Source organism: Pseudomonas sp. NFACC25, assembly GCF_900100935.1.
Classification (GTDB): Bacteria; Pseudomonadota; Gammaproteobacteria; order Pseudomonadales; family Pseudomonadaceae; genus Aquipseudomonas; species Aquipseudomonas marginalis.
This window is the reverse complement of record NZ_FMUC01000009.1, coordinates 173,015-286,072: the sequence shown is the minus strand read 5'-3', so window position 1 is coordinate 286,072 and position 113,058 is coordinate 173,015. Positions and strand designations below refer to the sequence as shown.

Below are 113,058 nucleotides of genomic sequence, written 5' to 3'. Positions count from 1 at the left end.
TAACGAAGTGCTGCAGGCGTTTGTGCAGGCGGCCACCCAAGGCTCGTTCTCGGCGGCGGCGCGCAAGCTCGGCAAGAGCCAGTCCACCGTCAGCGCGGCCGTGGCGAGCCTGGAGATTGACCTGGATGTGGTGCTGTTCGATCGCAGCAGCCGCAAGCCGACGCTGACGCCGGCGGGCCATGTGTTGCTGCAACGCGCCGAGCAGGTGCTGGAGGCCAGCAGCCGGCTGGAATTGGCGGCGAGTCAGTTGGCCCAGGGGTTGGAGCCGAAGCTGAGTATCGCCATGTCCGATACCTACCAGTCCGACCGTTTCGAGGTCGCCCTCAGCGCCTTTGAACAGCGCTACCCGGACCTGGAGCTGGAATGCCTGATCGCCGAATGCGAAGACCTGATCGCCCTGGTCCAAAGCGGTCGCGCGCAGATTGCGTTTATTGAACACCAGGAAGAGTATCCGCCGGACCTGACCCGCGCGCCCGTGGACGAGCGCACGGAAATTGCCCTGTTCGTGTCACCCAGACATCCGCTGGCGGGCGTCGGTACCCTCACCGCGCACACCCTGCAACAGCACCGCGAATTGCGTCTGGCCAGCATCATCAACCCGAACGAAACCCGCGCCAATGGCCGTGTGTGGTCGGCCCCCAGTTACCTGATGCTGTTGGAGATGGCCCAGTTGGGGTTTGGCTGGGCACCGATTCCGCGCTGGCTGGTGGAGCGCTTTGGTGGCGGGCAGTTGATCGAACTCAAGGCACGGGGTTGGCCGCGTTCGGTGGCCGTGGATGCACTGTGGTCTCGGCACCATCCGCCGGGGCCGGCGGGGAGTTGGTTGTTGGGGAAGATGCTGGAGTGATTTTTTTCAGACAATTGAGATTAATGTGGGAGGGGACTTGCCCCCTCCCACATTTTTGATCTTCATTGCTTGGGGAGATTGAGTTCGGCCAGGCGGTGTTTGAGGAAGCGTTTTTCCGGGATTTGCCGGGTCAGCGACAGGGCTTTTTCGTAGGCTGCCCGGGCCTCTTCCACCCGCCCCAACTGCCGGCAAAACTCGCCCCGCGCCGAATGTGCCAAGTGGTAATCCAGCAACGCCCCGCGCGCCAGAATGCCTTCCACCAACTGCAGCCCCGCCAACGGCCCTTCGCCCATGGCCACCGCCACGGCGCGGTTCAACTCGATCACCGGCGACGGCACGGCCCTGAGCAACACATCGTAGAGCCCGATAATCTGCGGCCAATCCGTTTCCCCGGCCCTGGGCGCTTCGGCATGCACCGCTGCAATCGCCGCTTGCAGGCAGTACGGGCCAAAGCCGCGACGGCTCAATGCCTGCTCCACCAGCCCACAACCTTCGGCCATCAGCGACGCGTCCCACCGCGAACGATCCTGTTCATCCAACAACACCAGCTCGCCGCTGGCCGAGGTGCGCGCCGCCCGGCGGGATTCGTGCAACAGCATCAGCGCCAGCAGGCCCATCACTTCCGGCTCCGGCAGCAATTCCAGGAGCAGGCGGCCGAGGCGAATGGCTTCGCGGGTCAGGTCCTCGCGCGTAAGGTCCTCGCCCATGGACGCCGAATAGCCTTCGTTGAACACCAGGTAAATTACCCGCAGCACGCTGTCCAGGCGCTCGGGCAGCTCGGCCAGCGACGGCACTTGATAAGGGATTTTGGCCTCGCGAATCTTGCCCTTGGCGCGCACGATGCGTTGGGCGATGGTGGTCGGGGTGGCCAGAAAGGCGCGGGCGATTTCTTCGGTGGTGAGATCGCAGATCTCACGCAAGGTCAGCGCCGCCTGGGCGTCGGCCGCCAGCGCCGGGTGACAGCAGGTGAAGATCAGGCGCAGGCGGTCGTCTTCCACGTCCTCAACGCTCCAGTCAGCGGCTTCCAGTGCATCGGCCTGCGCCTGCAATAACGGGGTAAAGCGGGCCTGGCGGCGTAAACGGTCGATGGCCTTGAAGCGTCCGGTCGACACCAGCCAGGCCCGTGGGTTGTCCGGCACCCCCTCTTGCGGCCAGCGCTCGACCGCGACGAAGAACGCCTCGTGCAAGGCTTCTTCGGCGAGGTCGAAATCCCCCAGCAGGCGGATCAGGGTGGCGAGGACGCGCCGGGACTCACTGCGGTAGATCGCCTCAATGGGAGGCGTCAATCGCGCATACCCTGGGTCACCAGCGTCACCAGGCGGTCCAGGCTCTGGCCCCAGCCGTCGTGAAAGCCCATGGCTTCGTGGGCCTGCTTGTCTTCGGCGCTCCAGTGCATCGCGCGGGCGGTGTAGAGGGTCTTGCTACCCTCGACTTCCTGCAGCGTCACTTCGGCGGTCATGAACGGTTTGCCCGAAGGGATCCAGCCCGGCGTATAGGCGTCGGTAAACACCAGGCGCCGAGGGGCGACAATCTCCAGGAACACGCCCTGGGTCGGGTACTCGCTGCCATCCGGCGCGCGCATCAGGGTGCGAAACAGCCCGCCGACCCACAGGTTCATTTCGCACTCGGGGGTGGTCATGCCGTGGGGGCCCCACCATTGTTGCAACAACGCGGGTTCGGTCCAGGCGCGGAACACCCGGCTGCGCGGCGCATCGATCACGCGGCTGATGGACAGTTCAAATTCGGCAGGTTGCGTAGGCATGGCTAAACCTCCTCAAGCGTTATGGTTGTTGTGTTCAGAGATTCAATTGGCGCACCGGGCGCACTTCCACACTGCCGACCCGGGCGGCCGGGATACCGCCGGCCACCTGGATCGCGTCGTTCAAATCCTTGGCTTCGATCAGGTAGAAGCCGGCGAGCTGTTCCTTGGTTTCGGCAAACGGCCCGTCGGTGATCGACAGCTTGCCATTGCGCATGCGCACCGTGGTGGCCGTGGTTACCGACTCCAGCGGCTCGGCGGCGAGCATCCGCCCGCTTTTTTGGATGGACTGCGCGTAGGCAAGACATTCCGGGTCTGCGGGGCTGTCCGGCGAGGTGTGCAGCACCTGCTCGTTGCTGTAGATCAGGCAGAGGTATTTCATGTGCGTCTCCGTCTTCGGACTATTGACTATAGTTCGCGGCGCTCAAGGTTTCAGGTCGAACAGTGCTGTGCCGCTGGCCATGTCGAACGGCGCCGACCAGTGCTCATGCACCACCTTCCAGTCGCCGTTGAAGCGTTGATAACCAGCGGTCACGCGCATCCAGCAAGCCTTTACTTCACCGTCCGGCCCGGCGCCGCCGCAGTGGGCGAGCCAGTGGGCGAATGCGCTGTCCTGGGACTCGACGATACGCAGTTCGTGGAACTCGAAAATGCCCGGGCCGGGGCAGTGCTCCATGCAGGCCTCCCAGTGCGCACGGTAGGCAGCCTTGCCTTTGAATTGCAGGGCGGTCACGGCGTCGAACGAGACGATATCGTCGGCGTAATAGCTGACAATCTTATGGATATTCCGGGAAAGCACGGCTTGCTTCCATTGCTCGATCAGAGTGTTGATTGCGGTACTCATGGCGATACTCCTTCGGGTTGGAAAATCACGGAAGACACCCTTAGTCGAACGGCCCTCGGGCAAATCGACAGCCCGTTGAAAAATAATGTCGTCCAGCACAAACCCGATAGACTGCGCCCTTCCTTGCCGCTGTTCGGACACGCCGATGCAAACCTGCCTTGTCGCCTACGAGACGCTGAATGCCGTGCAACAACAGCACGTCAGCGCCATCGAAGTTCACCCTGAACAGTTGCCGTTTTGCGGCGACATGTACTGCGCCCTCAATTCGCTCCTGGCCAAGCCCAGCCCCGGCGTCAAAGGCTTTGCCCTGCTGGCCGACGACACTCCGGTGGCCTTCCTCCTGCTTAAACGCCCACCCTGCCTGCCCCACTGGGCCGATGAACACAGCGCAACGCTGCATGCATTGCAGGTGGATCGGCTGCAGCAAGGGCGTGGATTCGGCAAGGCCTGTTTGCAAGCCTTGCCGGCGGCGGCATTGCAGGTGTGGCCGCAGATCAAGGCGCTGGAGTTGTCGGTGGACACGGACAATGTGGCGGCGATGGGGTTGTATCTGGGCGCAGGATGGGTAGACAGCGGGGAGGCGTATAAGGGCCGGATTGGGTATGAGCGGAGGTTGAGGTGGGTGTTTGCCGAGTGAAACTTGAAGCCTGACTGATACCCGGCCCTCGGTGTCTACTGTCAGATTTCACAGCTATACAAACATTGTTCATTGCCCTGTACTGGAATGCCAACGTTGTCGCTCATGGTTAGCAACGAGCAGGAGTGGAAACTCGCGACTTCCGGTATGGAGAACGACCATGAGTACCCCATCAACGAAAAAAAGGCGAAACACCGCAGGGCACCCAGACCTATCCTTTGGCAACTCAATGCCTAAAGACGGCACGGTTATCGCAGAGCCTTCGGGCGGACTGTCCCGTGTACTTAGCGACGGTTCGACGATTACGGTGGGCCTGACGGCTGTTGAAAAAACCAAAGTTATCGTTGTCAGCAAACACACGCTTGCCGGGGAACTGGATAAGAATTACGGGGTTTGGATGACCCCCGTTCCAAACACCTTTGTCCTCGTGGACCTGCTCATTCAGCGTGATAACAAGCCCCTCTTATTGAGCGCACAGGGAGACCTGTACACTGCATGTGTTACTCGATTCAATGCCGATCAGGGCACTGTGGACTTTTCGTTTGGCGATAAAGGTACAACTGAACTGGGCGATTCATTCAACCCGCATTTGTTGATAGCCGGCGCTATTGCAGTGCAGGCCACCGGGCATATCGTCGTTGTATTCAATGATGCTGAAACCAGCTTCATCTACCAACTCAACAGCAACGGTCAGGAAAGCAACTTCGGAAATCAGGGTCCGATTGAAGCACCCAACACCCGACTCGATAGGGTGTTGATTACCGACCGCGGTTTTGTCCTTGCCGGTTCCAGTGCAAGGAAGGCCCATATTCTAGGGCTTCTGCACGACGGCGAACTGGACCACAGTTTTGGCAGCCAAGGCGTTGTCGTATTGCCATTTACGACCAATGAAGACAGAAAAGTCGATGCGCTTGCCAAGGACCAGAATGGCCAAATCGTTGTCATAGGTGGCAGTTTCGGGATCCCGCGAGGGATGAACTTCGTAGCCGTTCTGCTTGCCAGCGGCCAACTTGATCCACAATTTAATGAAGGGAAACCTCTGGAAAGCGAAGCCAGCTACGGTAACTACACCAGTGGACTGGTCCAGCCCGATGGGAAAATTGTGGTATTGGCTCGCTACGGTAATGGCAGCATCGTCCGACTGCTGCGGTTCAATCCGAACAGTCAGCCGGACGCTACCTTCGGTATAGGAGGCATCGCGGATGCGTGGCGAGACCCACAAGGAAGACCTGAGCACACCGAAATCAACCGGGTGGAGTGGGTGACGGTCAATAGCACATTGCAAAGCAGCGGTATCCTGCACACCTCGCGCGCATCCTTCATCGGGCGCCTGCTCAGCCAGTGACGCTAGCGGCTGAACTGCCAAGGCAGCTCAGCCGTGTTGCATCAAGCCTTGGGCTCCACCGGCAACCAGATCTCCACCGTGCCCGTGCCCTTGCGCCCATCAAAATCCGCGCTATAGCGCTCGAAATCCGCCCCCGCCACCTTGTAGCCCGAGTGCGGCAACCACTCGAACATGATGCGCTCATAGGTCTGCTCCAGTGCCTGCACCGGGCCATAGTGCGGGAACACCGCGTAGTGGTGCGCAGGCAGTTCGACGGACTCGAAGTTGCTCGGCACATCGCCCTTGGACGGTACTTCCACCCCGGCCATGTAATCGAATTCACCGTGGCTGGGGTTATGGCAAACGCCGTAGGTCACCCCGCCGACGCGTTTCTTGATGTGTTTTACGCTTTCGTCGAACACACTCCACAACTTGGGGATATCGCCCACGGTGGCCTTCGAATAACGCCCTTGCACCCCGGCGATCACCAGGGCCTTGCCGTCTTCCATGCGCGGCTCTAACGGTTGTTTTGTCTGCTGATCCATCTGAACAGTCTCCTTCTTATGAGGGAACAAACCCGTATCGAGTATAGGGGCATATCCTTGCAGTACTCCACGCAGAAAATTTCCCGACACATCTGGACAACTGGCCATCATCGACCGTATTGTCTGCCCCGCAGGCCACCGCAGTGGCCGACGTCGCTCGGACGGTTCCGGGCGCTTACGTACTCTCGAGGCAACAATGGCAGACCTTGGTTCGCCGCGCCGCTTTGCGCGCATAGATCGACTCCCCCCTTACGTTTTCAATATCACTGCCGAGCTGAAGATGGCTGCGCGTCGGCGCGGCGAAGACATCATCGACTTGAGCATGGGTAACCCCGACGGCGCCACGCCTCCCCATATCGTGGAGAAGATGGTCACCGTCGCCCAACGGGAAGACACCCACGGCTACTCCACCTCCAAAGGCATTCCGCGTCTGCGCCGGGCGATTTCGCGCTGGTACAAGGATCGCTACGCAGTGGACATCGACCCCGAGTCCGAAGCCATCGTGACCATCGGTTCCAAGGAAGGCCTGGCACATCTGATGCTGGCCACCCTGGACCAGGGCGACACGGTGCTGGTGCCCAACCCGAGCTACCCGATTCATATCTACGGTGCCGTGATTGCCGGCGCCCAGGTGCGTTCGGTGCCGCTGGTGCCTGGCGTGGACTTCTTCGCCGAGCTGGAACGGGCGATTCGTGGGTCGATTCCGAAGCCGAAGATGATGATCCTCGGCTTCCCGTCCAACCCGACTGCGCAGTGCGTGGAGCTGGACTTCTTCGAACGGGTGATCGCCCTGGCCAAGCAGTACGACGTGCTGGTGGTGCATGACCTGGCCTACGCCGACATCGTCTACGACGGCTGGAAAGCCCCGTCGATCATGCAGGTGCCGGGGGCCAAGGACATTGCGGTGGAGTTTTTCACCCTGTCCAAGAGCTACAACATGGCCGGCTGGCGCATCGGTTTCATGGTGGGCAACCCGGAACTGGTCAATGCCCTGGCGCGGATCAAGAGCTACCACGACTATGGCACCTTCACCCCGCTGCAAGTCGCCGCGATTGCCGCACTGGAAGGCGACCAACAGTGCGTGAAGGACATCGCCGAGCAGTACCGCCAGCGCCGCAACGTGCTGGTCAAGGGCCTGCATGAGCTGGGCTGGATGGTGGAGAATCCCAAGGCGTCAATGTACGTCTGGGCGAAGATTCCCGAGGCGTATGCCGCCATGGGTTCGCTGGAGTTTGCCAAGAAGCTGCTGCTGGAAGCGAAGGTCTGTGTGTCGCCGGGGATTGGGTTTGGCGAGTATGGGGATGATCATGTGCGCTTCGCGCTGATCGAGAACCAGGACCGGATTCGCCAGGCGGTGCGCGGGATTCGCGGGATGTTCCGGGCGGATGGGCTGGTCGCTAAAGCCTGACCCGTTCCACCTGAACAAATGTTGTCAAACTGTGGGAGGGGCTTGCCCCCTCCCACAGTTGATTGGGTTTTCACCCTTGCCTTGTAGTGTGTCGGTTAGACCACCAACGACAGCAACATGATAAAGATCAGTGCCACAACGGACAGGATGGTCTCCATTGCCGTCCAGGTCTTGAAGGTCTCGGCCACGGTCATGTTGAAGTACTGCTTCACCAGCCAGAACCCCGCATCGTTGACGTGAGACAGGATCAACGAACCCGCCCCCGTCGCCAACACCAGCAGCTCACGGTTAACCCCGGGAATCATCCCCACCACCGGCACTACGATGCCCGCGCCGGTAATGGTCGCCACGGTGGCCGAACCGGTCGCCACACGAATCACCGCCGCCACCAGCCACGCCAGCAGGATCGGGTTGATCTGTGCGTTCACCGCCATGTGGCCGATCACGTCACCCACGCCGCTGGTCACCAGCATCTGCTTGAAGCCACCACCGGCACCGATGATCAGGATGATCGCGGCGGTCGGCGCAAGGCTGGCGTCGAGCAGCTTGAGGATCTGCTTGGAATGGATGCCCTGGCGACTGCCAAAGGTGTACAGCGACAGCAGCAACGCCAGCAGCAAGGCGGTGATCGGGTGACCGATCATGTCCATCCAGTTGCGCACCACGTTGCCTTCGGCAAAGGCGATGTCGGCGAAGGTTTTGAGCAGCATCAGGAACACCGGCAGCAGCACGGTGACCAGGGTGATACTGAAGCTCGGCAGGTTTTTGTTCTCAGGCTCGCGGGCCAGTTGGTCGACCAGTTCCTGGGACGGGTTGCCCGGGATGTACTTGGCGATAAACGTACCGAAGATCGGGCCCGCGATGATGGCGGTCGGCAGCGCGACGATCAGGCCGTACAGGATGGTCTTGCCGATGTCGGCGCCAAACACCCCGATGGCCAGCAGCGGGCCCGGGTGCGGCGGTACCAGGCCGTGGACTGCCGAGAGGCCGGCGAGCAGCGGGATGCCGATCTTGATCAGCGACACGCCGGTGCGGCGCGCAACGATAAACACCAGCGGGATCAGCAGTACAAAGCCGATCTCGAAGAACAGCGGAATGCCCACCAGGAACGCGGCGAACATCATGGCCCACTGGACCTTGTCCTTGCCAAAGGCGCGGATCAGGGTCTGGGCGATCTGATCGGCACCGCCGGATTCGGCCATCATCTTGCCGAGCATGGTGCCCAGCGCGAGGATGATGCCGACGAAGCCGAGCACCCCGCCGAAACCGTCCTGGAACGCCTTGATGATCTTGTCCACCGGCATGCCCGAGGTCAGGCCAAGGAAGCCGGCCGCGATGATCAGCGCGATAAATGGGTGAACCTTGAAGCGGGTGATCAAGACGATCAGCCCGATGATGGTAACGACTGCATCTAACAGCAGGTACGACTCGTGGGACATGCCAAACATGGGGGGTCTCTCCTGTTTGTTGTTGTTATTAAAGCGGGTGTTGAATTTCCTGCCGGGGATAGCGCTATCTTTTCCGGCAAAAAATCAGTTGGATGGTTCAAAACCGTGTGTCAGCCACCAGGCGTTGGTCTGCCTGGCCAACTCCTCGACGCTGTCTTCGCTGGCGTTGAGGGCCAGGGTCAGCGGCTCGCCCTTGGGCGATTCAAGGGTGGCGAACTGGCTGTCGATGAGGCTGGCCGGCATGAAATGGCCGGGGCGATGGGACACGCGGTCGGCGGCGACTTCGCGGGTCAGCTCCAGGAATACAAAGCCCAGGCCCGGCGCGGCTTCGCGCAGGTGGTCGCGGTATTTCTTTTTCAGCGCGGAGCAGGTGAGTACCGGATGTTCACCGGCCTTGAGCGAACGGCGCAGTTCATCGCACAGGATGTCGAGCCAACCGGCGCGGTCGTCGTCGTTGAGGGGGTGGCCGGCGCTCATCTTTTCGATGTTCGCGGCGGGGTGAAAGCTGTCGCCTTCAATGGCGGTGGCACCGTTCAGGCGGCACAGGGCCTCACTGACGCTGGTTTTGCCACAGCCGGCAACACCCATGATGACCAGGGCGGTAACAGGTTGACTCATGAAACACCTCAAGACGCAGATAGCGCTACCTTTGCACGCGGTGAGGCAAGTGCAAAAACAGGCTTTTCCCGCGCCGTCTTGTCATTTTTATGGAGTGACGCGTGCATCCGCTCCAATCATTTGAACCGGATCAGGCAACCCATAGTTCAATAATTTGCAGCCTTTTGGAGACAGCGCTACCTTAGTGCCTCGATTTTTGTTTGGCAAGCCGCCTGATGACCTCCAAGAACGATAAAAATACCCGCACCACCGGTCGCCCTACCCTTAACGAAGTTGCCCGCCTGGCCGGCGTCAGCCCGATTACCGCCTCCCGCGCGCTGCGCGGCATCAGCACCGTGGCCACCGAGTTGGTGGAAAAAGTCCAGCACGCCGCTGCCGAACTCAACTACGTGGTCAACCCCGCCGCCCGCGCCCTGGCTTCGGCCCAGAGCCATTCGGTGGTAGTCCTGGTGCCGTCGCTGTCCAACCTGCTGTTTATCGAAACCCTCGAAGCCATCCACCAGGTGCTGCGGCCCAAGGGCTTTGAAGTGCTGATCGGCAACTCCCACTATTCGCGCGACGAAGAGGAAAACCTGCTGCGCAACTACATGGCCTATCAGCCACGGGGGTTGCTGCTGACCGGCTTCGATCGCACCGAAAGCGCCCGACGGATGGTCGAGGCCAGCAATGTGCCATGTGTGTACATGATGGACCTGGACCCCAACGCCGGCGTGAACTGCGTGGGCTTCTCGCAGTTGGCGGCGGGTGAAACCGCGGCCGCACATTTGATCTCCCGTGGGCGCAAGCGCCTGGCGTATATCGGCGCGCAACTGGACCAACGCACCCTGCTGCGTGGTGAAGGCTTCCGCCGCGCGCTGCAACAGGCGGGCCTGTACGACCCGGCGCTGGAACTGCTGACACCACGCCCTTCCTCGGTGGGCCTGGGCGGCGAGCTGTTCCTGCAACTGCTGGCCACCCATCCGGATGTGGATGCGATCTTCTTCGGCAACGACGACCTGGCCCAGGGCGCGCTGCTGGAAGCCATGCGCCACGGCATCAAAGTGCCAGAACGTGTCGCGGTGCTGGGCTTCAACGACTTGCCGGCGTCGTCCTTCATGGTGCCGCGCCTGAGCAGCATCAGTACCCCCAGGGAAGCGATCGGGCGGCGGGCGGCGGAGCATTTGTTGACGATCATGGCGGGCAACAGGATCGCCAAGCCAGTGGTGGACATGGGATTTGAGTTGCAGGTTCGCGAGAGCACGTAGTCCCTCCCACATTTTGACCCCGCCCGCTCGGAGGCATCGCCGTAGCTTCTCCCGCCTGCTAGATTGGCTGTTCTCCATCGCAAGGAAAGCACCATGGCACATTCACTGAAAATCCTGGGTCGCACGTCCTCCATCAACGTGCGCAAAGTGCTCTGGACCTGCCAGGAACTGGGCATCGACTACGTGCGCGAAGACTGGGGCATCGGCTTCCAGCCCACCCAGTCCGCCGAATTCCTCGCCCTGAACCCCAACGCGCAGATACCCGTGCTGATCGACGACCACGGCGTGCTGTGGGAGTCCAATACCATCTGCCGCTACCTCGTGGGGCTTTACCAGCGCCACGACCTGCTGCCCATCGAGCCCGCACCACGGGCCCGGGTCGAGCAGTGGATCGACTGGCAGGCCGTCGAGCTCAACCGTGCCTGGGGCGATGCTTTCACCGCCCTGGTACGCAATAACCCGCACGGCCTGGACGCGGCACAGATTGAAGCCGCCGTGCAACGATGGAACGACAAGATGGGCATCCTCGAGCAACAACTGAGCAAAACCGGGGCCTTTGTTGCCGGCGATGAATTCACCCTCGCCGACATCCTCATCGGCCTCTCGGTGCACCGCTGGCAGATGACGCCCATGGCGCGCCCGGCCTACCCCGCCATTGCGGCCTACTACCAGCGCCTCGGCCAGCACCACGGCTTCCAGCTCTTCGCCCTCGACGGGCATAACTAAGGACACGCCCGTGAAAGGACTCAACGTACTGCTCACCGGCGCCTGCGGCAGAATCGGCAAGACGTTTTTCGAAGCCTCGAAAGACCGCTACCGTTTCACCCTCACCGACCGCATCGCGCCTGATTTCGACCTGGGCGAACACCGCTTCGTGCACGCCGACCTCAGCGACAAAGCCAACCTCGCCAGCCTGCTCGAAGGCATCGATGTGATCGTGCACCTGTCGGGCATCCCCCACGCCAGCGCCACGTTCGACGAATTGCTGCCGAACAATATCCTCGCCACCACCTACCTGTTCGAAGCCGCCGTGGCGGCGGGTGTACAGCGCCTGGTGTTCGCCAGCAGCGCACAAACCATCGAAGGCTACCCGGTAGACCGGCAGATCACCCCAGGCATGCAGGTGATGCCGGCCAACCTGTATGGCGTGAGCAAATGCTACGGCGAAGCGCTGTGTGGCTACTACGCGGCGAAAACCCCGCTGTCGACGATTGCCCTGCGCATCGGCGCGTTCGAATTCGTTGAAACCCACGACCTGAACAACGCCCGCGACCTCAGCGCCTGGCTCAGCCCGCGGGATGCCGTGCAGCTGCTGCAGCGTGCAGTGGAGGCCGAGGGCGTGAAACACCTGATCGCCCATGGCATTTCCAATAACCGTTTCAAGCGCCTGGACCTGAGCGAAACCACGCGGGTGTTGGGTTACCATCCGCTGGACGATGCATTTCAGACCTTCGATATCCCCATCACTGACTGAGTTTTCCCCGCCATGCCTGCACTCCCTGCTACAGACGGCATCGACCCGATCCGCGCCGCCCATATCAGCGCGCGTATCGACCGCCTGCCCGCCGTCGCCACGGTCTGGCGCCTTGTAGCGCTGCTGTCGATCGGCGGCTTTTTCGAGCTGTATGACTTGTTCCAGACCGCCTACATCAGCCCCGGCCTGATCAGTGACGGGATTTTCCACACCGGCAGCGAGGGCGTGTTTGGTTTCTCCGACCAGGCGGCGTTCGCCTCGGCGACCTTCCTCGGCCTGTTCCTCGGCGCCAGCCTGCTCAGCCCCATCGCCGACCGCTTCGGGCGCCGGGCGATCTTCACCTTCGCGCTGATCTGGTACACCGTCGCCACGGTATTGATGGGCATTCAGACATCCGCGCTGGGCATTATCGGCATGCGTTTCCTGGTGGGTATCGGCCTGGGCATCGAGCTGGTGACCATCGACGCGTATCTGTCTGAACTGGTGCCCAAGCGCATGCGCAGTTCGGCGTTCGCCTTTGCGTTTTTCATCCAGTTCCTGTCGGTGCCGGCCGTGGCATTGATGTCATGGTGGCTGGTGCCCCAGGCGCCGTTCGGGGTGTCTGGCTGGCGCTGGGTGGTGCTGAGCAGTGCGGTGTTCGCGCTGTTTATCTGGCAACTGCGCAAGCGCCTGCCGGAATCACCGCGCTGGCTGGCGCAGAAAGGTCGCTTCGAAGAAGCCGGCAGGATCATGGACACCCTGGAGGCGCGCTGCCGGAAAGACCATGGCAAACCGCTGGATGAACCCGAACCCGAAGCCGTCAGCGTGCAAGGCAGTGGCCGTTTTGCCGACATCTGGCAACCGCCGTACCGCCGCCGCGCGTTGATGCTGATTGTGTTCCATGTGTTCCAGGCCATCGGCTTCTTTGGTTTCGGCAACTGGTTGCCGGCACTGCTTTCGGGCCAGGGTGTCAGCGTGACCCACAGCTTGCTGTACGCCTTTATCATCACCCTCGCCTACCCGCTGGGGCCGTTGCTGTTTGTGAAGGTGGCCAACCGCTTTGAAAACAAATGGCAGATCGTCGGCTCCGCCATGGGTGCGGTGATCTTCGGCAGCCTGTTCGCGTTGCAGACCACGGCGGTGGGGCTGGTGATCTGCGGGGTGATGATCACCTTCTGCAACGCCTGGCTGAGCTTCAGTTACCACTCCTACCAGAGCGAGCTGTTCCCGACCAATATCCGCGCGCGCGCGGTGGGGTTCTGCTATTCGTTCAGCCGCTTGTCGACGGTGTTCAGCAGCCTGTTGATCGGTTTTATCCTCGAACACCTGGGCACACCCGGTGTGTTGGCGTTTATTGCCAGCAGCATGCTGATCGTGATGATCACCATCAGTTGGTTCGGCCCGCGTACGCGCAACCTGGCCTTGGAACATATCGCCCATTGACGGCAACGGTTGGCCGCCTGCGGGACAATGTTTGCCGCGGCGGCCAGGCCAAATCCAGTCAAACCGGGGTTATCGGACCCGGCATGTTATTTGCTCCCGCTATGGCACCGAACATTTTCCCAGGTGACCGATCATGCTGGTTAACAACAATCCCCAAGCCGTGTCGACCCTTCAAAAGATCACGCGTCCCGACATGGACCCGGCCAACGCCGCCGCCAGCACGCTGTACAGCGGTGCCCTGCAAGCGGCGCAGCAAAGCGTGACCCTGCCGGCCGCGCAGAAGGATCTGGACAAGGCCGGCGATCGCATCGACGAAGCTTTCGCCAAGACCCGCGTGCAGTTGCAGGCCAGCACAGCGGCCACCACGGTGACGACGGATGTCCCCGCCACCAGCTCCGCCCGCGCAGACTTCACCGATTACATGAGCAAAACCCCGGCCGAGCGTATCCGTGAGCAATTGCTCAAGGAACAGGGGTTGACCGAGGCGGATGTGCAGAACATGTCGCAGGAAAAGCAGGACGCCATTTCCAAGCAAGTGGCCGAGCGTTTGAAGCAGCAGCAAGAGCAGCAGGTAGCGGCGAAGACCACTGAACCGCAGGCGCAGGCAGTGAAAGAAACCCTGGCGGCGATCTAAGCCACAGGTGGGGCGCCGAGCGTCCCTGGCGGCATTCCCACGCGGGTGCGTGGGAATGATCATTAACTCAGTGACCGAACAGGCCTGTCTCGGTTTTCTTGGCTTTCTTGTCGGCGCGTTTTTCGTCGGCGGTCTTTGCCGGTTTCTTCTTCGCGGCTTTCTTTGAATCCATACCTTTGGCCATGATGCATGCTCCACTTACAGGGGATGTAACACTGGGTATACCACCTATTGCCGCACAGAAGGCGCTTATAATCCCCGGCCCTTGATTATGTTGCCCAAACACCATGCCCGAACTGCACATCGCCCCCCTGGCTGAGCCGCTGTGGCCGCTGCTGAACAAGTTTTATCGCCGTCATGACTCCCCGATGAAGGCGCTCAAGGGCGGGCGTTTGTGGGTAGCGCGCGACAGCGAGATTGTCGCCGGCCTGTGCCTGACACCCGTGGTCGGCGGACAGTGGTTGACCGGCGTGTTTGTCGACCCGGCGTATCGCGGCCAGGGGTTGGCGGGGCGATTGATAGCCGCGGCGGCGGCCGAGGTGCAAGGCACGCTGTGGTTGTTGTGCCATCCGGACCTGGAAGGTTTGTATCAGCGCATGGGTTTCACCCAGGACACGCTATTGCCGCAATCCCTCAGCGAGCGGCTGGTGCGCTACAAGCGCAACAAACCGATGATCGCCATGGGCTTAGATCGTTTAGTGAGGTCGTCCTCGGATAATGTGTGATCGCCCCGTATGGGCCCCATGCTAGCCTCGGCGACACAGTGGCCCACTTTTCGGATGATCATGAAAGCGACCTTTGCAGCTCTGTCCCTTACCGCCCTCCTCGTTCCCACGTTCAGCCAGGCCGCCGACGCACCGATCAGCGCCCAGCAATACGCCAGCGTGTTGGCCGGCAATTGGCGCGACCCGGCCAACAGCGCCCGCGACGGCTATCGCCACCCGCAGCAGACCTTGGAATTCTTTGGCCTGGGCGCCAGGCAGACGGTGATCGAAATTACCCCAGGGGGCGGTTGGTACAGCGAACTGCTGGCGCCGTTGCTCAAGGATCACGGGCATTACATCGCCGCCGTGCAAGCGCCAAGCAGCAGCGCCTATGCGCGCACGTCCGAAGAGAACCTGAAAAACAAATTCGCCGCCGACCCGACGCGCTATGCCAAGGCAGTCGTGGTCGAGTTCGACCCCAAGGCACCGGTGTTCGGCAAACCTGCCTCTGCGGACGCCGTGCTGACGTTCCGCAATGTGCATAACTGGGTGCTGGCCGATACCGCCGAGGCCACGTTCCGCGCGTTCTACACGGTGTTGAAACCGGGCGGCGTGCTGGGCGTGGAAGATCACCGGGCCAAGGACGGGGCCGAGCTGGAGGCGATCAAGGACAGCGGTTACCTGACCACCGCCCAGGTGGTGAAACTGGCCACCGATGCGGGGTTCAAGCTGGCAGGCCAGAGTGAGGTCAACGCCAACCCGAAGGACACCAAGGATTATCCCGCCGGCGTGTGGACGTTGCCGCCGACCTTGAAGCTGGGGGAGCAGGATAAGGCGAAGTATGTGGCGATTGGCGAGTCGGACCGGATGACGTTGCGGTTCGTCAAACCGGCCAAATAACCTGGTCCCTCCCAGATTTTGTTCTCAACGGGCCGGCGATTACTCGTCAGCGGTTGGGTCCATGTCGGGAAACATCACTTCAATAAAGCCGAACTTGCTGAAGTCGGTAATGCGCGAGGGGTACAGCCGGCCGATCAGGTGATCGCATTCATGCTGCACCACCCGCGCGTGGAAGCCATCGGCAAAACGTACGATCGGCTCGCCCTTCGGATCAAAACCCTCGTAGCGAATCTGCTGGTAACGGTCCACCGCACCACGCAGTCCGGGCACCGACAGGCAGCCTTCATAGCCTTCTTCCAGCACCGGGCTGAGCGGCGTGATCAACGGGTTGATCAGGATGGTCTGCGGCACCGGCGGCGCATCCGGGTAGCGCTCGCTGGCTTCGAACCCAAAGATCACCAGTTGCAGGTCGACGCCAATCTGCGGCGCGGCCAGGCCGACGCCGCCCACGTGCTCCATGGTCTGGAACATGTCGTCGATCAATTGCCACAGCTCGGGGCTGTCGAACATTTCCGGCGGTACCGGTGGGGCGATACGCAGCAGGCGTTCATCGCCCATTTTCAGGATTTCACGGATCATCGATCAGACTTCATCGGTAGTGGGTTTGGAGTGGTCGCGGCCGAGGCCGGAGACATGTTGTTTTTCATGCGCGGGCGCGGGCTCATCGAAATCCTTTGCGCCTGGCTCCTTGCCTTCGGCCGACATGTGCTCGATCACGGCATTCATCTCCGCCCCCAGCAACAGCACGGCGGCGGAGATGTAGAAGTACAGGAGCAACACGATGATCGCACCGATGCTGCCATACATGGCGTTGTAGTCGGCGAAGGTTTTGACGTAGTAGCCAAAACCGAGGGAGGCGACGATCCACACCACCACCGCGAGTACCGAACCCGGGGTAATAAAGCGAAACTTCTGCTCGACGTCCGGCATCACGTAATACATGAGGGCCACGGCAAACATCAGCAGGATCACGATCAGCGGCCATCGCACGATGGTCCACAAGGTCACCACGAATTCCTGCATGCCGATCTGGCCGGCCAGCCATTCCATCACCTGCGGGCCGAGCACCATCAGCGCGGCGGCGGCCAGCAGCATGCCGGCGATGCCAATGGTGTAGAAAACCGACAGCGGAAAACGCTTCCAGATCGGCCGGCCTTCCACGACGTCGTACGCGGCGTTCATGGCGCTCATCATCAGGCGCACGCCAGCGGAGGCGGTCCACAGGGCAATCACGATACCCACCGAGAGCAGGCCGCCCTTGGATTGCTGCAACTGGTCGATCACCGGATTGACCTGCTCCAGGGCCTGGGGCGGCAGCACCAGTTCCGATTGCAGGCGCAGCCAGGTGAAAAAGTCCGGCAGGTGCAGGAAACCGATCAGGGCGATAAGGAACAGCAGGAAGGGAAACAACGAGAACAGCATCTGGTAGGCCAGTGCCGAGGCGTAGGTGGACATCTCGTCATCGACGAATTCCTTGACGGTGCGCACCAGCACTGTGTGGAGCTTGAGACCATCGAGAACCGGAAAAATCATAGCGTCTCCTTTCGCCGCAAAAAGGGGGGTCATGGGCGACTCAGGGGCCGTTTTCTACATCAAGGTAGCCTATTTGGCGACCTTGAAACAATTTCGAAACTTTAATCACTGCATGTGACATAAAAACGGCCATCCGTGGATGGCCGTCCGGCTGCACGATGGCAGTCTTACTTGGTCGCTTTTTTCACCGCGTCCTTGGTGTCGCCCACGGCTTTTTCAACCTGGCCTTTCTTTTCCTGCACGACGCCTTCAGCGCGCAGTTTGTCGTTGCCGGTGACTTTGCCGACGCCTTGCTTGATGTTACCGACGGCTTCGTCTTTCAAACCTTTTGCCTTATCCGCTGTGCTGCCCATGGTATTTCTCCGAAAGAACAATCAAAGGGTTTTGGTCATTACGTAGAGATTGACCCGAGGCCGTTCGGCAGAGTTTCAATTATTTTTCGGTGAACATTTCATCGCCAACGACAGGTTTGGCTTTATGTTTTGCAGCCAACCCACGAGAATGCCCGGCACATTCAGGCTCCAACGCTGAATAACAGATCCCGTAGGAAGGTTATGAAACTCAATAAAGCACAGGCCATCGCCCGCAGAAACCAGGAACTGGGCGGTGCCGTACTCGGCGTCAACAACTGCCACTTCACCGACCTGGACCGCAAACGCAACATCTGGTGGTTCGATCTGCCGGTGGGGCGTATTGCCGTCGGCCAGTACGAGTGGATTCACCTGTTGATGCACAACGCCGAGACCGACCAGCTGCTGCACCTGAAGGTGCCGACCGTGTTCCTGCGTGAAAAGCTCGAGGGGCTGGTGGTGCGCAATGCGGGCAAGCGCAAGCCGGAGATTACCCTGGAGCTGAGCGCGGATAAGGATTCGTTCTTGAAGGATGTGCGGCCGGCAGGTGCGGGTGTGAGCTTCGCGCAGTTCGCCGTGTAAGAACGCGGTCAAAAAAATGTGGGAGGGGGCAAGCCCCTCCCATATTTGGATTGGATTACTTTTTAAGACCGAGTTTCTTCAGTTCTTCATCGCGCAACTCGCGGCGCAGGATCTTGCCCACGTTGGTGGTCGGCAACGCATCGCGGAACTCCACGGCCTTGGGCACCTTGTAGCCGGTGACGTTGGCGCGCATGTGCTCCATGACCTGCTCCTTGGTCAGGGTGGCGCCCGGCTTGACCACGATGAAGAGCTTGATGTGTTCCCCGGATTTTTCATCCGGCACACCGATGGCCGCGCACTGCAGTACGCCCGGCAGGCCCGCCAGCACGTCCTCCAGCTCGTTGGGGTACACGTTGAAACCGGAGACCAGGATCATGTCCTTCTTGCGATCGACGATGCGCATGTAGCCATCCGGCTGGATGATCGCGATGTCGCCGGTCTTCAGCCAGCCTTCGCTGTCGAGCATCTCGGCGGTGGCGTCTTCACGCTGCCAGTAGCCCTTCATCACCTGCGGGCCCTTGACGCACAGTTCGCCGACTTCACCCAGGGCCAGCTCGACACCGTCGTCGGTGATGACCTTGCACAGGGTCGACGGCACCGGAATGCCGATGGTACCGATCTGGATATGCTGGATCGGGTTCACCGTGGCCACCGGGCTGGTTTCGGTCATGCCGTAGCCTTCGCAGATGCCGCAACCGGTCACCGCTTTCCAACGCTCGGCCGCCGCCAGTTGCAGGGCCATGCCGCCCGACAGGGTGACCTTCAGCGCGGAGAAGTCCAGCTTGCGGAAGGCTTCGTTGTTGCACAGCGCCACGAACAGAGTGTTCAGGCCGACAAAGCCGCTGAACTTCCACTTCGACAGTTCCTTGACCATCGCCGGCAGGTCGCGCGGGTTGCTGATCAGGATGTTGTGGTTGCCGATCAGCATCATCGCCATGCAATGAAAGGTGAACGCATAGATGTGGTACAGCGGCAGCGGCGTGATCAGGATCTCGCAACCTTCATTGAGGTTGGAGCCCATCAGCGCCTTGCATTGCAACATGTTGGCGACCAGGTTGCGGTGGGTGAGCATCGCGCCCTTGGCCACGCCGGTGGTGCCACCGGTGTATTGCAATACGGCCACATCGCCGCTGGCCGGGCAGACTTCGTTGACCGCTTGCCCCTGGCCCTTGGCGAGTACGTCGTTGAACTTGATCGCCTTGGGCAAGTGATAGGCCGGGACCATTTTCTTCACGTACTTGATGACGCTGTTGATCAGCAGGCGCTTGAGCGGCGGCAGCAGGTCGGCGACTTCGGTGACGATCACATGCTTGACGGCGGTCTTGGGCACGACCTTTTCCGCCAGGTGGGCCATGTTGGCCAGGCAGACCAGCGCCTTGGCGCCGGAATCATTGAATTGGTGTTCCATTTCCCGCGCGGTGTACAGCGGGTTGGTGTTGACCACGATCAGGCCGGCACGGATGGCGCCGAACACGGCGACCGGGTATTGCAGGACGTTGGGCAACTGCACGGCAATGCGATCGCCGGGCTTCAAGTCGGTATGCTGTTGCAGGTACGCAGCGAAGGCGCCGGACAGTTCGTACAATTCACCGTAGGTGATCGTCTTGCCCAGGTTGCTGAAGGCCGGTTTGTTGGCGAAGCGCTGGCAGGACTGCTTCAATACCGCCTGAATATTCGGATACTCGTCTGGATTGATTTCTGCAGCAATCCCGGCGGGGTACTTATCCTTCCAAAAGTCTTCGTGCATGGAAGCCCACTCCTCAGCGACGCGAATTCATCATCGCATTTGATGCGATTATTATTGGTGTATGTTTTTTTTTGGTGAATCTGGCGCTTTCAAGCAGGCCTAGACGTCACAAAGCGCGCCGAGAGTAGCAGCTTTGCCAAGGGCCGACTAGAGCCTAAAGAGGGCCCCGCAGTCATAATCACGACTGTCCTACAATATTTGGTCACACTTTAAACAGAAGTGAAATACGTTGATGAAAGGCTCTGGAATAAGGCCTTCAGGACGACACACGATAAATGTGGGAGGGGGCTTACACCCCGATAGCGGAGAAATCAGTCACCAGACATATAGACTGAACCACCGTTATCGGGGGCAAGCCCCCTCCCACATTTTTACCGCACCTCACATCAGGCGATGTCGCGTAGTTCCCTGCGCAGGATCTTCCCTACCGGCGTCATCGGTAACGAGTCGCGCAAGACAATGTGCTTGGGCACCTTGTAACCCGTGAAGTTGGTCTTGCAGTACGCCTTCAACTCCTCAAGGCTCACCCCTTCTGCGCGCGCCACCACGAACAGCTTCACCGCCTCCCCCGTGCGCTCGTCCGGCACGCCGATCACCGCGCAGTTGGCCACGGCCGGATGGGCCATCACCACGTCCTCGATTTCGTTGGGGTACACATTGAAACCCGAGACGATGATCAAATCCTTCTTGCGGTCGACAATGCGCACAAACCCATCTTCGTCGATCACCGCGATGTCACCGGTCTTCAGCCAGCCTTCGGCGTCCAGGGCCTCTGCGGTGGCGGCCGGTTGCTGCCAGTAGCCCTTCATCACCTGCGGGCCCTTGATACACAACTCACCGCGCTCGCCCAGGGGCAGCTCGGTGCCTTCGTCATCAATGACCTTCATCGCCGTGGCGGGCACCGGGATGCCCACGGTACCCAGGCGTGATTTGTTGCCGTAGGGGTTGGTGCTGGCCACCGGCGAGGTTTCCGTCAGGCCATAGCCCTCGCCGATCGAGCAACCGGTGATCTGCTCCCAGCGTTCGGCCGTGGCCTTGATCAGGGCCGTACCACCGGAGTTGGTGAGCTTGAGGTGGGAGAAATCCAGGTTCTTGAACTCCGGGTGGTCCATCAACGCCACAAACAGCGTGTTGAGCCCCAGAAGCCCGGTAAAGCGCCACTTTTTCAGCTCCTTGATAAACCCGCCGATGTCCCTGGGGTTGGTGATCAGTACGTTGTGGTTACCCGAGACCATCATGCACATGCAGTTCGCGGTGAAGGCATAGATATGGTACAGCGGCAGCGGCGCGATCATCACCTCCTGCCCTTCCTTGATCAGAGGGTGGCCGTCATCGCCGGTCTGGGACATGCAGGCGCGCACCTGTTGCATGTTCGCCACCAGGTTGCCATGGGTGAGCATCGCCCCCTTGGCCAGGCCGGTGGTGCCGCCGGTGTATTGCAGCACGGCAATATCGTCCAGGTTCACCGGATGGCGCGTCACGCCGAGGCCCGCGCCCATGCGCAGGGCGCGCTTGAACGACACCGCACGCGGCAGGTGGTAGGCCGGGACCATCTTCTTGACCTTGTCGACCACGGTGTTGACCAGCCAGCCTCTGGCGGCGGGCATGAAGTCGCCCATCCTGGCTTCGATCAGGTAGTCGATCTCGGTGTCGGTGCACACGTCCTGCACCCGCGAACCGAACAGGTTGAGGTAGACCAGGGCACGCACGCCGGCGTCCTTGAACTGGTGGCGCATCTCGCGCGGGGTGTAGAGCGGGTTGGTGTTGACCACGATCAGCCCGGCGCGCAGTGCGCCGAACACGGCAATCGGGTAGTGCAGCACGTTGGGCATCTGTACGGCGATGCGCTCGCCGGGCTTGAGGTCGGTGTGCTGCTGCAGGTAGCCGGCGAACGCCGCACTCTGGCGCTCAAGCTCGGCGTAGGTCAGGGTGACGCCCATGTTGCTGAATGCCGGACGGTCGGCAAAGGCCTTGCACGAGCGCTCGAAGACTTCGATTACCGACTTGTAGGCCGACAGGTCGATGTCATTGGGAACGCCCGCCGCGCGTTTGTCATTCCAGAAATCAGGTTGCATTATTCTTGTCCCCTTACCTGAAGGTGTCCGGCCGCTTTTATAGAAAGCGGAGCTTGGGGGACGTTAGCAGCTATGGCCAAACAGGCAAATACAGCAAATTGCGTCATTGATTGTATGAATCTTGTCCCTGATGCGCAGGCAGATACCCCGTCGCCTGACAGATGAGCTATACACTGCAACAACGTCGATCAGACCTTGAGCAGACCTTGAGAAAGGGAACCCCATGAACCACAGCACCTTCTGGCTGACCGCGAATGACCGCAGCCGCCTGTACGTCAATCATTGGATGCCCGACGGGCCGGCCAAGGCGGTGGTCATGCTGTCCCACGGCATGGCGGAGCACAGCGGGCGCTATGCGCGGCTGGCCGAAGCCCTGGGCAGTGCCGGCTATGGTGTGTATGCGCCGGACCAGCGTGGCCACGGCCGCACCGCCGACGAAGGTACGCTGGGCCTGTATGCCGAAAAGGATGGCTGGAACAAAGTGGTGGGCGACCTGGCCAGCCTCAACCAGCACATCGGCCAGCAGCAGCCGGGGCTGCCGATCATTTTGCTCGGCCACAGCATGGGCAGCTATATCGCCCAGGCCTACCTGCTGCACCACAGCGCCAGCCTGCATGGAGCGATTCTCAGCGGTTCGAATCTCCAGCCCGTGGCGCTGTACCGCGCCGCACGGCTGATCGCTCGCGCCGAACGCCTGCGCCAGGGTGTCCGTGGGCGCAGTGCGTTGATCGAGTTCCTGTCCTTCGGCTCGTTCAACAAGGCATTCAAGCCCAACCGCACCGCGTTCGACTGGCTCAGCCGTGACCCGAACGAAGTCGACAAATACATCAACGATCCACTCTGCGGTTTCCGCTGTACCAACCAACTATGGATCGATCTGCTCGGCGGCTTGCAGCAAATCAGCAAAGCGTCCAATCTCGCCCAGATCGATCCGGGCCTGCCGATCCTGGTGATGGGCGGCGAATGTGATCCGGTCAGTGAGGGCAAGCGTCTCAAAAGCCTGGCCGATGCCCTGCGAGAGGCCGGCAGCCAGCACCTGCAACTGAATATCTACCCGCAGGCGCGTCACGAAGTGTTCAACGAAACCAATCGCGACGAAGTCACCGCCGATGTGCTGAGGTGGCTCGACCAGGCCCTGACCTTGCGCAGGCCGGCCCACTGCGAATAAATTTACGTTTAAAATCAGATAGTTAAATTACCGATTAGCCACAGGATGCACCTTTAGATGACCCAGGTAACCAACACCCCGTACGAAGCCCTTGAAGTCGGCCAGACCGCCAGCTACAGCAAGACCGTCGAAGAGCGTGATATCCAGCTGTTTGCCGCCATGTCCGGCGACCACAACCCGGTGCACCTGGATGCTGAATACGCCAAGGCGACCATGTTCAAGGAGCGTATCGCCCACGGAATGTTCAGCGGCGCCCTGATCAGCGCAGCCGTTGCGTGTGAGCTGCCCGGGCCGGGCACTATCTATATCGGCCAGCAGATGACCTTCCAGAAGCCGGTGAAAATCGGCGATACCCTGACCGTGCGCCTGGAAATCCTCGAGAAGCTGCCGAAGTTTCGCGTACGTATTGCCACCCGTGTGTTCAACCAGCGCGATGAGTTGGTCGTGGATGGCGAGGCGGAAATTCTTGCACCACGCAAGCAGCAGGTCGTGACCTTGACCGAGCTGCCGCCGATCAGCATCGGCTGAGTAGGGTTTCAAGGCCAACACAATACAAATGTGGGAGGGGGCTTGCCCCCGATGGCGGTGTGTCAGTCATTGAAATATCGACTGATCCACCGCTATCGGGAGCAAGCCCCCTCCCACATGTCTTACCCAGCAGCGCTTAGGAGCGCTTAGGACTGAGCGCGAGCCTGGTTACGCAGGGCTTTTACTTGGTCGTGATTGCGTTGCACGCCGTGGTACTGACGCTCAACCAGGTCACGAATGCCCAGCAGGTTGTGCTTGTTGATCTTCTCGATGGCTTCTTTGTAAGCCTTCAGTGCGTGGTCTTCGCCGCGCTCGGCTTCGTTCAGCACAGCCTCTTCGTCCTTACCGGTCAGCATCGACTTCACGTCGACCCAGCCACGGTGCAGGGCGCCGGCTACGCTACCGGAGTCTTCCGGATCACCGCCCAGGGCACGCACGGCGGTCTTCAATTCGGCGGCAGCGGTAGCGCAGTCAGCGGAACGCTTGGCAAACAGCGCCTTGAGTTCCGGATGCTTGATGTCTTCTGCGCATTCCTTGAAGCCTTTCTGGCCGTCGATGCTGGTCTCGATCAGGTCGTTCAGTACGGAGATCGATTCTTTATTGATGTCAGTCATTTTTCAATTCCTTAGGCAGGTGAAGAAGGGTTGTCTTAATGATTGCAGCGCTCGTGCCAGGTTTTGAAAAATTACTTTTATGTTTATTTTCAATAACTTAAAAATATTTGAACCATCTGTATGTACGTTATTTGCATGATCTGTCATTTGGCCTTCATGCAGAATGCCTGTATTTTCGAAGACCTCGCCTCACTTCACATGAAGCCCATGAATCCCGAAAAACTCGAACTGCTGATCACCCGCGAAATGCCCTTCGGCAAGTACAAGGGTCGGATCATCGCCGACCTGCCGGGTCCCTACCTGAACTGGTTCGCCCGCGAGGGCTTTCCCCACGGCGAACTGGGCGGGTTGCTGGCATTGATGCAGGAAATCGACCACAACGGCTTGTCCGAATTGTTGGAACCGCTGCGCGTTAAACACGGCAAACCCGCCCCCCGCCATTAAGAGACTCGCCATGCCAAGGAATGCTGACAACGAACCTCACTGGCAGGCCATCGCCCAGCGCTATGCGCTGGAGCCCGGCCCGATCAACCTGGAGAACGGCTACTTCGGGCGTATGAGCCGCGAGGTGCAGGCGCAGTACCTGGAGCATGTGGCGTTTATCAACCGCAGCAACTCGCTGTATGTGCGCCAGCGCTTCGAGCAAGGTGAAAACGTCGAGATCCGTCGCCAACTGGCGGGCCTGATCGACGTCGACCCCGAGGCAGTCGCCTTTACCCGCAACGCCACCGAAGCCTTGCAGTCGCTGATCCGCAACTACAACCGCCTGCAACCCGGCGATCAGGTGCTGATCAGCGACCTGGAATACGACACCGTCAAAGGTGCGATGCGCTGGTTGGCGGGTGTTCGCGGTGTAGAAGTGATCGAGTTGTCCCACACTCATCCGGCCAGTTTCGACAGCCTGGTGCAGACCTATCGCGATGCGTTCGCCCGGTACCCGCGCCTGAAGCTGATGGCACTCACCCATGTGACCCACCGCACCGGCCTGGTGATGCCCGTAGAGGCCGTCGCCAAGGCCGCGCGTGAGCATGCCATCGACGTGATCCTCGACGGCGCCCATGCACTGGGCCAGATCGAGTTCAACCTCGCCGAACTGGGCATTGCGTTCGCCGGCTTCAACCTGCACAAATGGATCGGCGCGCCGCTGACCCTGGGGTTCCTCTATATCGCCCCCGAATGCCTGGCTGATATTGATCCGGACATGGGCGAGTTCCACTACCCCGCCACCGACGTGCGTGCGCGTACGTCGTACAGCACGCCGAATTTCCCCGCGTTAATGACGTTGCCGTTGGTGCTTGAAGAACATCGCGCCATGGGCGGCGCGGCGGCCAAGGGTGCGCGGGTCAGTTATCTGCGGGATGTATGGGTGAGCCAGGTGCGACCGTTGCCGGGGATCGAGGTGCTGACGCCGGATGATCCCCGGCTGTATTGCGGGATCACGGCATTCAAGTTCAGCGGGCGGGATCAGCAGGTGATGGTGGATCGCATGCTCAACGACTATGGGCTGTTCACTACTACGCGCACCGGTGCGGCGTTTGGTACCTGTATCCGCGTGACACCGGGGTTGGTGACGTCGGCGGAGGACATCAATGTTCTGGTCAATGCCATTACCGAGCTAAGCAGAGATTAAAGGTGGGCCTCAGGTTTTTACCGGCAAAAAAAAGCGGTACACCGACCAAGTGCACCGCAAAAATGCCGTTAAGCACAGCAACAACGATTCGATGAATCAGATCAATCCAGCAGCGCCAGCGCCTGCGCGGTGACTTCCTGGATGCGGGCCCAATCGCCGTTCTTGACCCACTCCGGGTCAAGCATCCAGCTACCGCCCACGCACATCACGTTTTTCAACGCCATGTAGCTCTTGATATTGGCCGGGCCGACGCCGCCGGTCGGGCAGAACTTCACTTCGCCGAACGGGCCGCCCAGGGCCTTGATCGCGGCAACACCGCCGCTGACTTCGGCCGGGAACAGTTTGAAGCGGCGGTAGCCCAGGCCGTAGCCTTCCATGATGCCGGAGGCGTTGCTGATGCCTGGCAGCAGCGGGATCGGGCTGTGCACCGAGGCTTCCAGCAGGTCGCGGGTGATGCCGGGGGTGACGATAAATTGCGAACCGGCGACTTCAGCCGCTTCAAGCATATGGCGGTCGAGTACGGTGCCGGCGCCGGTGCACAGTTCAGGCCGCTGCTGACGCAGCACCTGAATGGCCTTGAGGCCGAACTCGGAACGCAAGGTCACTTCCAATGCGGTCAAACCACCGGCTGCCAGGGCATCGGCCAGCGGCAGGATGTCCTGCTCGCGAGCGATGGTGATCACCGGCAGGATCCGCGCCTTGGCGCAGAGGCTGTCGATCAGGGCAACTTTATCCGCCATGGACACGGTCGGTTGAGGGCTTTTCATAGCGGCTGATCCTTGGCTCATGGGCACCAGTAAATCTCTAAAGTAGGTTGCAAAAACGCGCGAATCGGCATGGCAGCAACGTCGTCACTGGCCAGCGCGGCGCTCAAGGTGGTCAATTTCGAACTGCCGGAAATCGACAGCGCGGTGTAGTGGGCCGTGGCCAGCAATGCGCGACTCATGGTCAGGCGCTGGTGCGGCACGGTCGGCGCCAGCATCGGCCAGCAACGGCGGGTACCGTCGGCCTGCAGTGCAGCGGCGAGGTTCGGGCTGTTGGGAAACAGCGATGCGGTGTGGCCGTCATCGCCCATGCCCAGCACCAGCACATCAATGGCCGGCAGCTCGGCCAGCAGGCGATCGGCCTGCTCGGCAGCGTCTTCAAGGTTGGCGGCGGCGCTGTACAGGCTGAGGAACCTGGCCTTGGCCGCCGGGCCTTGCAACAGGTGCTGCTTCAACAGGCCGGCATTGCTGTCGGCGTGTTCCACCGGCACCCAGCGCTCATCGGCCAGGGTGATGGTGACCTTGGACCAGTCCAGGCCTTGCTTGGCCAGGTTCTGGAAAAACGCCACGGGGCTGCGGCCACCGGACACCACCAGGGTCGCCTCGCCACGGGCACTGATGGCCGCGCGCAGTTGTTCGGCCACGTCGTTGGCCAGGCCGTCCGCCAGCAGCACAGGCGTGCGGTACTCGTGGGCAGTCACGCCCCGAGGCAGTTTCAATTCAGATATCGCCATACCAAGACCTCCCATCCCGCGTGATCAGTGCAATCGAGCTCATCGGCCCCCAGGACCCCGCCGCATACGGCTTGGGCGCATCACCGGATTTTTTCCACCCGGCGATCAACTGGTCACACCACTTCCACGCGGCTTCGATTTCATCTTTGCGAACAAACAGGTTCTGATTGCCGCGCATCACTTCCAGCAACAACCGCTCGTAGGCATCGGGGATGCGTGCGCTGCGGTAGGTGTCGGAAAAATTCAGTTGCAGAGGCCCGCTGCGCAGTTGCATGCCCTTGTCCAGGCCCTGCTCCTTGGTCATCACGCGCAAGGAAATGCCTTCGTCCGGCTGCAGGCGGATGATCAACTTGTTGCTGATCTGCAAGCGCTGCTCGGGGGCGAAGATGTAATGAGACGGTTCCTTGAAGTGAATGACGATCTGCGACAGCTTCTGCGGCATACGCTTGCCGGTACGCAGGTAGAACGGCACCCCGGCCCAACGCCAGTTACGGATATCGGCCCGCAGCGCGACGAAGGTTTCGGTGTCGCTCTGGGTGTTGGAATTCTCTTCTTCCAGGTAACCCGGCACCGGCTTGCCGGCGCTGTAGCCGGCGATGTACTGGCCACGCACCACTTGAGTGGTAAGGCCATCCGGGCTGATCGGCGCCAGGGCCTTGAGCACCTTGACCTTCTCGTCACGGATGCTGTCGGCGGACAGGTCGGCCGGCGGGTCCATGGCGATCAGGCAAAGCAGCTGCAGCAAGTGGTTCTGGATCATGTCGCGCAGCTGGCCAGCCTTGTCGAAATAGCCCCAACGGCCTTCGATACCGACCTGTTCGGCCACGGTGATTTCCACGTGGGAGATGTAGTTCTGGTTCCACTGAGTTTCGAACAGGCTATTGGCGAAACGCAGGGCGATCAGGTTCTGGACGGTCTCTTTGCCCAGGTAGTGGTCGATACGGTAGGTGCGGTTTTCCGGGAAGAACTGCGCCACGGCATCGTTGACCTTGCGCGAGGATTCCAGGTCCGAACCGATGGGTTTCTCCAGCACGACGCGGGTGTTTTCCGCCAGGCCGACCTTGGACAGGTTCTCGCAGATCGCACCGTACACCGCCGCAGGCGTGGCGAAGTAGGCAATCAGGCGTTGCTCGGTGCCGGCCTTTTCCGCCAGGGCCACGTAGTCATCGGCTTTCATGAAGTCGACGTGGACATAGGTCAGGCGCGCAAGGAAGCGCTGGGCGATGCTCTCGTCCAGTTCCTTGCCGACGTATTTACGCAATTCTTTTTCGATATGGGCCAGGTGTTGCTGCTCGGAACCGGCTTCCCGGGCCAGGGCCAGGATACGGGTATCGTCGTGCAGCAGCCCGGCGCCATCCAGCTGATAGAGGGCAGGAAATAACTTGCGCAGCGCCAGATCACCCAAGGCGCCAAACAGGGCAAAGGTGCAGGGTTCTACGGTTATCGAAGGCATGATGTTTGTTCTTTTATCAAGTTAAGCTACAAATACCTTTTTTCAAGGCATCACTCAAGGAAAAATGTAGTAATAACCACAACATTTTCCGGAAATACGCATTCCGAGTGGTGGTGTTCAGCTACCCTCAGTAGGATAGGCCACCGCAAAAGGCCACTCGTCGATTGGTTGCCACCCTTTTATTTGCATCGTCGCCCGAAGGAAAGACTGAATGGACCGCGTGCGAAATCTTCTGGAACAGATCCGGAACCGCCTCGAAGAATTGAACAAGGCTGAGAAAAAAGTGGCCGAGGTCATCCTGCTCAACCCGCAGCAGGCGACCCGCTTCTCCATCGCAGCCCTCGCCCAGGCCGCCTCGGTCAGTGAACCGACGGTCAACCGTTTCTGCCGTTCGTTCGGCGTCAGCGGTTACCCTGAACTTAAATTGCAGTTGGCGCAAAGCCTGGCCAGTGGCGCAGCGTATGTCAGCCGCGCCGTGGAGGCCGATGATAACCCCGAGGCCTACACCCAGAAGATCTTTGGCAGCGCCATCGCCTCGCTGGACGCCGCCTGCCAGGCCCTGGACCCGGCCCTGATCAGCAAGGCCGTGGACCTGTTGATCCAGGCGCGGCAGATCCACTTCTTCGGCCTCGGTGCTTCGGCGCCGGTGGCCATGGACGCGCTGCACAAGTTTTTCCGCTTCAACCTGGCGGTCACCGCCCACGCCGACGTGCTGATGCAACGCATGATCGCCTCGGTGGCCCACACGGGCGAGTTGTTCGTGATCATTTCCTACACCGGGCGCACCCGTGAGCTGGTGGAAGTGGCGCGTATCGCCCGGGAAAACGGTGCGTCGGTGCTGGGCGTAACCGCCGAGAACTCGCCGCTGGCCAAGGCCAGTACCGTAAGCCTGAACATTCCGCTGCCCGAAGACACCGACATCTATATGCCGATGACCTCGCGGATCATTCAGTTGACGGTGCTGGATGTACTGGCCACCGGCATGACCTTGCGCCGCGGGGTGGATTTCCAGCCGCATTTGCGCAAGATCAAAGAGAGCTTGAATGACAGCCGGTATCCGGTGGGGGATGAGTTCAACTAAGCCAGCCTGTGTGCTGGCTTCACTGGCCTCATCGGGGACGATTCAACTTGCCCCCGATGAGGCCATAAGCCACGACGCTAGACTCCCGCCCGTGCCTGCAGACTGAGATGCGCCCGCTCCCCCGGCGCCAGGCTCGCCCCGGCCATCGCCGACTCCACGCACACAAACCCCGACGCCTCGTTAAAACTAACGCCCAATAGTGGCCGGCTGCCCGGATGCCATACGACGGTGTCGGCGCTGTCGCCGGTATCGATGCACAGTTCACGCTGCCAGGCGTGATCCTTGAGGTGCAGTTCGCCATCATGCTGGAACACCCGCTGGCACCCGCCATCCACTCGTAACTCGCCTTCCTGCTGGCACGCCTGGCGATTGAGCTGGTCGTAACCGTGCGCGCCGTCGAGCCCAGACAGCGCTATCTCATCAACGTGTCCAATACGCCAGTAAGCGTGCAAAGCATGGCTCAACTGGCACGGCAACTCGTCCTGATGCTCGGTGCTCAGGCGCAGTTCCAGGGTGTCGCCCAGGTGCGCGTGCAGGTCGACCTGCCAGTCGCACAGCTGCAATTGCCAGTGCAGGCGCACGCCGTCGTCGTCGCTGCTGCTGTCGAGCAGTTTCCAGTCGATCAACCGCGCCCAACCATGGGACGGCCAAGCGTTTTCGCTCGGATGGCGGCCATACCATGGCCAGCACACCGGTATGCCGCCACGGATGGCGCCGACTTGCGGCCACTTGGCTGCGCACCACAGCCAGGGTTTCTGGCCACGGGGCTGAAAGTGCAACAGTTGCGCGCCCTGGCGACTGAACACCGCCTGGCACAGCGGATGGTCGATTACCAACACGTCGCGCATCTGAAAGCGCTCCCAGGCGAACACCGGACGCTCGCGCAGGGATTTGAAAAAGCGTTGCAGCGGTTGCTCATGCATGTGCCACGGTCCCAAATATCACAGTGCCACCCAAAAAAAAGCGGATAGCCATGGCTACCCGCAAAATGCGCACAGAGAGAAGGAGCTTATCGCAACAGCGTTAGAACGTAGACTGAATTTTCAGGCCCGCCACCAGCGCGTTGTCGACTTTATCCACGCCGCCCGGTTGGACAACGTATTGCAGGTTGGGACGCACGGTCAGCCAGTTGGTGACGTGGAAACCGTAGTTGATTTCGAAGTTGTACTCGGTTTCGCGGATCGGCGAGAACAGCGGGTTGTCGTAATCGGCCACGCCGTTGGCGGCATTCAGCAGTTCGGCGTTTTTCTTCACGTCATCGTTGACGTGCAGACGCGCGGCACCAATACCGACGTCATCTTTCGGACGCGCGTCGAATGGGCCTTTGTACACCAGCATCAACGACTGGTAGTTGTCGACCAGGTTGGTTTCCTTGTCGTGGAAGGTCGCGTTGGCGGCGATGTTCAAGCCACGGGAAGCGTCGCCGTTATGGGTGGTGAGTTGCTGCTGGGCAACGAACCAGTAGCCTTTTTTGCTGCTGCGGGTACGGTAGGCCGCACCGGTGGTAGCAGCATCGTTGCCATTGACGTCTTCACGAACGTCAGCAGCATCGGCGGCGCTCTTGTAGTAACCCACACGGTATTCGCCCGGCAGGTTATTCACCTTCGGCGACCAGACCAATTCCACCGGAATCACGGTGCCCTTGGTGCCGCTGCCGCTGAGCTTGAAGCCGTTGCCGTGCTCCAGCTGCGACGGGTTCTGGTTGTACGCACCGATTTGCGCATACAGCTCAGGCGTGATGTTGTACTTCACGCGGATCGCGGCCTGGCTGACCGGCCAGTTGTACCAGGTGTTTACATAGTTGCCGACCTGGGAGCCACAGAACGACAGGTTCTGGAAGTCGCACGGGAAGGTGTTGAAGTCTTCGCCTTCACCGAAGTAGCCGAGCTTCACGTCCAGCTTGTTGTCGAACATCTGGTGCTGAATCCAGAACTGGGTCAGACGCACCATGTGGCCACGACCGTAGACTTCCATGGACGAGCTCAGCGTGCCGGCACGCGGGTCGCCAATGCGGTCGTTGGAGATGTTCTGGCCATTACGGTTAGTCAGCTGGATCTTGGCCTGGGTGTTATCCCAGCCCCACAGCTTTTGCAGGTCCAGCGCCACGCCCAACCCAAACTGGTCGGAGTAACGGCCGGTCTTGTCGTCGTTGTAGCCGCCGCGCAGGTTGGCGCCCATTTCCCCTACGTAGTCAGCCTTGATGTCGATACCTTGCTCGATCAGCTTGGTACGCTCGCCGCCCCAATCACCGGTCATCCACTTGGAGTCGGCACTGAATGCATCGGCCGCCATCGCATTGGCGGACAGTACAAGGGCTGCTGCTGCTGACAGTTGGCAGATCAGCCGAGTGTTGTTGTGTTGCTTTTTCATCCCTACATCCTCGTCTTTATTGTTATTAAACTGTTTTTATCTAACGCGGGTTACTTTTTTCATCTAAAACAACAACTTATCTACTTCAGCGACCTTTGAATTGGGCCACGTTGTCCGCATGCCCCTGTGCGGGCAATGAAGAAGCAGTGCCGAGGCGCTCGCCCGTGTTGGCGTCGAACAGCAATACCTTGGATGGATCGAATTGCAGTGTCAGGGTCTCGCCCACCTGCGGCGCCACATCAGGCGCCAAACGGCAGCAGACCTTGGTGTCATTGAGCTGCACAAACACCAGTGTGTCCGGGCCGGTCGGCTCGGTGACCTGGACCTCGGCACGAATGCTCGACGAACCATTACCCTCACCCGACGCCAGCACGATCTGCTCCGGGCGCAGGCCCAGAATCACATCACGGTCTTCCAGGCCGGCGTCGTTCATACCCAGCGGCAATTCGCATCGCGCCTGGCCGCTGTCGAGCAGCGCCACCAACTTCCCGTCCTTGCGTTTTAGGCGCATAGGAACGAAGTTCATCGGTGGTGAACCGATAAAGCTTGCCACAAATAGGTTAGCAGGGTCGTTGTAAATTTCTTTCGGCGTGCCGAATTGTTGGATGATGCCGTCCTTCATCACCGCCACTTTATCGCCCAGGGTCATCGCTTCGATCTGGTCGTGGGTCACGTAGACCGTGGTGGTCTTGAGGCGCTGGTGCATCAGCTTCATTTCGGTACGCATCTCGACGCGCAGCTTGGCGTCGAGGTTCGACAGCGGTTCGTCGAACAGGTAGATCTTCGGCCGACGTGCCAGGGCCCGGCCCATGGCCACGCGCTGTTGCTGGCCGCCGGAGAGCTGGCCCGGCTTGCGGTTGAGCAGGTGTTCGATCTGCAGCAGCTTGGCCACCCGCGCCACTTCGGCGTCGATGTCGGCCTGGGGCATCTTGCGGATCTTGAGGCCGAACTCGATGTTCTCGCGCACGCTCATGGTCGGGTACAGCGCGTAGGACTGGAACACCATGGCGATGTCACGGTCCTTGGGGCTCATGCCGCTGACGTCCTGGTCGCCGATCATGATCGCGCCGCCGGTGATGGTCTCCAGGCCGGCGATGCAGTTCATCAGCGTGGACTTACCGCAACCCGAAGGACCGACCAGGATCAGGAACTCCCCTTCCTTGATCGACAGTTCGATGTTCTTCAAGGTGTCGGGCAGGCCGGCGCCATAGGTCTTGTTTACATTGCGAAGTTCAAGCGTAGCCATGATTACCCCTTGACCGCGCCGGCCGTCAGGCCGCGCACGAAATACTTGCCTGCGATCACATAGACCAGCAGGGTCGGCAGCCCGGCGATCATCGCCGCCGCCATATCCACGTTATATTCCTTGGCCCCGGTGCTGGTGTTGACCAGGTTGTTCAGCGCCACCGTGATGGGCTGGGAGTCGCCACTGGAGAACACCACACCGAACAGGAAGTCGTTCCAGATCTGGGTGAACTGCCAGATCAGGCAGACCATGATGATCGGCGTGGACATCGGCAGAATGATCTGACGGAAGATGGTGAAGAAACCGGCCCCGTCCAGGCGTGCCGCCTTGATCAGCGCATCCGGGATGCTCACGTAGTAGTTACGGAAGAACAGCGTGGTGAACGCCAGGCCGTACACCACGTGCACAAACACCAGGCCGGTGGTGGTGCTGGCCAGGCCCATCTTGCCGAGGGTGAACGACGCGGGCAGCAGCACGGTCTGGAACGGCAGGAAGCAGCCGAACAACAGCAAGCCGAAGAACAGCTGCGAACCACGGAAGCGCCAGAACGACAGCACATAACCGTTCAATGCACCGATGGCGGTGGAAATCAGCACGGCCGGCACGGTGATCTTGAGCGAGTTCCAGAAGTAGCCATCCACGGTGGCCCAGGCCTTGACCCAGCCGATGCCGCTGACCACGGTCGGCCAGCTCAACAGGTTGCCGGTGCTGATGTCTTCCGGGGTCTTGAAGCTGGTGAGCAACATCACCACCAGCGGTACCAGGTACAGCAATACAGCGAGGATCAACACCGCGTAGATCGCGATGCGGCTCAGGCTGATGGCAGGTTTGGCAGTGAGACTAGTCATTACGCTTGGTCCTCAGCTCGGAGTAGAGGTAAGGCACGATGATCGCGAGGATCGCACCGAGCATCAGGATTGCACTGGCCGAGCCCATGCCCATCTGGCCACGGCTGAAGGTGAACGAGTACATGAACATGGCGGGCAGGTCGGACGAATAGCCCGGGCCACCGGCCGTCATGGCCGCCACCAGGTCGAAGCTCTTGATCGCAATGTGCGCCAGGATCATCACCGCACTGAAGAACACCGGACGCAGGCTCGGCAGCACCACGCTCCAGTAGATGCGCGGCAGGCTCGCGCCGTCGATCTGGGCGGCACGGATGATCGACTGATCAACCCCACGCAGGCCGGCGAGGAACATCGCCATGATGAAACCGGAGGCTTGCCACACGGCGGCAATCACCAGGCAGTAGACCACCCGGTCCGGGTCGATCAGCCAGTCGAGACGGAAGCCTTCCCAGCCCCAGTCACGCAGGAGTTTGTCCAGGCCCATGCCCGGGTTGAGCAGCCATTTCCAGGCGGTACCGGTGACGATCATCGAGAGCGCCATCGGGTACAGGTAAATGGTGCGGATAAAACCTTCGCGGCGGATTTTCTGGTCGAGGAAAATCGCCAGCGTCACGCCGATCACCAGGGTGATGCCGATGAACATCCCGCCGAACAGCGCCAGGTTCTTGCTCGCCACCCACCAACGGTCGTTGTCGAACAACCGCTCGTATTGCGCAAGACCCGCCCATTTGTAGCTTGGCAGGAACGTAGAGGTGGTAAACGAGAGCACAAACGTCCACAGGATGTAGCCGTAGAAACCCACCAACACGATGAACATGCTGGGCGCCAGCACCAGTTTGGGTAGCCAGCGCTGCAGTGCATCGAACGGCGAGGCTTTGCTGAACACAGCAACAGAACTCATGGGGAAATCCAATACAGGGAAAAAGGACTACAGAAGCACGCCTTGTGAGGGGTCAGGGATCCCCCTCACAAGGTCAACCGTTACTTGGCAGACTTGATCGCAGCGCCGAGTTTCTTGGCGGTGTCGGCCGGGTCGGCTTTCGGGTCGTTGATGTAGTTGGTCACGACATCGAAGAACGCACCTTGCACCGCCAGGGTGGTGGCCATGTTGTGCGCCATGCTTGGCTGCAGGCCGCCGGTCTTGGCGTCAGCCAGGAAGTCCTTGGCGGCGGTCTGGGCGCAGGAGTCGAAACCGTAGGAGTCCATTTTGTTCAGCATGTCGTTGCGAACAGGGATCGAGCCCTTGTTGATGCTGAACACCTTCTGGAAGTTTTCACCCAGCACGACTTTGGCGATGTCCTGCTGGCCAGCGGCAGTGCCTTTGTCTTTCTGCTTGAACACCGCCAGGGAGTCGATGTTGTAGGTGAAGGCTTTGTCGGTGCCCGGGAAGGCTACGCACTCGTAGTCTTTGCCGGCGACTTTCTTCGCGGCGGTCCATTCGGACTTGGCCCAGTCACCCATGATCTGCATACCGGCCTTGCCGTTGATGACCTTGCCTGCTTCGAGGTTCCAGTCCTGGCCTTTGCCGTCGACGTCCATATAGGTCGCGACTTTCTTCAGCTCGGTCAGGGACTTGACCATTTCCGGGCCGGTCAGCGCAGCGTTATCGAGGTCGACGAGGGCTTTCTTGTAGCCATCGGCGCCCATTACCGACAGGACCACCGCTTCGAACACGGTGCTATCCTGCCAAGGCTGGCCACCGTGGGCAAGCGGGATGAAGCCCGCGGCCTTGAGCTTGTCGCCGGCGGCGTAGAATTCTTCGAGGGTGGTGGGGTTCTTGGTGATACCGGCTTTCTTGAAGACTTCCGGGTTGATCCACAGCCAGTTCACGCGGTGGATGTTGACCGGTACGGCAACGTAGTCGCCGTCGTACTTCACGGTGTCGGAGACTTTCTTGTCGAGCAGGGAATCCCATTTTTCGTCTTTGGCGACGGACTTCAGGACGTCGGTGTCGAGCAGGCCGGTAGACGCCCATTCCTGGATGTCGGGGCCCTTGATCTGGGCAACGCCTGGCGGGTTGCCGGCGACCGCGCGGCTTTTCAGCACGGTCATGGCCGTGGCACCGCCACCACCTGCAACGGCACCGTCTTTCCAGGTGAAGCCGTCTTTCTCGACTTGGGCCTTCAGGACATCTACAGCCGCTTTTTCGCCACCCGAGGTCCACCAATGCACAACTTCAACCGTCCCTTTGGAGTCGGCGGCAAATGCACTGAGGGGAAACAACGAGGCAACGGAAATAGCTACGGCGAGGCGATTAATCGCGTTCATCTGAATACCTTTTCTTGTTGTTATGCATGCAAGTCTGGAGCTTGCGCTGCACGGAGTTTAAACATGGTTTTTTCGAGCACAGGTAACAAAGGGATGCACAAATGTCACCACTTGGTGACATAACACCCAGCGCCTAAAGCGCTGGCCATGCTCGGTGCCAGGGGCAGTGCAGGCAGCACGACCGCTTGCCAGGCATGGTACAGGTCCGGTTTACCGCCCCAGATGGTGCTGCTGGGCTGGTTGTGCGGGCTGAGTTCGTGGTGCCAGCTGCCGTGGAGGCGGTCGATGAAATGGGTGTCGCAAAACTCCCAGAAACGCCGGTACCAGGTTTCGTAATGCAGCTCACCCGTGCGTTTGAGCAAGGCCTGGGCAGCGGCGCTGGCTTCGGCGTGGGTCCAGTGCAGACGCTCGCGCACGACCGGGCGGTGGCTCCAGTCCAGGGTGTAGACGATACCGGGGGCGCCATCCACGGCCCAGGCATAGTCGCAGGCGCTGGCGAACAGGCCCTTGGCGGCGCTCAGCAGCCAGTCCGGCGTGGCCAGCCCGGCCTGCAGGCGCGCGGCTTCCAGGTGCAGCACCAGCCGCGCCCACTCAAAGCCATGGCCAGGGGTGATGCCATACGGGCGGAAGCCATCGGCGGGGTTGTCTTCGTTGTAATCGAGCAGGGGTTGCCATTGCGCGTCGAAATGCTCGATCACCATGAACTGGTTGGCGGCGGCGTGGGTATGAATCACTCGTTCGACGATGCGCAGGGCGCGGTCCAGCCAACGAGTGTCGGCGGTGACATCGGCCAGGGCCAGGAAGGCTTCGGTGGCGTGCATGTTGCTGTTGGCGCCGCGATAGGCTTCGACGCCGTTCCAGTCCCGGGCGAAGGATTCGAGCATCACGCCCTCCTCTTCGCTCCAGAAGAACTGGTCGATGATATGAATGGCGTCGCTCAGCAGATTTTGCGCGCCAGGCGCGCCCGCCACCACGGCCGAGCTGGCGGCCAGGGCGACAAAGGCATGCAGGTAGGCCGCCTTGCCGGTGTTGCCGTCCAGGGCCTGGGGCGCGGCGAACCAGCCACCGTGTTCGCTGTCACGCAAAGGCCCGCCCAGGGCCGCAACACCGTGCGCCACCAATTCGGCATAACCCGGCAAGCCCATGGCATGGGCCATGGCGAAGCTGTGGGTCATGCGCGCGGTATTCATGGTTTCGGCGTGGGCATCGGCCGGCAACTGGCCTTTGTCGTCGAGGTTGCCAAACCCCTCAGGCAGACGGGAGGCCTTGGCGAAGGCCAGCAGGCGCTGGCCTTCGGCGGCGAGCCAGGCGTGATGGGCAGGTGCATTCAGCCAACTGCTGGCAGGCAGTGGTTGCGAGGTCATGGGTGGCCCTTATTATTGTTTGTGGGATGACCGGAGTCTAAACAAGGGCGAGGTGGCGGCAAGTAACGAAGGGGATGGGAAATGTCACCAGATGGTGACATTCAAGCCGCTTAGTCGGCCTGTGGCGAGCGGGCTTGCCACAGGCCCGATATTACTGGCCGAGCGGCGTGACAGCCGCTGGCGCGTTGAGGCGCTGATTCAGGTTCTGCACCTGGCTCTGCAAGGTGGTGATATTGCGGGTGGTCTGGATGCGAAACACGTCGAACTCCTTGTTGGTCGGCGCATCGCTGTTGGCCGGCTGGCTGTCCTGGGCGCTTTTGAGTACCACGAGGTCCTGCTCAAGACGGGCGATGGCTGCGCTCGGGTTACCTTGCTTTTTCAAGGCGGCCACATCAGCAGCCAATTCCTTTATCTCGGTATCGCGCTTGCCGGCATCGCCCTGCGCTGCCTTCAGGGTGGCCACTGCATCGGTCAAGGCTTGCACCTGGCCCTGCAGCTTGGCATTGGCGCCCGACAGCTCAGTGGTGCTGGCAGTCATTTGCGCCAGGCGCTTGTCCAGCTCGGTGGCCTGGCCGGCAACGCCGAGTTGCTGCTTGCCCTGCTCCAGCAGCTGGGTTTCCAGCTGTTTGATCTGCAGTTTCAGTGCTTCGCTGCCGTTGTTCACGTTGGCTTCACTGGCTACGACCTTGCCGGAAATGTCCTGCAGGCGCCCTGCCGCTTCTTCGCTGATGCGCGCAAAGCTTTCCTGGGTGGCAACCAACTGCTGGCCCATCAGGGAAATCTGCTGGAAGCTCCACCAGGCCAGGCCGGCGAAGGCGATCAGCAGCGCGCCGATCAATGCCCACAGCGGGCCGGTGCTGGCGCCCTTGACCTTGACCACGGGCGTGTTGCGCGAACGCACCGAGGTGGCCGGGGAAGGCTCGAAATCATCGTCATCCCCAAGATCGGCCCGCAGGCTGGGAATGTTGTCGAAATCGTCTTTGGCATCGTTACGCATGAATCAACCCTGAATCAGTGAGTTAGCCGGCTGGAAAGCCGAGCGACGGGAGTATAAACCCCAACCCCATCGCGTTGATCGACCCGGAACCTGGAATTCGGTTCCCGATGTGTTGCCTGTTGTGACCTTATTTGAACCCGGGATCCTGGGCCTTCCACCAACTGCAGAACTCGTCGAGGGCGGTCCACAGGCTGACCTTGGGCTCGTAATCCAGATAATGCCTGGCCCGGCTGATGTCGAGGGTGAAATCTTTGTTCATTACCTGCATGCCCAGGCGCGATAACGCCGGCTCCGGACGACCGGGCCACATTGCGCAAAAGGCTTCGTTAAGCGCCGCCACGCTGTAGGACAAGCCGTAGGAGCGATAACGGGTCACCTGGGGCAACTCCATTTGGCGCATCACGTAATTGACCACATCCCACACCGGCACCGGCGTGCCGTTGCTGATGTTGTAGGCCTTGCCCAGGGCCGAACCGGTGGCCAGCAAACTGCTGAGCAGCGCTTCGTTGAGGTTGTGCACACTGGTGAAGTCGACCTTGTTGAGACCGTCGCCGACGATAGCCAGGCGGTTCTTGCGCTGCATTTTCAGCAGGCGCGGAAAAATACTCATGTCACCGGCACCGGTGACGAACCGCGGGCGCAGGGCCAGCACCTCGAGGCCGAACTCCTGGGCGCCGAACACTTTCTGTTCGGCCAGGTACTTCGTGGCCGCATAGGGATGCTTGAAGCGCTTGGGGACTTGCTCTTCGGTCAACCCGAGGTGATCGCGCCCGTCGAAGTAGATCGACGGCGACGACAGGTGCACCAGACGGCCCACGCGCTGCTTGAGGCAGGCTTCCACGACGTTTTCAGTCACCAGCACGTTGCCTTGATGGAAGTCCTGGTACTTCCCCCACAAGCCCACGGCGCCTGCACAATGCACCACGGCTTCGACATCGCGGCACAGGTCGCGCACCAGGTCGGCATCACTCAAGTCACCCTGGATAAACTCGGCACCGCGTCGAACCAGGTGCTCCACCCCCTCGGCGCGCCGCCCGTTGACCCGCACGTCCAGGCCCTGCTCCAGGGCGAAACGCGCAAAGCGCCCGCCGATGAAGCCGCTTGCGCCGGTGACCAGAATCTTCATGTATTACCCCGTGTTCTTTCATTTTTCATCGCTGTTGCCTTGACGACCGCCATCAGTCCAACGGCACCAACCATTGTCCACAGGCTTGGGCCAGGTGGTCGGTCAACAGGCCCAACAGCTGCCCGCCGCTGCGCCAATGATGCCAGTACAACGGCACATCGATGGGCTTATCTGGCATCAACTCGACCAGCACGCCTTTTTCCAGCTGGTCGCGCACCTGCAGTTCAGGCACCAGCCCCCAGCCGAGCCCGGCTTCCGCCAGGCGGATAAAGCCTTCGGACGATGGGCATAAATGGTGTTCGAAACCACCGTCCACGCCCAGAGACGCCAAATAGCGATGCTGCAGGAAATCATCCGGGCCAAACACCAGCGCCGGTGTGCGCGCCAGTTGGTCGGCACGCACACCTTCGGGGAAATGCCGTGCAACAAATGCCGGGCTGGCCAACGCCCGATAACGCATGGCGCCGAGCAACAGGCTGCGGGCTCCGGCCACCGGGCGCTCGCTGGCGCAGATACAGGCGGCCACCTCGCCGGCGCGCATGCGCTTGAGCCCCACCGTCTGGTCTTCTACCACCAGATCCAGCAGCAAATGCTGCTCGGCACAGAAGTCGCTGACCGCCTCGGCCCACCAAGTGGCCAGGCTGTCGGCATTCAGGGCGATGCGCAGGCGCTCAGGCATGCCTTCTTCGTCCAGCGCCGGCACCTGGCTTTGCAGGTCGCGCTCCAGCAGCCGCACTTGCTGCACATGGTTAAGCAAACGCCGACCGATATCGGTGGGCGCCGGCGGCGTAACCCGCACCAGCACCGGCTGGCCGATGCGTGCTTCCAATAACTTGATGCGCTGGGAAATCGCCGATTGCGACAGCCCCAATACCTGGGCACCGCGCTCGAAGCCGGCCTGTTCCACCACCGCCGCCAGGGCGGAAAGCAATTTATAGTCGAACATCAGTTTCTCTAATGAGCGATCAGCAATATTGGTTTTTCTTATACAGCCTGGGCCATGAGAATAGCCAGCATCGCTTCTCTCTTCATAAGGACCCTCCACCATGGCTGGCGAAACCGCCCTGGCAACCCTGCTGCGCAGCATGAGCCCGCAGCTCAATGACGGTGACTACGTGTTCTGCACCCTGCCTGACCATCGGATTCCGGCCGGTTGCGAGGCCATCGGCAGCTTTCGCGAACAGGAAGGCCTGACCCTGATCCTGGAGCGCCGGCAGGCGGAACAGGCCGGCCTGGCGTTCGACTACATCGCGGCGTGGATCACCCTGAATGTGCATTCAGCGCTGCAAGCCGTGGGCCTGACGGCCGCCTTCGCCAGCGCACTCGGCAAGGCCGGGATCAGTTGCAACGTGATCGCCGGCTACTACCACGACCACCTGTTCGTCGGCCGCGCGGATGCCGAGCGAGCCATGGACGTATTGCGGCAACTGGCAGCGACTTCGGAGTAATGGTTATGTGGCAAAGCTATCTGAACGGATTATTGGTGGCCCTGGGGCTGATCATGGCCATCGGCACGCAAAACGCATTTGTATTGGCGCAAAGCCTGCGCCGTGAACATCACCTGCCAGTGGCAGCGTTGTGCGTGGTGTGCGACGCCTTGCTCGTGGCAGCCGGGGTATTCGGCCTGGCGACGGTACTGGCACAAAACCCGCTGCTGCTGGCAATTGCCCGCTGGGGCGGCGCCGCGTTCCTGCTGTGGTACGGCACCCTGGCGCTGCGCCGGGCGTTTTCGACACAGGTCCTGGAGCAAGGGGGCGACCTCAAGGTCCGCTCATTGCGCGCCGTATTGCTCAGTGCCCTGGCGGTCACGTTGCTCAATCCGCATGTGTATCTGGACACGGTGCTGCTGATCGGCTCGCTGGGCGCGCAACAAACCGAACCCGGCGCCTACGTGGCCGGGGCCGCGAGTGCATCGTTGCTGTGGTTCGCCACCCTGGCGCTCGGCGCGGCCTGGTTGGCGCCGTGGCTGGCACGCCCGGCGACATGGCGCCTGTTGGACCTGTTGGTAGCAGTGATGATGTTCAGCGTGGCCTATCAATTGATCAGCGCCTGATGAATATTCCAAAACGCTCTGGAACCTCTATCCCACACAGTTGTTGCGTGGTTTTGCCGCACCCCCGGTGCTATGATCCGGACCCTGCGCCGCAAAGAGTACAAACTCCCCGGCGCTTGTTTGGCCGCCCGTGATCGGCCTTGCGCTCACCGCAACTGACCTGATTAGGAGAATCATCATGGCTTTCGAATTGCCGCCGCTGCCCTACGCACACGATGCCCTGCAGCCGCACATCTCCAAGGAAACCTTGGAGTACCACCACGACAAGCACCACAACACCTATGTCGTGAACCTGAACAACCTGGTGCCAGGCACCGAGTTCGAAGGCAAGACCCTGGAAGAAATCGTCAAGTCTTCTTCGGGCGGCATCTTCAACAACGCCGCTCAGGTCTGGAACCACACCTTCTACTGGAACTGCCTGGCACCAAACGCCGGCGGCCAACCTACCGGCGCACTGGCTGAAGCCATCAACGCCGCGTTCGGTTCGTTCGACAAGTTCAAGGAAGAATTCACCAAGACGTCCGTCGGCACCTTCGGTTCCGGTTGGGGCTGGCTGGTGAAAAAGGCTGACGGTTCCCTGGCCCTGGCCAGCACCATCGGCGCCGGCAACCCGCTGACCAGCGGCGACACCCCGCTGCTGACCTGCGACGTGTGGGAACACGCCTACTACATCGACTACCGCAACGTACGTCCAAAGTATGTGGAAGCGTTCTGGAACCTGGTCAACTGGAAGTTCGTCGCTGAGCAGTTCGAAGGCAAGACCTTCACTGCCTAAGCAACCCTTGCAGTAGAAAGAGCCCGGCGATTGCCGGGCTTTTTTATGCGAGGCGGGAATGATGGAACTCAGCAATGGGAACTTGCCACCTATACGGCGAGAGGAATCCCCCTCTTATCCAATATCGGAGAGTTCTCATGCCAATAGCAGAAACCGCAGCAGTCGGATTAGCCGTCGGGGTCGCCACCCAAGCGGCTCAAACCGCGCTCCCCGTAGTCGCTGATGTAGCCGCTCCTGTACTGGACAGCGCCGCACCAGGCGCAGGGCAAGCGCTCAAAGGAACAATCAACTTTGCATCTTCCGCCGCAGAGGTACTGCCGAAGATAGGAGGATAAAGAGGGAATGGCGGATCTCAATCCGCCTACAGCCCCCTCGCGCCCCAGTTTTATTTCTCACCCCACGCGACGCTGAGCCACAACGCTCCTCGACATTTTTCCCAAACCATCCCCAGCCGCAATGTTCCTTTGACTGCCAACCTCAGATTGCCAATACTCATGGCATATTGAAGGCCACCCGCATGAGACAAGGAATGCCCCTTTGAAGCTGGAACTCAAAAACAGCTTGTCGGTGAAGTTGCTACGGGTCGTGCTGCTGTCGGCGTTGATCGTGGGCGTGACGCTGAGCGTGGCGCAGATCGTGTTCGATGCCTACAAGACGCGCCAGGCCGTGGCCGGTGATGCCCAGCGCATCCTCGACATGTTTCGCGACCCCTCGACCCAGGCCGTCTATAGCCTGGACCGCGAGATGGGCATGCAGGTGATAGAGGGGCTGTTCCAGGACGAGGCGGTGCGCATGGCCTCCATCGGCCATCCCAACGAAACCATGCTGGCAGAAAAAAGCCGCGCCTTGCAGCACTCCCCCAGCCGCTGGCTCACCGACCTGATTCTTGGCCGGGAACGCACCTTCACCACGGCCTTGGTCGGCAAAGGCCCCTACAGCGAATATTACGGCGACCTGAGCATTACCCTCGACACCGCCACGTACGGCCAGGGTTTTATTGTCAGTTCGGTGATCATCTTCATTTCCGGCGTGTTACGCGCCTTGGCCATGGGCCTGGTGTTGTACCTGGTTTACCACTGGCTGCTGACCAAGCCGCTGTCGCGGATTATCGAACACCTGACATCGATCAACCCGGACCGTCCCAGCGAGCACAAGATCCCGCAACTCAAGGGCCACGAGCGCAACGAGTTGGGGTTGTGGATCAACACCGCCAACCAGTTGCTCGAATCCATCGAGCGCAACACCCACCTGCGCCATGAGGCGGAATCCAGCCTGCTGCGCATGGCCCAGTACGATTTTCTCACCGGCCTGCCCAACCGCCAGAAACTGCAGGAGCAACTGGACAAGATCCTTATCGACGCCGGCCGCCGCCAGCGCCGCGTAGCGGTGCTGTGCGTGGGACTGGATGACTTCAAAAGCGTCAACGAGCAGTTCACCTACCAGGCCGGCGACAAATTGCTGCTGGCCCTGGCCGACCGTCTGCGCGCCCACAGCGGTCGCCTCGGCGCCCTCGCCCGCCTGGGGGGCGACCAGTTCGCGCTGGTACAGGCCGATATCGACCAGCCCTACGAAGCGGCCGAACTGGCGCAAAGCATCCTCGACGACCTGGAGGCGGAGTTCGCCCTCGACCACGAGGAAATTCGCCTGCGCGCCACCATCGGCATCACCTTGTTTCCCGAAGATGGCGACAGCACCGAGAAGCTGCTGCAAAAAGCCGAACAGACCATGACCCTGGCCAAGAGTCGCTCTCGCAACCGCTATCAGTTCTATATCGCCAGCGTCGACAGCGAAATGCGCCGCCGCCGCGAGCTGGAAAAAGACCTGCGCGATGCCCTCAGCCGCGACCAGTTCCACCTGGTCTACCAGCCGCAGATCAGCTACCGCGACCAGCGTGTGGTAGGCGTGGAAGCCCTGATCCGCTGGCAGCACCCGGAACACGGCCTGGTGCCGCCGGACCTGTTCATCCCGCTGGCAGAACAGAACGGCACCATTATTCCGATTGGCGAATGGGTACTGGACCAGGCCTGTCGACAATTGCGCGAATGGCATGACCTGGGCTTCACCGAACTGCGCATGGCGGTCAACCTGTCCACCGTGCAGTTGCACCACACCGAGTTGCCACGGGTGGTCAACAACCTGATGCAGATCTACCGCCTGCCGCCGCGCAGCCTGGAACTGGAAGTCACCGAGACCGGCCTGATGGAAGACATCAGCACCGCCGCCCAACACCTGTTGAGCCTGCGCCGCTCCGGGGCATTGATCGCGATTGATGATTTCGGCACCGGCTATTCCTCCTTGAGCTATTTGAAGAGCCTGCCCCTGGACAAGATCAAGATCGACAAAAGCTTCGTCCAGGACCTGCTGGACGACGATGACGACGCCACCATCGTTCGCGCCATTATCCAACTGGGCAAAAGCCTGGGCATGCAGGTCATCGCGGAAGGCGTGGAAACCGCGGAGCAGGAGGCCTACATCATCTCCGAGGGTTGCCATGAAGGTCAGGGTTACTACTACAGTAAACCCCTGCCGGCCCGGGAGTTGGCGGCTTTTTTGAAGCAGGCGGAGCGCAATGGCGCGGCTATTCTCTGAGCGGACAAAACGATACTGAAGATTTCCCGCGTATAACCCTTTACACAAAATGCAAATCTTTCGCATTATGTCGCAGTTTTGCGCGACCCCCGCGCGCCCATCAACAACCGAAGCAGGATGTTCGCCATGATTCGTATGCCCCTGGCCACCGCCAGTCTGCTGGCCATTGCCATTTCTCTCGCCGGTTGCGGCGAAGGTAAAGACAAGCCCGCAGCCAACCAGGCGCCGACCCCGGCTGCCAGCACCACCGCTCCAGCGGCTGCCACCCCTGCCGGCCAGGTCGATGAAGCGGCCGCCAAGGCCGTGGTTGCGCATTACGCCGACATGGTCTTCGCGGTGTACAGCGATGCCGAGTCCACGGCAAAAACCCTGCAAACCGCAATCGACGCCTTCCTCGCCAAACCGAACGACGAAACCCTGAAAGCCGCCCGCGCCGCCTGGGTTGCCGCGCGCGTTCCGTACCTGCAGAGCGAAGTGTTCCGCTTCGGCAACACCATCATCGATGACTGGGAAGGTCAGGTTAACGCCTGGCCCCTGGACGAAGGCCTGATCGACTACGTCGACAAATCCTACGAACACGCTCTGGGCAACCCGGGCGCTACCGCCAACATCATCGCCAACACCGAAGTCCAGGTCGGCGAAGACAAGGTCGACGTGAAGGACATCACCCCGGAAAAACTCGCCAGCCTCAATGAGCTGGGCGGTTCCGAAGCCAACGTCGCCACCGGCTACCACGCCATCGAATTCCTGCTCTGGGGCCAGGACCTGAACGGCACCGGCCCAGGCGCCGGCAACCGCCCTGCGTCGGATTACCTGACCGGCGACGGCGCAACCGGCGGCCACAACGAGCGCCGCCGCGCCTACCTGACCGCCGTGACCCAACTGCTGGTCAGCGACCTGCAGGAAATGGTCGGCAACTGGAAACCCAACGTCGAAGACAACTACCGCGCCACCCTGGAGGCAGAACCTGCCACCGACGGCCTGCGCAAAATGTTGTTCGGCATGGGCAGCCTGTCCCTGGGCGAACTGGCCGGTGAACGCATGAAGGTTTCCCTGGAAGCCAACTCGCCGGAAGACGAACAGGACTGCTTCAGCGACAACACCCATTACTCGCACTTCTACGACGCCAAGGGCATCCGCAACGTCTACCTGGGCGAGTACACCCGCGTCGACGGCACCAAACTGACCGGCGCCAGCCTGTCGTCCCTGGTGGCCAAGGCCGACCCGGCGGCCGATACCGCGCTGAAAGCGGACCTGGCGGCGACCGAAGCGAAAATCCAGGTCATGGTTGATCATGCCAACAAGGGTGAACACTACGACCAGTTGATCGCCGCCGGTAACGACGCGGGCAACCAGATCGTGCGTGACGCCATCGCCGCCCTGGTCAAGCAGACCGGTTCGATCGAAGCCGCTGCCGGCAAGCTGGGCATCAGCGACCTGAACCCGGATAACGCTGATCACGAGTTCTGATCAGTACGGTGTTGAATGAGGCGGCCTTCGGGTCGCCTTTTTTTTACCTGCCTTTCACAGTAGGACCGCCACCCCCTCCCACATTTGATTTGCGTCGCTTTCAAGGCCCGGTTTACATGCCCGGCACCCCAGGTAGAATGGCGCCTCTGCCCTATTTCGAGCTCACTTCATGGCGTTGCCGACCCTACGCATCATCGGTTTCATCATCGGCATCTTCCTGATCACCCTTGCGATCGCCATGGTCGTGCCCATGGCCACCCTGGTGATTTTCGAACGGACCAGCGACCTGCCCTCGTTCCTCTGGGCCAGCCTGATCACCTTTGTCGCCGGGCTTGCCCTGGTGATTCCCGGTCGTCCCGAACACGTGCACCTGCGTCCGCGAGACATGTACCTGCTCACGGTCAGCAGTTGGGTGGTGGTATGCGTGTTCGCCGCGCTGCCGTTCCTGCTGACCCAGCACATCAGCTACACCGACTCGTTTTTCGAAAGCATGTCAGGTATCACCGCCACCGGTTCCACGGTGCTGAGCGGCCTGGACACCCTGTCCCCTGGCATTCTGATGTGGCGCTCGCTGCTGCACTGGCTCGGCGGCATCGGCTTTATCGGCATGGCGGTGGCGATCCTGCCGCTGCTGCGCATCGGTGGCATGCGCCTGTTCCAGACCGAATCCTCGGACCGCTCGGAGAAGGTCATGCCCCGCTCGCACATGGTGGCGCGGCTGATCGTGGCGGCCTACGTCGGCATCACCATCCTCGGCAGCCTGGCGTTCTGGTGGGCCGGCATGGGCCTGTTCGATGCGATCAACCATGCGATGTCGGCGATTTCCACCGGTGGGTTCTCCACCTCGGACGAGTCCCTGGCGCACTGGAAACAACCGGCGGTGCACTGGGTGGCGGTGGTGGTGATGATCCTCGGCAGCTTGCCGTTTACCCTGTACGTGGCCACCTTGCGGGGTAATCGCAAGGCATTGATCAAGGATCAGCAAGTACAGGGCTTGCTCGGTTTGTTGCTGGTGACCTGGCTGGTGCTCGGCACCTGGTACTGGTGGACCACCAACCTGCATTGGCTGGATGCCCTGCGCCATGTGGCGTTGAACGTCACGTCGGTAGTGACCACCACCGGTTTTGCACTGGGGGACTACAGCCTGTGGGGCAATTTCTCACTGATGCTGTTTTTCTACCTGGGCTTCATCGGTGGCTGTTCCGGCTCCACGGCGGGCGGGATCAAGATTTTCCGCTTCCAGGTCGCCTATATCCTGCTCAAGGCCAACTTGAACCAGCTGATTCACCCGCGCGCGGTAATCAAGCAGAAGTACAACGGCCACCGCCTCGACGAAGAGATCGTGCGTTCGATCCTGACCTTTTCGTTTTTCTTCGCCATCACCATCTGCGCCATCGCCCTGGCCTTGTCGCTGCTGGGCCTGGACTGGATGACCGCACTCACCGGCGCCGCCAGCACCGTGTCCGGTGTCGGCCCGGGCCTGGGGGAAACCATTGGCCCGGCCGGCAACTTCGCCAGCCTGCCGGATGCGGCCAAGTGGATCCTGTCCCTGGGCATGCTGCTGGGCCGGCTGGAAATCATCACAGTCTTTGTTCTGTGCATTCCGGCGTTCTGGCGTCACTGACCGTCGACGCGTCCTGCAGTCGCGCCCGGTATTCGCCGGGCGTGGCATCGAACCAGCGGCGAAACGCGCGAAAGAAGTTGCTCGGGTCGGCAAAGCCCAGCAGGTAGGCGATCTCTAACAGGGTCATGCTCGGCTGCGCCAGGTACTGCTCGGCCAGTTCGCGGCGGGTGTCGTCGAGCAGGGTCTGGAAACTCGTGCCTTCTTCCTGCAGGCGCCGCTGCAAGGTGCGCTGGGACAGGTGCAGGGTCTGGGCCACCACTTCGCGCTTGGGCTCGCCCTGGGGCAGCAGTCGGCACAGCACCTGCCGCGCCTTGTGGGTCACGCGGCTTTCGGAGAACCGCGCCAGGTATTCACCGGCAAATCGATCGTGCAACAGCGCCATGGCCTCGTTGGCCGTGGGCAGCGGCGCGTCCATGTCGGCGCGCTCAAAGATCAGCGCGTCATACGGCGCATTGAACTCCAGCGGGGCATGGAACGCTTGTTTATAGGGGGCCAGGTCCCCCGGTTGATCGCCCTGCAACAGCACTTTGCGGGGTTGCAGGGTCCGCCCGGTGAGCCAGCCGCACAGCGCCAACGCACAGGCCAGGGAGGCTTCGGCGCTTTGTCGGGTCGGCGGAAGATGATCGCCATGCACCGTCAGAATCAGCGCATAGCCTTCAGGTAATAGTCGGAAACTCAAATCGGCACTTTCGGCGATGATCCGCTGGTAACGCACCAGGCGCATAAAGCCCTCGGCCAGGGTGTTGCTGGACATCAAGGCGTAACCGGCCACATGAAACGACGCCGGGCGCACCACCTTGCCCATGTTCAGGCCAATCGCCGGGTTACCCGACAGCTCGACCGCGCGCTGCCACAGGCGAGTCATGGAGTCTTGCGGGAACCGTGCATCGGGGTCACTCAGGGCGGCGTAGTCCAGGCCCAGTTGCTTGAACAAGGCGCGGCAATCCAGGCCGTCCATTTCCAGTGCCTTGACTATCCCCATCGCCCAGCTTGCAGAAGTTGTTCGTTCGCTCATGGCGTCTTCTTAATAAAGCAGGCTCAAAATGGCAGCCAGGAAAGCCAAGGATACTAAAGTGGCATCTATTGTCACTGGCTGTTACCACTGATCACTCTAGACTCAAATAAGCTCCCCGCCGAACATCTGTTCGGCGGCACAACAATCAAAGGGCCGGCTGCAGTGGAAAACCTCAAGCGATTCAATAGCTTTGCCGAGTTTTACCCCTATTACCTGACCGAGCACGGCAACAGCACCTGCCGGCGCCTGCACTTTATCGGCACTACCCTGGTGATCGGCATCCTGGCCTATGCCATCGGCCGAGGTTCACTGGGGCTGTTATTGGCCGTGCCGATTGCCGGCTACAGTTTTGCCTGGATCGGGCACTTCTTCTTCGAAAAGAACCGTCCGGCGACCTTCCAGCACCCGTTCTACAGCTTGCTCGGGGATTTTGTGATGTACCGCGACATGATCCTCGGCAAGGTGCCGTTCTGAGCGATGTGACCTCTTGTCACTTGCGTAAAAACGATAAAAGGTTCGTACACCCGGCGATATAAAAGTCTTTTTGTCATTTACAGTGCTGTATCCTGCCAAGGCTTTTTGAGAGCGCGGAATCACCTGCGATTGAAAAAACAGACTTTGCGAGGAGCGACGACGATGCACGAGATACCTAATCTCCCCTTCCCAAGCCTGCACGAAACTGAGCAGCCAACACCGCAGCAGGCCAGCGCGAAGCAGCCTGAGGCCAAAGAAGCAAAACCAGTCGACAGCAAGAGCCAGGACTGACGCCGTACCAGACCGTGTGGAAAGCGTACCTTTGAACGCTTTCCACACTGCCTGAATCACCCCCGAGGTACCCGCCATGACAGACACCCTCCCGGACACCGCCGTACTCGACACCGCCCTGCAGATGGTCGACGTGTGGAACCGCCTCAGCGCGGACAAACAAGCCTTGCTGCTCAAGCGCTTCGGCACCCAGGAAAACGCCCTGGCCGCCCTGGTCACCACCCAGTTACTCGCCCCCCTTCAAGCCTGACGTCTTTTTGATCTGACGTTTTTGCGTTTTACCGCCCTGCGCACGCCCAAGCCCCGGTATCATTAGCAGCCTATCTTTACCTGCTGCGACAGTGGACCTCTCCCATGCCAGATACCCAGCGCCCCCTGGCGGTAACGCTGCAAGTTGTTTCCATCGTGTTGTTCACCTTTATCGGCTACCTGAATATCGGCATTCCCCTGGCCGTGTTGCCGGGCTATGTCCACAGTGAACTGGGCTACGGCGCGGTGATCGCCGGCCTGGTGATCAGCGTGCAGTACCTGGCCACGCTGTTGAGCCGCCCGTATGCAGGCAAAATCATCGATAACCTGGGCAGCAAGCGGGCGGTGCTGATCGGCCTGGTGGGCTGCGGCGCGAGTGGCGTGTTCATGTTGCTTGCGGCGTGGTTTTCAAGCGTGCCGGCCGTCAGCCTGGCCAGCCTGCTCATTGGTCGATTGGTACTGGGCAGCGCAGAAAGCCTGGTGGGCTCAGGTGCCATCGGCTGGGGCATCGGCCGGGTGGGCGCGGCCAATACCGCCAAGGTCATTTCGTGGAACGGCATCGCCAGTTACGGCGCGCTGGCGGTCGGTGCGCCGTTGGGTGTGCTGCTGGTGCGGAATTTCGGACTGTGGAGCATGGGTGTCAGCATTATCCTGCTGGCGCTCGTCGGCGTGCTGCTGGCCTGGAACAAAGTGGCCGCCCCCATCGTCGCCGGCGTGCGCCTGCCGTTCATGAACGTACTGGGCCGAGTCCTGCCCCACGGCTGCGCGCTGGCCCTGGGCTCCATCGGCTTTGGCACCATCGCCACCTTTATCACCCTGTATTACACCACCCAGCACTGGGATAACGCGGTGTGGGCATTGAGCCTGTTCGGCGCCAGCTTTATCGGTGCGCGCCTGCTGTTCGGCAACTTGATCAACCGTATCGGCGGCTTTCGCGTGGCGATCGCCTGCCTGTCGGTGGAGATCCTCGGCCTGCTGCTGTTGTGGCTGGCGCCGGATGCCAACCTGGCCCTGGCCGGCGCGGCGTTGAGCGGTTTCGGCTTTTCCCTGGTGTTTCCGGCGCTGGGGGTGGAGGCGGTCAACCTGGTGCCCGCATCCAGCCGTGGTTCGGCGGTGGGCGCCTATTCGCTGTTTATCGACCTGTCGCTGGGCATTACCGGGCCGCTGGCCGGGGCCGTGGCGGCAGGTTTCGGTTTTGCGTCGATCTTCCTGTTCGCCGCCCTCGCCGCCCTCGGTGGGCTGCTGCTGAGTGTCTACCTGTACCGGCAAGCACCCAAGGCCCGCGAAGCGCGCGATGCCTAGAAGTCGACCTTGCCGCGCCCGGCCTTGATGCTGCCGCGCTTGGTCTTGGATTCCAGGCGCCGCTTTTTCGAGCCCAGGGTGGGCTTGGTCGGGCGGCGCTTCTTCTCGACCTTGGTGGCACTGAGGATCAGCTCCACCAGGCGCTCCAGCGCGTCGGCGCGGTTCTGTTCCTGGGTCCGGTACTGCTGGGCCTTGAGCACCAGCACGCCTTCGCTGGTGATACGGCTGTCACGCAGTGCCAGCAGTCGCTCCTTGTAGAACGCCGGCAGCGACGACGCCGGAATATCAAACCGCAGGTGCACCGCGCTCGACACCTTGTTGACGTTCTGCCCGCCGGCGCCCTGGGCGCGGATGGCGGTCAGCTCGATTTCGGCATCGGGCAGGTGCACGTTGTTGGAAATAACCAGCATCACTCAATAAACCCTAGGCAACAGACACACCCAATCAGGACAACAGCCTCAACAACAAGGACGCATGACAATGAAAAGACTATTGATCACTTTGCTCGGCACCTTATCACTCATTCAAACGTCACTGTCCTTTGCAGATAACGCCAATGGCAAAAACCTCTATTCACAGCGCTGCGCCATGTGCCACGGGCCGGACCTCAAGGCAACGGGGCCGTTGGCCAATAAAAGCAACCCGCCTACACCTGACCTGACAACCCCAGCCTTCAAAAAACGGCTGGCGGCTTACCCGGGCGTTATTGTGTCGTCGGTCATACTTCGCCCGAATGGAGACCTGATCCCAAAAACGCTGCGCGAGAATGGGGTGAAGGTCGCGCCGCATGCCTGGAACGTTAAGGACTTTCGCGACTTGAATGAATACATGAGCGGTGTGATTTCAAAAAGTTGACGGCTTCAAACCGCAAAAAACCCCGCGCCCTATGCAGGATGCGGGGTTTTCCAGGTAGGCGCCTGTTTACTTCAACGCTGCACTCGCGGTGCTCAACGCCGCTTCAGCACTGCGCTTGTTCTTGATCCAATAACACACCGCCATAAACGCCACCCACAGCGGGATCGCGTACACCGACACCTGGATTCCCGGAATCATCAGCATGATCACCAGGATAAACACCACGAACGCCAGGCACACATAGTTGCCATACGGGTACCACAGCGCCTTGAACAGCGGCACCTGGCCGGTGCGGTTCATGTGCTGGCGGAACTTGAAGTGGGAGAAGCTGATCATCGCCCAGTTGATCACCAGCGTGGCCACCACCAGGGACATCAGCAATTCCAGCGCATGTTGCGGGATGAAGTAGTTCATCAACACCGCCACCAGCGTGACCGCCGCCGAAGCGAGGATCGAACGCACCGGCACGCCGCGCTTGTCGATCTTGGCCAGCGCCTTGGGCGCATCACCCTGCTCAGCCATGCCCAGCAGCATGCGGCTGTTGCAGTAGGTGCCGCTGTTGTACACCGACAACGCCGCCGTCAACACCACGAAGTTGAGGATATGCGCGGCGGTGTTGCTGCCCAGCATGGAGAACACCTGCACGAACGGGCTGCCACTGTAGGCATCGCCGGAGGCGTTGAGGGTGGCCAGCAGGCTGTCCCATGGTGTCAGCGACAGCAATACCACCAGGGCGCCGATGTAGAAGATCAGGATGCGGTAGATCACCTGGTTGATCGCCTTGGGGATCACGGTGCGTGGCTGGTCGGCTTCGGCGGCGGTAAAGCCGAGCATTTCCAGGCCGCCGAAGGAGAACATGATGATCGCCATGGCCATCACCAAGCCGCTGACGCCATGGGGGAAGAAGCCGCCGTGTTCCCACAGGTTGCTCACCGAGGCTTGCGGGCCGCCGCTGCCGCTGACCAGCAGGTAGCTGCCCAGGGCGATCATGCCGACGATGGCCACCACCTTGATGATGGCGAACCAGAACTCCGCTTCACCAAAGACTTTGACGTTGGCCAGGTTGATCAGGTTGATCAGCACGAAGAACGCCGCCGCCGACACCCAGGTCGGGATCTCCGGCCACCAGTAGTGCACGTATTTGCCGACGGCTGTCAGCTCGGACATGCCCACCAGGATGTACAGGATCCAGCAGTTCCAGCCCGACAGGAAGCCGGCGAAACCGCCCCAGTACTTGTGGGCAAAGTGGCTGAAGGAACCGGCGACCGGCTCTTCGACGATCATTTCGCCGAGCTGGCGCATGATCATGAAGGCAATGAAGCCGCAGATGGCATAACCCAGGATCATCGACGGGCCGGCGGATTTGAGCACGCCGGCCGAGCCCAGGAACAGGCCGGTGCCGATGGCGCCACCAAGGGCGATCAACTGGATATGCCGATTTTTCAGGCCGCGTTTCAGCTCGCCTGAAGAGGAATGGGGTTCACTCATGAAAAGGGTCTCACGCAAGGTTTGATGATGTTGAATGCAGGTTGCTGCCTTGAATTACCGACTCAAGCAGCGCCGCTCAAACCCCAGCGCAGGCACCAGGAGTACAGCGTCTTTCTAACGGTCATGCGTCACCTGTTTGTTTTTATCTGTGACGAAATCGAACCCGCCGGGCTCGTGGCCAGGCGGAATGATCAGGGTGGGTAAACCCTGAGGTCTTGGCCTTTTGCGTGGTTACGCAAGGGGGTCACAGTAAAACGCGGCGCATTGTACACCGCTCGACAGCTTCAAGCCGTACCCGCGGAGCACGTGCGACGATCTGTCAGGTATTCCTTACAGCCGTAAATAGGCCAATCATGCCGCGAGCTACACGTAAATTAATCGTTACAGCATGGAAAATCAGCGTTACAGCTGTAAGTTTTTGAAAAAATGGCGGTAGGAAAATTCATCACCATTAGCGACGCCAGCTCACTGTATTTGCTGAAGAAAAAAAGCCGGCGAAAAAACAGAAGAAAAAATCCAAATGAGACCGTGTCAATAAAATTTTTGCATTACCAAACACTCTCACCTAGGTTCTTTCACTTGCCCAGCGAAGCCCGCTGGCAAGCCGTTCTCAAACAACGTCCTCTAGGAGATACACCATGCAAGCACTGGAAAACGACCTGGAAACCGAACTGCAACTCGACGATTGGTTTGAAGCGCCGACCCACGAGGCCGCCGTTGAAATGATGCAAGCCGATGCCGTTGTGCCATTTGGCACGGCGATGTGGCCTTTCTGACACCCGGCACGTATTCGGCAGGTGCTGTGCACGGCACCTGCCTCCTTACCCAAGGCACACAAGGACATACGTCATGGACAAGGCCCGCGCCGTTGAACACTTTCTCTACTACCTTGCACACCATCCGGCCCTCGGCGGCCTGAACTGCCCCACCGTGCTGCTGGGCCACACCGAGCGCTACGACGCCATCGCCCAGGCGATCGCCCAGAGCAGCGCCGCCCGTTTCAACTTCCAGGTGCAGCGCCTGGACCTGGCCGACAGCGACAGTCTGGCGCAGGCCATCGAAGCCTGCGACCTGTACCTGTTCCTCTACGATTCCTCCACCCTGCCCAACCCGCGCGCCGAAGGCCCGGACTTTATCCGTGCCCTGCAAGGCGTGATGGCCGAACACTGGAAGAAATCCCTGCTGTTCAAGGATTACGGCGACTATTTCTACGACACCTTCAGCGTCGAGCCGCAGCGCATCGCCGACCTCAACGCCACACTGATCCGGCGCATGTCCCAAGCCGCTGTGCTGAGTTTTACCGACAAACACGGCTCACGCCTGCAGGCGCCCATGAGCAGCATCAAGAAGTGGACCAATATCAACGGCATCGGCAACCACGACCTGGCCCCCGGCGAAATCGCCACCCACAGCGAAGCCATCAATGGTCAGGTGCGGTTTGTCGGCACCTTTCTCAGCACCATCCCCTTCGCGCGCAAGTACGGCGTGCTGCAATCACCGCTGGAACTGTGGATCGAAAACTCGACCATCTGCAGCGTGGCCAGTGACGTGCCGGGGCTGGCCGACGACTTCAATAAATACCTGAATGCCAACCCGTCCAACCGCCGGGTGGAGGAGCTGGGGATTGGTACCAATGAAGGGGTGAAGGACCTGTACGCGCGCAATGCCGGGTTCGAGGAGCGCCATTGCGGCTTGCACCTGGGCTTGGGTGGCGGGCAGAAAGGCAGCCATCACCTGGACCTGATCTTTGCCAGTGGGGTATTGGCGCTGGATGACAAACCGGTGTTTGACGGCACTTTTGCGTTCTGAACACCGAGCTTGAAAATGATGGAGATCCAGCGGTGGGAGCAAACCCTTTCCCACATGTTTACCTCTATTCCAAGGCAAAAAAAAACGCCAACCCTAGGGTTGGCGTTTGTGTGCAGCGGTTACATCACTGCGGCTTCTTGCGACCAAAGCCTGGACGCTGACCCGAACCGGCCGGTGCGCCACGGCGCTTGCCCGATGGCTCGTCCGCCACCAGCTTCAGGCCTGGGCGCTTTTTCGGCGCTGGCTTGGCCGGGCGCTTGGTGTTGGCGCTGTCGGCTGGGTGATCGGATGCCGGAGCACCGCGACCGGCGTCACCACGGTTGCTGCGACCACCGCTTGGCGCGTCACCACGACCGGCTGGGCGTGGGGTGCGTGGCGCACGTTCGCCTTCCTGGCGCGATGGCGCGGTGGGGCGACGCTCGCCTTCGATATGCGGTTGACGCGAGATACGCCCGCCGGTCGCCGGTGCATCCAGCGCCGGGCGCAGGGTGCGGGCAACACGTTCGGTGCGGGCCACGGGGCGCGACGATTTACGCTGCATACGATCGAGCTTGTCTTTGCTCTTGGCGTTCATCTGCGGCATGGCGACCGGCGTCAGGCCGACTTCGGCGCTGAGGATGTCGACTTCGTACTGGCTCATTTCGCGCCAGCGGCCCATCGGCAGGTCGGAGTTGAGAAACACCGGGCCAAAACGCACGCGCTTCAGGCGGCTGACCACCAGGCCCTGGGATTCCCACAGGCGACGCACTTCACGGTTACGGCCTTCCATCACCACGCAGTGGTACCAGTGGTTGAAACCTTCACCGCCCGGCGCCTGCTTGATGTCGGTGAACTTGGCCGGGCCGTCTTCCAGCACCACGCCGGCCTTGAGGCGTTCGATCATCTCGTCATCGACTTCACCACGCACACGCACGGCGTATTCGCGGTCCATCTCGTAGGACGGGTGCATCAGGCGGTTGGCCAGTTCACCGTCGGTGGTGAACATCAGCAAGCCGGTGGTGTTGATGTCGAGACGACCGATGTTGATCCAACGGCCTTCCTTGGGCTTGGGCATCTTGTCGAACACGGTCGGACGGCCTTCCGGGTCGTCACGGGTGCAGATCTCGCCATCGGGCTTGTTGTACATGATCACGCGGCGCACCGATTCGGCGGCCTCTTCACGCTTGATGACCTTGCCATCAATGGTGATTGCATCGTGCAGGTCGACGCGCTGGCCAAGGGTGGCCTCGACGCCGTTGACCTTGATGCGCTTCTGGGTGATCCAGGCTTCGACGTCGCGGCGCGAGCCCACACCGATACGCGCCAGCACCTTTTGCAGCTTTTCGCCTGCAGGGCCGATTTCCTGGCTGTCGTTCTGGTCTTTATCGTTCATCTTAAGCACCTCCCGGTGGGTCGATTCAGGCGTGGCCTGAAGAGTGTTGAAAGCGGGGCTTTGGCCGAATAGGTCGGCAAAGGGTCGCGAATCATACGCCCATGGCGCGCATTGCGCATCAGAGACTAGTCGATAAGCGCCAGGTCATTGCTTTTTCCGCCGACCGGCGATGCCCAGGGCACCACTGAACCCTTGTGGGAGGGGGCTTGCCCCCGATTGCGGTGTGTCAGTCTCAATCTCTTTAACTGAACCACCGCTATCGGGGGCAAGCCCCCTCCTACATTGGACTGCGTCAGTCTTCGAACTGGCGGCGTTCTGCCTCGATGGCCTCGGCCAGTGCCCGGGCTTCGTCTTCTTCGTCGCTCAGGGGCGGTTGTTCGAGGGCGGCGACGGCGGCCAGGAGTTTTTCGCGGGCTTCGGCCACGCCGAGGATATCGTCCTCAGGTTCAGGCTCGACCTCCACGCTCACCTGGGCGTCCGGCTCGGCCGCACCATCGCGCAGCAAGTCATCAAAGTCGGTCTTGATGCCCTGCTCCATGTCGTCCAGTTCCAGCAACAACGTATGGAAACTGGTTTCGTCCTTGGGCTCTTCCGGCTCGGCGGTGGCGTCGGCCAGTTCCTGCAGGCTCGCCGGGACCGGGGCGTCGTCGAAGTCAAGTACCGGCTCGGCTTCCATCTCGCGCAATTCGGCCAGGGGCGGCAGGTCGTCGAGGTTTTTCAGGTTGAAATGGTCGAGGAACACCTTGGTGGTGGCGAACATCGCCGGTTTGCCGGGCACGTCGCGGTAGCCGACGATGCGGATCCACTCACGCTCCAGCAGCGTCTTGACGATATGGCTGTTGACCGCCACGCCCCGCACGTCCTCGATTTCGCCACGGGTGATGGGCTGGCGATAGGCGATCAGCGCCATGGTCTCCAGCATCGCCCGTGAATAGCGCTGCGGGCGCTCTTCCCAGAGGCGGCCGACCCACGGGGAAAACTTCTCACGGATCTGCAGGCGATAACCCGACGCCACCTCGCGCAGTTCAAAGGCGCGGCCGTCGCAGGATTTGCGCAGGATTTCCAGTGCCTTCTTGAACACCGGCGGTTCAGGGCGCTCGGCTTCCTCAAACAGTTCGAACAGACGCTCCAGGGATTGCGGCTTACCCGAGGCCAGGAGAAAGGCCTCCAGTAACGGGGCCAGTTCGCGGGGTTCAGTCAGATTCATCGTTTCAGCTCTTTATTCGGCTCGCGCCCGCACGTGGATAGCCGCAAAAGGCTCATTCTGGACCAGCTCGACCAAGGACTCCTTGACCAGTTCGAGGACCGCCATAAAGGTCACCACCACCCCCAGGCGCCCTTCTTCCGCCGTGAACAGCTCCACAAACGGCACAAACCCGCCGCCCTTGAGGCGTTCGAGTACATCGCTCATGCGCTCGCGGGTGGACAGGGCCTCGCGGCTGACCTGGTGGTGCTCGAACATATCGCCACGGCGCAGCACCTCGGCCATGGACATCAGCAACTCTTCCAGGCTCACGTCCGGCAGCAGCTTGCGTGCACGGGCCTCGGGGGCGTCGAGCTTGGGTACCACCACGTCGCGACCGACGCGGCTCAGGCCGTCGATACCTTCGGCGGCGGCCTTGAAGCGCTCGTATTCCTGCAGCCGGCGGATCAGTTCGGCGCGCGGGTCGTCCTCTTCGGCCTCGACCGTCTCCGCGCGCGGCAACAGCATGCGCGACTTGATCTCGGCGAGCATGGCGGCCATCACCAGGTACTCGGCAGCCAGTTCCAGGCGTACCGACTGCATCAATTCGACATAGCCCATGTACTGGCGGGTGATTTCCGCCACCGGGATGTCGAGGATGTTGATGTTCTGCTTGCGGATCAGGTACAGCAGCAAGTCCAGCGGGCCCTCGAAAGCCTCAAGGAAGACCTCCAGGGCGTCCGGCGGAATGTACAGGTCCAGCGGCATTTCCAGCACCGCCTGGCCGTAGACCATGGCAAACGGCAGCTCCTGCTGGGCGCCCGCCTGGCTGTCGACGGTTTCCACGGCTGACATTCAGGCCTCGGCCATAAAGGGCGCAGGATCGCCGCAACCGACACGGATCACTTCAGGTTCGCCGTCGGCCAGGTTGATCACGGTGGAGGCCTTGTTGCCGCCGAAACCGCCGTCGATGATCAGGTCGACCTGTTTTTCCAGCAATTGGCGCATTTCGTATGGGTCTTCCAGGGGCTCGGTGTCGCCGGGCATGATCAACGACACACTCATCAACGGCTCACCCAGCTCGGCCAGCAGCGCCAGGGCGATGGGATGCTCCGGCACCCGCAGGCCAATGGTGCGTTTTTTCGGGTGCAGCAACAGGCGCGGCACTTCGCGGGTCGCGTTGAGGATAAAGGTGTAGGGCCCTGGCGTGTGGGCCTTGAGCAGGCGGAAGGTGCCGGTGTCGACCTTGGCGAACAGGCCCAGCTGGGACAAGTCGCTGCAGATCAGCGCGAAGTTGTGCTTGTCATCCAGCTGGCGCAGACGTCTGACACGCTCGACAGCGCCCTTGTCACCGATCTGGCAACCGATGGCGTAGGACGAATCGGTCGGGTAGATCACCACACCGCCGGCGCGAATGATCTCTACGGCCTGCTTGATCAGGCGCGCCTGGGGGTTTTCCGGATGAATCTGGAAGAATTGACTCACGGGTTCTACCTGTTCAGACGGTGGCAATAATGGGGTCATGCTTGAATCTCCCCCACAACAGCGGCAAATCTTCCGGGACCGCGCGGTACTCGCCGATCTCGGACCAGCCGCCAGGGCCATGAAAGTCACTGCCGGCGCTGACCAGCAGACCAAATTCGCGAGCAAGGATCGACAGGCTGCCCACCTGTTCGGCGGGTTGAAAGCCGTTGACCACTTCAATCGCGTGACCGCCAGCTCCAATATAGTCGCCAATCAGCTTGCGACGCTTGCTGCGGGTGAAATCGTAATGCCAGGGATGGGCCAGGCTGACCCAGGCTCCGGAGGCCCGCAGGGTCTCGACGGTGTCTTCGAGGGTCGGCCAATGTTGCTTCACATCGCCCAACTTGCCGGCGCCCAGCCACTTGCGAAAGGCTTCGGCGCGGTCCTTGACAAAACCCTCACGCACCATCCAGTCGGCAAAGTGCGGACGGGCCGGCGCGTTGCCGCTGTCACCCAGTTCCTGCTGGATGGCGCGGGCGCCGTCGAGGGCGTTGGGCATGCCTTTGAGGCTGAGTTTTCGGCTTATTTCTTCGGACCGCAGCCAGCGGCCATCGTGCAATTGCGCGATAGCCTCCACCAGCGGCGGCGCTTTTTGATCGAAGCCGTAGCCGAGCACATGAATGGTGGCGCCGCCCCAGGTGCAGGACAATTCCACCCCGTTGACCAGCTGCATGCCCAGGGCATGGGCCGTTGTACGGGCTTCGTCGAGGCCTTCGAGGGTGTCGTGGTCGGTCAACGAGAGGACTCGCACGCCTTTTTCAAACGCACGCGCAACCAGTACCGCGGGCGCCAGGGCGCCGTCGGAGGCCGTGCTGTGGCAGTGCAAATCAACATTCACGGGGGGGTGTAACCTCAAGTCAGCTGGCGCTATCGCAACCAAGGATGTTTGTTATTATGCCGCCACATCCAGCTTCTGGCTCTTACTGTGAAACAATTCATCGACTTCATCCCGCTGTTGCTGTTTTTCATCGTTTACAAACTCGACCCCAGGGTCATCGACCTGGCCGGCCATGAGCTGACTGTCGGCGGCATCTACAGTGCCACCGCCGTGCTCATCATCAGCTCTGTGGTGGTCTACGGCGCCATCTTCATTTCCCAGCGCAAACTGGAAAAAAGCCAGTGGCTGACCCTGATCGCCTGCCTGGTCTTCGGCAGCCTGACCCTGGCCTTCCACAGCGAAACCTTCCTGAAATGGAAAGCGCCGGTGGTGAACTGGCTGTTCGCCCTGGCGTTCATCGGCAGCCACTTCATCGGTGATCGCCTGTTGATCAAGCGGATCATGGGCCACGCGCTGACCCTGCCGGAACCGGTGTGGACACGCTTGAACCTGGCCTGGATCGCGTTTTTCATCTTCTGCGGCGCCGCCAACCTGTTCGTGGCGTTTACCTTCCAGGACTACTGGGTCGACTTCAAAGTGTTCGGCAGCCTGGGCATGACCGTGCTGTTCCTGGTCGCCCAGGGCATCTACCTGTCGCGCCACCTGCATGACACCGAGCCTACTACGCCGAAAACCGAGGACTGACATGCTCTACGCCATCATTGCCACCGACGTCGCCAACTCGCTGGAAAAACGCCTGTCCGTGCGCCCGGCCCACGTCGAGCGCCTGAAAGTCCTTCAAGCCGAAGGCCGCATCGTGCTGGCCGGCCCGCACCCGGCCGTGGACAGCAACGACCCGGGCGACGCCGGTTTTACCGGTAGCCTGATCGTCGCCGAGTTTGCCTCGCTGGCCTTGGCCCAGGCCTGGGCCAAGGCCGATCCCTATGTCGCCGCGGGGGTCTACGCCGACGTAGTGATCAAACCCTTCAAGCAAGTCCTGCCCTGATCCCGATTGCGCCGAACCTATTGAGTACGGCGCACTCCTAATTGCTCATTATTTTCGGCAACCTGCCGACAACGTTCTGAATATTCGTGTGGAATCAGGAGTTCCGATGCGCTTACGTCAGTTGTGTCTGTTGGCAGTGTTAATGATCGGGGCTACGGCCCACGCTGAAGAAACCTCGAGCACCGGCAGTTCCACGCCCCTGTCCTTGAGCGCCGGCGCCCAGATCACCGAGTTGCAGCAACGTTTGAAAGAAAGCGAACGGCAACGTGAAGAACTGAGCAAGCAACTGCAAAGCGCGGATGCCACCCGCGAAAGCGCTCAATTGAGTCGCCTTCGCCAGGAGAACCAACGCCTGGCCCAGCAACTCAAAGATGCACAGGGCGGCGCCTTGACCCGCTGGCTGACCGAGCAGCAACAATGGTTCGTCACCGGTGGGGCCGTCGCACTGATCGCCCTGTTGTGCGGGATCTTCGCCAGCGGTGGGCACCGTCGCCGTCGACAATGGCTAAATTGAGTGAGTCATGAGCGAGCTGTTACTGATAGATGATGACCAGGAGCTCTGCGAGCTGCTGAGCAGTTGGCTGAGCCAGGAAGGTTTCCAGGTGCGCGCCTGCCACGACGGCTTGAGCGCACGCAAGGCCTTGGCCGACAGCGCCCCGGCAGCGGTAGTGCTGGATGTGATGCTGCCCGACGGCAGCGGCCTGGAGCTGCTCAAGCAATTGCGCAACGACCACCCGGAGCTGCCGGTGCTGATGCTTTCGGCGCGGGGCGAACCCCTGGACCGCATCCTCGGCCTGGAATTGGGCGCCGACGACTACCTGGCCAAGCCCTGCGACCCGCGCGAACTCACCGCGCGGCTGCGCGCGGTATTGCGCCGCAGCCACCCGGCCGCCGTGTCCAGCCAACTGGAACTGGGCGACCTGTGCTTCAGCCCGGTGCGCGGCGTGGTCAGCATCGATGAGCAGGAGTTCACCCTCACCGTCTCCGAAAGCCGCCTGCTGGAAGCATTATTGCGCCAGCCCGGCGAACCGCTGGACAAGCAGGAACTGGCGCAGATCGCCCTGGGCCGCAAGCTGACCCTTTACGATCGCAGCCTGGACATGCACGTCAGCAACCTGCGCAAGAAGATCGGCCCGCACCCCGATGGCCGGCCACGGATCGTGGCGTTGCGCAGCCGCGGCTACTACTACAGCCTCTAAGTCCCCTTCGCTCCTGCAGGGTTTTGTCAGTTCACAACAAAACCCTCTTTACCCAAGCTTTACCCACACCTGACCGCCGCTGACCTTGATCTCCGTAATCTACTCACATCCGGACTCACCGGAATAGAGACAGGAGAATCACCATGCGCAAGACCCTTATCGCTTTGATGTTCGCCGCCGCCCTGCCGACCGTTGCCATGGCCGCACTGCCTGAAGGCCCGGGCCCGATGGGCGGCCCTGAAGGGCACATGATGGGTGGCCCGGGCCACGGCGGTGAACACGGTCCGCGTGGCAAAGGCGGCCCTTTCAGCCAACTGGACCTGAGCCGCGAACAGCGCGAGCAGATCGGCAAGCTGATGGGTGACCAATGGCACGCTCGCAAAGACCTGGTCAAAAAGTACCTGGACAAGCTCCCGGCCGCCGACCAGAAAGCCATGCAGGATGAAATCGCCGCCGGCAAGCAGAAGACCCAGGCCGATATCCGTGCCGTGCTCAAGCCTGACCAGCAGAAGAAGTTCGACGAGATCGTCAAGAAGCAAGAACAGCGCCGTGCCGAATGGAAGGAATTCCAGGCCTGGAAAGCGCAACAGCCGCAAAAAGCGCAATAATGCACCCGCGTTAACACTCCCAGCCCAGTGGCCACCGCCACTGGGCTTTTCCTGTTTGAGGGTTTCCTGTGCGTTCATTGTTCTGGCGCATCCTGGCCAGTTTCTGGCTGGCCATCGCCCTGGTTGCCGGGTTGTCGATCCTGCTTGGGCACATGCTTAACCAGGATGCCTGGATTCTCAGCCGCCACCCCGGCCTCAATAACCTCGCGCAAGAGTGGACCCAGCTCTACGAAGCCCAGGGCGAGGATGCTGCCCAGGACCTGCTGCAACAGCGCAAGCGCCAGTACCACATCGACGTGCAAGTGCTCAACGAAAGCGGCGAGCCGGTGGTGCGCGGCACTTTCCCGCGCCGCGCCGCTGCCTTTGAAGCCCGGCAGAACGACAGCAAGGAAGGCCATCTGCCCTGGCGACGCCTGACCGCCGAGTACACCAGCGAGAAGACCGGCGACACCTACCTGTTGATCTACCGCATCCCGCACCCGGAGCTGGACGAGTGGCACCGCAGCAGCCTGGCATGGCCCTTGAGCGCACTGGTGATTGCCCTGGTGGTGCTGACCTTGTTCAGCCTGTTCGTCACCTTGTCCATCACCCGTCCACTGAGCCGCCTGCGCGGCGCGGTGCATGACCTCGGCCAGGCCACCTACCAGCAGAACAGCCTGGCGCAACTGGCCAACCGCCGCGATGAGTTCGGCGTACTCGCCACCGACTTCAACCGCATGGGCGCACGCCTGCAAAGCCTGATCGGCAGTCAACGCCAGCTGCTGCGCGACGTGTCCCATGAGCTGCGCTCGCCCCTCGCGCGCCTGCGCATCGCCCTGGCCCTGGCCGAGCGCGCCAGCCCCGAAGAACGGGAAAAACTCTGGCCACGCCTGACCCGCGAATGCGACCGCCTGGAAGCGCTGATCAGCGAGATCCTGGTACTGGCCCGCGTCGATGCCGACAATGCCAGCGCCGAAGACGTCGACCTCATCGCCCTGCTCAAAACCCTGCAAAAGGATGCCCAACTCAGCGCGCCGGACCAGGTGGTGCAACTGAGCACCGACGCCGACCTGCAACTGAAGGGCTGGCCGACCATGATCGAACGGGCTGTGGATAACCTGCTGCGCAATGCCCAGCGCTTCAACCCGCCGGGGCAACCGATCGATTTGCACGCCCAGCTCCAGGGCGAACGTATCCTGATCAGCGTGCGCGACCATGGCCCCGGTGTGGACGCCGAACACCTGAGTCAACTCGGTGAACCGTTCTACCGCGCTCCCGGCCAGACCGCCCAAGGCCACGGCCTGGGCCTGGCGATCGCGCGACGCGCGGCCGAACGCCACGGTGGCAGCCTGATCCTGGCCAATCACCCAGCCGGTGGTTTTATCGCCAGCATCGACCTGCCGTTGGAACCGGGAGTTGTCACGCCGGTGTGATGATCTTCTATAGTGGCCCTTCTCTTACGGAGGGCCTTTGATGACTGACCTGCTGACTCCCATCCAAGCCGCACTCGATCTACCCCACACCCCGCTGACCTTCACCGAGGCTGGCGCCCTGCCCTCGACCTTCGCCGTCACCGAACTGGCCAGTGCCAGCATCGGCGCCGCCGGGCAGGCCGTCGCCCAGTTGATCCGGCAACGGACCGGGCGCCTGCCCGACGTGACCGTGGACCGACGCCTCGCCTCTTTCTGGTTCTCGTCCTCGATCCGCCCGCTGGGCTGGCAAGTGCCGCCGTTGTGGGATCCGGTGGCCGGCGATTACGCCAGCGCCGATGACTGGATTCGCCTGCACACCAACGCGCCTCATCACCGTGCCGCCGCCGAGCGGGTGCTGGGCACGGTCGCCGACCGCGCCGGGATGGCCGGCAAGGTCGCGGCGTGGAACGCGGCAGAACTGGAACAGGCGATTGTCGACCAAGGTGGCTGCGCCGCGCAGATGCGTGCGTGGCAAGCCTGGCAGCAGCACCCGCAGGGGTTGGCGGTGAACGCCGAGGCGTTGGTCCAACGCCAGACCTTCGAAACCACGACCGACAAACCCTGGCACGGTTCGCTGGCACGCCCGCTGGCCGGCCTCAAGGTGCTGGACCTGACCCGCGTATTGGCCGGCCCGGTGGCCAGTCGTTTCCTTGCCGGCCTCGGCGCGGATGTACTGCGCATCGACTCACCCACCTGGAACGAGCCCGGCGTAGTCCCGGAAATGACCCTGGGCAAACGCTGCGCGCGCCTGGACCTGAAAACGCCCGAAGGTCGGCGGGTTTTCGAGCATTTGCTCAGGGACGCCGACATCCTGTTCCACGGTTACCGCGCTGACGCCCTGGAGCATCTGGGCTACACCGCCCCCGAACTGCAACACCTCGCCCCAGGCCTGATCGACGTCAGCCTCAACGCCTACGGCTGGAGCGGCCCGTGGCGTAATCGCCGGGGCTTCGACAGCCTGGTGCAGATGAGCAGCGGGATCGCCGAGGCCGGCATGCTCTGGAAACACGCGGATAAACCGCTGCCACTGCCGTTGCAGGCGCTGGATCACGCGACCGGGTATCTGATGGCGGCCAGTGCGATTCAGGCGCTGGGCGAACGGTTGCAGTCGGGGCGCGGTGGTTCGGCGCGGTTGTCGTTGGCACGCACCGCAACGTTACTGGTGCAAGCAGGCCAAGTGCCCGACCAACCGGCGTTGCGCGAGGAGGAACCAGGGGATCAAGGCCTGGTCGTCGAACAGACCGCCTGGGGCCAGGCCCATCGGCTGCTGCCCCCGCTGACCATCAGCGGTACGCCATTGCAATGGGATTTGCCGGCGGGAGAATTGGGCTCCCACCGGCCTCAATGGTGACTTGACGGCCGCTATCGGGAGCAAGCCCCCTCCCACACTTTGATGGGTGAACATATTCAAAATGTGGGAGGGGCTTGCTCCCGATGAGGCCAGTACCGTCACCCCATCACAACGACAACACCCCGCTGTACAACCCATACGCCGCCAGCCCCGCGCCGGCGATCACGCAGCTGAAAATGCCTTTTTCAACGTGGGTGAACAACGGCTGGCCCTGTTCGCGCTTGGCCAGGGCGAACAGGATCACGCCCGGCGCATACAGCAGCGCCGACAGCAGCAGGTATTTAAGGCCCCCGGCGTAGAGCAACCATACGGCGTAACCCAGGGCGATCAACCCCACCAGCAGGTCCTTGATGCGATGGCGGTGGGCACCTTCATAGGTTTCACCACGCCCGCTCAGCAACACCGCGTAGGCCGCCGACCACAGGTAAGGCACGAGGATCATCGACGACGCCAGGTAGATCAGGGTGGTGTAGGTGCTGTGGGAAAACAGCGTGATCACCAGGAAGACCTGGATCATCACATTGGTCAGCCACAAGGCGTTGACCGGCACCTGGTTGGCATTTTCCTTTTTCAGGAAGGCCGGCATGGTCTTGTCATGGGCGGTGGCATAGAGGATCTCGGCACACAGCAGCGCCCAGGACAGCAAGGCGCCCAGCAATGAAACCGCCAGGCCGATACTGATCAGCAACGCGCCCCAGGGCCCGACGATATGCTCGAGCACACCGGCCAGGGACGGGTTTTGCAGGCCGGCCAGCTCCGCCTGGCTCATGATGCCCAGGGACAACACATTCACCAGCACCAACAGCGCCAGCACGCCGAGAAAGCCGATCACCGTGGCCCGCCCTACGTCCGCGCGCTTCTCGGCCCGCGCCGAATACACACTGGCGCCTTCGATGCCGATAAACACAAATACCGTGACCAGCATCATATTGCGCACCTGGTCCACCACACTGCCGAATTGCGGCTTTTCCAGGCCCCAGATGTCAGCCGTGAAGATATCCGCCTTGAACGCCACGGCGGCGATCACCACGAACATCAACAGCGGTACCAGCTTGGCCACGGTGGTGATCTGGTTGATGAACGCGGCTTCCTTGATCCCGCGCATCACCAGGAAATGCACGGCCCACAGCAGCAACGATGCGCAGCCGATGGCCACCGGCGTGTTGCCTTGGCCGAACACCGGGAAAAAATAGCCGAGGGTGCTGAACAGCAACACGAAATAACCGACATTGCCCATCCACGCGCTGATCCAGTAACCCCAGGCCGATGAAAAACCCATGTAGTCGCCGAAACCCGCCTTGGCGTAGGCGTACACCCCGGAATCCAGTTCCGGCTTGCGATTGGCCAGGGTCTGGAAGACAAACGCCAGGGTCAGCATGCCCACGGCGGTGATCGCCCAACCGATCAACACCGCGCCCACCTCCGCGCGCGCGGCCATGTTCTGCGGCAACGAGAAAATCCCCCCGCCGATCATCGAGCCCACCACCAGGGCAATCAGGGCGCCAAGCCGAAGTTTCTGGGCCGGTTGAGACATGCAGACTCCTGAATAAGATTTGAGCGGACAACCGTGCACTCAACTAATTAACTCAGCGAGTGTAGCGTTTATTAAAGACAGCGATAAAACCGCCACGCTCATAACTCAGCGGCATGACGGTTTTTATAGTTTAGGCTTATTTAGATTTTAAATACGCCGAATACTTTGTCGCTTCCAAGCTATTTATTGTCGCCGTTGCGAAAAGTTTGCACATTCGGGAAAACGGGCTAGTTTCAAACGTCCATACGCAGCACTAAATGATTGACCAAACCGCAGAGATCGCTCTGGAAAGCGCCTTTGCGCGGAAAACTATTGCCCACGACTTTCCAGTCTAAGTCATTAATTCACAATGGAATGTGCCAATGAAGTGATCTGAGTCAGCTGTTTGATTAGCGCACGGAATTATTCTGTGGTCTCTCTTCTCCTGCATTGGAGTTATGCGATGTCTGAATCTCCCGGAAAACTTCGATTGGGTGCATTGGTTGCACTTGTCGTCGGCTCAATGATTGGCGGCGGGATCTTCTCTCTGCCGCAAAACATGGCCGCCAGTGCCGATGTTGGCGCGGTATTGATCGGCTGGGTGATCACCGCCGTGGGCATGCTGACCCTGGCGTTTGTCTTCCAGACCCTGGCCAATCGCAAACCTGATCTGGACGGCGGCGTCTACGCCTATGCCAAGGCCGGCTTCGGTGACTACATGGGCTTTTCGTCGGCCTGGGGTTACTGGATCAGCGCCTGGTTGGGCAACGTCGGTTACTTCGTCCTCCTGTTCAGCACCCTCGGTTACTTCTTCCCGATCTTCGGCGAAGGCAATACGCCTGCGGCGGTGATTGGCGCGTCGGTCTTGCTCTGGGCCGTGCACTTTCTGGTGCTGCGCGGGATCAAGGAAGCGGCGTTCATCAACCTGGTGACCACCGTCGCCAAGGTGGTGCCCCTGGTGCTGTTCGTGTTGATCGCCGTGTTCGCCTTCAAGCTGGACATCTTCACCGCTGACATCTGGGGCGTGAAGAACCCGGACCTGGGCAGCGTGATGAACCAGGTGCGCAACATGATGCTGGTCACCGTGTGGGTGTTCATCGGCATCGAAGGCGCGAGCATCTTCTCGGCACGCGCCGAAAAACGCAGCGACGTCGGCAAGGCCACCGTGATCGGTTTTATTACCGTGCTGCTGTTCCTGATGCTGGTGAACGTGCTGTCCCTGGGCATCATGACTCAACCGGAGCTGGCCAAGCTGCAGAACCCGTCGATGGCCGCCGTGCTGGAGCATGTGGTGGGCCACTGGGGTGCGGTGCTGATCAGCGTCGGCTTGATCATCTCGTTGCTGGGTGCGCTGCTGTCGTGGGTGCTGCTGTGTGCGGAGATCATGTTCGCCGCCGCCAAGGACCACACCATGCCGGAGTTCCTGCGCAAGGAAAACGCCAACCATGTGCCGGCCAACGCCCTGTGGCTGACCAACGCCATGGTCCAGATATTCCTGGTGATCACGCTGTTTTCCGCCAGTACCTACCTGTCGCTGATCTACCTCGCCACCTCGATGATCCTCGTGCCTTACCTGTGGTCGGCGGCCTACGCGCTGCTGCTGGCGGTACGCGGCGAAACCTACGAAAACGCCCTCAAGGAGCGCAGGAAAGACCTGTTTATCGGCGCGATCGCACTGATCTACGCGGTCTGGCTGCTCTATGCCGGCGGCACCAAGTACCTGCTGTTGTCCGCCCTGCTCTATGCCCCCGGCGCGATCCTGTTCGCCAAGGCCAAGCATGAACTGGGCAAACCGATTTTCACCAACGTCGAGAAGCTGATTTTCGCCGCAGTCGTCATTGGCGCCCTGGTGGCTGCCTATGGCCTCTACGACGGCTTCCTGACTCTGTAACTGATGTTCACTGGAGGATCTGTAATGACCACGGAAAAAGTGAAGTACGGCGTACATTCCGAAGCCGGCAAACTGCGCAAAGTCATGGTGTGCTCCCCAGGCTTGGCCCACCAGCGGCTGACCCCTAACAACTGCGATGAACTGCTGTTCGATGACGTGCTCTGGGTAGCCCAGGCCAAGCGCGACCATTTCGACTTCGTGACCAAGATGCGCGAACGGGACATCGATGTGCTGGAAATGCACAACCTGCTGACCGATATCGTTGCCAACCCCGAAGCCCTGGACTGGATCCTGGAACGCAAGATCACCTCCAACACCGTGGGCCTGGGCCTGGTCGAGGAGGTCAGCTCCTGGCTGCGCAGCCTGGAGCCACGCAAGATCGCCGAGTTCCTGATCGGTGGCGTGTCGGCCGATGACCTGCCGAGCAGCTTCGGTGGCAAGACCATCGAGATGTTCCGCGACTTCCTCGGCCACGCCAGTTTTATCCTGCCGCCGCTGCCCAACACCCAGTTCACCCGCGACACCACCTGCTGGATCTACGGCGGCGTGACGCTCAACCCGATGTACTGGCCGGCGCGACGCCAGGAAACCCTGCTGGCCAGCGCCATCTACAAATTCCACCCCGAGTTCACCAACGCGGACTTCCAGATCTGGTACGGCGACCCCGACCAGGAACACGGTGCCGCCACGCTCGAAGGCGGTGACGTCATGCCGATTGGCAATGGCGTGGTGTTGATCGGCATGGGCGAGCGCTCGTCCCACCAGGCCATCGGCCAACTGGCGCGCAACCTGTTCAAGAACAAAGCGGTGGAACGGGTGATCGTTGCCGGTCTGCCTAAGTCCCGCGCGGCGATGCACCTGGACACCGTGTTCAGCTTCTGCGACCGCGACCTGGTGACCATCTTCCCCGAAGTGGTCAACCAGATCGTGCCCTTCACCCTGCGCCCTGACGAAAGCAAACCCCACGGCATCGACATTCAGCGGGAGAAAACCAACTTCCTCGAGACCGTGGCCGCCGCGCTCAACCTCAAGGCCCTGCGCGTGGTCGAGACCGGCGGCAACAGCTTCGCCGCCGAACGCGAGCAGTGGGACGACGGCAACAACGTGGTGGCCGTGGAGCCTGGCGTAGTGATCGGCTACGACCGCAACACCTACACCAACACCCTGCTGCGCAAGGCCGGCGTGGAAGTCATCACCATCAGCGCCGGTGAACTCGGCCGTGGCCGTGGCGGCGGCCACTGCATGACCTGCCCGATCATCCGCGACCCTATCGACTATTAAGGAGATCCCATCATGGCTTTCAATATGCGCAACCGCAGCCTACTGTCGCTGATGCACCACACCACCCGCGAACTGCACTACCTGCTGGACCTGTCCCGCGACCTCAAGCGCGCCAAATACACCGGCACCGAGCGTCCGCACCTGCAAGGCAAGAACATCGCGCTGATCTTCGAAAAAACCTCGACCCGCACCCGTTGCGCCTTCGAAGTGGCGGCCCACGACCAGGGTGCCCACGTCACCTATATCGACCCGGTGTCGTCGCAGATCGGCCACAAAGAAAGCATGAAAGACACCGCCCGCGTACTCGGTCGCATGTTCGACGCCATTGAATACCGTGGCTTCGAGCAGGAAATCGTCGAAGAACTGGCCAAGTTCGCCGGCGTGCCGGTGTTCAACGGCCTCACCGCCGAGTTCCACCCGACCCAAATGATCGCCGACACCCTGACCATGCGCGAACACAGCGACAAGCCGCTGCATGACATCAGCTACGCCTACCTGGGCGACGCGCGCTACAACATGGGTAACTCGCTGCTGATGATCGGCGCCAAGCTCGGCATGGACGTGCGCATCGGCGCGCCGAAAGCCCTGTGGCCCCATGAAGACTTCATCAAACAGTGCCAGGCCTTCGCCGAGGAAAGCGGCGCACGCATTACCATCACTGAAGACCCGAAAGAAGCCGTCAAAGGCGTGGACTTCATCCACACCGATATCTGGGTGTCCATGGGTGAGCCGGTGGAAGCGTGGGACGAACGCATCGAGCAACTGCTGCCGTATCAGGTCAACGCCAAGATGATGAAAGCCTCGGGCAACCCTCGGGTGAAATTCATGCACTGCCTGCCGGCGTTCCACAACAGCGAAACCAAGGTCGGCAAGGACATCGCCGCACGTTATCCGAACCTGGCCAATGGTGTGGAAGTGACCGAGGAAGTCTTCGAGTCGCCGGCCAACATCGCCTTTGAGCAGGCGGAAAACCGCATGCACACCATCAAGGCGATCCTGGTGTCGGCACTCGCGGATATCTAAAGGCTACACGGTCAAATGTGGGAGGGGGCTTGCCCCCCTCCCACATTGGCCTCTGTGTTCACACCTATAGAAGGATTGCATTATGCGCATCGTCGTAGCCCTGGGCGGCAACGCCCTCCTGCGCCGTGGTGAACCCATGACCGCAGACAACCAACGCGCCAATATCCGCATTGCCACCGAACAGATCGCCAAGATCCATGCCGGCAACGAACTGGTCATCGCCCACGGCAATGGCCCGCAGGTCGGCCTGCTGTCGTTGCAGGCGGCGGCCTACACCAGCGTTTCGCCGTACCCGCTGGACGTGCTCGGTGCCGAGACCGAAGGCATGATCGGCTACATCATCGAACAGGAACTGGGCAACCTGCTGGACTTCGAAGTGCCGTTCGCCACCCTGCTCACCCAGGTGGAAGTGGACGCCAAGGACCCGGCCTTCCAGAACCCGACCAAGCCCATCGGCCCGGTGTACTCCAAGGCCGAAGCGGAAAAACTCGCCGCCGAGAAAGGCTGGGCCATCGCCCCGGATGGCGATAAGTATCGCCGCGTCGTGGCCAGCCCACGGCCCAAACGCATCTTCGAGATTCGCCCGATCAAGTGGCTGCTGGAAAAAAGCGCCATCGTGATCTGCGCCGGTGGTGGCGGTATCCCGACCCTGTACGGTGAAGACGGTAAGCTCAAGGGCATCGAAGCCGTGATCGACAAAGACCTGTGCTCCTCGTTGCTGGCCACGCAACTGGACGCCGATTTGCTGGTGATCGCCACCGACGTCAACGCCGCTTTTATCGACTTCGGCAAGCCGACCCAGAAAGCCATCGGCCAGGCCCACCCCGACGACATGGAAAAACTCGGCTTCGCCGCCGGTTCCATGGGGCCCAAGGTGCAAGCCGCCTGCGAGTTCGCCCGCCAGACTGGCAAAACCGCGGTGATCGGTTCACTCTCGGACATCGAAGCCATCGTCCAGGGCAGCGCCGGCACACGCATCAGCACGGCGACACCTGGCATCACCTATCTGTGAAGTAGAGGAGATACGCCTATGGCCACCTTTGAACCCGGTCACCTGCACGTCGAACGTCACGCGCTGAACAAGGACGACTACAGCTACAACCTGTGTATCGACTACGAAGTCAGCCAGGACCCAAAGGAAGGCAAGGGCATGCTGTTCAAGCTGCACGGCTCGGTGCAGGGCAAGGACCTCAAGGAAGAGTTCTTCTTGCCCAAGGACCAGGCATTCGACTTTGCCCGGCATGCGATGAACATCGCGCAGAAGTATGGGATGCCGAAGATTGCGGTATTGAATGGCTCGATGCACAAACAGTACGACCTGATGTTCGAGGATGTGCGGCATCAACTGGATGTGAAATCCGGGGACCCGATCAAGCCTGAACACCTGGAATAACCGGACGCCCCCCGACACCAACACTCAAACGTGGGAGCAAGCCCGCTCCCACATTTTTGATCTCCATCACCTGTCAGGCATACTGGCCACCCTCAGTACGCCAGAACCAACATTCGCCCCATGCGTATCCACGTCAGCTTCATCGACCGCGTCGGTATCACCCAGGAAGTCCTGGCCTTGCTCGGTGGGCGCAATCTCAACCTGGATGCGGTGGAAATGGTGCCGCCCAACGTCTATATCGATGCGCCGACCCTCAGCGCCGACGTGCTCGAAGAGCTGCGTGACGCGCTGTTCAGCGTGCGCGGCGTACAAGCGGTGACGGTGGTGGACATTCTCCCCGGCCAACGCCGCCACCTGCAACTCGATGCCCTGCTGGCAGCCATGACCGACCCGGTGCTGGCCCTGGACAGCGCGGGCAAGATCCTGCTGGCCAACCCGGCGCTGATCGCGCTGTACGGTCGCGAACCGGCCGGGGAAAGTATCGCCGAGCTGTTCAATGATCCGGCCTTGCTGGACACCTTGCTGGAAAACGGCTTTCGCCTGCCCTTGCGTGAAATCAGCGTCAACGGCCAGACGTTTTTGCTCGACGCCACGCCGATCACCGATGCCGGCGCCCTGCTCACCCTGTACCAACCCAACCGCATCGGCGAACAACTGTCGGCGCTGCACCACGATCATGCCGAAGGCTTTGATGCGCTGCTGGGCGAATCCCCGGTGATCCGCACCCTCAAGGCACGCGCACAACGGGTGGCCGCACTCGATGCGCCGCTGTTGATCCAGGGCGAAACCGGCACCGGCAAGGAGTTGGTGGCGCGGGCCTGCCACGCCATCAGCGCGCGCCACAGTGCGCCGTTTTTGGCGCTGAACTGCGCGGCGCTGCCGGAGAATCTCGCCGAGAGTGAATTGTTCGGCTACGCCCCCGGCGCCTTTACCGGCGCCCAACGCGGCGGCAAGCCGGGGCTGATGGAGCTGGCCAACCAGGGCACGGTGTTTCTCGATGAGATCGGCGAAATGTCGCCCTATTTGCAAGCCAAGTTGCTGCGTTTTCTCAACGACGGCAGCTTCCGCCGGGTCGGCGGCGACCGCGAAGTGAAGGTCAATGTGCGCATCCTCAGCGCCACCCACCGCGACCTGGAAAAAATGGTCAGCGAAGGTACCTTCCGCGAAGACCTGTTCTACCGCCTCAACGTGCTCAACGTCGAAGTGCCGCCCCTGCGTGAGCGTGGCCAGGACATCCTGCTGTTGGCCCGCTACTTCATGCAGCAGGCCTGTGCGCAGATCCAGCGTCCGGTATGCCGCCTGGCGCCCGGCACCTACCCGGCGCTGTTGGGCAACCGCTGGCCGGGCAATGTGCGCCAGTTGCAGAACGTGATCTTCCGCGCCGCCGCCATCTGCGAAAGCAGCCTGGTGGACATCGGTGACCTGGACATCGCCGGCACCTCCGTGGCGCGCCAGAGCGACGGCGAAGTCGATAGCCTGGAACAGGCCGTCGAGGACTTCGAGCGCAGCCTGCTGGAGAAACTCTACGTCAGTTACCCCTCGACCCGGCAGTTGGCCAGCCGCCTGCAAACCTCACACACCGCCATCGCCCACCGCTTGCGCAAGTACGGCATTCCCGCAAAACCCTGAGCGCCTGCCTCACCAGAACGCACGCCGGCCACGATGCTTGATAACGCCGGCGGCGCTGAAAAACAGCTGCGCGGCCATGGGCGGGCTGATGCGCGAATAGTAGATCGCGATGGCCTCGTTGTCGGTTTTGTCGAGCAGGCTGCGAAAGCTCATGAAGCGCTGCTCCGGCCTTTTCAGATGGCCGGCGTTATAGGGTAAATCGGGGTCCGTGGGCGATGAATAATGAAAGTGCGCATAAGCCAGGACCTTGCCCTGCCTGTCCTTGACCACATACTCCTGCAGGAAATCATCCACCCGCTTGAGCGCAATACGCCCCTCGATGCGCAGTATCTGCACCTGGTCCTGGGCCTGGAGCCAGGCAATCCCATCCTCATCGGGCGGCAAGCGCTTGATCATCTCGATGCGCAACCCTCGCCCCTGCTCCAGAGAGTCGCTGGCGGCCTGTTCCAGCTCATCGAGCAGCGCCTGGGCCGCGGTATCCGGCGTTGACGGCAGCGCCTTGCGGATCTTTTCGGCAACCGCCTTGATGCCCTCGGACTGCCGCGTCAACCGGGCTTCGACGCTGGCCGGCAGCGTGGCACTGCGCGCTTCATCGCGGGCCTGCTGCAGCACCAGCGGTGCCCTGGCCAACAAGCGGCGCGCGTCGGCCTTGAGGTTTTCCAGGGAACGCGTCGGCCGCGGCATCACCGCGCCAGCCTCGGTGATCGCTTCGAACGCATCCGAACCCGGCCGCTGATGCAGGCTGACCACCACGGCCTGGTCAATCGGGTTGATGACATCAACGATGTCTTCGGTCGCTTCCGGCGTGCGGGCGCGAACCCGCCCCAATTGATAGCGCTTTTTCGAATCGCGGATCAGCCGTTGATCGGCTTCAAGGGGGCGTACCCGGCCAGGCTGAGGGTTGCGCTCGTGCTCACGCAGCAGCTTTGCCAGGGCGATTCTCGACTCCTGTTCCAGGCTGAGGATCGTGGCTTGCACCGGCACCTCGGCATCCCCATGGATCAATTCCGGCGCGGCGGCACGGTATTCATCCAGGAGCGCCAGGGTTTTCGCGTATTCGTGCAGTACCGCCCGGGTGCCGTCGATGCGCTGTTGCACACTCAGCACGCCTGGCTCATCGATGGTTTTCTGGGACTGGGCCGACTGGATCGCCTCATCCATGGCCGCGTCGATCCGACTGTAATCATCCTGTTCTTCAGGCAGGGGCAGCCGGCGCCACAGCTGCTCCTTGAGCACCTGCAACTGCACGGTCCGCCAGTCCAATGGCAGCCCGTATGAGGACGGTTGCAACTCACCGATGTAGGACTTGTAGGCAGGAATGCTGAGCAACCGCTCGTAATTGACTCGCTCCCAGAAGCTCAGGTTGACCATCTTGTCGTGAAACTCGCCGATCCTGCGGCTCTCTTCGCTCAAGGTCCCGATCACCGCCTGGGCCGCGATCGCGTCCTCCCCCGCCACCCGCTCCGACAGTTGCGCGAGATGCGCTGCGGAAAACTGCTCCTCGCGGCGACTGAAGGTCAGCACGAACATCTGCCGGCGCATGTTCAGCACGATATCTTCCAACTGCAGGCACTGTTCCCGTTCAAAGCCGTCCAGGGGCTTGTTGGCGTTTCTGCGCATCAGCACATTGAGTTTTTTCTGTTGCGCATCGGCCTTTTTTTCCAACTCGCGCAGGTAACGCGCCCGGGCATCGCGCCGGTGCTGCTCGGTAAAGGCCGCCTCGGAGGTCAGGTGCGCCTTCTCACACAGGTCTTCGGCCGCGCTCACGACACGCTCGAGGCTCTGTAATTCTCTGCTTGCCGCGCTGTATTCGTGCTCAAGCTCAAGCTTTTGCCGCTCGATGTGGGCACGCCGCTGGGCCACCGTGCTCTTTGGCTGCCCGCCAACCAGGCGCAGGCCCAGGTCGACTTTCCACACCCCATGGGCATCCTTGTCCAGCCACGGGCCGAGACGCTGGGGTTGCCGCAGATCGACGACCCGCCAGCCATCCCTGACCGCCCTCACGCCATAGACTTTGCTGTCTATCAAGGTGTACTGCTCGTGACGGGCCGCGCTGCCGTCGCGCTGGACCAGCACCCGACCACGCACCGGGCTGGCTGCCGAGGCCAATGTCGGCGAGTCGGGCCAGCGCTCGCCCTGCCTGGGGGACCATTGGAAAGTCTCGAGCTGGGCACGCTGCCGGGTCGTAAGCCTGGACCTTGAGTTGGCCCAGGAAAAATCCATTGCCGTGACGTCGGCGAATGAACGCTGCCAGGCAAACGTCGACGCCGAGTGGCGCGTGTGGCTGGCCGGGATCAAGTCATGTGCCTGGGCAGCGCCCGAACTCAAGCGCAGTCGTTGATCCAGCGTGACCACCGGGCTCATCAGCAGGCCGGCCACGCTGCCGATCAGCTCGGCGAAGGCATTGGCGGAATCTTCGCGGCTCGTCTCGGCCGGCAGCGCCAGCACCGCCTGGAATGTCCTGAAGGTCTGGGACAACCAGCCCGCCACCGCCACCGGGCCCCTGACCATCGGCAAAAGCGCATTGAACACTTGCCACAGATCATTCTTGAACAGGGTCCAACGCAGCGCCTCGTTGGAAACCGACTGCTTGACGGCGCGCTGCCACAGGTCTCGGGCGTTTTCATCGAAGACGCTCTCAAGGAACTCGCCACGCACCGGTTCGTCACTCAGCAACGCCGGGCTCGATGCGGGCAGCACGTCGAACTCATCGCCCTGCAGCACACGCTGGACATGGGGACGCAGAAAACCGCCGTTGGCAAACAGGGTACGGCTATCCTGCGGTAAACGCTGCAGCACCACGGGTTGAAGATCGCTGCCCACCGTTGCGATCGCGTCCAGCAACGCCTGGCGACTGGGAAATTGTTGCAGCATCGCGTCGGTTTGATCCGGCCGATAGAGAATATGCGGCAACGTGCTGTTGTCGCGGGGACCGATGACAAACAGGTTGTGCGCTTGATGGGCCAGCCCGCCTGCATGGGCCAGGAATGCCAGGGGCCTGGCGACGATCACCTCACCGTCGACCACACGCTGGAGCGGATCTTCCCGCAGCAACGCGTGCACCACCCGAGCGCCGGAGCGGGTAAAACCGTTGCGTTGGCGCAGGCTGTTTTCAAGGGCGCGCATCGGCAGTTGCAGCGCCATCTGATCGACAAACAAGCGACGCCGCCGTGCAGACTGCGTCGGGTCGGTGATCAGTGCGTGCTCCAGCAATGGCGGATAGTGCTTGCCCACGTCCACCCGTTCGATCAGCCCCTTGAGATAGGCCGGCGTGACCCAGCGCGGTACGTTACCTGGCGTGACCTGGTGGCTGATGTGCACACTGGCATAGGCGGTGGCGAAGGGGTTTTCCAGCGACCACTGGGTCAAGGTCCGGGTGGTCCGTTGCGTCCAGCCAACCGTGCCGCCCTGGGTGCGCTCGAAGGTCAGGAGGCAGTCGTCCGGGTTGATGGGGGCCTGCGCTGGATGATCCAGGCGCATTTGCCGTTGCAGCGCCTTGCGCGCATACACATCGAGCGGCTCAAGGCCATCGAGGAACGTTGCACCGCCGGTACTGCGCTGCAGCTGCGCCAGGCGCTCCAGCCACTGCCCGTAAGCCAGGCGATCCGCGCTGCTGGCCCGCTGCAACCAGAGCGGCAGCTGTTCTTCATGGGGCTGTTCGAGAGCGTCCGGGTCGAACCAGGCCAGTGGCGAGGTGAGCGTGGTGAACAGCTGTTCATAGCTGCCGATGTCGGGCAATGCCGACCAGTCAACCCGCCGCACATCGCGAAGTTGGCGTTCGAGCAAGGCCTGGGCCAACGCATCGAACACATCGCCCTCGGGCTCGCGCAGTACCCATTGCAGCGGCGCCCCTGGCCGGTAACGGCCCATATAGCGCGGCAGCAGGTCACCCAAGGCGTCCAGGGACTCGAGCTGCACCAGGTTCATCGCCGGGATATAGACGAGGGTGACCTGTTGCCCCACGACCCGACGCTGCAAGACCAACAGCGGCAGCCATTCGCCCGTTGTCCCGGCCTGGGCCGCATAGACTTGATAGATATGCAGCGCATCGGCGCCACCCAAGGCCTCTCGATCCGCCCGATGCCCCCAAAGCTGCTGTGCCTGCTCATCGCCCAGCCCCAGCAGCAATCGCGCCTGCTCCGGCGTCAATGGCGGGTTCTGCCGCGCCGTGAGCAGGCATGCACGTAACTGGCTGCTGACCGCGTGCCAACGGCTGTCGGCCGAACCGTCCGACACGCGCGCGTTCCAGTATTGCACCAAGCGCTCGGCAAAACCCGCCAGCACATCGGGCGCCAGGGTGTTGAGCATCCACTCGATATCGTCCACGGTGATGGCGCCGCTCGCCGGTTCGAACACCTGCGGTGCAGACTGCACCAACAGCACATGATGGCCTGGCGTGTAGTTCAGCGCGTCACCCTTCATGCAGCGCTGGATCAGTGCGTCGCTCAAGGTCATAAGCGGCATGTGGCGGCGGCCGGTCGAGGTTGGCTGGATCACACCGATCCAGCTGTTACCGGCCTGCAGGCCGGAACCGGCAAACCACTGCCCGATCCATTCCTGGATCATTGCGCGGGCCACTTGGGTCAGGCCCAGGCGCCGGGCGAAGACCTTGGATAAATAGTCGCGAGACGTCCGCGCCTGGGAAATCTCTGGGGGAATAACCTTTGAAGCACTCATGGGGCGCATCCTGATGACGAAGTGCGCGAACGGTAAAACGCCGGCCGGCCTCCCGGACGGTAGATAAATCGCGAAAAACGACGTCCATGCGTACTGAAAGCGCTACAGTGGAACGATATCGCTACAACCTTGTTTTTTGCGCGCCATGCAAGGCTTTGATCCACATAGGCTTTTTTTCGACGGCCGGAGTGTAGCGAAATCGCTACACACAAAGGCGCTATCGTTATAACCGTTTTTATCAAGCCATTGATTAATAAAGGATTAATCACATTGGCCGCGATATTGCTAAGCAACTCCCCATTATTCCAATCCCGCCCACCAGACGATTCTGGCCCTGAGGAGTTTCCATGAGCGAGTTGCGTTTCACTGAAGATCACGAATGGCTGCGCGCCGAAGCTGACGGCAGCGTCACCGTGGGTATCACCGCTTTCGCGCAGAACGCGCTCGGTGATGTGGTGTTCGTGCAACTGCCGGAGTTGCAGGCCTATGACAAGGGCGCAGAAGCGTCCACGGTTGAATCGGTCAAGGCCGCCAGCGGCGTGTACATGCCGTTGGACGGTGAAGTGCTGGAAGTGAACGCCAAGCTCGATGGCAGCCCGGAACTGGTCAACGAAGACCCGCTGGGCGAAGGCTGGTTCTTCCGCTTTAAACCGGCCGATGCCGGGGCAGTCGCTAAACTGTTGGATCAGGACGCGTACGACCGTCTGATCAAAGCCAACGCCGAAGCCTGAGGAGCGCGCCATGACCATCAATCTCAGCACCGCCAATGAGTTCATCGCCCGCCACATCGGCCCGCGCCAGGAAGATGAGCAGCAGATGCTCGCCAGCCTGGGCTTCGATTCCCTGGAAGCCCTGAGCGCCAGCGTGATCCCGGAGAGCATCAAGGGCACCAGCGTGCTCGGCCTGGAAGACGGCCTGGGCGAAGCCGAGGCCCTGGCCAGGATCAAGGCCATCGCCAGCCAGAACCAACTGTTCAAGACCTACATCGGCCAGGGCTACTACAACTGCCATACGCCGTCGCCGATCCTGCGCAACCTTCTGGAAAACCCGGCCTGGTACACCGCCTACACACCTTATCAGCCAGAGATTTCCCAAGGCCGCCTGGAAGCGCTGCTGAACTTCCAGACCCTGATCAGCGACCTCACCGGCCTGCCGATCGCCAACGCCTCGCTGCTCGATGAAGCCACCGCCGCCGCCGAAGCCATGACCTTCTGCAAGCGCCTGAGCAAGAACAAGGGCAGCAACGCCTTCTTCGCCTCGGTCCACAGCCACCCGCAAACCCTCGACGTACTGCGCACCCGTGCCGAGCCGCTGGGCATCGACGTGGTGGTCGGCGATGAGCGCGAACTGACCGATGTCAGCCGGTTCTTCGGCGCCCTGCTGCAATACCCGGCCAGCAACGGTGACGTGTTCGACTACCGCGCGCTGACCGAGCGTTTCCATGCCGCCAACGCCCTGGTGGCCGTGGCTGCCGACCTGCTGGCCCTGACCCTGCTGGCCCCGCCGGGTGAGTTCGGCGCCGACGTGGCCATCGGCAGCGCGCAACGCTTCGGCGTGCCGCTGGGCTTCGGTGGCCCGCACGCGGCGTACTTCTCCACCAAGGATGCGTTCAAGCGCGACATGCCGGGGCGCCTGGTCGGTGTGTCGGTAGACCGCTTCGGCAAGCCGGCCCTGCGCCTGGCCATGCAGACCCGCGAGCAACATATCCGCCGCGAGAAAGCCACCAGCAACATCTGCACCGCGCAAGTGCTGCTCGCCAACATCGCCAGCATGTATGCCGTGTACCACGGGCCCCAGGGCCTGACCCAGATCGCCAAGCGCATTCACCAGCTGACCGCGATGCTCGCCAAGGGCTTGACCGCCCTGGGCCTCAAGGTCGAGCAGGCACACTTCTTCGACACCCTGACCCTGCACACCGGCGCCGACACCGCTGCGCTGCACGACAAGGCCCGCGCCCAGCGCATCAACCTGCGCGTGGTGGACGCCGAGCGGGTTGGGCTGTCGGTCGACGAAACCACCACCCAGGGCGATATCGAAACCCTGTGGGCAATCTTTGCCAATGGCAAAGCCCTGCCGGACGTCAACGCCACGGTGGACAGCCGCCTGCCCGACGCCTTGCTGCGCCAGTCGCCGATCCTCAGCCATCCGGTGTTCAACCGTTATCACTCGGAAACCGAGCTGATGCGCTACCTGCGCAAGCTGGCGGACAAGGACCTGGCCCTGGACCGCACCATGATCCCGCTGGGCTCGTGCACCATGAAGCTCAACGCCGCCAGTGAAATGATCCCGGTGACCTGGGCCGAGTTCGGTGCCCTGCACCCGTTCGCCCCGGCCGAGCAAAGCGCCGGCTACCTGCAACTGACCTCCGACCTGGAAGCCATGCTCTGCGCGGCCACCGGGTATGACGCGATCTCCCTGCAGCCGAACGCCGGTTCCCAGGGCGAGTACGCCGGCCTGTTGGCCATCCGTGCCTATCACCAGAGCCGTGGCGAAGCACGTCGTGACATCTGCCTGATCCCATCGTCGGCCCACGGCACCAACCCGGCCACCGCCAACATGGCCGGCATGCGTGTGGTGGTTACCGCCTGCGACGCCCGTGGCAACGTCGACATCGAAGACCTGCGCGCCAAGGCCATCGAGCACCGTGAGCACCTCGCCGCGCTGATGATTACCTACCCGTCCACCCACGGCGTGTTCGAGGAAGGTATCCGCGAAATCTGCGGGATCATCCACGACAACGGCGGCCAGGTGTACATCGACGGCGCCAACATGAACGCGATGGTTGGCCTGTGCGCACCGGGCAAGTTCGGCGGCGATGTGTCCCACCTGAATTTGCACAAGACTTTCTGCATCCCCCATGGCGGTGGCGGCCCGGGTGTTGGCCCGATTGGCGTCAAGTCCCACCTCACGCCCTTCCTGCCCGGCCACGCGGCCATGGCGCGCAAGGAAGGCGCGGTGTGTGCGGCACCGTTCGGCAGTGCAAGCATCCTGCCGATCACCTGGATGTACATCAGCATGATGGGCGGCGCAGGCCTCAAGCGCGCGTCGCAGTTGGCGATACTGAATGCCAACTACATTTCCCGTCGCCTCGAAGAGCACTACCCCGTGCTGTACACCGGCAGCAATGGCCTGGTGGCGCACGAATGCATCCTCGACCTGCGCCCGCTGAAGGACAGCAGCGGCATCAGCGTGGATGACGTGGCCAAGCGCCTGATCGACTTTGGCTTCCACGCCCCGACCATGTCGTTCCCGGTGGCCGGCACGCTGATGATCGAGCCGACCGAAAGCGAGTCCAAGGAAGAACTGGACCGCTTCTGCGACGCGATGATCGCCATCCGCGAAGAAATCCGCGCGGTGGAAAACGGCACCCTGGACAAGGACGACAACCCGCTGAAAAACGCACCGCATACCGCGGCGGAACTGGTTGGCGAATGGAGCCACCCATACAGCCGTGAACAAGCGGTGTACCCGGTCGCTTCGTTGATCGAAGGCAAGTACTGGCCACCGGTTGGCCGGGTCGACAATGTGTTTGGTGATCGCAACCTGGTGTGTGCGTGCCCGTCGATCGAGAGCTACGCATAACCCGACTGGCTGAGCGCGGTCAAAAATGTGGGAGGGGGCTTGCCCCCGATAGCGGTGTGTCAGTCACCAGAACTTTCTACTGACCCACCGCTATCGGGGGCAAGTCGAATCGTCGCACCGCCCCTCCCACATTGACCGAGTACACCCAATACATAACAAGAAACCGGAGAACAACTCATGTCCTTAAGCGTGTTCGACCTGTTCAAGATTGGCATCGGCCCCTCCAGTTCCCACACCGTCGGCCCCATGCGCGCGGCCGCTCGATTCGTCGAAGGCCTCAAGCGTGACAATCTGCTGAGCGCCACCACCGGCATCAAGGTGGAACTCTATGGCTCCCTCGGCGCCACCGGCAAAGGCCACGGCAGCGACAAGGCCGTGCTGCTCGGCCTGGAAGGCGAACACCCGGACACCGTGAACACCGAAACCGTGGCCACGCGCCTGGCGCAGACGCGCGGCGATGGCCGCTTGAACCTGCTCGGCGAACACAGCATTGCGTTCAACGAGAAAGAACACCTGGCGATGATTCGCAAACCCCTGGCCTACCACCCCAACGGCATGATTTTTCGTGCCTTTGATGCGGCGGGCATCCAGATCCGCAGCCGCGAGTACTACTCGGTGGGCGGCGGTTTTGTGGTGGATGAAGACGCCGCCGGCGCCGACCGGATCGTCGAAGACGCCACCCCACTGACGTTCCCGTTCAAGCATGCCAAGGACTTGCTCGGCCATTGCACCACCTACGGTCTGTCCATCAGCCAGGTGATGCTGACCAATGAAAGCGCCTGGCGCCCGGAAGCGGAAACCCGTGCCGGCCTGTTGAAGATCTGGCAGGTGATGCAGGACTGCGTGGCAGCCGGCTGTCGCAACGAAGGCATCTTGCCCGGCGGCCTGAAGGTCAAGCGTCGTGCCGCCGCCTTGCATCGCCAGTTGTGCAAGAACCCGGAGTCGGCCCTGCGCGACCCGCTGTCGGTGCTGGACTGGGTCAACCTGTACGCCCTGGCCGTCAACGAAGAAAACGCCAACGGCGGGCGCGTGGTCACGGCGCCCACCAACGGCGCGGCCGGGATTGTGCCGGCGGTGCTGCATTACTACATGCGCTTTATCCCTGGCGCGAATGAAGACGGCGTGGTGCGCTTCCTGCTCACCGCCGCCGCCATCGGCATTCTCTACAAGGAAAACGCCTCCATCTCCGGTGCCGAAGTCGGTTGCCAGGGTGAAGTCGGCGTGGCCTGTTCCATGGCCGCTGGCGCGTTGTGCGAAGTATTGGGCGGTACGGTTTCCCAGGTGGAAAACGCCGCCGAGATCGGCATGGAACACAACCTCGGCCTGACCTGCGACCCGATTGGCGGCCTGGTGCAGGTGCCCTGCATCGAGCGCAATGCGATGGGCTCGGTGAAGGCCATCAATGCGGTGCGCATGGCCTTGCGTGGCGACGGGCAACACTTCGTCTCGCTGGACAAGGTCATCCGCACCATGCGCCAGACCGGCGCCGACATGAAAAGCAAATACAAGGAAACCGCCCGTGGCGGTTTAGCGGTCAACATTATCGAGTGCTGACGCCTAAAGGCGCGCCGGCACGTTTTTCAGGAGCTGAACATGTCCACCGAAACCCTGTTGAAAACCCCATTGCACGCCCTGCACCTCGAGCTGGGTGCACGCATGGTGCCCTTCGCCGGCTACGACATGCCGGTGCAATACCCACTGGGCGTGATGAAGGAGCACCTGCACACCCGTGAACAGGCCGGGCTGTTCGACGTGTCCCACATGGGCCAGATCCGCCTGACCGGCGCCAATGCCGCAAAGGCCCTGGAAACCCTGGTACCGGTCGACATCATCGACCTGCCGGTCGGCATGCAGCGCTACGCCATGTTCACCAATGACCAGGGCGGCATCCTCGACGACCTGATGGTGGCGAACCTGGGTAACGACGAACTGTTCCTGGTAGTCAACGCGGCCTGCAAGGACCAGGACCTGGCGCACCTGCGCCAGCATATCGGCGAGCAGTGCAGCATCGAGCCGCTGTTCGAAGAACGCGCGCTGCTGGCCCTGCAAGGCCCGGCTGCGGTGAAGGTACTGGCGCGCCTGGCCCCGGAAGTCACCCGGATGACCTTCATGCAATTCGCCCCGGTGCGCCTGCTGGGCGTGGACTGCTACGTCAGCCGCTCGGGCTACACCGGTGAAGACGGTTTTGAAATCTCCGTGCCTGCCGCCAGCGCCGAAAGCCTGGCGCGCAGCCTGCTGGCCGAGGACGAAGTGCAGGCCATCGGCCTGGGCGCCCGTGACTCGCTGCGCCTGGAAGCCGGCCTGTGCCTGTACGGCCACGACATGAACACCGAGACCACCCCGATCGAAGCCAGCCTCCTGTGGGCAATCTCCAAGGCCCGGCGCACCGACGGTGCGCGTGCCGGTGGCTTCCCGGGTGCCGACCGCATCTTCACCCAGCAGCAAACCGGTGTAAGCCGCAAGCGAGTAGGCCTGCTGCCCCAGGAACGCACACCTGTACGTGAAGGCGCAGAGATCGTCGACGAACACGGCAGCGTGATCGGCAGCGTGTGCAGCGGTGGCTTTGGCCCGAGCCTGGGTGGCCCACTGGCCATGGGTTACCTGGACAGCGCATTCACCGCACTGGACACCGAAGTCTCTGCGTTGGTGCGTGGGAAAAAAGTGCCACTTCGTGTAAGCAAAATGCCATTTGTGCCGCAACGTTACTATCGTGGCTGATTGACTGTTCCTATAAGTAACGCGGTTGCGTTAACGTGCACTAATCTGTAACGCAACCGCCATAAAACAGTGCAGCAACGATAGGCATTATTATAGGAATTAACCTATAACAAGTGACCCATTCTATCGAATAAGTCGGTTTCACATTATTCAACGAAGTGTCATGCGGCCGAGCAAAACCTGGGCTTTTGCCAGGGCTTGTTTTTTCTCCATTAGTTGGCGTAGAGTTTGCCCACTGTGTTTGCATGGGTCGCTTGGAACCTGGACCTGGGCAGTAGCTGAAGTAGTTGTGCTACAACCCGTTCGACGTCTCTTACTTTCCTGCAACCCAGCCCAGTACTCTTTCATGTGAAAGGGGCTGTCATTAATTTTTAGCGTCAAGGAAATAAGAAAATGGCTGATCGTCAGAGCGGTACCGTCAAGTGGTTTAACGACGAGAAAGGGTTTGGTTTTATCACTCCAGAAAGCGGTCCGGATCTGTTCGTGCATTTCCGCGCTATTCAAGGCAACGGCTTCAAAAGCCTGAAGGAAGGCCAGAAGGTCACCTTCGTTGCAGTTCAAGGCCAGAAAGGCATGCAGGCTGACGAAGTACAAGCAGAAGGCTGATCCTTCCTGCGACAAAAAGCCCCTGACATGACATCAGGGGCTTTTTTATGGGCGCTATTCCGTAAAATGATTTTTTTCCTCTGAGAGCCCTGCCATGTCCAAACCCTTGCTGAGTCCCCAAGGCGAGTTCCCCGCCGTTGGCCTGGGCCGTCGCCTGGCAGCGATGTTCTATGACTTCCTGTTGTGCACCGCGCTGCTGATCGTCACCGCGTTTATCTACAAGCTGGTGTGGATCGCGTTCGTGGGCGAAGCCAGGATGCGCACCCTCACCGAATCCGGCGCACTGGACGGTGACCCGCTGCTGTCGACGATTCTGTTGTTTGTGCTGTTTGGTTTCTTTGCCAAGTTCTGGACCCATTCCGGGCAAACCCTGGGCATGCAGGTCTGGGGCGTGCGCGTGCAAAACGCCGACGGCTCGCGGATCAGCCTGTGGCAGGCGCTGTTGCGCTTTGTAGTGTCGATTGCGTCGTGGTTATGCGTGGGGCTGGGGTTTGTCTGGTCGTTGTTCGACAAGCACAAACGCAGCTGGCATGACATCTACTCGGATACGCAGTTGGTGCGCATCCCGAAGCAAAAGAAATAAACCGCTGCCTGAACGAAATCAAAATGTGGGAGGGAGCTTGCCCCCTCCCACATTTTCAACCGAGCTCGCCTCGATTCAGGCGTTACCCGCCAGCTTCAGGCGCGCCGCCTGGGTGAAATCCAGCATGCGCTTGAGCGGTCGCACGGCGTGCGGAATCACCGACGGCTCGACGAATATCTCATTACTGCCCTCACGCAGGCACTGCAGCGTACGCTCCAGCGTATTCATTGCCATCCACGGGCAGTGCGCGCAACTGCGGCACGCAGCGCCGTTACCGGCCGTGGGCGCCTCGACGAAGACCTTGTCCGGGCACAGCTGCTGCATCTTGTAGAAGATGCCGCGGTCGGTCGCCACGATGAAGGTCTTGTTCGGCAGCCGCTGTGCCGCCGCAATCAACTGGCTGGTGGAGCCCACCGCGTCGGCCAGTTCGATTACCGAGGTCGGCGATTCCGGGTGCACCAGGATCGCTGCGTCCGGGTACAGCGCCTTCATGTCTTCCAACTGCTTGGACTTGAACTCCTCGTGGACGATGCACGCACCGTCCCACAGCAGCATGTCGGCACCGGTCTGGCGCTGGATGTAGGTACCCAGGTGCTTGTCCGGGCCCCAGATGATGGTCTCGCCGTTGTCCATCAGGCTTTCGACGATTTCCAGCGCACAGCTGGAGGTCACCACCCAATCGGCCCGGGCCTTGACCGCCGCCGAAGTGTTGGCATACACCACCACGGTGCGCTCGGGATGCTGGTCGCAGAACGCCGAAAACTCATCCACCGGACACCCCAGGTCCAGGGAGCACGTGGCTTCCAGGGTCGGCATGAGGATGCGTTTTTCGGGGGTGAGGATTTTGGCGGTCTCGCCCATGAAACGTACACCGGCGACCAGTACGGTCTTGGCCGGGTGGGCTGCGCCGAAGCGGGCCATTTCCAGGGAGTCGGAGACACAGCCGCCGGTTTCTTCGGCCAGGGCCTGGATCACCGGATCGCAATAGAAGTGGGCAACCAGCACCGCGTCCTGAGCCTTGAGCTCGGCAGCAATGGCGGCACGCAGGCTCGCCTCTTCCTCGGCGCTGAGGGCCTTGGGCTGCTTGGCGTCGAGGTGGGCTTGAACCAGTAGGCGTTCGGAAATGTGCGTCATGTTCGCAAGACCTGCAGGCGCAGTAGCGCGAAAGTCGAGTGTACCACCGGCTCTGGAGCCCTTCGGGCGCCGCCGGACGAAGTGATTGTGTTCATCAAGCACGGGTAAAGGTGAAGCTGCGCAAGGCTACAGAATATCCAATGGTTTCAAAAGCCTAATCTGGCTTTGACGCGTGCGCCTGTCGATTAAAAAACCGCAATAGTACCTTGGGTCTCCCCCGCCTTCAGAAATCACCTCAAGCACATAGCCGTCAGCGGGCAGAGTTCATGCAGCAAGTTCGTTCAGACCGTTTTGGAAAGAGGCTCAAACTGGCATTGGTACCGGGCGTCCTTGAGGTTGCTTTCGAACTGTTCAAGACCGTCGTAGATGTTTTGCAGCCCTTCGATCTGGGCTTTCAGCTCGAGCTTTTTATCGGCAATGGCCTGGTTGGCCAAATCCCACGGCAGCTCCAGGCCCCGGTGGTCCTGAAGAATCGCCTGCATTTCCTTAAGCTTGAAACCCAGCTGCTGAGCACACTTGATGAACGTCAACAGCTCAACGCCTTGCTGGTTATAGACCCGATACTTACCTTCGCGTACAGGCGGCGGCAGCAAGCCAATGTCTTCATAGTGGCGGATCGTCTTGACGGTAGTGCCCGATAGCTGGGCGGCTTTGCCGATATACATGAAAAGTCCTTTTTTGGCACAAGAGTGGGGAGAGCACTTTGGCGCGCCGCATCTTCACACATGTCTACGGGGTCGGAAACCCGAAGGTGGCAAAAGGCAGTGTACTTGGCAGGGATAAAGCCGGCATCGCCTGCTGCAAGGCGATGCTGTGCAACGGCTATGTCAGCGGCAAGCGATAGCCTGGGCTTGCTTGAGCCAGGCTTCGCGCTGGGAGTCGCCGGAACCGAGGATCGGCCCGAACGTGAGGGTCTTCAATGGTTTGATGCCGCAGAACTCCAGGGTAGTCTTGCGCATCTGGTGCAGGCCCGGCATGCAGTAGACCCACTTGTAGTACCACGGCGGGGTATCCATCGTGACCAGCAGGTGAGCCGTGCGCCCCTTCAAAAGCTTGTCGGGAAAGGCTTTGCCTTCGCGGTACTTGAAGGCAAATCCGGGAAGGAATATCCGATCGAAGAAGCCTTTCATCAGGGCCGGAATTCCGCCCCACCAGATGGGATAGACAAACGCCAGGTGCTCAGCCCAGGTGATATCGGCCTGGGCCTTGAGCAGATCGGGCTCCAGCAACTGAACCTGTTTGTAGCCATCGTGCAGCACTGGATCAAACCGCAGAGCATCCAGGCGTAACAGACGCACATCGTGCCCGGCCTCCGTGGCCGCCTTCACATAGGTGTCGGTCAATGCCCCACAGAAACTGTCGGTTGAGGGGTGCCCCAGAATCACCAGTACTCGCTTGCTCATCATCACTTCATCCTGAAAAGTCGAGCGGGCAGGATAGGGTGTGCCCGTAACAGGAGAGTCAACAGGGAGGTTTGCCAAATGCTGGTATAGCTTGGGTGCATTGCGCACCGGCAGGTAAGCACCAAATCGCGGGCAAAAAAAAACCCGGAAATCCTCACTTGCGTGGGCCTTCCGGATTTTCTAAACCGCCAAAAATGGTGGGTCGTGTGGGATTCGAACCTACGACCAATTGGTTAAAAGCCAACTGCTCTACCAACTGAGCTAACGACCCGCTGTGTGGTGGCGCGTATAATACTGATTTCTAAGGATTATTCAACACCTTATTTGAAATAAATCAGAAATAACGCGTCGGGTCCGTAATTCCGGCCATTTGGAAGCCCTCTGCACGCAGTCGGCAGCTGTCGCATTTCCCACAGGCACGGCCGTCATCGTCTGCCTGATAGCAGGAAACTGTCAGCGAGTAATCGACACCAAGTCCTACGCCAACCTTCACGATAGCGGCCTTGCTCAGGTTTTGCAGCGGTGCCTGGATCCGGAAACCCTGCCCTTCTACCCCGGCTTTTGTCGCCAAATTGGCCATGCGTTCGAACGACTCGACGTATTCCGGGCGGCAGTCCGGGTAGCCGTTGTAATCAAGGGCATTAACCCCGATGAAGATGTCCCGCGCATTCAGAACCTCCGCCCAGCCCAGGGCCAGGGACAGGAACACGGTGTTGCGTGCCGGTACGTAGGTGACCGGGATGCCTTGGGTGGGGGCCTCCGGGACGTCGATAGTGCTGTCGGTCAAGGCCGAGCCACCCATGCCGTCGAGGTTCAGGCCAATCACCTTGTGTTCGACCACGCCCAGGTCTTGGGCAACACGGGCGGCGGCCTCCAGCTCGGCGCGGTGACGCTGGCCGTAGTCGAAGCTCATGGTGTAACAGCTGTAACCTTCGGCGCGAACCATGGCCACTAACGTCGCGGAGTCGAGGCCACCGGACAGCAGGATGACCGCGCGCTTTTGATCAGTCATCTCAGCGCCCCGGTTCGTCGTTCCACAGATATTTATGCAGCTGCAATTGCAGGCGTACGGGCAGGTTATCGGCAACCACCCAGTCGGCCAGATCGCGCGCGTTCAGGTCGTGGTGGCTGGGAGAGAACAACACCTCACCGGCACGGCGGTCAAGGCCGTACTGGATCAGCTTGGAATTGGCCCAGTCGTAGTCTTCACGGGAACAAATCACGAACTTGACCTGATCGTTGGGCGTCAGCAGTTCGATGTTCTCGTAGCGGTTGCGATGCACTTCCTTGGAGCCCGGCGTCTTGAGGTCAACCACTCGGCTGACACGCGGGTCTACAGCGGAAATATCCAGGGCCCCGCTGGTTTCCAGGGAGACCTCGTAACCGGCATCACACAGCTGTTTGAGCAAGGGGATGGCGTTGGGCTGGGCCAGGGGCTCGCCACCCGTTACACAGACGTAGCGGGGCCGGTAGCCGGCAACCTGTTCCAGGATGTCTTCGAGGGTGCGCACGGTGCCGCCACTGAAGGCGTAGGCGCTGTCACAGTATTGGCAACGCAAGGGGCAACCGGTCAGGCGCACAAAAACCGTGGGCAGGCCAGCGGTTCGCGTTTCACCCTGTAACGAGTAAAAAACTTCGGTGATGCGTAATGTGTCTTGCATAGTCGCCACGGGCGTAACAGCTAAACAGGCTGTCCGCCTCCGTCAGGCACTTCAAGGAACCCCGCCAACGCGTAGGCCCCAGGAAGCGTGTGTCATAAAAGGGCGTGGATTCTAACGAAAAAACCCGCGCCAGGCGCGGGTTTCTTCTAAACGGCTGCATCGCTTACAAGCGTTGCAGATCCCGTTGGGCCAACTGTGCAGCGGAGGTACCCGGATACTGGGCTACGACCTGCTGCAGAATGCCTTTGACCTTGTCGGTATGACCCAGGCGGCGTTCTACGTCAGCGAGTTTATACAGCGAGTCGGGCACCTTGGCGTGCTTGGGGTACAGTTGACTGACCTTGGCAAATGCCTGGCCCGCCCCCTGCAGATCACCCTTTGCCAGATTCACCTCGCCCAACCAGTATTGGGCATTGCCCGCGTACTGGCTGTTTGGGTAGCGGCCCAGGAAGGCGGTAAAGGCTTTGCTGGCCTTATCGAAATCCTTGGCCTTGATCAGGTCGAAGGCTGCATCGTAATACAGCTTTTCCTTCGCCGGATCACCCGGTTCACTGCTGGCGGCAGGGGCTTGGCTCGCAGCGGCGGCCCCTGCTGCTGCACCACCGATAGCCGCGCTGGGCGCGCCACCGGCAGAAGAATTATCAGGAGTAGCGGCAGGTGTAACACCGGCTCCTATACGTCGATCAAGATCCTGGTAACGCTCCAGGCCTTCCTGCTTCAGCTGACGCACCTCATTTTGCAGAACTTCAATGGTGCCTTGTTGCTGCGCCAATTGATCCTGCATGCGTTGCAGCTGGTTGAACAGTTCGCCCTGTGCCGAGGGAGCGGACGTAGCCGCCCCCCCAGCATAGGCGCCGTTCGTGCCATAACCCGCTGGCGGATAGCTGCTCCCGCTATTGTTATAGCCAGAGTTGCTGTCTTCCACAGGAACCGCAGCCCACACCGCAAGCGGGGCGAGGCTGAGAGCCAATACAGTTAGAGCACGACGGCACGTTCGCATGACGAATTACTTACGCAGTTCGACGCGACGGTTTTGAGCCCAGGACTGCTCGTCGTGGCCAGTAGCAACTGGACGCTCTTTACCGTAGGAAACCAGTTCCAGTTGGCCTGGAGCAACACCTTGCAGTACCAGGTAGCGCTGAACGGCTTTCGCACGACGCTCGCCCAGTGCCATGTTGTACTCACGAGTACCACGTTCGTCAGTGTTACCTTCCAGAACAACGCGAGCGCCGTTAGCTTTCAGGTCCTTCGCGTGAACGTCCAGAGCGCGCATGGCTTCTGGCTTCAGGTCCGAACTGTCGTATTCGAAGTAGAAAGTGGTGATAGCGCGCAGAGCAGCTTCTTCGCTCAGGGAGCCGTCAACTGCACCAGTGTTAGCGCCGTAACCAGCGTTTGGATCAACAGCTGCGCCTTCACCGGCATTGTCGCCGCCTTTAGACGAGCAACCAACGGCTACGGACAGAGCCAGAGCCAGAGCAGCAAACTTACCAAACTTCAGCATTTCCATCGTGAAACTCCTAATGAACCCCAGTGTGTTAAGTACTTCTTTTTGTAGCGCCGCGTCAGTTCAGGTAAGGGGACCAGGACGGTTCTCTGACTTCGCCTTGTGCGGTAGGAAGCGGGAGCCTTACGCGTCCATTAATGGACACGAGCATCAAGACTCCCCGGCCCTGCTGGCGGGTGGCGTAGATTACCATGGTGCCGTTGGGCGCAACAGTAGCTGACTCATCAAGGTTGGTATCTGTGAGGATTTTTACCGTTCCACGCTGCAAATCCTGGGCCGCAACCCGGAAATTAGTGAAACCATCCTGACGGTGAATCATCACCAACGTCTTTTCATCAGCCGAAAGCTTAGGATTGGCGTTGTAGTTACCGATAAAGGTCACGCGTTCCGCGCCCCCACCGCCAACGCTGGTCTTGTAGATCTGTGGCTTGCCGCCGCGGTCCGAGGTGAAGTAGATGGTCGAACCATCCTTGCCCCAGAACGGTTCGGTGTTGATACCAGGACCGCTGGTCACACGGCTGATCTGGCGCGAAGCCATGTTCATCACGTAGATGTCCGGGTTGCCGTCCTTGGACAGTACGAATGCCAGGCGCGAACCATCCGGCGACCAGGCCGGTGCACCGTTGAGGCCTTCGAAGTTGGTGATCTGCTCACGACGGCCAGTATCGATGTGCTGGACGAAGATACGCGGACGCTTCTGTTCGAAAGACACGTAGGCAATACGCTTGCCGTCCGGCGCGAAGCGCGGCGACAGGATTGGCTCACGGGACTGCAGCAAGGTCACTGCCCGCGCACCATCGTAGTCCGAACGCTGCAGGGTGTAGCGAGTGTTGTCTACGGAGAAACGCTCGGCCGTTACATAAAGCAGGCGTGTCGAGAACGCGCCCTTGATACCGGTGAGCTTTTCAAACGACTGGTCCGAGATGTAGTGGGCCATGTCGCGCAGTTGTTCGGCGGTACCCGATACGCTGCCGGTCAGGACCTGCTGCTCGGTGGCCACGTTGAACAAGGTGTACTGGATCTGCAGGCGACCGCCGGCCGGCGTGATGCTGCCGACCATCAGGTACTGCGCGCCCACCGCTTTCCAATCACGGAAGATGACTTCGCTGGCCTGGGTCGGCTGGCTGATCATGTTGCCTTTCGGAATCGGGGCGTAGTAACCGGAATTGCGCAGGTCGTCGCTGACGATCTGGGCCATGTCGTCCGGCAGCACGCTGCCGCCCTGCCAGCCAAACGGCACTACCGCGATCGGGGTAGCCCGATCGCTGCCGCTGGTGACCAGGATGTTCTTTTCATCCGCCGCCGCTATCCCTGCCATACAGCAAATAACGACAAGCATTCCTCGAAGAAGGTTTCTCACAAGGCTAGATCCTCAGGTGTGAATGTCATCTTGAATGAACGATAGGGAGCGAAGTCGCTTGGTTTCATTCCCTGCATCTCGGTCAACCGGCCAATATTCTTGACCGCGGCAACCGCCGAACTGTCGAACGAACCGTCACCACTGGACTTGGCCACGCTGACCGAAGTCACCGTACCGTCCGGCAACATGCCGATCTGCAGCACTACTGTCATGCCTTTGCGTGCCGAAGGTGGACGTGTCCAGCCTTCTGCTGCCCGCGCCCGAATCAGGTCGTCGAAACTGCCCGCGACTTCATCACCCCGTTCATCGGCCAAGGCTTGCTGACGCTGCGGCGTGTCGGAGAGCAAATCTGCCAAGGCCTGGGCCTTTTTCTCTTCGGCGGATTTACGCGCTGCTTCCTGGGCCTTTTTCTTGGTGGCATCGGCGGCAGCTTTCTTCTTCGCGTCGTCGGCGATTTTCTTCTTCGCCTCGTCTGCTTCAGCTTTTTTCTTGGCGTCTTCGGCGGCTTTCTTCTTCGCGTCTTCGACTATTTTCTTCTTGGCGTCTTCAGCGGCCTTTTTCTTGGCCTCTTCTTCGGCAGCCTTCTTGGCTTCTTCTTCAGATTTCTTCTTGGCTATATCAGCCAATTGTTTCTCTTCAGCTTTTTTAGCTTCGGCAGCTTTCTCGGCTTTCTTGGCTTCATCAGCCTTTTTCGCCTCGTCGGCCTTCTTGGCTTCGTCAGCCTTTTTCGATTCCTCGGCCTTTTGAGCCGCCTCTTCTTTCTTTTGTTCCGCAGCAGCCTTCACCGCTTCCTGCTCGACCTTCTTCTGTTCCATCTGTTCGACTTCAGTCTGGCGCGCAGCCGACTTCTGGGCCTCACCCGCAATCTTCTGATTGGTCTGGGTGGTGGCCTGGCTTTTCGATTTCAGCTGATACAGGGTCGCCTGCACGATCGGCTTGGCTGGCGGCAGGTCCGGGGTCATGGCAAAGCTGACGAACAGCATGCCAAAGACCAGGACGTGCAGGGCAATTGCCCAGACGCTAGGCCAGAAGAAGCTTTCCGAGGCGGACGGCTCTCGCTGTTGGTGCATCAGGGCGCCTCGGTAATCAAGCCAACGTTACCGACGCCGGCCTTCTGCAGCCCGCCCATGGCGCCCATGACGGAACCGTAGTCGACCGACTTGTCGCCGCGGATGAACACCTGGGTGTGCTTGCCGCCTTCGTTGCCGGAGCGAATGATCTTGGTCACCGCATCGGTCATCGCCGGCAGGGTCAAGGCCTTGTCCTGCTGTTTCTGCGTGTCGACTTCGCTGCCAAGGTTCCAGTAATAGGTCTTGTCAGCCTTGATCGAAATGGTCAGGACCTGAGTGTTGTTGTCCTGCGGCAAGGCTTCACTGGAAACCTTGGGCAGATCAACCTTCACGCCCTGGTTGAGCATCGGCGCGGTCACCATGAAGATCACCAGCAGCACCAGCATCACGTCGATGTAGGGCACTACGTTCATCTCGGCGACCGGCTTGCGCTTTTTGCGAGCTCGAGCGATTAAAGCCATTGGGAATTACCTGCTTATTCTTCGCTGGTGTGCACTTTACGGTGCAGGATCGCCTGGAACTCATCGGCGAAGGTGTAGTAACGGCCGATCAACGTTTCGCTGGTGGCAGCAAAGCGGTTGTAGGCAATTACTGCGGGGATAGCGGCGAACAGGCCGATCGCGGTGGCGATCAGGGCTTCGGCAATACCCGGGGCCACGGTGGCCAGGGTCGCTTGCTGGGCCTGGGCCAGGCCGCGGAACGAGTTCATGATCCCCCACACGGTACCGAACAGGCCGATGTACGGGCTGACGGAACCGACGGTAGCGAGGAACGGCAGGCTCTGCTCCAGTTTCTCTTCTTCACGGGAAATGGCGACGCGCATGGCACGGGCCACGCCTTCCATGACCGCTTCCGGATCAACACCCGGCTGCTGGCGCAGGCGCGAGAATTCCTTGAAGCCGGCGCGGAAGATCTGCTCGACGCCCGAGTCCGGGTCCGGGTTGCTGCCGGCCTGGCGGTACAGCTTGGACAGGTCGATACCCGACCAGAAGCGCTCTTCAAAGCTCTCCAGGGCACGTCGACCGGCGCGCAGCAGGTTGCTGCGCTGAAAAATCATGACCCAAGAGGTAACCGATGCGGCTACCAGGGTCAGCATCACCAGTTGAACCACGACACTGGCATTGCTGACCAGGCTCCACATGGAGGAATGGTCGACGACGGTAGGTTCCACGCTAAATCTCCTGCTTTGATTGTTTACCCGCGCCGCTCACGGCGGCAAAGGCCGCACGTAGAGTTTCGGGAATGGCCCGAGGTTTCAAACTGTTGGTGCGCACACACGCCACCAGGAACTGCCCCTCACAGAGCAGCGTTGCATCCGTTGCCCGCCTGACCTGCTGCTTGAAACGCAGGCTGGCACGGTTCAATTCGATTACTTCAGCGCTGACCAGCAACTCGTCGTCCAGCCGCGCCGGTGCGTGGTAGCGCGCCTCGCTGGAATGCACGACGAATAACAGGTCCTCCCCTGCCAGCTGGGATTGGGCAAAGCCCAGCTCCCGTAGCCGCTCGGTACGAGCCCGCTCCATGAACTTGAGATAATTGACGTAATACACGATGCCGCCGGCATCGGTGTCCTCGTAATAAACGCGACAGCGATGTGCGAACGACTGATCCCCGTTTTGCGCGCGCATACTCTAGTGCTTACTCCTCAGGTTGCCAATCCGCTGGGGCAACTGTTTTTTCATTCTCGAAAAACATATCCAGTGACTGAATGACGACGCCAGCCACTAGGACAGCACAAACATCGAATAAATCGACTGGCGTGAAGCTTTTAATCGTCCACTGCATCAAGGAATTCGTCTACCACGGGCATCTCACCCAATCGTGACGGAATGTTTAACCCGAAGTGCAGATAGGCATGGCGCGTCACCACCCGCCCCCTTGGCGTGCGCATGATATAGCCCTGCTGGATCAGGTACGGCTCCAGCACATCCTCGATGGTATGGCGCTCTTCACTGATGGCCGCCGCCAGGCTGTCGACACCCACCGGGCCGCCGTCGAACTTCTCGATCATGGTCAAGAGCAGGCGTCGATCCTGATGATCGAAGCCGTGCTCGTCCACATCCAGCAGGTTCAGGGCCAGGTCCGCCACGGCCTTGGTGATATGCCCCTTGGCCCGGACTTCGGCAAAGTCACGCACGCGACGCAGCAGGCGGTTGGCAATCCGTGGCGTGCCCCGGGCCCGACGGGCAATTTCGAACGCGCCTTCCGGGTCCAAGGGCAAGCCGAGAATACTGGCCGAACGGCTGACGATGGTCGCCAGATCGGCGGTGCTGTAGAACTCAAGACGTTGAACAATGCCGAAACGGTCTCGCAGCGGGTTGGTCAACATGCCCGCGCGCGTGGTCGCGCCCACCAGCGTAAACGGTGGCAGGTCGAGCTTGATCGAGCGCGCCGCCGGGCCTTCGCCGATCATGATGTCGAGCTGGAAATCTTCCATCGCCGGGTACAGGACTTCCTCGACGATTGGCGAGAGCCGGTGGATCTCGTCGATGAACAGCACATCATGGGGCTCGAGGTTGGTGAGCAACGCCGCCAAATCACCTGGCCGCTCCAGCACCGGGCCGGAGGTGGACTTGATCGACACACCCATTTCCTGGGCAATGATGTTGGCCAGGGTGGTTTTACCCAGCCCCGGCGGGCCGAAGATCAAGGTATGGTCCAAGGACTCACCGCGCCCGCGCGCGGCCTGGATAAACAACTCCATCTGCTCGCGCACGGTGGGCTGGCCGATGTAGTCGGCAAGGCTAAGGGGGCGGATGGCGCGGTCCTGGACTTCTTCACGATCACGAGGCCCGGTGGCCGCGATCAGACGATCAGCTTCAATCACTTAAATCATTCCCTTTAGGGCTCGGCGGATCATGTCTTCGCTGCTCAGGTTCTTGTCCTTGATGGCCGAGACGGCCTTGCTGGCCTCCTGGGGTTTGTAGCCCAGGGAGATCAGCGCACTGACGGCGTCGCTTTCAGCACTCGCGACCTGGCCCGCCGGCATGTCCGGCTGGTTCGGCACCAGGGCGAACATGCTCGGCACCACCTCCCAGGCCTTGAAGCGGTCCTTGAGTTCTACCAGCAGGCGCTCGGCGGTTTTCTTGCCCACGCCCGGTACCTTGGTCAGCGCGGAGGTGTCCTGGGCCGACACGGCACGTACCAGCTCATCCACTTCCAGGCTCGACATCAACGCCAGGGCCAATTTAGGCCCCACGCCATTGAGGCGAATCAACTCGCGGAAGAAGTCGCGGTCACGCTTGCCAATGAAACCATAGAGTAGTTGCGCATCTTCGCGCACCACCAGATGGGTATGCAGCGTTATGGGTTCACCGACCGACGGCAGGCGGTACAGGGTGGTCATGGGCACTTCCAGCTCATACCCCAGCCCGTTTACATCCAGAATCAGGTGCGGCGGCTGTTTCTCAGCCAGGGTGCCGCGCAAGCGTCCAATCACGGTTCAGATCCTTAAAGCTTGGGGTCAGAGCGAGGCCTGACCGGAAATAACGATTGCGCTGATGCTATCAGAGACGCAGGCGCCCGCCACGACTGCGTGCCGTGCCCAGGCCGTGAGGCAGCAGGCTGGAGCGCGTGTGTGCATGGCAAATGGCAATGGCCAGGGCGTCGGAGGCATCGATCTGCGGCTTTGAGGTGAGCTTGAGCATGTGCATGACCATCATCTGCACCTGCTCTTTATTGGCCGCGCCGGTGCCGACCACGGACTGCTTGACCTGGGTCGCGGTGTACTCGGCGATCTCCATGCCCTCCTCGGCGCCGGCGACGATGGCGGCGCCACGAGCCTGGCCGAGCTTCAACGCCGAATCTGCGTTTTTTGCCATGAACACCTTTTCGATGCCCATGGTCACCGGTCCGTAGGTCTGGATCACTTCACGCACGCCGCGATAGACGATCTGCAGGCGCTCAGCCAACTCGCCTGCGCCGGTACGGATACAGCCCGAAGCGACGTAGACGCAGCCGCGCGGGGTGTGTTGCACCACACCAAAACCGGTGATGCGCGAACCGGGGTCGATACCTAGGATTAAAGTCATAACGCCTGCAGGTCGGATAAACACATTTTTTGATACACCGTAGTTCTAATGTGGGAGGGGGCTTGCTCCCGATGGCGATCGTCCAGTTAGACATAGGCTGACTGATACACCGCCATCGGGAGCAAGCCCCCTCCCACATTTGGATCTACTTCATTCTTCAGCCTAGCTGTTCGGCCACGGATTCCGGGATGTCGGCGTTGGAATACACGTTTTGTACATCATCCAGGTCTTCGAGCATATCGAGCATCTTCAGCACTTTCTGCGCACCGTCCAGGTCCAGCTCGGCACTGGTGGTCGGCAGCATCACAATCTCGGCGTCGGAGCCTTTGAAACCGGCCGCTTCCAGGGCGTTACGCACGGCGTAGAAACCGGCGAACGAGGTAAACACGTCGATGGAGCCATCTTCATTGGTCACCACGTCGTCGGCATCCGCCTCCATCGCCGCTTCCATCAGTGCATCTTCATCCACACCCGGCGCGAAGGAGATCTGCCCCTTGCGTTCGAACAGGTAGGCCACCGAACCGTCAGTCCCCAGGTTGCCGCCACACTTGCTGAACGCATGACGCACGGCGGCGGCAGTACGGTTGCGGTTATCGGTCATGCATTCGACCATCACCGCCACGCCACCCGGGCCGTAGCCTTCGTAGGTCAACTCGACCATGTCGTCGGTGTCGGCAGCGCCGGCCCCACGGGCCACGGCACGGTCGATAATGTCACGACTCATGTTGGCGCCGAGGGCCTTGTCCAGGGCCAGGCGCAGACGCGGGTTGGAGCCCGGGTCACCACCACCCTGGCGGGCAGCGACCGTCAGCTCACGGATCCACTTGGTGAAGATCTTGCCTTTCTTGGCATCCTGACGCTCTTTGCGGTGCTTGATGTTCGCCCACTTGGAATGGCCAGCCATAACACAACTCCGAAATTCTCTAGAAACCTTATCAACCCCACCCGGGGTGGGATACAACCCTTGTAACGCAAAGGCGCATCCGAAGATGCGCCTTTTTAGACTGCGTAAACCTCAGTGCGCTTTCACGCAGCAGCCTTACTCAGCCTTCGGCGTCTCGCGCAGGCGAATATGCAGCTCGCGCAATGCCTTGGCATCCACCACACCCGGAGCCTGGGTCATGACGTCCGCAGCACTCTGGGTTTTCGGGAAGGCGATCACTTCACGGATCGACTGGGCGCCGGTCATCAGCATCACCAGGCGGTCGAGGCCGAAAGCCAGGCCACCGTGGGGTGGCGCGCCGTATTTCAGGGCGTCGAGCAGGAAACCGAACTTCTCTTCCTGTTCCGCTTCGTTGATGCCCAGCAGGCGGAAGACCGCTTGTTGCATCTCTTTGCGATGGATACGGATCGAACCACCACCCAGCTCAGTACCGTTCAACACCATGTCATACGCGCGGGACAGCGCGCCTGCCGGGTTGGCTTCCAGCTCTTCGGGCGAGCACTTCGGCGCGGTGAACGGGTGGTGCAAGGCGCTGAAGCTACCGTCATCATTCTCTTCGAACATCGGGAAGTCGACGACCCACATCGGTGCCCACTTGCAGGTCAGCAGGTCCAGGTCGTGGCCCAGCTTGATCCGCAGCGCGCCCAGGGCTTCGCTGACGATCTTGGCTTTGTCGGCGCCGAAGAACACGATGTCGCCGTCGACCGCGCCCACGCGATCCAGGATCACATTGAGGTTGGCTTCCGGGATGTTCTTCACGATTGGCGACTGCAGGCCTTCAACACCCTTGGCGCGCTCGTTGACCTTGATGTACGCCAGGCCCTTGGCACCGTAGATGCCGACGAACTTGGTATAGTCGTCGATCTGCTTGCGCGGCATGCTCGCGCCGCCAGGCACGCGCAGGGCGGCGATGCGGCATTTCGGGTCGTTGGCCGGGCCGCTGAACACCTTGAAATCAACTTCGGTGAGCTGGTCGGCCACGTCCACCAGTTCCAGCGGGTTACGCAGGTCTGGCTTGTCCGAACCGTAGCGGCGCATGGCTTCTTCGAAGGTCATGTGCGGGAATTCGCCGAACTCCAGGTCCAGCACTTCCTTGAACAGGTTGCGGATCATCTGCTCGGTGATGCCCATGATCTCTTTTTCATCGAGGAAGCTGGTCTCGATGTCGATCTGGGTGAATTCCGGCTGGCGGTCGGCGCGCAGGTCTTCGTCGCGAAAGCACTTGGCGATCTGGTAGTAACGGTCGAAGCCAGCCACCATCAGCAGCTGCTTGAACAGCTGCGGCGACTGCGGCAAGGCGAAGAAACTGCCGGCGTGGGTACGGCTAGGCACCAGGTAGTCCCGCGCGCCTTCCGGGGTGGCCCGGGTCAGGATAGGCGTTTCGACGTCAAGGAAGCCGTTCTCGTCGAGGAAGCGGCGGATGCTGGTGGTCATGCGCGAACGCAGGCGCAGCTTCTCGGCCATTTCCGGACGACGCAGGTCCAGGAAACGGTAGCGCAGGCGGGTTTCTTCGCCGACGTCGGAGTATTCGTTCAGCGGGAACGGCGGGGTTTCCGATTCGTTGAGTACTTCCAGCTCGTAGCCCAGCACTTCGATCGCACCGGACGCCATGTTCGCGTTCACGGCACCGGCAGGACGCAGGCGAACCTTGCCGGTGATCTTCACGACGTACTCGCTGCGCACACGGTCAGCAGCGGCGAAGCTTTCGGCGCGGTCCGGATCGAACACCACCTGGGCCAGGCCATCACGATCACGGATATCGAGGAAGATCACCCCGCCGTGGTCGCGGCGACGGTGAACCCATCCGCAAAGGGTAATTTCCTGACCATCCAGGGTCTCGTTCAGTTGGCCGCAATAGTGGCTGCGCATCATGGTAGTGGTTTCACTTCTCGTAATTCGAAATTCGGTGGAGGCCTGCCTCGTCACCGTACATTAAAGCAGGGGACGGATAATGCAGGAGCCTGCGCATGGAGTTCAACTCAGTCTGCTTTGTCGCCGCCCGCCAGGTTCTTCTTCGAACCGGTCTTGAAATCGGTCTCGTACCAGCCGCTGCCGCTCAGGCGGAAGCCCGGCATGGACAACATCTTCTTGAGCTCGGGTGCCTGGCAGGCCGGGCAATCGACCAGCGGCGCTGCGCTGATCTTCTGGATGGCTTCCAACTGATGTCCACAGGAAGCACATTGATAGTCGTACATGGGCATGGCGATGTCTCGGCGGTCGATCGTTACTGTGCCGCGCCCGCTCCTGATAGAGAGCAGAGGGAGAAAGCCCCGGCAGCAGCAAAGCGCGGGATTATATCTGGTAAATCAAGGCAGCGCAGCCGGCTTTCTGCCCGGGGCAGGCCCACCTCGACAGCGGACCAGCCCCGAGGCCTGCCGATTACTCAGGGCTTGGCGAGACAGCACGGCCCTTTAACAGATGAACCACACACACTACCCTGACCAACCCACTGAAGTTCTTCACTCCTCCATACCGCAAGTGCACTTCCCGATCGACATAGGACAGCAATGCGCTGACAGAGCAGGCATTGATCCTGGCTATTTCCGTGAGGATATTCCAATAGATCTGCTCAAGCCGAAGACAAGTGGAAAACCCATTGAGCCTTACCGATCGGGACAATGGCTTGGCCAGCCCCATATCGAACCCCTTGGCGAAGGGGTCGACGCTTATCTTGTGGAAACCACCGGTTTCCATCACTCCCACATCCACTCCACGTGACATACACCTGACACTCCATTGCCAAACAACAGCCCATGGGTTCTCCCATTGGACAGTGGCCCTATAAGACAGCAGGACGAAGCAGGCAGCCAGAAGACGGGGCGTTGATAGGCGTAGGACAACGCCAGGAAATGCGTGGAAACAAGCAAGTGGCGCCACAACGGCGCCACTGTGGGTGACGGTTACTGGTTTTCGAGCAGGGAGCGCAGCATCCACGCGGTTTTCTCGTGAACCTGCATGCGCTGGGTCAGCAGGTCCGCGGTCGGCTCATCGCTGACCTTGTCGAGCAACGGGAAAATACCGCGTGCGGTACGCGTGACCGCCTCCTGGCCCGCCACCAGTTGCTTGATCATCTCTTCTGCGCTGGGAACGCCCTCTTCTTCCTTGATGGAGGAAAGACGGGCGTAGATCGAATAGGCGCCCGGTGCCGGGAAACCCAGGGCACGGATACGCTCGGCTATGGCGTCCACCGCCAGCGCCAGCTCGTTGTACTGCTCTTCGAACATCAGGTGCAGCGTACGGAACATGGGGCCCGTGACGTTCCAATGGAAGTTGTGGGTCTTCAGGTACAGTACATAGGTATCGGAGAGCAGTCGTGAAAGCCCATCGACGATGGATTTACGATCTTCTTCACTGATACCGATATCGATTGCCATGTTTATCCCCTTCAATTGACAAGCATTCATTGATCAGGTGCACGACCACTCTAGCAAGAGCGCCGCGTAGACGCAGCCCGACACCCTCGGGCGACATGCGACAAATCGCCCCTGCACGACCTTTCAGCCCGTGCAGTACAAGCCTTTGGACACCTCGGAAATTTCCTTTAAGGCCGCCAGAAACACCTGCACATGTCTAGGACAAGCGTTTCACGCAGAAATGCCACGCCCCTTTCAACCGCGGAAAATGCTCGATTTGAGTAGGCACGGCCTTTGCTGTTAAATAGGCAGCGTGTCGCCGTCGTTAATTTCCACGGCAAGCGGCATAGGCTGATACCCGCGCACGTGCCCAACGCCTCCCATTGTTCAGAAGCGAACCGTGCCAGTCAGCTCTTCCTTGTGATCCGTCTTAACGTGAGTTAATCAAAATGTTGAAAATCGTCCACCTGCTAACGGGCGTTGCAGCGTTGCTGCTGTCCTTTATCCCGAGCCTGCAGCCTGAAAGCCTGCCCTACCTGCAACAACACGACGCTCTGTACCTGGCCTTGTTCGGCCTTCTTAACCTGACGCTCGCTCCCGTAATCCCTTACTGGAACAAAGGCACACGTCATCAACTGCAAAACCTGGTCAGCGCACTGCTGGTACTGACCGTTGTCGTACAAACCCTCACCCTCCTGGCACCTATGCCTGAAGTGGGCGGCCATCCGGCCATCCTGCTCAGCCTGGTGATTGCTGTGGTCGCTATCGTTCTTCACCTGGCCATCAGCTTCTACCGTTCGTCCCCGGCGGCCGCGTCGCAAAACTACGACATGACCAATCGGGATACCGGTACCGTCAAGTGGTTCAACACCTCCAAAGGCTTCGGCTTTATTTCCCGCGATTCGGGCGACGACATCTTCGTCCACTTCCGGGCTATCCGTGGCGAAGGCCATCGCGTCCTGGTGGAAGGCCAGCGCGTGGAGTTCTCCGTGATGAATCGCGACAAAGGCCTGCAAGCCGAAGACGTGATCGCTGCCCTGCCGCGTCGCTGATTCCAGCCGTCGCAGCAAAAAAAACCGCGATCCAGCCTTGGCTGGGTCGCGGTTTTTTATTGCACTCGGATTAATAGTGCGGTGGCGGCGCCTCTTCTTCGGACGTCTCGAACTGGCCGCCCATTTCTTCCTGACGCTTGAGCAGCGCGGTCATCTGCAGCTGCAGGCGTTCAACCGCGCGCTGCTGGGCGACCAGGATGTCATTGAGGGTCTCGATGGTGTCGTCCTGAAAAGCCAGGCGGCTTTCCAGATCGGTAACGCGGTCTTGCAAGTCCATGGTTCAACCCTGGGTAAAGATAAAGTCGGCAGGCAGCAACGCGCGCAGGCGCACACGAATGACCGCCACTTGTTCGTCAGTGTACGGCCGGGCCGGATGCTTGCCCCACACCGGCGCAGGCCACGCAGCATCATCACGCTTGCGTACGATCACATGCACGTGCAATTGGCTGACGACATTGCCCAGCGCACCGATATTCATCTTGTCGGCGCCCAGGCCTTCGTTGAGTAACTGCGCCAGCAACGTAGTTTCCTTCCAGAGGATCTGTTGATCTGCGACATCCAGCTGAAACACTTCGCTGATACCGTTGATGCGCGGTACCAGGATGAACCACGGGTAATTCGAGTCATCGGACAGCAGCAGGCGGCACAACGGGAAGTCCCCGATCACCAGTGTGTCTTGTTGCAGGCGTTGGTCTAAGGCGAACACCACGGGCACTCCGTTTGGCAGGTCAGGTTCTGGCGCCCAGCATACCTTTGAATGCGGGCGGCTTCACGGCGAATGCGGGAGAGCCCCGGCGCATCCGGAGAAAAAAACCGCACCCTTTCGATGCAGGCGAATAATTGAGCTACGATAACTCGGGCCTCACCGGGATGCACCAAAATGACCCACTTGTGCCTCAAAGAGATCCGCCAACTACCCACCCATGGGGGTGGACCGGTAACGTTTTTCTCGGGCAAGGTTTTTTTGCACCCCCCAACAGCGGTAACACACGGGCGTCAAGCCCAAACCAAACGGCGTAAAAAGCCCGTGCTTATGCGGTTTTTACCACGTCGTAACGTTTTTCACGAAAAAATGACATTCAGTTACCGATTTGGGCGCGCTTGTTGCATTCACCCCCCTATCGTCGACAACGGCACCTGCAGGGAAGTGAGTGTTTCGCGATAAATAACAGTGGCGTTTCAATGTATACCAAGGAAGACGACAAACGCTGAAAGGCGTTTGAAAACAGCATTGAAGTTGTCAGTCCCGTTACATTCGGACTGTGAATTTGCGACATGGAACTAGCAATTTACGACAGCCTCGTAAAGAAGCTGAAAGGAAAGATGGGTAAGTATCGTCAATAGAGTCTGCGTGATATAACTTTGCGCCGACACAAAAAAGAAAGAGCCGCCCAGATAAAAATACAGGTGGGACGGCAGTACTCTTCCTAAAACCAAAGGAGCAAATCACGATGCGCGTGATGAAGTGGAGCATGATCGCCCTGGCTGTTTCAGCAGGCACCTCGCAGTTCGCAATGGCGTCCGCCCAGGACGATTCCAAGGGCTTTATCGAGGACAGTACAGCCAGCATTCTGACACGGGCCCTGTATTTCAGCCGTGACCGCCGTAACCACGGTGCAGAACAAAGCCGTATCGAAGAAACCGGCCTCGGCTTCCACGGCCTCTTCAGCTCGGGTTACACCCAAGGCACCATCGGTGTCGGTGTCGACGTGATCGGTCTGCTGGGCGTCAAGCTGGACAGCGGCAAAGGCCGTGCCGGCACCGGTCTGTTCCCAGAGGGTTCCGACGGCCGTTCGCAGGATGACTACTCCAAAGGCGGCGCAGCCATCAAGTTCCGTATGTCCAATACGGTCCTGAAGATCGGTGATCAGTACACCACCGCTCCAGTGTTCGCTTCCGATGACAGCCGTTTGCTGCCGGAACTGCCGCAAGGCATCTCCATCACCAGCAACGAAATCAAAGATCTGAAACTGGAAGCCGGTCACTTCACCTCGATCGTTGCCCAGGATCAAACCTACCGCGACAGTATCGCCAGCTCCGAACCAGGCTCGAGCCGTGGCCTGCGAGACGCCAACTTCGTCGGCGGTGTGTACTCCTGGACCCCAGAGTTCACCACCAGCCTCTACTACTCGAAAGTGGAAGACTACTGGAAGAAGATCTACGCCAACGTCAACTGGACCCACGCGCTCAGCGATGACCAGTCCGTGGCTGTCGACTTCAACATCTACGACACCAAGAGCGACGGCGCCGGCCTGGTACGTGCTGACAAAGACAGCACCACCAAGCTCGACAACCGTGCGTTCAGCCTGCAAGGCGCGTACACCATTGGCGCTCACACCTTCACCCTGGCAGCACAGAAGGTCAGCGGCGACGGCCAGTACGGCTACGGCGTAGACGGTGGCGGCACGATTTTCCTGGCCAACTCCATCGCCCGTTCCGACTTCAACGCTGAAGACGAGAAGTCCTACCAGGCTCGCTATGACCTGAACATGGCGACCTTTGGTATCCCAGGCCTGAGCTTCATGACTCGTTATGTGAAAGGTACTGGCGCCAACACCTCGACCACTAACAATGGTAAAGAGTGGGAACGCGATATCGAAGCCAAATACGTGATCCAGAGCGGTCCAGCCAAAGACCTGAGCCTGCGCGTACGTCAAGCGACCTATCGCTCGTCTGATCAGGTTTACTCGGGTTCCCTCGACGAACTGCGTCTGATCGCGCAATACCCGCTGAACATCTTGTAATTGCCGGTTCAATTACAACGATGACTTAAGGCCCCGGCCTTAAACAAAAAAGCCGCTCCCCTGTTTACAAGGGAGCGGCTTTTTTATTGCAGTTTTATTTCAGCGAATAAATAACTAGCAAGCTAACTAACGAGATTCAGGTGACACGTTTAACCTGACCTTTCGGCCAAGTTAAACGCGCTTCTTTCACTTACTTCGGAGCTGCTTCCTGCATCACTCGAATAACGCGCTGCGGAAATGGAATATCAATCCCCGCTGCCTTTAAACGATCACGCGCCAGTTCATTCAGCATGAACACTACATCCCAATAATCCGGGGTATTGGTCCAGCAGCGCAGGGAAACCGTGATCGAGCTATCGCCCAAGGTCGACACCACGGCCACCGCAGCAGGATCCGTCAGTACGCGCGGATCTTTTGCCAGGTCCAGCAGTACTTCACGGGCCTTTTGCAGATCCGCCTCGTAGTCCACACCCACGTCAAACACCACCTTGCGGGTCGGCTGACGGTTGGTGTTGGTGATGATGCCGTTGGACAGGATGCCGTTGGGTACGATGACAGTCTTGTTGTCGCCGGTGCGCAGCACGGTGTGGAAGATCTGGATACTGTCGACGGTCCCGGAAGTGCCCTGGGCTTCGATCCAGTCACCAATGCGGAACGGGCGGAACAACAGGATCAGCACCCCACCGGCAAAGTTGGCCAGGCTGCCTTGCAACGCCAGGCCGATGGCCAGGGTAGCGGCACCGATGGCGGCGACGAACGAGGTGGTCGCCACGCCGATCATCGAGGCCACGCTGACAATCAGCATGACTTTCAGCGCAATGTTCGCCAGGCTGGTGATGAAGTGCTGCAGCGCCAGGTCCGCGTTACGCATGGCCAGCAGACGGCCCACACGATGGGTCAATACGTTGATCAGCCACCAGCCAATGGCCAGGGTGATTACCGCCAGCAACACCCGGCTGCCGTATTCCATGATCATCGGGATCCATGACTGCGAGGTCTTGATCAAGTGATCCATTTCAGCGTTTAAATCCATGTAGCTTCTCCTGTGTGGCAGATGTGCGGCTTACTGACTGCCTGAAAACGCAAATGAGCCCCGTAGGGCTCAAGTGCAGGCGCTGGCTCTGGGGCGTGGGACGCCGAAAACGTCCACAGGTTCCCCACTGTGCCATCAGTCGCGGAAGTTATTGAACTGCAGCGGCATGTCGAAAGTCTTGGCGCGCAGAGCGGCAATGGCCTCCTGCAGGTCATCACGCTTCTTGCCGGTGACACGAACCTGCTCACCCTGGATGGCAGCCTGGACTTTCAGCTTGGCATCCTTGATATGGGCGACGATCTTCTTCGCCAGCTCCTTGTCGATACCTTCCTTGAGTACGGCTTCCTGCTTCATCAGCTTGCCGGAGGCGTAGGCGTCCTTGATTTCAAGGCACTGCGCGTCGATCTTGCGCTTGACCAGCGACAACTTGAGTATCTCGATCATCGCTTCCAGCTGGAAATCGGCTTCAGCGGTCAGGTTGACGGTCAGTTCCTTTTCCTTGAATTCGAAGCTGCCCTTGCCTTTCAAGTCATAGCGGCGGTCCAGCTCCTTGACGGCGTTCTCGACGGCGTTGGTGACTTCGTGTTTGTCCAGTTCAGATACCACGTCGAACGAAGGCATGTGATTTCTCCAATATAAGGGGCGGGCTCAGTAGAGATGGAGCGCGCCCGAGCTAAAATGCCGGGGCATTATAGCGGTTCTTTCGTCCCGTTCACTGTGAGCGACCCTACGGAGCAAAAACTGATGTCGACCACCTGGCATATTCTCGGCGCGGGCAGCCTGGGCACACTGTGGGCCACCCGCCTGGCTCGTGCCGGCTTGCCCGTCAGGTTGATCCTGCGCGATGCCAGGCGCCTGGCCAGCTACCGGGCTTCACCCGGCTTGACCCTGGTGGAACACGGCGTCGCCCATACCTACCCGGTGTTCGCTGAAACGCCCGACAGCCCCGAGCCGATTCATCGCCTGCTGGTAGCGTGCAAGGCCTACGACGCCCAGGGCGCTGTCGCACAGCTGCAACATCGCCTGGCACCGGACGCCGAGCTGATCCTGCTGCAGAACGGCCTAGGCAGCCAGGACGCGGTGACCGCGCAACTGCCCAAGGCGCGCTGCATTTTTGCCTCCAGCACCGAAGGCGCGTTTCGCGACGGTGACTGGCGCGTGGTGTTCGCCGGCCATGGCTACACCTGGCTGGGGGACGCGAGCCACCCTACTCCGCCGCTGTGGCTGGATGACTTGCACGCTGCGGGCATCCCCCACGAATGGAGTACCGACATCCTGACGCGCCTGTGGCGCAAACTGGCGCTCAATTGCGCGATCAACCCGCTGACGGTGCTTTACCAGTGCCGCAACGGCGAACTGCAGAACCATCAATGTGAAGTCGCGACCCTGTGTGCCGAGCTTGGCGAACTGCTGGAATGCTGCGGCCAACCCACCGCCGCGCTGGATCTGCACCAGGAAGTGGAACGGGTCATCCAGGCCACGGCCGCCAATTATTCCTCCATGTACCAGGACGTGGCCAACGCCCGCCGCACCGAGATCAGCTACTTGTTGGGCTATGCTTGCCAGGCGGCCGCCCGTCACCAATTGAGCCTGCCCCATGTGCAACAGCTGCAAGTGCGCCTGGTCGAGCAGTTACTTGCACGCGGATTGCCCCGCGACTGAACCACGCGCTACCCTGCCCGCCTGTCTATCACCTGGGAAAACCCTGATGCCGCTGCGCCAGCGTCTAGAAAACCTACCGGTCGGGCAGAAACTGCTGGCCGCCCTGCTGGTGCTGCTGACCACCGTCCTGCTGGTGGCTAACCTGACCTTTATCAGCGCCGCCTACTGGATCTCCCAGGAAAGCATGGCGCCCCAGGCCTTGCAGGCCATCGGCCGGCTGGTGTCCAACCCGGCCCTGGCCGCCGAAGCCCTTGAATCCCCAGCCAAGGCCGATGCGCTGCTCAATGAACTGACCAGCTATTCTCCCCTGCGCGCCGCCGCCCTGTACGACGGCGAAGGCAATCGCCTGGCGCAGATGCAACACGGCGATCGCCTGCACCTCCCGGACAACTACCGGCATATCGAAGCCTGGCGAGTGACCGAATTTCGCAGTAACCAGGTCATCACCCTGCCCCGCCCCGGCCAACCGTCCGGCCACCTGCTGCTGGTGGCCAGCAGTGAGCTGCCGGTGGCCTTCTATACCGGCACATTGACGGCGAGCCTGGGCATCCTGATTTTCAGTGTGCTGCTGTGGTTGATCATCGCCCGGCAAATCAAACGCCTGATCACCCGGCCGATCCATGAACTCGAAGAGCTGTCACGCCAGGTCACCCGCGAAGAGAACTACGCCCTGCGCGCCGGCCCAGGCAACCACGACGAAATCGGCAGCCTGGCCGAAGCCTTCAACACCATGCTGTCGCGCATCGAAGCCCGGGAGCAGCAGCTCAAGCGCGCGCGGGACGACTCCCAGGCGGCCTACGACCAGGCACAAGGCCTGGCCGAAGAGACGCGCCACACCAACCGCAAGCTGGAGCTGGAAGTCCAGGTACGCAGCAAGATCGAGAAAAAGCTCACCGGTTTCCAGAACTACCTGAACAGCATCATCGACTCGATGCCTTCGGCACTGATCGCCCTGGACGAACAGCTCTACGTCACCCAATGGAATCAGGAAGCCACGGCTCTGTCCGGCACGCGCCTGGATGAAGCGCTGAATCAACCGATCTACCTCGCCTTCCAGCCGCTCAAGCCGTACCTGCCGCAGATCAAGGCCACGGTGGAGCAACACACGGTGGAACGCATCGAGCGCGTCACCTGGGTCAAGGACGACGAACCCAAGCATTACGCCCTGACCTTCTACCCGCTGATGGGCGGTGCCGGGCGCGGCGTAGTGATCCGTATCGACGACATCACCCAGCGCCTGTCACTGGAAGAGATGATGGTGCAGTCGGAAAAAATGCTTTCCGTCGGCGGACTTGCCGCCGGCATGGCCCACGAGATCAACAACCCGCTGGGGGCGATCCTGCATAACGTGCAGAACATTCGCCGGCGCCTGTCCCCTGACCTGCCCAAGAACCTGGAACACGCCGAGCAGGTGGGGGTTGAGCTGGACACCGTCAACCGCTACCTGCAAAGCCGCGAAGTGCCGCAACTGCTCGACGGTATCCAGCAGGCGGGGGCACGGGCGGCGAAAATCGTCACCCACATGCTCAGCTTCAGCCGCCGCAGCAACCGGCAGATGGCGCCTTGCGACTTGCCGGCGCTGATCGACCAGGCGGTAGAAATCGCCGGTAACGACTTTGACCTGGCCATTGGCTTCGATTTCAAGGGCCAGGCGATCATCCGCCAGTTCGACCCGCAACTGGGCCCCGTGCCCGGCACGGCCAACGAACTGGAACAGGTGCTGCTCAACCTGCTGAAAAACGCCGCCCAGGCCATTCACCTGCGCGAGGACGACAGCGAACCGGGGCGCATCATCCTGCGCACGCGCCTTAACCCGCCGTGGGCGGAAATCCAGGTGGAAGACAACGGCATCGGCATGAGCGAAAACGTGCGCAAACGCACCTTCGAGCCGTTCTTTACCACCAAGGAAATCGGCCAGGGCACCGGGCTTGGGCTGTCGGTGTCGTATTTCATCATCACCAACAACCACAAGGGCCAGATGGAGGTGCATTCCACCCTCGGCCAAGGCACCTGCTTCACCTTGCGCCTGCCCCTGGCTGGCCAACTGCCACCTTACGAACTCACCCAACTGGAGCACTGACCATGGGCTTTCGCCTGTCGAAGATTTACACCCGCACCGGCGATAAAGGCGAAACAGGCCTCGGCGACGGCCGCCGCGTGCCCAAGGACCATCCCCGGGTGGAGGCCATCGGCGAGGTCGATACGCTCAATAGCCAGTTGGGGTTACTGCTGGCGTATCTCGAAGCCCTCGGCGGACAGCATCCAGGCTTACAGGACGTGATCGAGGTGCTTACGCCTTGCCAGCATCGATTGTTCGATCTGGGTGGGGAGTTGGCAATGCCGGAGTACAAGGCATTGAACGCGGCGGAAGTGGATCGGCTGGAAGCGGCGATCGATCGCTGGAACGAAGAGCTCGGGCCC

Annotated in this window: 113 protein-coding genes and 1 tRNA gene (2 of these 114 only partly in view); 53 read left to right on the top strand and 61 right to left on the bottom strand. The window is 60.8% G+C overall.

Features of this window, described 5'->3' with window-relative positions; translation table 11 throughout:
• Positions 1-847 carry the 3' portion of a LysR family transcriptional regulator gene (locus tag BLQ09_RS21220; RefSeq protein ID WP_027605623.1) on the top strand. 8 nt of this gene lie to the left of the window's left edge, so the window shows 847 of its 855 coding nt (coding positions 9-855); its start codon lies beyond the left edge, outside the window; the stop codon is at positions 845-847.
• Between the two features lie 62 nt (positions 848-909).
• Here the strand turns inward: BLQ09_RS21220 and BLQ09_RS21215 are convergent, their stop codons facing one another.
• From BLQ09_RS21215 to BLQ09_RS21200, 4 genes are read right to left on the bottom strand one after another with little or no spacing between them, the layout of a single operon-like run.
• On the bottom strand, positions 910-2,133 hold the full coding sequence (locus BLQ09_RS21215) for an RNA polymerase sigma factor (protein WP_027605622.1): 1,224 nt from the start codon (positions 2,131-2,133) through the stop codon (positions 910-912).
• Positions 2,130-2,609: an SRPBCC family protein gene (locus BLQ09_RS21210; RefSeq protein ID WP_065925267.1), complete on the bottom strand. Its 480-nt coding sequence runs from the start codon at positions 2,607-2,609 to the stop codon at positions 2,130-2,132. The genes BLQ09_RS21215 and BLQ09_RS21210 overlap by 4 nt, the downstream gene beginning before the upstream one ends.
• 34 nt (positions 2,610-2,643) lie before the next feature.
• On the bottom strand, positions 2,644-2,988 hold the full coding sequence (locus tag BLQ09_RS21205; RefSeq protein WP_092358440.1) for a YciI family protein: 345 nt from the start codon (positions 2,986-2,988) through the stop codon (positions 2,644-2,646).
• 42 nt (positions 2,989-3,030) lie between these two features.
• Complete coding sequence (locus BLQ09_RS21200; protein WP_092358438.1) at positions 3,031-3,450, bottom strand: YybH family protein; 420 nt, start codon at positions 3,448-3,450, stop codon at positions 3,031-3,033.
• 145 nt (positions 3,451-3,595) lie between these two features.
• On the opposite strand from BLQ09_RS21200, the gene BLQ09_RS21195 reads away from it, so the two are divergent.
• Positions 3,596-4,087, top strand: a complete 492-nt coding sequence (locus tag BLQ09_RS21195) for a GNAT family N-acetyltransferase (RefSeq protein ID WP_092358436.1) — start codon at positions 3,596-3,598, stop codon at positions 4,085-4,087.
• A 160-nt stretch (positions 4,088-4,247) separates the two neighbouring features.
• A complete protein-coding gene (locus BLQ09_RS21190; RefSeq protein ID WP_108574737.1) occupies positions 4,248-5,432 on the top strand; it encodes an NHL repeat-containing protein in 1,185 nt (394 codons plus the stop codon).
• Between the two features lie 41 nt (positions 5,433-5,473).
• Here BLQ09_RS21190 and BLQ09_RS21185 read toward each other — a convergent pair whose 3' ends face one another.
• Entirely contained in the window at positions 5,474-5,956 is a 483-nt protein-coding gene (locus tag BLQ09_RS21185) for a GyrI-like domain-containing protein (RefSeq protein ID WP_027605616.1), read from the bottom strand.
• 196 nt (positions 5,957-6,152) lie between these two features.
• Between BLQ09_RS21185 and alaC the strand changes: the two genes are divergently transcribed.
• Positions 6,153-7,364 (top strand): alanine transaminase, encoded by a 1,212-nt coding sequence (gene alaC, locus BLQ09_RS21180; RefSeq protein WP_092358432.1) that lies wholly within the window; start codon positions 6,153-6,155, stop codon positions 7,362-7,364.
• Between the two features lie 95 nt (positions 7,365-7,459).
• Here alaC and BLQ09_RS21175 read toward each other — a convergent pair whose 3' ends face one another.
• Together BLQ09_RS21175 and BLQ09_RS21170 are read right to left on the bottom strand one after the other, a co-directional pair.
• Complete coding sequence (locus BLQ09_RS21175; protein WP_027605614.1) at positions 7,460-8,812, bottom strand: GntP family permease; 1,353 nt, start codon at positions 8,810-8,812, stop codon at positions 7,460-7,462.
• An 84-nt stretch (positions 8,813-8,896) separates the two neighbouring features.
• A complete protein-coding gene (locus BLQ09_RS21170) occupies positions 8,897-9,430 on the bottom strand; it encodes a gluconokinase (RefSeq protein WP_027605613.1) in 534 nt (177 codons plus the stop codon).
• A gap of 212 nt (positions 9,431-9,642) precedes the next feature.
• Here BLQ09_RS21170 and BLQ09_RS21165 point away from each other — a divergent pair, with 212 nt between their 5' ends.
• The 7 genes from BLQ09_RS21165 (at position 9,643) to BLQ09_RS21135 (ending at position 15,808) form a co-directional block, all read left to right on the top strand.
• A complete protein-coding gene (locus tag BLQ09_RS21165) occupies positions 9,643-10,674 on the top strand; it encodes an HTH-type transcriptional regulator GntR (RefSeq protein ID WP_027605612.1) in 1,032 nt (343 codons plus the stop codon).
• A gap of 93 nt (positions 10,675-10,767) precedes the next feature.
• A complete protein-coding gene (locus tag BLQ09_RS21160; protein WP_092358430.1) occupies positions 10,768-11,400 on the top strand; it encodes a glutathione S-transferase family protein in 633 nt (210 codons plus the stop codon).
• A 10-nt stretch (positions 11,401-11,410) separates the two neighbouring features.
• On the top strand, positions 11,411-12,148 hold the full coding sequence (locus tag BLQ09_RS21155) for an NAD-dependent epimerase/dehydratase family protein (protein WP_027605610.1): 738 nt from the start codon (positions 11,411-11,413) through the stop codon (positions 12,146-12,148).
• A 12-nt stretch (positions 12,149-12,160) separates the two neighbouring features.
• Positions 12,161-13,570, top strand: coding sequence for an MFS transporter (locus tag BLQ09_RS21150; protein ID WP_027605609.1), 1,410 nt, complete (start codon positions 12,161-12,163; stop codon positions 13,568-13,570).
• Between the two features lie 133 nt (positions 13,571-13,703).
• A complete protein-coding gene (locus BLQ09_RS21145) occupies positions 13,704-14,204 on the top strand; it encodes a hypothetical protein (RefSeq protein WP_092358428.1) in 501 nt (166 codons plus the stop codon).
• A 287-nt stretch (positions 14,205-14,491) separates the two neighbouring features.
• Complete coding sequence (locus BLQ09_RS21140; RefSeq protein WP_027605607.1) at positions 14,492-14,929, top strand: GNAT family N-acetyltransferase; 438 nt, start codon at positions 14,492-14,494, stop codon at positions 14,927-14,929.
• Between the two features lie 60 nt (positions 14,930-14,989).
• Positions 14,990-15,808 carry a class I SAM-dependent methyltransferase gene (locus tag BLQ09_RS21135; protein ID WP_027605606.1) on the top strand — a complete coding sequence of 273 codons (819 nt, stop codon included), beginning with the start codon at positions 14,990-14,992 and terminating at the stop codon, positions 15,806-15,808.
• Positions 15,809-15,847: 39 nt separating this feature from the next.
• On the opposite strand, the gene def is transcribed toward BLQ09_RS21135, so the two are convergent.
• From def to BLQ09_RS21120, 3 genes are all read right to left on the bottom strand, one after another.
• Positions 15,848-16,387 (bottom strand): peptide deformylase, encoded by a 540-nt coding sequence (gene def, locus BLQ09_RS21130; protein WP_027605605.1) that lies wholly within the window; start codon positions 16,385-16,387, stop codon positions 15,848-15,850.
• A 3-nt stretch (positions 16,388-16,390) separates the two neighbouring features.
• Positions 16,391-17,341: a YihY/virulence factor BrkB family protein gene (locus tag BLQ09_RS21125; protein WP_027605604.1), complete on the bottom strand. Its 951-nt coding sequence runs from the start codon at positions 17,339-17,341 to the stop codon at positions 16,391-16,393.
• 167 nt (positions 17,342-17,508) lie between these two features.
• On the bottom strand, positions 17,509-17,694 hold the full coding sequence (locus BLQ09_RS21120; protein ID WP_016973106.1) for a CsbD family protein: 186 nt from the start codon (positions 17,692-17,694) through the stop codon (positions 17,509-17,511).
• Between the two features lie 201 nt (positions 17,695-17,895).
• Between BLQ09_RS21120 and BLQ09_RS21115 the strand changes: the two genes are divergently transcribed.
• Complete coding sequence (locus tag BLQ09_RS21115; protein WP_027605603.1) at positions 17,896-18,273, top strand: hypothetical protein; 378 nt, start codon at positions 17,896-17,898, stop codon at positions 18,271-18,273.
• A 55-nt stretch (positions 18,274-18,328) separates the two neighbouring features.
• Here BLQ09_RS21115 and fadD1 read toward each other — a convergent pair whose 3' ends face one another.
• Together fadD1 and fadD2 are read right to left on the bottom strand one after the other, a co-directional pair.
• Positions 18,329-20,020 carry a long-chain-fatty-acid--CoA ligase FadD1 gene (fadD1, locus tag BLQ09_RS21110; protein ID WP_027605602.1) on the bottom strand — a complete coding sequence of 564 codons (1,692 nt, stop codon included), beginning with the start codon at positions 20,018-20,020 and terminating at the stop codon, positions 18,329-18,331.
• 386 nt (positions 20,021-20,406) lie between these two features.
• Complete coding sequence (gene fadD2 / locus BLQ09_RS21105; RefSeq protein ID WP_027605601.1) at positions 20,407-22,095, bottom strand: long-chain-fatty-acid--CoA ligase FadD2; 1,689 nt, start codon at positions 22,093-22,095, stop codon at positions 20,407-20,409.
• Between the two features lie 223 nt (positions 22,096-22,318).
• Here fadD2 and BLQ09_RS21100 point away from each other — a divergent pair, with 223 nt between their 5' ends.
• Positions 22,319-23,263, top strand: a complete 945-nt coding sequence (locus tag BLQ09_RS21100) for an alpha/beta hydrolase (RefSeq protein ID WP_092358426.1) — start codon at positions 22,319-22,321, stop codon at positions 23,261-23,263.
• Between the two features lie 57 nt (positions 23,264-23,320).
• Entirely contained in the window at positions 23,321-23,791 is a 471-nt protein-coding gene (locus BLQ09_RS21095; RefSeq protein WP_024077080.1) for a MaoC family dehydratase, read from the top strand.
• A gap of 146 nt (positions 23,792-23,937) precedes the next feature.
• Here the strand turns inward: BLQ09_RS21095 and BLQ09_RS21090 are convergent, their stop codons facing one another.
• On the bottom strand, positions 23,938-24,405 hold the full coding sequence (locus BLQ09_RS21090) for a ferritin-like domain-containing protein (protein ID WP_010208206.1): 468 nt from the start codon (positions 24,403-24,405) through the stop codon (positions 23,938-23,940).
• A 207-nt stretch (positions 24,406-24,612) separates the two neighbouring features.
• Between BLQ09_RS21090 and BLQ09_RS21085 the strand changes: the two genes are divergently transcribed.
• Positions 24,613-24,849, top strand: coding sequence for a DUF3820 family protein (locus tag BLQ09_RS21085; protein WP_017139191.1), 237 nt, complete (start codon positions 24,613-24,615; stop codon positions 24,847-24,849).
• Between the two features lie 10 nt (positions 24,850-24,859).
• Positions 24,860-26,035, top strand: a complete 1,176-nt coding sequence (locus tag BLQ09_RS21080; protein WP_092358424.1) for an aminotransferase class V-fold PLP-dependent enzyme — start codon at positions 24,860-24,862, stop codon at positions 26,033-26,035.
• Between the two features lie 101 nt (positions 26,036-26,136).
• Here BLQ09_RS21080 and BLQ09_RS21075 read toward each other — a convergent pair whose 3' ends face one another.
• From BLQ09_RS21075 to zwf, 3 genes are read right to left on the bottom strand one after another with little or no spacing between them, the layout of a single operon-like run.
• Entirely contained in the window at positions 26,137-26,802 is a 666-nt protein-coding gene (locus BLQ09_RS21075; protein ID WP_092358422.1) for a bifunctional 4-hydroxy-2-oxoglutarate aldolase/2-dehydro-3-deoxy-phosphogluconate aldolase, read from the bottom strand.
• 17 nt (positions 26,803-26,819) lie between these two features.
• Positions 26,820-27,533 (bottom strand): 6-phosphogluconolactonase, encoded by a 714-nt coding sequence (pgl, locus tag BLQ09_RS21070; protein WP_027605597.1) that lies wholly within the window; start codon positions 27,531-27,533, stop codon positions 26,820-26,822.
• Positions 27,520-28,986 (bottom strand): glucose-6-phosphate dehydrogenase, encoded by a 1,467-nt coding sequence (gene zwf / locus BLQ09_RS21065; RefSeq protein ID WP_027605596.1) that lies wholly within the window; start codon positions 28,984-28,986, stop codon positions 27,520-27,522. The genes pgl and zwf overlap by 14 nt, the downstream gene beginning before the upstream one ends.
• Before the next feature lie 220 nt (positions 28,987-29,206).
• Between zwf and BLQ09_RS21060 the strand changes: the two genes are divergently transcribed.
• Entirely contained in the window at positions 29,207-30,067 is an 861-nt protein-coding gene (locus BLQ09_RS21060) for a MurR/RpiR family transcriptional regulator (protein WP_169898656.1), read from the top strand.
• Between the two features lie 77 nt (positions 30,068-30,144).
• Here BLQ09_RS21060 and BLQ09_RS21055 read toward each other — a convergent pair whose 3' ends face one another.
• From BLQ09_RS21055 to BLQ09_RS21010, 10 genes are all read right to left on the bottom strand, one after another.
• A complete protein-coding gene (locus tag BLQ09_RS21055; RefSeq protein ID WP_065939135.1) occupies positions 30,145-30,990 on the bottom strand; it encodes a D-hexose-6-phosphate mutarotase in 846 nt (281 codons plus the stop codon).
• Positions 30,991-31,090: 100 nt separating this feature from the next.
• Positions 31,091-32,437 carry a carbohydrate porin gene (locus BLQ09_RS21050; protein ID WP_027605594.1) on the bottom strand — a complete coding sequence of 449 codons (1,347 nt, stop codon included), beginning with the start codon at positions 32,435-32,437 and terminating at the stop codon, positions 31,091-31,093.
• Between the two features lie 85 nt (positions 32,438-32,522).
• The gene (locus BLQ09_RS21045) at positions 32,523-33,683 is read right to left on the bottom strand and encodes an ABC transporter ATP-binding protein (RefSeq protein ID WP_027605593.1); all 1,161 of its coding nucleotides are present in this window, start codon (positions 33,681-33,683) and stop codon (positions 32,523-32,525) included.
• A 2-nt stretch (positions 33,684-33,685) separates the two neighbouring features.
• Positions 33,686-34,531 (bottom strand): carbohydrate ABC transporter permease, encoded by an 846-nt coding sequence (locus BLQ09_RS21040; protein ID WP_092358420.1) that lies wholly within the window; start codon positions 34,529-34,531, stop codon positions 33,686-33,688.
• Positions 34,524-35,432, bottom strand: coding sequence for a carbohydrate ABC transporter permease (locus BLQ09_RS21035; RefSeq protein ID WP_003175732.1), 909 nt, complete (start codon positions 35,430-35,432; stop codon positions 34,524-34,526). The genes BLQ09_RS21040 and BLQ09_RS21035 overlap by 8 nt, the downstream gene beginning before the upstream one ends.
• Positions 35,433-35,512: 80 nt before the next feature.
• Positions 35,513-36,799 carry an ABC transporter substrate-binding protein gene (locus tag BLQ09_RS21030; protein WP_027605591.1) on the bottom strand — a complete coding sequence of 429 codons (1,287 nt, stop codon included), beginning with the start codon at positions 36,797-36,799 and terminating at the stop codon, positions 35,513-35,515.
• 104 nt (positions 36,800-36,903) lie between these two features.
• The gene (locus tag BLQ09_RS21025) at positions 36,904-38,163 is read right to left on the bottom strand and encodes a D-mannose isomerase (protein WP_092358418.1); all 1,260 of its coding nucleotides are present in this window, start codon (positions 38,161-38,163) and stop codon (positions 36,904-36,906) included.
• Between the two features lie 151 nt (positions 38,164-38,314).
• Entirely contained in the window at positions 38,315-39,160 is an 846-nt protein-coding gene (locus BLQ09_RS21020; RefSeq protein ID WP_027605589.1) for an ATPase, read from the bottom strand.
• 127 nt (positions 39,161-39,287) lie between these two features.
• Entirely contained in the window at positions 39,288-40,286 is a 999-nt protein-coding gene (locus BLQ09_RS21015; protein WP_027605588.1) for an NAD-dependent epimerase/dehydratase family protein, read from the bottom strand.
• A gap of 52 nt (positions 40,287-40,338) precedes the next feature.
• On the bottom strand, positions 40,339-41,232 hold the full coding sequence (locus tag BLQ09_RS21010; protein WP_027605587.1) for a LysR family transcriptional regulator ArgP: 894 nt from the start codon (positions 41,230-41,232) through the stop codon (positions 40,339-40,341).
• A gap of 100 nt (positions 41,233-41,332) precedes the next feature.
• Between BLQ09_RS21010 and BLQ09_RS21005 the strand changes: the two genes are divergently transcribed.
• The 6 genes from BLQ09_RS21005 to BLQ09_RS20980 all read left to right on the top strand — a co-directional run bounded on the left by BLQ09_RS21005 (position 41,333) and on the right by BLQ09_RS20980 (position 48,797).
• The gene (locus tag BLQ09_RS21005) at positions 41,333-41,734 is read left to right on the top strand and encodes an ACT domain-containing protein (RefSeq protein ID WP_027605586.1); all 402 of its coding nucleotides are present in this window, start codon (positions 41,333-41,335) and stop codon (positions 41,732-41,734) included.
• A gap of 5 nt (positions 41,735-41,739) precedes the next feature.
• On the top strand, positions 41,740-42,339 hold the full coding sequence (locus BLQ09_RS21000; RefSeq protein ID WP_092358416.1) for a LysE/ArgO family amino acid transporter: 600 nt from the start codon (positions 41,740-41,742) through the stop codon (positions 42,337-42,339).
• 178 nt (positions 42,340-42,517) lie between these two features.
• Positions 42,518-43,114 carry a superoxide dismutase gene (locus BLQ09_RS20995; protein WP_003212997.1) on the top strand — a complete coding sequence of 199 codons (597 nt, stop codon included), beginning with the start codon at positions 42,518-42,520 and terminating at the stop codon, positions 43,112-43,114.
• Between the two features lie 537 nt (positions 43,115-43,651).
• Positions 43,652-45,703 carry a putative bifunctional diguanylate cyclase/phosphodiesterase gene (locus BLQ09_RS20990; RefSeq protein ID WP_027605584.1) on the top strand — a complete coding sequence of 684 codons (2,052 nt, stop codon included), beginning with the start codon at positions 43,652-43,654 and terminating at the stop codon, positions 45,701-45,703.
• 126 nt (positions 45,704-45,829) lie between these two features.
• Entirely contained in the window at positions 45,830-47,173 is a 1,344-nt protein-coding gene (locus BLQ09_RS20985) for an imelysin family protein (protein WP_027605583.1), read from the top strand.
• A 169-nt stretch (positions 47,174-47,342) separates the two neighbouring features.
• A complete protein-coding gene (locus BLQ09_RS20980) occupies positions 47,343-48,797 on the top strand; it encodes a TrkH family potassium uptake protein (RefSeq protein ID WP_027605582.1) in 1,455 nt (484 codons plus the stop codon).
• On the opposite strand, the gene BLQ09_RS20975 is transcribed toward BLQ09_RS20980, so the two are convergent.
• Positions 48,754-49,812 carry an AraC family transcriptional regulator gene (locus tag BLQ09_RS20975; RefSeq protein WP_027605581.1) on the bottom strand — a complete coding sequence of 353 codons (1,059 nt, stop codon included), beginning with the start codon at positions 49,810-49,812 and terminating at the stop codon, positions 48,754-48,756. The two genes, BLQ09_RS20980 and BLQ09_RS20975, sit on opposite strands and share 44 nt — an antisense overlap.
• A 162-nt stretch (positions 49,813-49,974) precedes the next feature.
• Here BLQ09_RS20975 and BLQ09_RS20970 point away from each other — a divergent pair, with 162 nt between their 5' ends.
• From BLQ09_RS20970 to BLQ09_RS20965, 3 genes are all read left to right on the top strand, one after another.
• Positions 49,975-50,286, top strand: a complete 312-nt coding sequence (locus BLQ09_RS20970; RefSeq protein WP_027605580.1) for an Mpo1-like protein — start codon at positions 49,975-49,977, stop codon at positions 50,284-50,286.
• A 367-nt stretch (positions 50,287-50,653) separates the two neighbouring features.
• Positions 50,654-50,827, top strand: coding sequence for a hypothetical protein (locus tag BLQ09_RS31345; protein WP_162844272.1), 174 nt, complete (start codon positions 50,654-50,656; stop codon positions 50,825-50,827).
• Between the two features lie 104 nt (positions 50,828-50,931).
• The gene (locus BLQ09_RS20965; RefSeq protein ID WP_092358414.1) at positions 50,932-52,128 is read left to right on the top strand and encodes an MFS transporter; all 1,197 of its coding nucleotides are present in this window, start codon (positions 50,932-50,934) and stop codon (positions 52,126-52,128) included.
• On the opposite strand, the gene arfB is transcribed toward BLQ09_RS20965, so the two are convergent.
• A complete protein-coding gene (gene arfB / locus BLQ09_RS20960) occupies positions 52,125-52,538 on the bottom strand; it encodes an alternative ribosome rescue aminoacyl-tRNA hydrolase ArfB (protein WP_017139168.1) in 414 nt (137 codons plus the stop codon). The two genes, BLQ09_RS20965 and arfB, sit on opposite strands and share 4 nt — an antisense overlap.
• 70 nt (positions 52,539-52,608) lie before the next feature.
• Between arfB and BLQ09_RS20955 the strand changes: the two genes are divergently transcribed.
• Entirely contained in the window at positions 52,609-52,983 is a 375-nt protein-coding gene (locus tag BLQ09_RS20955) for a cytochrome c (RefSeq protein ID WP_027605578.1), read from the top strand.
• Positions 52,984-53,049: 66 nt separating this feature from the next.
• On the opposite strand, the gene BLQ09_RS20950 is transcribed toward BLQ09_RS20955, so the two are convergent.
• Entirely contained in the window at positions 53,050-54,471 is a 1,422-nt protein-coding gene (locus BLQ09_RS20950) for an amino acid permease (protein ID WP_027605577.1), read from the bottom strand.
• Between the two features lie 638 nt (positions 54,472-55,109).
• On the opposite strand from BLQ09_RS20950, the gene BLQ09_RS31340 reads away from it, so the two are divergent.
• Both BLQ09_RS31340 and BLQ09_RS20940 read left to right on the top strand, forming a co-directional pair.
• Complete coding sequence (locus BLQ09_RS31340; protein ID WP_003175756.1) at positions 55,110-55,247, top strand: hypothetical protein; 138 nt, start codon at positions 55,110-55,112, stop codon at positions 55,245-55,247.
• A gap of 73 nt (positions 55,248-55,320) precedes the next feature.
• The gene (locus BLQ09_RS20940; protein WP_027605575.1) at positions 55,321-56,280 is read left to right on the top strand and encodes a CgnE/CgnB domain-containing protein; all 960 of its coding nucleotides are present in this window, start codon (positions 55,321-55,323) and stop codon (positions 56,278-56,280) included.
• Between the two features lie 124 nt (positions 56,281-56,404).
• On the opposite strand, the gene rluB is transcribed toward BLQ09_RS20940, so the two are convergent.
• From rluB to BLQ09_RS20915, 5 genes are all read right to left on the bottom strand, one after another.
• A complete protein-coding gene (gene rluB / locus BLQ09_RS20935; RefSeq protein ID WP_027605574.1) occupies positions 56,405-57,652 on the bottom strand; it encodes a 23S rRNA pseudouridine(2605) synthase RluB in 1,248 nt (415 codons plus the stop codon).
• A 292-nt stretch (positions 57,653-57,944) separates the two neighbouring features.
• Positions 57,945-58,859: an SMC-Scp complex subunit ScpB gene (gene scpB, locus BLQ09_RS20930; protein WP_027605573.1), complete on the bottom strand. Its 915-nt coding sequence runs from the start codon at positions 58,857-58,859 to the stop codon at positions 57,945-57,947.
• Between the two features lie 12 nt (positions 58,860-58,871).
• Positions 58,872-59,570, bottom strand: a complete 699-nt coding sequence (locus BLQ09_RS20925) for a segregation and condensation protein A (RefSeq protein WP_169898658.1) — start codon at positions 59,568-59,570, stop codon at positions 58,872-58,874.
• 120 nt (positions 59,571-59,690) lie between these two features.
• Positions 59,691-60,320 carry an L-threonylcarbamoyladenylate synthase gene (locus BLQ09_RS20920; protein ID WP_027605571.1) on the bottom strand — a complete coding sequence of 210 codons (630 nt, stop codon included), beginning with the start codon at positions 60,318-60,320 and terminating at the stop codon, positions 59,691-59,693.
• 13 nt (positions 60,321-60,333) lie between these two features.
• Entirely contained in the window at positions 60,334-61,197 is an 864-nt protein-coding gene (locus BLQ09_RS20915) for a PHP domain-containing protein (RefSeq protein WP_027605570.1), read from the bottom strand.
• A gap of 87 nt (positions 61,198-61,284) precedes the next feature.
• On the opposite strand from BLQ09_RS20915, the gene BLQ09_RS20910 reads away from it, so the two are divergent.
• From BLQ09_RS20910 to BLQ09_RS20880, 7 genes are all read left to right on the top strand, one after another.
• Entirely contained in the window at positions 61,285-61,881 is a 597-nt protein-coding gene (locus BLQ09_RS20910) for a septation protein A (protein ID WP_092358410.1), read from the top strand.
• Between the two features lies 1 nt (position 61,882).
• On the top strand, positions 61,883-62,182 hold the full coding sequence (locus tag BLQ09_RS20905; protein WP_092358408.1) for a YciI family protein: 300 nt from the start codon (positions 61,883-61,885) through the stop codon (positions 62,180-62,182).
• Positions 62,183-62,288: 106 nt separating this feature from the next.
• Positions 62,289-62,696, top strand: coding sequence for an SH3 domain-containing protein (locus BLQ09_RS20900; protein ID WP_027605567.1), 408 nt, complete (start codon positions 62,289-62,291; stop codon positions 62,694-62,696).
• 7 nt (positions 62,697-62,703) lie between these two features.
• Positions 62,704-63,381: a response regulator transcription factor gene (locus tag BLQ09_RS20895; RefSeq protein WP_027605566.1), complete on the top strand. Its 678-nt coding sequence runs from the start codon at positions 62,704-62,706 to the stop codon at positions 63,379-63,381.
• Positions 63,382-63,524: 143 nt separating this feature from the next.
• Entirely contained in the window at positions 63,525-63,989 is a 465-nt protein-coding gene (locus BLQ09_RS20890; RefSeq protein ID WP_027605565.1) for an LTXXQ domain protein, read from the top strand.
• A 68-nt stretch (positions 63,990-64,057) separates the two neighbouring features.
• Positions 64,058-65,401: a sensor histidine kinase gene (locus tag BLQ09_RS20885; protein WP_092358406.1), complete on the top strand. Its 1,344-nt coding sequence runs from the start codon at positions 64,058-64,060 to the stop codon at positions 65,399-65,401.
• A gap of 40 nt (positions 65,402-65,441) precedes the next feature.
• Positions 65,442-66,791: a CoA transferase gene (locus BLQ09_RS20880; protein ID WP_092358404.1), complete on the top strand. Its 1,350-nt coding sequence runs from the start codon at positions 65,442-65,444 to the stop codon at positions 66,789-66,791.
• 106 nt (positions 66,792-66,897) lie between these two features.
• On the opposite strand, the gene arcD (BLQ09_RS20875) is transcribed toward BLQ09_RS20880, so the two are convergent.
• Positions 66,898-68,325 (bottom strand): arginine-ornithine antiporter, encoded by a 1,428-nt coding sequence (gene arcD / locus BLQ09_RS20875; protein WP_027605562.1) that lies wholly within the window; start codon positions 68,323-68,325, stop codon positions 66,898-66,900.
• A gap of 442 nt (positions 68,326-68,767) precedes the next feature.
• Between arcD (BLQ09_RS20875) and arcD (BLQ09_RS20870) the strand changes: the two genes are divergently transcribed.
• The 6 genes from arcD (BLQ09_RS20870) (at position 68,768) to BLQ09_RS20845 (ending at position 75,521) form a co-directional block, all read left to right on the top strand.
• Positions 68,768-70,195, top strand: coding sequence for an arginine-ornithine antiporter (gene arcD / locus BLQ09_RS20870; RefSeq protein ID WP_027605561.1), 1,428 nt, complete (start codon positions 68,768-68,770; stop codon positions 70,193-70,195).
• 24 nt (positions 70,196-70,219) lie between these two features.
• Complete coding sequence (gene arcA, locus BLQ09_RS20865) at positions 70,220-71,476, top strand: arginine deiminase (RefSeq protein WP_027605560.1); 1,257 nt, start codon at positions 70,220-70,222, stop codon at positions 71,474-71,476.
• Positions 71,477-71,488: 12 nt separating this feature from the next.
• Complete coding sequence (locus tag BLQ09_RS20860; protein ID WP_027605559.1) at positions 71,489-72,499, top strand: ornithine carbamoyltransferase; 1,011 nt, start codon at positions 71,489-71,491, stop codon at positions 72,497-72,499.
• Positions 72,500-72,581: 82 nt separating this feature from the next.
• Complete coding sequence (gene arcC, locus BLQ09_RS20855; protein WP_065925908.1) at positions 72,582-73,511, top strand: carbamate kinase; 930 nt, start codon at positions 72,582-72,584, stop codon at positions 73,509-73,511.
• An 18-nt stretch (positions 73,512-73,529) separates the two neighbouring features.
• On the top strand, positions 73,530-73,892 hold the full coding sequence (locus tag BLQ09_RS20850) for a DUF5064 family protein (RefSeq protein ID WP_027605557.1): 363 nt from the start codon (positions 73,530-73,532) through the stop codon (positions 73,890-73,892).
• A gap of 120 nt (positions 73,893-74,012) precedes the next feature.
• Complete coding sequence (locus BLQ09_RS20845) at positions 74,013-75,521, top strand: sigma-54-dependent transcriptional regulator (protein WP_092358402.1); 1,509 nt, start codon at positions 74,013-74,015, stop codon at positions 75,519-75,521.
• A gap of 9 nt (positions 75,522-75,530) precedes the next feature.
• Here BLQ09_RS20845 and BLQ09_RS20840 read toward each other — a convergent pair whose 3' ends face one another.
• On the bottom strand, positions 75,531-80,198 hold the full coding sequence (locus BLQ09_RS20840; protein ID WP_092358400.1) for a hypothetical protein: 4,668 nt from the start codon (positions 80,196-80,198) through the stop codon (positions 75,531-75,533).
• Positions 80,199-80,545: 347 nt separating this feature from the next.
• Between BLQ09_RS20840 and gcvH the strand changes: the two genes are divergently transcribed.
• The 6 genes from gcvH (at position 80,546) to BLQ09_RS20810 (ending at position 87,687) form a co-directional block, all read left to right on the top strand.
• A complete protein-coding gene (gene gcvH, locus BLQ09_RS20835) occupies positions 80,546-80,929 on the top strand; it encodes a glycine cleavage system protein GcvH (RefSeq protein ID WP_027605554.1) in 384 nt (127 codons plus the stop codon).
• A 10-nt stretch (positions 80,930-80,939) separates the two neighbouring features.
• Positions 80,940-83,780, top strand: a complete 2,841-nt coding sequence (gene gcvP / locus BLQ09_RS20830) for an aminomethyl-transferring glycine dehydrogenase (RefSeq protein ID WP_027605553.1) — start codon at positions 80,940-80,942, stop codon at positions 83,778-83,780.
• 177 nt (positions 83,781-83,957) lie between these two features.
• On the top strand, positions 83,958-85,334 hold the full coding sequence (locus BLQ09_RS20825) for an L-serine ammonia-lyase (RefSeq protein ID WP_092358398.1): 1,377 nt from the start codon (positions 83,958-83,960) through the stop codon (positions 85,332-85,334).
• 39 nt (positions 85,335-85,373) lie between these two features.
• The gene (gcvT, locus tag BLQ09_RS20820) at positions 85,374-86,498 is read left to right on the top strand and encodes a glycine cleavage system aminomethyltransferase GcvT (protein WP_027605551.1); all 1,125 of its coding nucleotides are present in this window, start codon (positions 85,374-85,376) and stop codon (positions 86,496-86,498) included.
• A gap of 393 nt (positions 86,499-86,891) precedes the next feature.
• A complete protein-coding gene (locus tag BLQ09_RS20815) occupies positions 86,892-87,104 on the top strand; it encodes a cold-shock protein (RefSeq protein WP_014339904.1) in 213 nt (70 codons plus the stop codon).
• A gap of 94 nt (positions 87,105-87,198) precedes the next feature.
• Positions 87,199-87,687, top strand: a complete 489-nt coding sequence (locus BLQ09_RS20810; protein ID WP_027605550.1) for an RDD family protein — start codon at positions 87,199-87,201, stop codon at positions 87,685-87,687.
• A 75-nt stretch (positions 87,688-87,762) separates the two neighbouring features.
• On the opposite strand, the gene nadA is transcribed toward BLQ09_RS20810, so the two are convergent.
• The 21 genes from nadA to BLQ09_RS20705 all read right to left on the bottom strand — a co-directional run bounded on the left by nadA (position 87,763) and on the right by BLQ09_RS20705 (position 104,167).
• On the bottom strand, positions 87,763-88,821 hold the full coding sequence (nadA, locus tag BLQ09_RS20805) for a quinolinate synthase NadA (RefSeq protein ID WP_027605549.1): 1,059 nt from the start codon (positions 88,819-88,821) through the stop codon (positions 87,763-87,765).
• A gap of 281 nt (positions 88,822-89,102) precedes the next feature.
• Complete coding sequence (locus BLQ09_RS20800; protein ID WP_092358396.1) at positions 89,103-89,486, bottom strand: MerR family transcriptional regulator; 384 nt, start codon at positions 89,484-89,486, stop codon at positions 89,103-89,105.
• Between the two features lie 162 nt (positions 89,487-89,648).
• Positions 89,649-90,227 (bottom strand): NAD(P)H-dependent oxidoreductase, encoded by a 579-nt coding sequence (locus BLQ09_RS20795; protein WP_065925899.1) that lies wholly within the window; start codon positions 90,225-90,227, stop codon positions 89,649-89,651.
• A 192-nt stretch (positions 90,228-90,419) separates the two neighbouring features.
• Positions 90,420-90,495: transfer RNA gene (locus BLQ09_RS20790), tRNA-Lys, on the bottom strand.
• A 63-nt stretch (positions 90,496-90,558) separates the two neighbouring features.
• Positions 90,559-91,236, bottom strand: a complete 678-nt coding sequence (gene queC, locus BLQ09_RS20785; protein WP_092358394.1) for a 7-cyano-7-deazaguanine synthase QueC — start codon at positions 91,234-91,236, stop codon at positions 90,559-90,561.
• Position 91,237: 1 nt separating this feature from the next.
• Positions 91,238-91,885 (bottom strand): 7-carboxy-7-deazaguanine synthase QueE, encoded by a 648-nt coding sequence (gene queE / locus BLQ09_RS20780; RefSeq protein ID WP_027605545.1) that lies wholly within the window; start codon positions 91,883-91,885, stop codon positions 91,238-91,240.
• 163 nt (positions 91,886-92,048) lie between these two features.
• Positions 92,049-92,885, bottom strand: coding sequence for a tol-pal system protein YbgF (gene ybgF / locus BLQ09_RS20775; protein WP_027605544.1), 837 nt, complete (start codon positions 92,883-92,885; stop codon positions 92,049-92,051).
• A gap of 6 nt (positions 92,886-92,891) precedes the next feature.
• Complete coding sequence (pal, locus tag BLQ09_RS20770) at positions 92,892-93,392, bottom strand: peptidoglycan-associated lipoprotein Pal (RefSeq protein WP_003209827.1); 501 nt, start codon at positions 93,390-93,392, stop codon at positions 92,892-92,894.
• Positions 93,393-93,447: 55 nt separating this feature from the next.
• Complete coding sequence (tolB, locus tag BLQ09_RS20765; RefSeq protein WP_043293513.1) at positions 93,448-94,728, bottom strand: Tol-Pal system beta propeller repeat protein TolB; 1,281 nt, start codon at positions 94,726-94,728, stop codon at positions 93,448-93,450.
• Positions 94,729-94,745: 17 nt separating this feature from the next.
• A complete protein-coding gene (tolA, locus tag BLQ09_RS20760) occupies positions 94,746-95,819 on the bottom strand; it encodes a cell envelope integrity protein TolA (RefSeq protein WP_053135848.1) in 1,074 nt (357 codons plus the stop codon).
• Positions 95,819-96,271: a protein TolR gene (tolR, locus tag BLQ09_RS20755; RefSeq protein WP_161793227.1), complete on the bottom strand. Its 453-nt coding sequence runs from the start codon at positions 96,269-96,271 to the stop codon at positions 95,819-95,821. The genes tolA and tolR overlap by 1 nt, the downstream gene beginning before the upstream one ends.
• Positions 96,272-96,294: 23 nt before the next feature.
• Positions 96,295-96,990 carry a protein TolQ gene (gene tolQ, locus BLQ09_RS20750; protein ID WP_015885609.1) on the bottom strand — a complete coding sequence of 232 codons (696 nt, stop codon included), beginning with the start codon at positions 96,988-96,990 and terminating at the stop codon, positions 96,295-96,297.
• 1 nt (position 96,991) lies between these two features.
• On the bottom strand, positions 96,992-97,447 hold the full coding sequence (gene ybgC / locus BLQ09_RS20745; RefSeq protein WP_032890914.1) for a tol-pal system-associated acyl-CoA thioesterase: 456 nt from the start codon (positions 97,445-97,447) through the stop codon (positions 96,992-96,994).
• 140 nt (positions 97,448-97,587) lie between these two features.
• The gene (ruvB, locus tag BLQ09_RS20740; protein WP_092358392.1) at positions 97,588-98,646 is read right to left on the bottom strand and encodes a Holliday junction branch migration DNA helicase RuvB; all 1,059 of its coding nucleotides are present in this window, start codon (positions 98,644-98,646) and stop codon (positions 97,588-97,590) included.
• On the bottom strand, positions 98,647-99,258 hold the full coding sequence (gene ruvA, locus BLQ09_RS20735) for a Holliday junction branch migration protein RuvA (RefSeq protein ID WP_003175802.1): 612 nt from the start codon (positions 99,256-99,258) through the stop codon (positions 98,647-98,649).
• A 67-nt stretch (positions 99,259-99,325) separates the two neighbouring features.
• Positions 99,326-99,850 carry a crossover junction endodeoxyribonuclease RuvC gene (ruvC, locus tag BLQ09_RS20730; RefSeq protein WP_027605540.1) on the bottom strand — a complete coding sequence of 175 codons (525 nt, stop codon included), beginning with the start codon at positions 99,848-99,850 and terminating at the stop codon, positions 99,326-99,328.
• Positions 99,851-100,007: 157 nt separating this feature from the next.
• Positions 100,008-100,754 (bottom strand): YebC/PmpR family DNA-binding transcriptional regulator, encoded by a 747-nt coding sequence (locus tag BLQ09_RS20725; protein WP_027605539.1) that lies wholly within the window; start codon positions 100,752-100,754, stop codon positions 100,008-100,010.
• Positions 100,755-100,889: 135 nt separating this feature from the next.
• On the bottom strand, positions 100,890-102,665 hold the full coding sequence (gene aspS, locus BLQ09_RS20720; RefSeq protein WP_027605538.1) for an aspartate--tRNA ligase: 1,776 nt from the start codon (positions 102,663-102,665) through the stop codon (positions 100,890-100,892).
• Between the two features lie 107 nt (positions 102,666-102,772).
• Positions 102,773-102,994: an FmdB family zinc ribbon protein gene (locus BLQ09_RS20715; protein ID WP_010208103.1), complete on the bottom strand. Its 222-nt coding sequence runs from the start codon at positions 102,992-102,994 to the stop codon at positions 102,773-102,775.
• 178 nt (positions 102,995-103,172) lie between these two features.
• Entirely contained in the window at positions 103,173-103,514 is a 342-nt protein-coding gene (locus tag BLQ09_RS20710) for a ribbon-helix-helix domain-containing protein (RefSeq protein ID WP_027605537.1), read from the bottom strand.
• 179 nt (positions 103,515-103,693) lie between these two features.
• The gene (locus tag BLQ09_RS20705; protein ID WP_027605536.1) at positions 103,694-104,167 is read right to left on the bottom strand and encodes a Dps family protein; all 474 of its coding nucleotides are present in this window, start codon (positions 104,165-104,167) and stop codon (positions 103,694-103,696) included.
• A 428-nt stretch (positions 104,168-104,595) separates the two neighbouring features.
• On the opposite strand from BLQ09_RS20705, the gene BLQ09_RS31775 reads away from it, so the two are divergent.
• On the top strand, positions 104,596-105,198 hold the full coding sequence (locus BLQ09_RS31775) for a cold-shock protein (protein WP_005790922.1): 603 nt from the start codon (positions 104,596-104,598) through the stop codon (positions 105,196-105,198).
• 70 nt (positions 105,199-105,268) lie between these two features.
• Here the strand turns inward: BLQ09_RS31775 and BLQ09_RS20695 are convergent, their stop codons facing one another.
• Entirely contained in the window at positions 105,269-105,475 is a 207-nt protein-coding gene (locus BLQ09_RS20695; RefSeq protein ID WP_027605535.1) for a SlyX family protein, read from the bottom strand.
• A 3-nt stretch (positions 105,476-105,478) separates the two neighbouring features.
• Complete coding sequence (locus BLQ09_RS20690; protein WP_092358470.1) at positions 105,479-105,904, bottom strand: HIT domain-containing protein; 426 nt, start codon at positions 105,902-105,904, stop codon at positions 105,479-105,481.
• A 745-nt stretch (positions 105,905-106,649) separates the two neighbouring features.
• On the opposite strand from BLQ09_RS20690, the gene BLQ09_RS20685 reads away from it, so the two are divergent.
• Complete coding sequence (locus tag BLQ09_RS20685) at positions 106,650-107,942, top strand: OprD family porin (RefSeq protein WP_027605533.1); 1,293 nt, start codon at positions 106,650-106,652, stop codon at positions 107,940-107,942.
• Positions 107,943-108,132: 190 nt separating this feature from the next.
• On the opposite strand, the gene BLQ09_RS20680 is transcribed toward BLQ09_RS20685, so the two are convergent.
• Positions 108,133-108,975 (bottom strand): mechanosensitive ion channel family protein, encoded by an 843-nt coding sequence (locus BLQ09_RS20680; RefSeq protein ID WP_027605532.1) that lies wholly within the window; start codon positions 108,973-108,975, stop codon positions 108,133-108,135.
• A gap of 135 nt (positions 108,976-109,110) precedes the next feature.
• Entirely contained in the window at positions 109,111-109,596 is a 486-nt protein-coding gene (locus BLQ09_RS20675) for a YajQ family cyclic di-GMP-binding protein (RefSeq protein ID WP_003175814.1), read from the bottom strand.
• A gap of 123 nt (positions 109,597-109,719) precedes the next feature.
• On the opposite strand from BLQ09_RS20675, the gene BLQ09_RS20670 reads away from it, so the two are divergent.
• The 3 genes in view from BLQ09_RS20670 to BLQ09_RS20660 are tightly spaced (at most 46 nt apart) and all read left to right on the top strand, a layout consistent with a single transcriptional unit that may run on beyond the window.
• Positions 109,720-110,637 (top strand): putative 2-dehydropantoate 2-reductase, encoded by a 918-nt coding sequence (locus BLQ09_RS20670; protein WP_092358390.1) that lies wholly within the window; start codon positions 109,720-109,722, stop codon positions 110,635-110,637.
• 46 nt (positions 110,638-110,683) lie between these two features.
• On the top strand, positions 110,684-112,717 hold the full coding sequence (locus BLQ09_RS20665; protein ID WP_027605530.1) for a sensor histidine kinase: 2,034 nt from the start codon (positions 110,684-110,686) through the stop codon (positions 112,715-112,717).
• Positions 112,718-112,719: 2 nt separating this feature from the next.
• A protein-coding gene (locus BLQ09_RS20660; protein ID WP_027605529.1) for a cob(I)yrinic acid a,c-diamide adenosyltransferase crosses the window boundary here: on the top strand, positions 112,720-113,058 show its 5' portion. It continues 240 nt past the right edge of the window; 339 of the gene's 579 nt are visible here — the first part of the coding sequence; the start codon lies at positions 112,720-112,722; its stop codon lies off the right edge, out of view.

Excerpts from the sequence above, each read along its gene's own strand:
- BLQ09_RS21210 (WP_065925267.1), bottom strand. The coding sequence starts at position 2,609 with ATGCCTACGCAACCTGCCGAATTTGAACTGTCCATCAGCCGCGTGATC.
- BLQ09_RS21205 (WP_092358440.1), bottom strand. The coding sequence starts at position 2,988 with ATGAAATACCTCTGCCTGATCTACAGCAACGAGCAGGTGCTGCACACC.
- BLQ09_RS21200 (WP_092358438.1), bottom strand. The coding sequence starts at position 3,450 with ATGAGTACCGCAATCAACACTCTGATCGAGCAATGGAAGCAAGCCGTG.
- BLQ09_RS21195 (WP_092358436.1), top strand. The coding sequence starts at position 3,596 with ATGCAAACCTGCCTTGTCGCCTACGAGACGCTGAATGCCGTGCAACAA.
- BLQ09_RS21190 (WP_108574737.1), top strand. The coding sequence starts at position 4,248 with ATGAGTACCCCATCAACGAAAAAAAGGCGAAACACCGCAGGGCACCCA.
- BLQ09_RS21185 (WP_027605616.1), bottom strand. The coding sequence starts at position 5,956 with ATGGATCAGCAGACAAAACAACCGTTAGAGCCGCGCATGGAAGACGGC.
- alaC (WP_092358432.1), top strand. The coding sequence starts at position 6,153 with ATGGCAGACCTTGGTTCGCCGCGCCGCTTTGCGCGCATAGATCGACTC.
- BLQ09_RS21175 (WP_027605614.1), bottom strand. The coding sequence starts at position 8,812 with ATGTTTGGCATGTCCCACGAGTCGTACCTGCTGTTAGATGCAGTCGTT.
- BLQ09_RS21170 (WP_027605613.1), bottom strand. The coding sequence starts at position 9,430 with ATGAGTCAACCTGTTACCGCCCTGGTCATCATGGGTGTTGCCGGCTGT.
- BLQ09_RS21160 (WP_092358430.1), top strand. The coding sequence starts at position 10,768 with ATGGCACATTCACTGAAAATCCTGGGTCGCACGTCCTCCATCAACGTG.
- BLQ09_RS21150 (WP_027605609.1), top strand. The coding sequence starts at position 12,161 with ATGCCTGCACTCCCTGCTACAGACGGCATCGACCCGATCCGCGCCGCC.
- BLQ09_RS21145 (WP_092358428.1), top strand. The coding sequence starts at position 13,704 with ATGCTGGTTAACAACAATCCCCAAGCCGTGTCGACCCTTCAAAAGATC.
- BLQ09_RS21140 (WP_027605607.1), top strand. The coding sequence starts at position 14,492 with ATGCCCGAACTGCACATCGCCCCCCTGGCTGAGCCGCTGTGGCCGCTG.
- BLQ09_RS21135 (WP_027605606.1), top strand. The coding sequence starts at position 14,990 with ATGAAAGCGACCTTTGCAGCTCTGTCCCTTACCGCCCTCCTCGTTCCC.
- def (WP_027605605.1), bottom strand. The coding sequence starts at position 16,387 with ATGATCCGTGAAATCCTGAAAATGGGCGATGAACGCCTGCTGCGTATC.
- BLQ09_RS21125 (WP_027605604.1), bottom strand. The coding sequence starts at position 17,341 with ATGATTTTTCCGGTTCTCGATGGTCTCAAGCTCCACACAGTGCTGGTG.
- BLQ09_RS21120 (WP_016973106.1), bottom strand. The coding sequence starts at position 17,694 with ATGGGCAGCACAGCGGATAAGGCAAAAGGTTTGAAAGACGAAGCCGTC.
- BLQ09_RS21115 (WP_027605603.1), top strand. The coding sequence starts at position 17,896 with ATGAAACTCAATAAAGCACAGGCCATCGCCCGCAGAAACCAGGAACTG.
- fadD1 (WP_027605602.1), bottom strand. The coding sequence starts at position 20,020 with ATGCACGAAGACTTTTGGAAGGATAAGTACCCCGCCGGGATTGCTGCA.
- fadD2 (WP_027605601.1), bottom strand. The coding sequence starts at position 22,095 with ATGCAACCTGATTTCTGGAATGACAAACGCGCGGCGGGCGTTCCCAAT.
- BLQ09_RS21100 (WP_092358426.1), top strand. The coding sequence starts at position 22,319 with ATGAACCACAGCACCTTCTGGCTGACCGCGAATGACCGCAGCCGCCTG.
- BLQ09_RS21095 (WP_024077080.1), top strand. The coding sequence starts at position 23,321 with ATGACCCAGGTAACCAACACCCCGTACGAAGCCCTTGAAGTCGGCCAG.
- BLQ09_RS21090 (WP_010208206.1), bottom strand. The coding sequence starts at position 24,405 with ATGACTGACATCAATAAAGAATCGATCTCCGTACTGAACGACCTGATC.
- BLQ09_RS21085 (WP_017139191.1), top strand. The coding sequence starts at position 24,613 with ATGAATCCCGAAAAACTCGAACTGCTGATCACCCGCGAAATGCCCTTC.
- BLQ09_RS21080 (WP_092358424.1), top strand. The coding sequence starts at position 24,860 with ATGCCAAGGAATGCTGACAACGAACCTCACTGGCAGGCCATCGCCCAG.
- BLQ09_RS21075 (WP_092358422.1), bottom strand. The coding sequence starts at position 26,802 with ATGAAAAGCCCTCAACCGACCGTGTCCATGGCGGATAAAGTTGCCCTG.
- pgl (WP_027605597.1), bottom strand. The coding sequence starts at position 27,533 with ATGGCGATATCTGAATTGAAACTGCCTCGGGGCGTGACTGCCCACGAG.
- zwf (WP_027605596.1), bottom strand. The coding sequence starts at position 28,986 with ATGCCTTCGATAACCGTAGAACCCTGCACCTTTGCCCTGTTTGGCGCC.
- BLQ09_RS21055 (WP_065939135.1), bottom strand. The coding sequence starts at position 30,990 with ATGCATGAGCAACCGCTGCAACGCTTTTTCAAATCCCTGCGCGAGCGT.
- BLQ09_RS21050 (WP_027605594.1), bottom strand. The coding sequence starts at position 32,437 with ATGAAAAAGCAACACAACAACACTCGGCTGATCTGCCAACTGTCAGCA.
- BLQ09_RS21045 (WP_027605593.1), bottom strand. The coding sequence starts at position 33,683 with ATGGCTACGCTTGAACTTCGCAATGTAAACAAGACCTATGGCGCCGGC.
- BLQ09_RS21040 (WP_092358420.1), bottom strand. The coding sequence starts at position 34,531 with ATGACTAGTCTCACTGCCAAACCTGCCATCAGCCTGAGCCGCATCGCG.
- BLQ09_RS21035 (WP_003175732.1), bottom strand. The coding sequence starts at position 35,432 with ATGAGTTCTGTTGCTGTGTTCAGCAAAGCCTCGCCGTTCGATGCACTG.
- BLQ09_RS21030 (WP_027605591.1), bottom strand. The coding sequence starts at position 36,799 with ATGAACGCGATTAATCGCCTCGCCGTAGCTATTTCCGTTGCCTCGTTG.
- BLQ09_RS21025 (WP_092358418.1), bottom strand. The coding sequence starts at position 38,163 with ATGACCTCGCAACCACTGCCTGCCAGCAGTTGGCTGAATGCACCTGCC.
- BLQ09_RS21020 (WP_027605589.1), bottom strand. The coding sequence starts at position 39,160 with ATGCGTAACGATGCCAAAGACGATTTCGACAACATTCCCAGCCTGCGG.
- BLQ09_RS21015 (WP_027605588.1), bottom strand. The coding sequence starts at position 40,286 with ATGAAGATTCTGGTCACCGGCGCAAGCGGCTTCATCGGCGGGCGCTTT.
- BLQ09_RS21010 (WP_027605587.1), bottom strand. The coding sequence starts at position 41,232 with ATGTTCGACTATAAATTGCTTTCCGCCCTGGCGGCGGTGGTGGAACAG.
- BLQ09_RS21005 (WP_027605586.1), top strand. The coding sequence starts at position 41,333 with ATGGCTGGCGAAACCGCCCTGGCAACCCTGCTGCGCAGCATGAGCCCG.
- BLQ09_RS21000 (WP_092358416.1), top strand. The coding sequence starts at position 41,740 with ATGTGGCAAAGCTATCTGAACGGATTATTGGTGGCCCTGGGGCTGATC.
- BLQ09_RS20995 (WP_003212997.1), top strand. The coding sequence starts at position 42,518 with ATGGCTTTCGAATTGCCGCCGCTGCCCTACGCACACGATGCCCTGCAG.
- BLQ09_RS20985 (WP_027605583.1), top strand. The coding sequence starts at position 45,830 with ATGATTCGTATGCCCCTGGCCACCGCCAGTCTGCTGGCCATTGCCATT.
- BLQ09_RS20980 (WP_027605582.1), top strand. The coding sequence starts at position 47,343 with ATGGCGTTGCCGACCCTACGCATCATCGGTTTCATCATCGGCATCTTC.
- BLQ09_RS20975 (WP_027605581.1), bottom strand. The coding sequence starts at position 49,812 with ATGAGCGAACGAACAACTTCTGCAAGCTGGGCGATGGGGATAGTCAAG.
- BLQ09_RS31345 (WP_162844272.1), top strand. The coding sequence starts at position 50,654 with ATGACAGACACCCTCCCGGACACCGCCGTACTCGACACCGCCCTGCAG.
- BLQ09_RS20965 (WP_092358414.1), top strand. The coding sequence starts at position 50,932 with ATGCCAGATACCCAGCGCCCCCTGGCGGTAACGCTGCAAGTTGTTTCC.
- arfB (WP_017139168.1), bottom strand. The coding sequence starts at position 52,538 with ATGCTGGTTATTTCCAACAACGTGCACCTGCCCGATGCCGAAATCGAG.
- BLQ09_RS20955 (WP_027605578.1), top strand. The coding sequence starts at position 52,609 with ATGAAAAGACTATTGATCACTTTGCTCGGCACCTTATCACTCATTCAA.
- BLQ09_RS20950 (WP_027605577.1), bottom strand. The coding sequence starts at position 54,471 with ATGAGTGAACCCCATTCCTCTTCAGGCGAGCTGAAACGCGGCCTGAAA.
- BLQ09_RS31340 (WP_003175756.1), top strand. The coding sequence starts at position 55,110 with ATGCAAGCACTGGAAAACGACCTGGAAACCGAACTGCAACTCGACGAT.
- BLQ09_RS20940 (WP_027605575.1), top strand. The coding sequence starts at position 55,321 with ATGGACAAGGCCCGCGCCGTTGAACACTTTCTCTACTACCTTGCACAC.
- rluB (WP_027605574.1), bottom strand. The coding sequence starts at position 57,652 with ATGAACGATAAAGACCAGAACGACAGCCAGGAAATCGGCCCTGCAGGC.
- scpB (WP_027605573.1), bottom strand. The coding sequence starts at position 58,859 with ATGAATCTGACTGAACCCCGCGAACTGGCCCCGTTACTGGAGGCCTTT.
- BLQ09_RS20905 (WP_092358408.1), top strand. The coding sequence starts at position 61,883 with ATGCTCTACGCCATCATTGCCACCGACGTCGCCAACTCGCTGGAAAAA.
- BLQ09_RS20900 (WP_027605567.1), top strand. The coding sequence starts at position 62,289 with ATGCGCTTACGTCAGTTGTGTCTGTTGGCAGTGTTAATGATCGGGGCT.
- BLQ09_RS20895 (WP_027605566.1), top strand. The coding sequence starts at position 62,704 with ATGAGCGAGCTGTTACTGATAGATGATGACCAGGAGCTCTGCGAGCTG.
- BLQ09_RS20890 (WP_027605565.1), top strand. The coding sequence starts at position 63,525 with ATGCGCAAGACCCTTATCGCTTTGATGTTCGCCGCCGCCCTGCCGACC.
- BLQ09_RS20880 (WP_092358404.1), top strand. The coding sequence starts at position 65,442 with ATGACTGACCTGCTGACTCCCATCCAAGCCGCACTCGATCTACCCCAC.
- arcD (WP_027605562.1), bottom strand. The coding sequence starts at position 68,325 with ATGTCTCAACCGGCCCAGAAACTTCGGCTTGGCGCCCTGATTGCCCTG.
- arcD (WP_027605561.1), top strand. The coding sequence starts at position 68,768 with ATGTCTGAATCTCCCGGAAAACTTCGATTGGGTGCATTGGTTGCACTT.
- arcA (WP_027605560.1), top strand. The coding sequence starts at position 70,220 with ATGACCACGGAAAAAGTGAAGTACGGCGTACATTCCGAAGCCGGCAAA.
- BLQ09_RS20860 (WP_027605559.1), top strand. The coding sequence starts at position 71,489 with ATGGCTTTCAATATGCGCAACCGCAGCCTACTGTCGCTGATGCACCAC.
- arcC (WP_065925908.1), top strand. The coding sequence starts at position 72,582 with ATGCGCATCGTCGTAGCCCTGGGCGGCAACGCCCTCCTGCGCCGTGGT.
- BLQ09_RS20850 (WP_027605557.1), top strand. The coding sequence starts at position 73,530 with ATGGCCACCTTTGAACCCGGTCACCTGCACGTCGAACGTCACGCGCTG.
- BLQ09_RS20845 (WP_092358402.1), top strand. The coding sequence starts at position 74,013 with ATGCGTATCCACGTCAGCTTCATCGACCGCGTCGGTATCACCCAGGAA.
- BLQ09_RS20840 (WP_092358400.1), bottom strand. The coding sequence starts at position 80,198 with ATGAGTGCTTCAAAGGTTATTCCCCCAGAGATTTCCCAGGCGCGGACG.
- gcvH (WP_027605554.1), top strand. The coding sequence starts at position 80,546 with ATGAGCGAGTTGCGTTTCACTGAAGATCACGAATGGCTGCGCGCCGAA.
- gcvP (WP_027605553.1), top strand. The coding sequence starts at position 80,940 with ATGACCATCAATCTCAGCACCGCCAATGAGTTCATCGCCCGCCACATC.
- BLQ09_RS20825 (WP_092358398.1), top strand. The coding sequence starts at position 83,958 with ATGTCCTTAAGCGTGTTCGACCTGTTCAAGATTGGCATCGGCCCCTCC.
- gcvT (WP_027605551.1), top strand. The coding sequence starts at position 85,374 with ATGTCCACCGAAACCCTGTTGAAAACCCCATTGCACGCCCTGCACCTC.
- BLQ09_RS20815 (WP_014339904.1), top strand. The coding sequence starts at position 86,892 with ATGGCTGATCGTCAGAGCGGTACCGTCAAGTGGTTTAACGACGAGAAA.
- BLQ09_RS20810 (WP_027605550.1), top strand. The coding sequence starts at position 87,199 with ATGTCCAAACCCTTGCTGAGTCCCCAAGGCGAGTTCCCCGCCGTTGGC.
- nadA (WP_027605549.1), bottom strand. The coding sequence starts at position 88,821 with ATGACGCACATTTCCGAACGCCTACTGGTTCAAGCCCACCTCGACGCC.
- BLQ09_RS20800 (WP_092358396.1), bottom strand. The coding sequence starts at position 89,486 with ATGTATATCGGCAAAGCCGCCCAGCTATCGGGCACTACCGTCAAGACG.
- BLQ09_RS20795 (WP_065925899.1), bottom strand. The coding sequence starts at position 90,227 with ATGATGAGCAAGCGAGTACTGGTGATTCTGGGGCACCCCTCAACCGAC.
- queC (WP_092358394.1), bottom strand. The coding sequence starts at position 91,236 with ATGACTGATCAAAAGCGCGCGGTCATCCTGCTGTCCGGTGGCCTCGAC.
- queE (WP_027605545.1), bottom strand. The coding sequence starts at position 91,885 with ATGCAAGACACATTACGCATCACCGAAGTTTTTTACTCGTTACAGGGT.
- ybgF (WP_027605544.1), bottom strand. The coding sequence starts at position 92,885 with ATGCGAACGTGCCGTCGTGCTCTAACTGTATTGGCTCTCAGCCTCGCC.
- pal (WP_003209827.1), bottom strand. The coding sequence starts at position 93,392 with ATGGAAATGCTGAAGTTTGGTAAGTTTGCTGCTCTGGCTCTGGCTCTG.
- tolB (WP_043293513.1), bottom strand. The coding sequence starts at position 94,728 with ATGCTTGTCGTTATTTGCTGTATGGCAGGGATAGCGGCGGCGGATGAA.
- tolA (WP_053135848.1), bottom strand. The coding sequence starts at position 95,819 with ATGCACCAACAGCGAGAGCCGTCCGCCTCGGAAAGCTTCTTCTGGCCT.
- ybgC (WP_032890914.1), bottom strand. The coding sequence starts at position 97,447 with ATGCGCGCGCAAAACGGGGATCAGTCGTTCGCACATCGCTGTCGCGTT.
- ruvC (WP_027605540.1), bottom strand. The coding sequence starts at position 99,850 with ATGACTTTAATCCTAGGTATCGACCCCGGTTCGCGCATCACCGGTTTT.
- BLQ09_RS20725 (WP_027605539.1), bottom strand. The coding sequence starts at position 100,754 with ATGGCTGGCCATTCCAAGTGGGCGAACATCAAGCACCGCAAAGAGCGT.
- aspS (WP_027605538.1), bottom strand. The coding sequence starts at position 102,665 with ATGATGCGCAGCCACTATTGCGGCCAACTGAACGAGACCCTGGATGGT.
- BLQ09_RS20715 (WP_010208103.1), bottom strand. The coding sequence starts at position 102,994 with ATGCCCATGTACGACTATCAATGTGCTTCCTGTGGACATCAGTTGGAA.
- BLQ09_RS20710 (WP_027605537.1), bottom strand. The coding sequence starts at position 103,514 with ATGTCACGTGGAGTGGATGTGGGAGTGATGGAAACCGGTGGTTTCCAC.
- BLQ09_RS20705 (WP_027605536.1), bottom strand. The coding sequence starts at position 104,167 with ATGGCAATCGATATCGGTATCAGTGAAGAAGATCGTAAATCCATCGTC.
- BLQ09_RS31775 (WP_005790922.1), top strand. The coding sequence starts at position 104,596 with ATGTTGAAAATCGTCCACCTGCTAACGGGCGTTGCAGCGTTGCTGCTG.
- BLQ09_RS20695 (WP_027605535.1), bottom strand. The coding sequence starts at position 105,475 with ATGGACTTGCAAGACCGCGTTACCGATCTGGAAAGCCGCCTGGCTTTT.
- BLQ09_RS20685 (WP_027605533.1), top strand. The coding sequence starts at position 106,650 with ATGCGCGTGATGAAGTGGAGCATGATCGCCCTGGCTGTTTCAGCAGGC.
- BLQ09_RS20680 (WP_027605532.1), bottom strand. The coding sequence starts at position 108,975 with ATGGATTTAAACGCTGAAATGGATCACTTGATCAAGACCTCGCAGTCA.
- BLQ09_RS20675 (WP_003175814.1), bottom strand. The coding sequence starts at position 109,596 with ATGCCTTCGTTCGACGTGGTATCTGAACTGGACAAACACGAAGTCACC.
- BLQ09_RS20670 (WP_092358390.1), top strand. The coding sequence starts at position 109,720 with ATGTCGACCACCTGGCATATTCTCGGCGCGGGCAGCCTGGGCACACTG.
- BLQ09_RS20665 (WP_027605530.1), top strand. The coding sequence starts at position 110,684 with ATGCCGCTGCGCCAGCGTCTAGAAAACCTACCGGTCGGGCAGAAACTG.